This is a genomic window from Kitasatospora sp. NPDC048286, from assembly GCF_043201735.1.
Classification (GTDB): domain Bacteria; phylum Actinomycetota; class Actinomycetes; order Streptomycetales; family Streptomycetaceae; genus Kitasatospora.
Genome location: NZ_JBICZE010000004.1, coordinates 57,672 through 169,765, shown reverse-complemented (window position 1 = coordinate 169,765; position 112,094 = coordinate 57,672). Strand labels below are relative to the sequence as shown.

Here is a 112,094-nt window from a genome sequence, read left to right as displayed (position 1 = left end):
CGGCGGCAGCAGCCGGTCCAGCGCGGCCACCGCCTCGGCGGCGTCCCGGACGGCCAGCTCGACGCCGGCCAGCTCGAACGACGCGGCGGCGGCGAGCGCCGGGGCGAGTTCGGCGCTGCCCCCCGGCAGCACCAGCCCGACCTTGAGCGGCCGGTCGCCCGCCGCCGCCGTGTCGTCCGCCCCCGCCGAGCCCCCCGCCGCCTCGGCGGGCGTACCCACCGCGGCAGCCGTATCCGCGACCGCCGCGGCCAGTTCGCCCAGCCGGCCCGCCCCGCAGAGGAACGGCCCGACCGCCTCGGCGTACCAGGCCGCGCGGTGCGCCCGGTGCGCGGGCACCGCCTCGGCGACCGGCAGGTTCCCCGGGGGGAACACCGCCGCGTCGTCGAACAGCCCGCGGAACAGCTCAGGGATCGCCGCGGGGCCCGGTGCGGGAAGCGGTGCGGAAACCGGTTCGGGCAGCGCGCCCCCCGTGTCCGGCGCGCTCATCGGCCCGGCGCCCGTCCGGCCCAGGTCCAGGCGTAGCCGGCGTCCTCGCCGGCCCGGCCGCCCTCGCCGAGCTCCAGCGGGCGGAAGGTGTCCACCATGACGGCCAACTCGTCGAAGAACTCCGCGCCGATGCTGCGCTCGTACGCCCCCGGCTGCGGCCCGTGGGTGTGCCCGCCCGGGTGCAGCGAGATCGAGCCCTGGCCGATGCCGGAGCCCTTGCGGGCCGCGTAGTCGCCGCCGCAGTAGAACATGACCTCGTCGCTGTCCACGTTGGCGTGGTAGTAGGGCACCGGGATCGCCAGCGGGTGGTAGTCCACCTTGCGCGGAACGAAGTTGCAGATCACGAAGCCGTTGCCCTCGAAGACCTGGTGGGCCGGCGGCGGCTGGTGGATCCGGCCGGTGATCGGCTCGAAGTCCTTGATGTTGAAGGCGTACGGGTACAGGCAGCCGTCCCAGCCGACCACGTCGAACGGGTGGTGCGGCACGGTGTAGCGGGTGCCCGCGATCCCGTTCCGGCCGCGGTGCTTGACCAGCACGTCGACGTCCCCGGGGGCGTCGACGACCAGCGGGCCGACCGGTCCGCGGAAGTCCCGCTCGCAGTACGGCGCGTGCTCCAGCAGCTGCCCGTACTTGGACAGGTAGCGCTTGACCGGGGTGATGTGGCTGTTCGCCTCGATGCAGTACGCGCGCAGCGGCTCGTCGCCCGCCGGCACCCAGCAGTGGGTGGTGGCGCGCGGGATGATCACGTAGTCGCCCTGGCCGACCTCGATCGAGCCGAACACCGTCTCGACCGTGCCGGAGCCGGACTCCACGTACACGCACTCGTCGCCGAGCCCGTTGCGGTAGAGCTCGCTCGGGGCCCCGGCGGCGACGTACGAGATCCGCACGTCGCCGTTGCCGAGGACCAGCCGGCGGCTGCCGACGACGTCCGCGGACTTCCAGTCCTGGTCCGCGAACAGCTCGTGCAGCTTGAAGTGGCGGGGGAGGAGCGGGTGGTTGGGCACCGTGGACTGGTCCGGCAGCTCCCAGGGCACCGCGTTGACCACCGCCGAGGGGATGCCCCGGTGGTAGAGCAGCGAGGAGTCCGAGGAGAACCCCTCCTCGCCCATCAACTCCTCGTAGTAGAGCCCGCCTTCGGGGGTGCGGTGCTGGGTGTGCCGCTTGGGCGGGATGCTGCCCAGCTGCCGGTAGTACGCCATCTCCGTGGTCCTCCTCGACCGTTCGTCAGAGCTCTCCGACGCTCAAGACGCTCACAGGTTGCCGCGGCGGTCCTGCTCGCGCTCGATCGACTCGAAGAGCGCCTTGAAGTTGCCCTTGCCGAAGCCGAGCGAACCGTGCCGCTCGATGAACTCGTAGAAGACGGTGGGACGGTCGCCGATCGGCTTGGTGAAGATCTGCAGCAGGTAGCCGTCCTCGTCGCGGTCGACCAGGATGCCGCGCTTCTTCAGCTCCTCGATCGGCACCCGGACCTTGCCGATCCGCTCGCGCAGCTCCGGGTCGTCGTAGTAGGCGTCCGGGGTGTTGAGGAACTCCACGCCGCGCGCCCGCAGCACGTCCACGGTGGTGAGGATGTCGTTGGTGGCGAGCGCCATGTGCTGGCAGCCGGGGCCGGTGTAGAACTCCAGGTACTCGTCGATCTGGGACTTCTTCTTGGCGATGGCCGGCTCGTTGAGCGGGAACTTCACCCGGTGGTTGCCGCTGGCGACGACCTTGGACATCAGCGCGGAGTACTCGGTGGCGATGTCGTCGCCGACGAACTCGGCCATGTTCACGAAGCCCATGACGCGGTTGTAGAACGACACCCACTCGTCCATCCGGCCCAGCTCGACGTTGCCGACGGCGTGGTCGAGGGCCTGGAAGAGGCGCTTGGGCGAGCCCTCCGGGTGGGTGACCCTGCTCTCCGCGACGACGTAGCCCGGCAGGTACGGGCCGTGGTAGCGGGAGCGGTCGATCAGGGTGTGGCGGGTCTCGCCGTAGGTGGCGATGGCCGCGCGGCGCACGGTGCCGTTCTCGTCCGAGACGTCGTTCGGCTCCTCCAGGACGGTGGCACCGGACGCGCGGGCGTGCTCGATGCACTTGTCGACGTCCGGGACCTCCAGGGCCAGGTCGACGACGCCGTCGCCGTGGCGGCGGTGGTGGTCCAGCAGCGGGCTGTCCGGCTGGACGCCGCCCTTGATCACGAAGCGGCAGGAGCCGGAGCGCAGCACGTACGCCTTGCGGTCCCGGCGGCCGGTCTCCGGGCCGGAGTAGGCGACCAGCTCCATGCCGAAGACGACCTGGTAGAACTGGGCCGTCTGGGTGGCGTTGCCGACCACGAAGACGACCGCGTCCTGGGCGGTCACCGGGAACGGGTCGGCGGCGGCGTCGTGCTCGACGAGGCCGACGAGGCGGCGCAGCTGGTCGGCGTCAAGACCGGCCTCGCGCTCCTCGGGGGTCAGCTCAAGGGCGTGGGTCTGCGGGGTCATCGCTCGTTCCTCCACTTCGGGCCTCGCCGTCGAGGCTTCCGCTGGATCGCGACCGCACCGCGAACGGGTGGGCGGTGTGGTTGCGGAGAGCTTGCTACTGTCGGGGGTCTTGGGCAACAGGTCGGATTTTGACTGCTCAATGTGTACAAGCTGATCAGAAAATCCCGCTGTCGGCTGCGCAAAATGTGCTGCTGACCGGGGGTGATGCCCGAAGTCTGTGCAATGGGGCGTTCACGTACTTCCGGGGCCGACGGGGCGCGGGAGGTGCCGGAGGAACCAGTCCGCGGCCAGCTCGGCGACCCTGTCCAGCGTCCCCGGCTCCTCGAACAGGTGGCTCGCGTGCGGCACCACCGCGAGCCCGGTCTCGCAGCGCAGACGGCTGCGGGCCTGCCGGTTGAGGTCGAGCACGGTCGGGTCCAGGGAGCCCACGACGAGCAGCGTCGGGGCGCGGACCCGGGCCAGCGTGTCGGGCCCGGCGAGGTCGGGGCGACCGCCCCGGGAGACCACGGCGCGCACCGCCGGGCCCAGCTCGGCGGCGGTGTGCAGCGCGGCCGCGGCGCCGGTGCTGGCGCCGAACAGGCCGAGCGGCAGCGACCGGGTCTCGGGCACGACGGCGCCCGGGCCGGCTCGTTCGGCGCCGTGCTCCCCGCCGGCTCGTTCCGGGCCGTCGTGCTGCGGACCGTCGTGCCCCGCGCGGTCGCGCTCCGCGCCCAGCTGCCGGGCGACGGCCGTCAGCCGGCCGCCCAGCAGCGCCACGTCGAACACGTTCCGCCGGTCGGGCTCCTCGGCCTCGGTGAGCAGGTCGAACAGCAGCGTGGCCAGCCCGGTCCGGTTCAGGTACTCGGCGACGTGCCGGTTGCGCGGGCTGTGCCGGCCGCTTCCGCTGCCGTGCGCGAACAGGACGACCCCGCGCGCTCCGGCCGGGACGGTCAGCCGGCCCGCGAGGCGGGCCCCGGCGACGGGCAGCTGCAGTTCGCGGTCGACCCCGGCGGAGGCCGCGGGCCGGTCGCCACCGGCCGCGGCCAGCAGCCGCAGCACCTCCTCGTCCTCGGTCTGCGAGAAGTCGGCGTAGAACTCGCCGATCGCGTAGAACGGGGACGGCGTGTCGACGCAGACCAGCTCGTCGGCGACCTCGTCGAGCCGCTCGGCCCAGTCCACGGGCGCGACGGGCACCGCGAGCACCACCCGGCCCGCGCCGCGCTCGCGGACGATCCGGCAGGCCGCCCGGGCGGTGGACCCGGTGGCGATGCCGTCGTCCACCACGACCACCGTCCGTCCGCGCAGGTCGGCGGGCGGCCGGTCGCCCCGGTAGCGACGGGCGCGGCGCGCCAGCTCGGCGCGCTCACGCCGCTCCACCTCGGCCAGCTGCCCGTCCGTGACCGACGAGAACCGGATGACCTGGTCGTTCAGCACCCGGACCCCGTCCTCGCCGATCGCCCCCATGCCGAGTTCGGGCTGGTACGGCACGCCGAGCTTGCGGATCACGCAGATGTCCAGCGGGGCGCCGAGCGCCGCGGCGACCTCGGCGGCCACCGGCACACCGCCCCTCGGCAGCGCCACGACCACGGTGTCGGGGCCGGCCAGGTGGCCCAGGCGGGCGGCCAGCCGACGGCCCGCCTCGGTCCGGTCGGCGAAGCGGGTGAAGTGGGTTCCGGTGACGTGCATGACACGGCCTCCGGTTCCACCGTACGTCGTTCCGCTCGGCTCGGGGCGGTCACGGGCAGGGGGCTTGCGGGGTGCGCACGAGGGGGGAAGCCGGTCCGGACCGGGGCGGCCCTCCTGGCGGGGGAGGACCGGGAGCGGGCCGGGAACCGGGGGTGGGAGCGAGCCGGGAACGAGGGCGGGAGCGGGTCGGGAACCGGGGGTGGGAGCGGGCCCGGGATCGAACCGGGATCCCGGCCGGGATCGCGTCGGGAGCCGTCCGGGATCAGGTCGGGAGCCGGACGGGACGACACCCCCGTGCGGCCGGGACAGTGGGCGGCGCACGGTGGATCGCGTAGGCGGGCCGCAGAGCCCGCCCACGAGCGGAAGGAGCGCCCGTCATGTCGGGCACCGTCATCACCGACCTGCGCCGCCGAGGCACCGTCGACCCCGGCCGCCTGCTCGCCGGACCGCTGCGCGGCGTCGGCCTGCAACGGCTCGACCCGGGCTGGTGCACCGAGCTGGTCGCCGACGGCATCGAGCACGCGATCTACGTCACCGCCGGCTCCGGGCTCGCCGAACTGCCCGAGAGCGCCGTGCACCCGGACCACCCGGAGCGCGCCGGGGCCGGCCTGCCGCTGGTCGAGGGCACCGCGGTCGTGCTGCCGCTCGGCTCGCGGACCGTCCTGACCGCCGGAACGGCCGGGCTGGAGTTCTTCCACGCCCTGCTCGCCGTCCCGCTCCCCTCCCGAGGAGGTGACCCCAGGTGATCGTCACCACCGACACCGGCGCGGCCATGGTCCTCATCGGCCCGAACGGCGAGCGCGTACGGATCCGCTCCCTGGCCCGGAGCCCGATGCTCGCCAGCGCCTGCGAGGCCTTCGACCACCTGCGCCTGAGCCCGGGCGCCCACCACGTCCTCCCGGGCCGGCCCGACACCGAGACGGTCCTGCACGTGCTGCGCGGCGCCGTCGTCGTCGGCCGACTCTCCGACGAGCCCGAGCACCTGGCCTCCGAAGGAGACCTGCTGCTGGCCCGCCGCGGCCGCGCCCTGCACCTCGAAGCCGGGCCGCTCGGTGCGGAGCTGCTCTGCCTGACCCTCGCCGTACCCCGGCACTCCGCCGGCACCCGGGCCGCCCTGGCCCGGCGCCGCGCCACCCGCCGGGACCGGCCCTGACCGGTCCCACCAGTCCTCGTCGGAGGAACCCCTCGTGATACTCGTCCCCGCCGCCGTTCCCCGCACCGCGCCCGCGTTCCAGCGGCTGATCGACCCCGAGCAGCGGCCGGCCGTCCGCGCCGGACTCACTGTCGAGGCGCTGCCGCCGGGCGTCCGGGTCGAACAACTCCCTTACGAGTCCGTCGAGTCGGTGACCGTGGTGCTCTCCGGCCGGCTGTTCGCGGCCGGCCGGATCCTCTCCCCGGGTGAGGCCCTGCACCACCGGCCCGGCACCTCCTACCGGCTCACCGCCGTCCGCGGCACACCGACCGCCGTGCTCACCGTCCGCCCCAACCCCGCCCGGGCCGCCATCCCGGCCCAGCGATCGGACTCGGCGCCCGCCCGGGACTGGCGCCAGGTCGACGTGGGCACCGTCCGCCTCGACCCGGGCACCACCTGTGGCCCGTACACGGACCGCTCGGCCGACACCTTCCTGCTGCTCCTCTCCGGGGCCGCCGTCTTCCTGGGCGAACTCGGTGAAGTACCGCTGATCCCCGGCGACCTGGTCTACGCCAGGGCGGGCGAGCGGTACGGCCTGCGGGCCGGTCGGCGCGGACCGGCCACCGCCGTCCTCGGCCGCGTCGGCGCCCCCGGCGCCGGAGCGGCACCGAAGCGGGAGGGCGGGCCCACGCGCCTGGGGCAGGCCGATCCGCAGAGTTGAGAGAACAGGGCGACCCGCAAGTCGTCGAGACGGATGACAGATGACGGATGACAGATTTCAAAATCTGTCATCCGTCATCTGTCATCCGTCATTCAGCTGTTCCTGGTCATCGCAGAGCACGGCAGTACTGCCGCCACCTGGGTTCCCCCGTCATCCGGCAGCGACCGGATGGTGCACCGGCCGCCGACCTCCGCCGCCCGTTCCGCCATCGACCGCGTTCCGACTCCGCCGCCACCCGTTCGCAGACGCTGCTCGGCCTGGTACCCCACGCCGTCGTCATGCACGATCAGTGTCAGTTCCTCCGCGTCCACCCGCAGCGTCACCCGCGCTGTCCGAGCTCGGGCATGCCGCAACACGTTGTTGAGCGCCTCTGCCGTGATGCGGTACGCCGTGTTCTCCAGTGCCCCCGGCAGGTCCGGTAGTGGATCCGGTGACAGCTCCACCGTCACGGTCAGCCCGGTCCCGCTGAAGGTCTCCGCGAGTCGGCGTACCGCTCGCGTCAGGCCGAACTCGCAGACCGGCGCGGGCCCGAGCCGGTCGGTGATCCGGCGGACCTCCTTGATCGCCAGCCCCAGGCCGTCCGACACCCCGTGCAGTGTGCCCGCGAGCCTGCCGTCGGCCTCGGAGCCCGCACTGTCCACCTGCAGTCGCAGTCCGGCCAGGGCGGGCCCGAGCCCGTCATGGATGTCCCGCCTCAGCCACCGCCGTTCCTCCTCCCGCGCGGAGACGATCTGTTCCCGGCTGGCTCGAAGGTCCTCCTGGAGCCGTAGTGAGGCGACTGCCGGCGAGGCCTGGTCGGCGAGCGAACGCAGGATGTCGACGTCGCTGGCGTCCAGTCGCTGCTCGCCCGAGCGCAGTCCCACGGTCAATGTGCCGATCTTCATCCCGTTATGGAACAGCAGGAAGTCCTGGCCGAGCCCGCCCAGTCTTCCGGTCGTGGCCAGGGTGCGGCACCCGGACTGGGTGATGACGGAGAGGGCGACTCCGGGCAGTCGTAGTTCCTCGGCGACCGTTGAGCACAGTGTCTCCGGAACGTGCTCCGGATCGACCACCTGCCGCAACCTCCCGGCGAGCGTTCGCAGCACCTGGTACGGCTGTGCGCGCTTGCCGAAGTACAGCCGGTCGACCAGGGCGACGGCTCCCCGCGCCGCACGGGGCAGCGCCGCGCCGAGCGCGTACACCAGGGCGATCAACACCAGGGCTGCCGCGCCGTGGCCAGGGACCAGCCAGTTGGACAGCACGGCGGCGGCCACCACGAACAGCCCGGTGACCCCTGTGCCCAGCAACAGCCCGATCAGTACATTGCGGGCCGCTCTGTCGAGCCGCCAGCCGTGATGCTGCACGACCAGGAAACCTACGAGGGCCCACACCAGACCCGCGACGGCGTAGAGCACATAGGTGAGCCAGAAGTGCACACTCGACAGCCGGGCGTACAGGGCCTCGGTCGCGGCGAAGAGCGAATACGTTCCGAGCATCACCAGCACCCGGAACCGGCGCCTGCGAGTCACTTCCGCGTCGCTGCCCCGGCTGCGACGTCGCAGCATTCGAGTCAACAGGACGACCGCCACGAACCCGAGGAGGCAGTCGTTGATCAGCCGGTCGTGGTCGGCCCAGGTGCCGGCGATGGTGCTGAAGAAGCGTGCCGGAGGGGTGCCCGCCAGCGGATTCGGCCGTCCGAAGGAATGTGGACGGTCGAGCAGCGCAGCCGCGGCCGGAACCGTGTACAGCGAGACGGCCGCGATGTACCACCACCATCGTCGTGTCGTCAGTCGACCGTTCGGTAGCCACAGTGGTAGCGCGTAGATGATCGTCGAGCTGACCGAGAAGCCGATCACCTCGACGACCAGGATGGCGCCGATGAGGCCAGGGGCAGTGACCTCGACCCAGGCCGGTGCGCTCGGGGCGAGGGCCAGGACGAAGCTCAGGGCCCACATCAGGAAGACCCAGCCGAGCGGGCTGCCGGGGTGGTGGGCGTGCAGCAGCATGCCCGAGGCGGCGGCCGGAAGGATGGCGAGCAGGTTGAGGAGTGCGTCCCGGGGGACGGACACGCCCGGATCGCCCAAGTGCACGAGCACGTAGCAGATCCACAGCGTCGCGACGATGAAGCAGAGCGCCGTGACGACCGCCGCGGCGGTCAGTTGCCGCTCGGCCCGCGTGCGGTGCGGGTGAGAGATCGCCGTGGCCATGGCACCACCTCTTGGACGGGCTCGGTCGACAGGACACCGGTCCCGGGGACCCAAGCCTCGGCGGCCCGGTGTCCCGGGTGCCTGAGGCACCGGTCTCGGATCCTGGCGCAGGCGGGCCGACACGCCGAGATGTTCACGAGCATGTCACGGAAAGTCACGCTATCGCCGCTGATAGTGTCGCCCGCGTGGATGAGGAGCAGCCAGTGGAACCTCCGGGCCCCAGTACGGAAAGGACCGTCCGTGTACTGATCGTCGATGACCACCCCCTCTTCCGGGAGGGCCTCCGGGCGGCCCTGGAGAGCGCGGACGACATCTCGGTCGTCGCCGAGGCCGAGCGGGTCGCCGACGTTCCGCGGGCGGTCGCCGGGCACCGCCCGACCGTGGTGATCATGGACCTCTCGCTGCCCGACGGCTCCGGACTGGAGGCCGTCCGGCAGCTCGCCACCCAGGAAGCCCCGCCGCCGGTGCTGATGCTGACCATGTCGGACGACGACGGGAACCTGCTCGCCGCCCTCCAGGCGGGCGCGCGCGGCTACCTGGTCAAGGGCGCGGGCCGGGAGGAGGTGCTGCACGCGGTGCGGACGGTCGCGGCGGGCGGCGCGGTGTTCGGCGGCGAGGTGGCCGGGCGGATCACCGCCCTGCTGGCCGGGGCGAGGATGCGGGAGGCGGGACAGCTCTTTCCCGAGCTCACCGCCCGCGAGGCCGAGGTGCTGGACCTGGTCGCGCGCGGGCTGGACAACCGGCGGATCGCCCGGGAGCTGGTGGTCGCCGAGAAGACCGTCCGCAACCACATCACCCACATCTTCGAGAAGCTGCACGTCGCGACGCGCGCCGAGGCGGTCGCCCGGGCCCGCGACATGGGCCTCGGGGACAGCCGGCCCTCCCCGGAGAGGTGAACCGGGGGTGCCGGCTCTCCCTGGAGGGATGAACCGGGGGTGCCGGCCCGCCGACCGGCACCCCCGGGGTCCTGCCGCGCAGCCCTACGGCTGCATCTCGTACGCGCCGGAGAGCGCCTCCACCCGCGCCCACACCCGCGCGTCCCGCGCCGGGTCGGCGACCGGGCGGCGCACGTTCGCCAGAGCCCAGGCGGCCTGCTCCTCGGTGGCGGAAGCCTTGCCGTGCAGCTCGGTGGCGTGCGCGGAGAAGTCGCGGACCAGCGCGTCGAAGATCCGGTCCAGGACGTCCGCGTCCAGGCCGGTCAGCTCGGCCTGCTCCAGTACCAGCTGCCCGTAGACGATCAGCGCGAACAGCTGGCCGATCTCCAGCAGGAAGTCCAGGTCCGCCTGCTGCTCCTTGCTCGGCGCGTTCTCGAGCAGCAACGCGCAGAAGCCGTCGGCCTGTTCGCGGAAGCGGGCGACGTTGGGCAGCTCGGCGTGGCGGTCGTAGGCGGTGCGCCAGTCGTGGAACCGGATCGCGCCGAGGCCGCGGGCGGGCCCCTGCCGGAACAGGAAGGCGTCGTCGGCGGCGTCCAGGCGGGTCGGCACCGGGGCGTAGTCGGCGGGCGCGAACAGGTAGTTGCCCATGAACTTGAGGATCAGCGCCAGGTTGACGTGGACGGTGCCCTCCAGCTTCGGCAGGCCGCGGATGTCCTTCGCGGCCTTGTCGAAGTAGGTGTCCGCCTCGAAGCCCTTGGCCGCGATGACGTCCCACATCAGGTCGATGACCTTCTCGCCCTCGGTGGTGACCTTCATCTTGGTCATCGGGTTGAACAGCAGGTAGCGGCGGTCCTCGGGGGAGGCGCCGCGGAAGTAGTCCACGGCCCGCGCGCTGAACAGCTTCATCGCCGCCAGGCGGACGTACGCGTCGGTCAACTCCCGCTTGACGTGCGGGAAGTCGGTGACCCGCCGGCCGTACAGCACCCGGTTGTGGGCGTGCGTGACGGCCTCGTACATCGCGTGCTCGCAGATGCCGACCGAGGCGGTGCAGAGGTTGAACTTGCCGACGTTGACGGTGTTCAGCGCGGCGTCGAAGGCGGCCTGGCCGGTGTGCAGCACGTCCTCGGCGCGCACCGGGTAGTCCTCCAGGCGGAACTCGCTGACGTACATCTGCGCGTTCACCACGTTCTTGACCAGGTGGTACGCGTCGTGGCGGCTGTCGGCGGCGAAGAAGACGTAGCCCTCCGGGCCCTCGACGTCCGAGCGGCGGCCGAACACCGAGACCAGGCCGGCCACGTTGCCGTTGCCGATGTAGTACTTGGAGCCGCTCGCGGTGAAGCCGCCCTCGCCGTCCGGGGTGAGGACCATGTCGGTGGAGTAGATGTCGGCGCCGTGGGTGCGCTCGGAGAGGCCGAAGGCCATCACGTGGCCGTCGGCAAGGAGCTTGGCGGCGCGGGCGCGGACGGCCTCGTTCTCGCTCTGCCAGACCGGGCCGAGGCCCAGGATGGTGACCTGCCAGGTGTACCAGTAGCCGAGGCCGTAGAAGCCGAGGATCTCGTTGAGCTCGGCGATCCGCGCGGTGTCCCAGCGCTTGTCGGAGTCGGCCGCGGCGGGGGTCAGGAACTCCGCGAACAGGCCCTCCTTCGCGGCGAAGTCCAGGAAGTCCGCGTACCAGCTGCGGTCGATGTAGGTGTCGATCAGCGCCTTCTTGCCGCGGGACTCGAACCAGTCCACCGTCGCGCGCAGCAGTCGGCGGGTCGGCTCGTCGAACTGTGCGGGGTCGTAGCTTCGCGGGTTGAAGAGCATCGAGGGGCTCCCGGGGGTCGAGGGTGTGAGAGGTCGAGGGTGCGAAAGGGGGTGGGCCGGTCGACCGGCTGTCGGGACCGCCGGTCAGGCCGGTCGGTCAGACCGGTCGGCGGCGAGGCGGCGCAGGGTGGCGAGCACGTCGTCGAGCCAGGCGAGGGTCATCCGCTCGTACTCGATGCCGCCGCGCAGCACCACGTGCTGGAGCTGCTCGCGGGCGTCGAGCGCGGTGGTGTCGGGGAAGTCCCGCTGCTCGCCGTGCAGGTAGCGGGCGAGCAGGGCGGCGTGGCTCTCGCGGTGCCGTTCGACCTCGGAGACCAGCGCGGCCGGGTCGTCGAAGGCGGCGGCCCGGATCTTGACCGCGAGCTCGTGCCGGACGCTCTCCGGCTCGACGGGCTCGCGCAGCCAGCCGGCCAGTGCGGCGCGTCCGGCCTCGGCCGCCGAGTAGACCTTCTTGTCCGGGCGCCCGTCCTGGGGGACCTCCTGCGCGGCCACCCAGCCGTCCGCCTCCATCCGCCGCAGCACCCGGTAGATCTGCTGGTGGGTGGCGGTCCAGAAGCGTCCGATCGAGCGGTCGAAGCGCCGGGCCAGCTCGTAGCCGGAGCCGGGCTGCTCCAGCAGCGAGACGAGGATCGCGTGCTCCAGTGCCATGGCCCGCATCCTGCTATGCAACGAGTTGCATAGGCAATGGCGGCCCGGGTGGTTGAGACGCAGGTCACCGGCGTGATCGGATGGTTATCCACCATTCCGGACCATCGGGTGCAAAACGGTGGATAAGGGCCAGAATGGGTACGGGGCAAGCGCCTTACCGGTTCCGACCACAGGAGGTGGTATCGGTGGCAACCCATATCCCGACGACGGGCATGGAGCACCATCCGGACATCGTCGAACTCCGCGAACGCTACGAGCGGGTCACTTCGACCCCCCGTGCCCAGGGCATCGAAGCCCTGGCCGTCCTGGCCGGTCTCTTCCTGGCGGCATCGCCGTGGATCGTCGGCTTCACCGCGTACAACACCCTGACCGTGACCTGCCTGATCGTGGGTCTGGCCTACACGGCCCTCATGGCCGGCTACGGATCGGCCTACGAACGCACCCACGCGCGGGCCTGGGCGGCCGCCGCGCTCGGTGTCTGGACGATCCTCTCCCCGTGGGTCGTCTCCGGGTCCGTCGCGCACGGCAAGAACATCGTGACCTGCATCATCGCGGGCGCCGTGATGTTCCTGCTCGGCCTCGCGGCGATCTCGATGGCGACCATGACGTCGAACGGAGCATCGATGCGGCGCGGCCGGGCCGGCCGTGCCAAGGGCTGATCTTCCCCACAGCCCGTGACCGGGGCACGGAGGGCGCAACCGCCCGCCGCGCCCCGGCGCGCGTCCCGACAAGCCTGCCGGGACGGGGGTCCACACGCCTGTCGGGACGTCGGCCGCGCCCCGGCGCGCGCCCGGGCACCGGCGCGGTCTGGCCCCCGTTACGGGTGCGTCATCCGCAGGACGTCCAGGGCCTCGTCCAGCTGCTCCCCGGTGAGCCTGCCCTGGTCGACGTAGCCGCGCTCCAGCACCACCTGACGGATCGTCTTGCGCTCGGCCAGCGCCTGCTTGGCGACCTTCGCCGCCTCCTCGTACCCGATGTAGCGGTTCAGCGGGGTCACCACCGAGGGCGAGGACTCCGCGTACTCCCGGGCCCGTTCGACGTTGGCGGTGACGCCGTCCACCGTCCGGTCGGCCAGCAGCCGGGCGCTGTTGGCGAGCAGCCGCACCGACTCCAGCACGTTGCGGGCGATCACCGGGAGCATCACGTTCAGCTCGAAGTTGCCGCTGGCGCCCGCCAGCGTGACCGTCGCGTCGTTGCCCACCACCTGGGCGGCCACCATCAGCACCACCTCGGGCAGCACCGGGTTCACCTTGCCCGGCATGATCGACGAACCCGGCTGGAGGTCCGGCAGGTTGATCTCGCCGAGCCCGGTGCGCGGACCGGAGCCCATCCACCGCAGGTCGTTCGCGATCTTCGTGAACCCGACCGCCACCGTGCGCAGTTGACCGCTCAGCTCGACCAGGGCGTCCCGCGCGCCCTGCGCCTCGAAGTGGTTGCGCGCCTCGGTCAGCGGCAGGTTGGTGGCGCGGGCGACCTCCGCGATGACGGCCGCCGGGAAGCCGGGCGGGGTGTTGATGCCGGTGCCCACCGCCGTTCCGCCGAGCGGGAGTTCGGCCACCCGGGGGAGGGAGGCCAGCAGCCGCTCCCGCCCGTTCCGCACCTGCGCCGCGTAGCCGCCGAACTCCTGGCCGAGCGTGACGGGCGTGGCGTCCATCAGGTGCGTGCGGCCCGACTTGACCACCCCGGCGAACTCGGTGGCCTTGCGCTCCAGCGCCTCCGCGAGGTGCTCCAGTGCCGGGACCAGGTCGTGGGTGACGGCGGCGGTCGCGGCGATGTGGATCGAGGACGGGAAGACGTCGTTGGACGACTGGCTGGCGTTGACGTGGTCGTTCGGGTGGACCGGCCGGCCCAGCCGCTCCCCGGCCAGGGTGGCGATCACCTCGTTGGTGTTCATGTTGGAGGAGGTGCCCGAGCCGGTCTGGAACACGTCCACCGGGAACTGGTCGTCCCAGCGCCCCTCCGCGACCTCCTCGGCGGCCCCCGCGATCGCCTCCGCCGTCTCCTCGTCCAGCACCCCGAGCCGGGCGTTCACCCGGGCCGCGGCGGCCTTGATCCGGGCCAGCGCGGCGATGTGCGCCCGCTCCAGCCGCTGACCGGACACCGGGAAGTTCTCCACCGCCCGCTGCGTCTGCGCCTGCCACTTCGCGTCGACCGGCACCCGGACCTCGCCCATCGAGTCGTGCTCGATCCGGTACTCCTGCGGCTTCGCCTGCTCGCCACTCATCGCGCGCTGCACCTCCTGTACGGGCCGGAGCGGCCCGGAACGGATCTTCGGTCACCACAGCCGCGCGCGGGGCCCGGGTATTTCCTCCCGGGTCGGGTTCTTCCGCTCGGGGGACCCGGCTCCGGGCCCGGCGCCCGCCGGGGAACAGGTCGACGAGGGGCCTGCCCCCGAGGCCTACCGCCTGGGCCCACCGCCCGGGCCTACCGCCTGGGCCTACCGTCGGGGCAGCTCGGCGCGGACCAGCTCGCCCGGGGCAGTGCCGGCCTGGACGACGAGGCCCCCGCCCGGGGCCCAGACACCGGAGCCGCCCGAGCTGTCCGGGTACTCGCCGGTGGCCCCGGCGCAGGTCGCGAGCACGCACCACACCCCGTGGGCGGCGGCCCGGTCGCGGAAGTGGCCGTCCCGGCGCTCGGCCTGGGCGGCGCCGGGCCCGTAGAGGGTGGAGGCGACGTAGGCGTCGATGCCGAGCGCGGCGGTCTCCTCGGCGTGCGCCGGGTCGGCGGCGTCCGCGCAGACGGCGAGGCCGAGCCGCAGGCCGTCCAGCTCCAGGACGACGGGCTTCTCGCCGGGGGCGAAGCGCTCCACCTCGGCACCGTGCAGGCGCGCCTTCCGGTAGACGACCTCGGCGCCCTCCCCGGTGACCGCCAGCGTGGCGATGGACTCGCGCCCGTCGGCCTCGAGGACCGGCGCCCCGACCAGGGCGACGGCGCCGGTCGCGGCGCACGCCGCCACCAGCGGCGCGAGCCGGGCGTCCGCCGGCTCGACGGCCGGTGCGGCCAGGTCGTAGCCCGTCAGCGACAGCTCGGGGAACACCACCAGCCGGGTGCCCGCCTCGCGCACCGCCTCGGCGTGCCGGGCGACGTTCTCGGACACGGTGTCCGGACGGCCGGCGGCGGCGCAGACGGGCTGGGCGACGGCGACGGTCAGCGCTCCGGGGACGGGACGCGCGGGCTGGGGGTGCGCGGGCTGGGGACACGCGGGCTCGGGACGCGCGGGCACGGAAGAGTTCGCGGACGAGGGCATGGCGGAGCCTCCGGCGGACGGGTGGGGTGATTGTGATCAACCTATGCGCCCGCCGAGCGAGCGGGCAACCGAGTCCGGGCGAGGAGCAGGGCAGGTGAAACGGGTCCCCTGGGGTCGATCGGGCCGATCTCACTCGAAGGAGTGAGATCCCGGTCGGGAGCTTCAAACTGCCGTGCGCCCCTCCATACGCTCCGAACCGGGCCGGGCTGACTCCGGCCGGACCCGGATCGCCGCAGCTCGGCCCGGGGGACCAGGACGAGGGGGCGGAGACGCGGATGACCACAGGACACGGCCCGACGGGCGGAACGGGCGGCGGGGCGACACCGGACGGGATGATCCCGATGAACGCCCGGACGGGCGCACCGGTGAGGCCCCCGACGAGCACCCCCAAGGGCCTCACCCGGCGGCAGCTGCTGGGTGCCTCGGCGGCGCTCGGCGGCGCGGCGTGGCTGCTGCGCGGCACCGTCGGACCCGACAGCGCCGAGGCGGCCGCGCCCGTACCGCCCGGACTGCCCGCCGGCACCGAGCTCTACCAGCGGGTCTTCCAGAACTGGTCCGGCGAGATCCGCACCGACCAGCTGTGGAGCTGCGCGCCCCGCGCCCCCGAGGAGGTCCCGGCGCTGGCCGACTGGGCGCACGCCAACGGCTGGCGGCTGCGCGCCTCCGGCTACCGGCACACCTGGGCGCCGCTCACCGTCGCCGCCGGGACCCCGGAGAGCGCCCGGGTCCTGCTCGTCGACACCAGCCGGTACCTGACCGCCATCAGTGCCGACTCGGCCGACACCGTCCGGGTGCAGACCGGCGCCACCATGGAAGCACTGCTCGCCCACCTGGCCGACCGCGGCCTCGGCCTGACCGCCTGCCCGGCCCCCGGCGAGATCACCGTCGGAGGCGTGCTCGCCATCGGCGGCCACGGCACCGCCGTCCCGGCCGCCGGGGAGGTGCGGCCGCAGGGCCACGGCTACGGCTCGGTCAGCAACCAGGTCGTCCGGCTCACCGCCGTCGTCCTCGACCCGGCCACCGACCGCTACACGCTGCGCACCTTCGACCGCGCCGAGGTCGACAGCGCCGCCTTCCTGGTGCACCTGGGCCGCGCCTTCCTCACCGAGGTGGTGCTGCGGGCCGGCGCCGACCGACCGCTGCGCTGCGTCAGCCGGCTCGACATCCCGGCGAGCGAGCTCTTCGCCCGCCCGGTCGCCGGAACGGGAGCCGGGGCCGGAGCCGGGAGCGGCGTGGGGAGCGGAGCCGGGAGCGGCGAGGGCGGTGGGCTCGGGGGTGTGCTCGGCGGAGTCGTCGGCGGCGTGCTGGGTGGAGTCCTCGGGACCGGGGGAGGCCCGCGCACCCTCGCCGACTTCGTGGAACGCGACGGACGGGTCGAGGCGATCTGGTTCGCCTACACCGAGTACCCGTGGCTCAAGACCTGGACCGTCACCCCGAGGAAGCCACTGGCCTCGCTGTCCGTCGACCACCCGTACAACTACCCCTTCTCGGACAGCGTTCCGGAACCGGTCGCCCGGCTCGCCGGCGAGATCGTCACCGGCGCCTGGGCCTCGGCCCCGCTGTTCGGCCAACTCCAGTACCTGGTCGCGAAGGTGGCGCTCACCGGCGACATCACGGACGTCCTGCTCTCCGGCGACCTGCTGCGCCGGCTGCTGAGCGGCGAGGTGCTCACCCACCTGCTCGCGGGCGGACTGCGCTCCGACCTCTGGGGCCCCTCGCGCACCCTGCTCCAGTACGTCCGCCCGACCACCCTGCGGGTCACCGCCAACGGTTACGCGGTCCTCGTCAAGCGCGCCGACCTCCAGTGGGCGGTCAGCGAATTCGCCGCCCACTACCGGGAGTTGCTCGCCACCTACCAGGCCCGGGGCGAGTTCCCGGTGAACGGCGCGGTGGAGATCCGGGTCACCGGCCTGGACGACCCGGCCTCCTCCGGCGTCCCCGGCGCCCGGCCCCCGCTGCTGTCCGCGCTGCGCCCGCGCGCCGACCGACCCGACTGGGACACGGCGATCTGGCTGGACGTCCTGGCCTTCCCCGGCACACCCGGACTGGAGTGCTTCGCCCGGGAGTTGGAGCAGTGGCTGCTGCGCACCTTCGACGGCACCAGGGCGGGCCTGCGGGTCGAGTGGTCCAAGGGCTGGGCGTACACCGACGAAGCCGCCTGGTCCGATCCCGACCTGCTCGGCCGGGTCATCCCCGACAGCCTGCGGGCGGGCGGTGGGCCGGGCTGGGACGAGGCGGTCGCCGTGCTGGACCGCCACGACCCGCACCGGGTGTTCGGAAACCCCTTCCTGGACGGCCTGTTGAAGTAGCCTCTCGCACTCACTCCAGGTATTGGCGGTGCGTCAGATGTGTTCCATGACGATCACCGCGAGGGTGTCGGGAGACAGTGCGCGGAACACGTGCGGAGCGTCGCCCGGGTAGCTCACGTAGTCGCCCGGGCCCAGCTCGACCGGCGCTTCGGTCGGCCCGACCAGCGCCCGCCCGGCACCGATCATCACGTGCTCGACGGTGCCGGGCATGTGCGGGTCGGAGGCCCTGGTCTCGCCCGGCTGCGCCTCGATCCGGTAGATGTCGCGCCGGGCGTTGGGCGGGCAGGAGGAGAGCACGGTGGCGGCGTAGTCGGCGCGCTCGGAGTGGGTCACCGGGCCCTCACCGGCCCGGATCACCTTGACGGCCGGGCGCGGCGGGTCGACGAGCCGGCTGAACGGCACGTTCAGCGCGACCCCGAGCGCCCACAGCGTCTCCACGCTGGGGTTGCCCGAGCCCGACTCCAGCTGGGACAGCGTGGACTTGGCGATGCCCGCGCGCCGGGCCAGCTCGGCCATCGACAGGCCGCTGCGCTCGCGCTCGCGCCGGATCGAGGCGGCGATCTGGCCGATCAGCTCGACACCGCCGGGTCCGCCGGGCCCGCCGGGGCTGCCAGTGCCGCTGGAGCCGCCGGCCCCGCCGGGGCTCGTGGCCGGGGTGGTCTGGTCACTCATGCTCGCCACTCACGCTTCCTCCTGGCCCCTTCCACGGCTCTCGGTGCGGCTGATGCCGCCGTTCATGCTGCCACGATCGGCCGAGTCGACCATCGTTCGCCCGATCGGTCTACCCGTTCGCCTTGACGAACGACGCCGAGGCGGTTCACTCTAATGAACATGCGTTCGCTAATCCGAACACTGGAGCGTGCCACCCTTCGGGACGTCGCTCTGGTCTGTCTGGCCGACGCCCTCGTCGGCGCCTCCTTCGGCGCGATCAGCGTCTCCGGCGGCCTGCCCCTCTGGGTGCCCGTCGCCCTCTCCGTCCTGGTGTTCGCCGGTGGCTCCCAGTTCGCGGCGGTCGGCGTGGTGCTCTCCGGCGGCGGCGCCCTCGCCGCGGTCGCCACCGGACTGGTCCTCAACGCCCGGCTGCTGCCCTTCGGCTTCACCGTGGCCGACGTGCTCGACGGCCCGTGGTGGCGACGCCTGCTGGGCGCGCAGCTGCTCACCGACGAGACCGCCGCCTTCGCCCTGCAGCAGGACGAACCGCGTCGCCGCCGGGCCGTCTACTGGCTCTGCGGGATCGGGCTGTTCGTGGTCTGGAACATCTCGGTGCTGCTCGGAGCGCTCGCGGGCGGGCTGATCGGCGACACGGACGCGCTCGGCCTGGACGCGGCCTTCCCCGCGGTACTGCTCGCACTCGTCCTGCCCTCGCTCGCGGACCGCCGCACCCGTACGGCGGCGCTGGTGGGCGCGGTGGTCGCGGTGGCGGCCACGCCGTTCGTCCCGGCCGGGCTGCCGGTGCTGCTCGCCCTCGTCGGGCTGCTGTTCGCCGGACGGCCGGCGGCGGGGAAGGCGGACCGGAAGGCGGCGGACGACGTGGGCGCGGTGAACGGGAAGAAGGAGGCGGTCCGATGATGCCGCTGTACGCGATCCTGCTGCTGGCGGCCGGAACGTACGCCTACCGGCTGGCCGGGCCGTTGCTCGCCGGCCGGCTCGCCCTCTCGGAGCGACTGCGGCACCTGCTGGCGGTCGCGGCGGCGGTGCTGCTGGTGGCCCTGGTCGCGACCGGTGCGCTGACCCAGGGGCACGGCTTCGCGGGATGGGCCCGCCCGGCGGGCGTGCTGGTCGCGGGGGTGCTCGCGCTGCGCCGGGCGCCGTTCCCGGCGGTGGTCGTCGCGGGTGCGGCGACGACAGCGGTGCTGCGGCTGTGCGGGGTGGGGTGACGGCGGACGGATGACAGATGTCAGCTGACAGAGTTTGAAATCTGTCAGCTGACATCTGTCGGCTGTCACCTGTTCGCCGTCACCTGCCCGCCGTCACCTGTCCGCCGCCGTCCGTCCGCTTGTCACCGGCCACCGGTCACTGGCCCTCCCCGGCGCCCTCGGTCAGGCGCTCCGCCTGGACCTCCGGCCGCTTGCTGTCCCAGAGCAGCTCCCACACCTTGAACACGCAGTGGTAGTCGCGCATGCTCCCCTGCGAGATCAGCAGGTAGGTGTCCCCGTCGCGGAGCAGCGTCCGCCGCCGGCTGTTGAACGGGTGCTGCGGCGTGTAGGAGGGGACGAGCTGCTTCAGCTCCTCGACGGCCTCCTCCCGGCTGCCCTCGACCTCGGCCAGCAGCTTGCTGCCCCAGGTCCGGTCGTGCCCGCTGCCGACCGTCTCCTCCACGACCAGCGCCCAACGTGCCATGTCCTGCCCCCGCTCCGTCCCGATAGGTCGTGCCCCGCCGGCCGTCGCCCCGGCCGCCCGGCCCGTCAGCGCGTCAGCCCGTCACCGCGGCCCGGTCCGTCGGTGCGGCCCGGTCCGTCGGCGACTTGAAGAAGATGGTGGTCGGCCGGAGCGTACCCGTCGGGTCGGCCGCGAAGTCCGGCACCGAACCGACCCGGCTCCAACCGGCCGCCTCGTACAGCCGCTCGGCCGGGCTGCCGGTCTCGGTGTCCAGCACCAGCAGCCGGATGCCCCGCGCCACCGCCCGCGCCTCCAGGGCTGCCAGCAGCCGCCCGGCCAGCCGCTGCCCCCGGTCGGCCGGGTGCACCATCAGCTTGGCCACCTCGCCCCGGTGCCGGCCGTTCGCGGTGGTGGCCGGCCGCAGCTGCACCGTGCCGGCGAGCCGCCCGCCGACCCTGGCCCGCGCGGTCCACAGCACCAGGCGCCCGGCCGCGACGTCCGGGCCGAGCGCCCGCCACCACGCCGTGGCCTCCTCGGGCGCGAGCGGGGCGAGGAACCCGACCGAGGCGCCCGCGCGCACCGTCTCCACCAGCAGTGCGGCGAGTTCCTCGGCCGAGTCGTCCAGCTCCCCGGCCGTCAGCTCGCTGACCACGTACGCGTCGTCGGACATGTCGCCATCCTCACTCGTTCGCGCCCGCCCACAGCCCGGCCGGGTGCGCGATACTCGCCGGTATTCCGCCGAGAGTACAAGGAGCTTCGATGACGAAGCCGACCCGGATCGACCCGTCCGACCTGCTCGCCGTCGGAGACCTGCTCTCCGACGAGGAGCGGCTGATCCGCGACACCGTCCGCCGGTTCACCGAGGAGCGCATCCGCCCGCACATCGGCGACTGGTTCGAGCGCGGGGTCTTCCCGGCCCGCGAACTCGCCCCCGAGCTCGGCGCCCTGGGCGTGCTCGGCATGCACCTCGACGGCTACGGCTGCGCGGGCGCCGACGCGGTGGCGTACGGGGTGGCCTGCATGGAACTGGAGGCGGCCGACTCCGGGCTGCGCAGCTTCGTCTCCGTCCAGGGCTCGCTGGCCATGCGCTCCATCCACGCCTTCGGTTCCGAGGAGCAGAAGCAGCGCTGGCTGCCCGGCATGGCCGCCGGCGAACTCATCGGCTGCTTCGGCCTGACCGAACCGGACTTCGGCTCGGATCCGGCCAACATGCGCACCCGGGCGGTGCGCAAGGGCGGCGGGGGCGGCGACTGGGTGCTGTCCGGCAGCAAGATGTGGATCACCAACGGCAGCATCGCCGACGTCGCCGTGGTGTGGGCGCAGACCGAGGAGGGCGTGCGCGGCTTCCTGGTCGAGCGCGGCACCCGCGGCCTGACCGCCACCGACGTGCACGGCAAGCTCTCGCTGCGCGCCTCCGTCACCAGCGAGCTGGCCTTCGACGAGGTGGTGCTGCCTGGCGACGCCGTGCTGCCCGGGGTGGTCGGCCTGCGCGGACCGCTCTCCTCCCTCAACGAGGCCCGCTACGGCATCCTCTGGGGCACCGTCGGCGCCGCTCGTGACTGCTACACCGCCGCCCTGGACTACGCCAAGACCCGGATCCAGTTCGACCGCCCGATCGCGGGTTTCCAGCTGACCCAGCAGAAGCTCGTCGAGATGATGCTGGAGGTCGAGAAGGCGTACCTGGTCGCCCTGCGGATCGGCCGGCTCAAGGAGCAGGGCGCGGCCCGCCCGCCGCACGTCAGCTTCGGCAAGCTCAACAACGTCCGCACCGCGCTGGAGATCGCCCGCAGCGCCCGGACCGTCCTCGGGGCCAACGGCATCACCACCGAGTACCCGGTGCTGCGGCACGCCAACAACCTGGAGTCGGTGCTCACCTACGAGGGCACCAGCGAGATCCACACCCTGGTCCTCGGCGAGGCCATCACCGGCGAGTCCGCCTACCGCTGACGGGCCCTGCTCCACCCCCGCCCTCTTCTCCCTGGACCTTCCCCCGCGGCCCCGCGCCGGCCCGGGAAAACCGGTGGCCGGGCCCGTCACGGCCCGGCTACCGTCCCTGCCATGACCAGCCCGTTCGCCCCGACGCCGCCCCCGACCACCACCCTCTGGCGCCCCACCGGCCCCGAGGAGCTGGCCCTGGTCGAGGCCGCCGACTGGCGCGCCTGGCCGCCCCGCCTGCCCGAGCAGCCGATCTTCTACCCCGTCCTCAACGAGGACTACGCGATCCGCATCGCCCGGGACTGGAACGTCCCCGCCTCCGGCGTCGGCTACGTCACCCGCTTCAAGGTCGACACCGCCTTCCTCGCCCGCTACCCCGTGCAGCGGGCGGGCGGCCGGACGATCCTCGAACTCTGGGTGCCCGCCGAGGAGTTGGAGGAGTTCAACCGCCACATCGTCGGCCGCGTCGAGGTCGTCCACGAGTTCCGCCCGCAGCCGTGACGTCGCCCGCCGACGCCCCGGGCACGGGGGAGCGCGTCCTGCTCACCTCGGCCCAGCGGACCAGCACCACCGTCCTGCACGCCGAGGCCGCCGACGCCCTGCCCAGCGCCGCCGTCCTGGACGTCGGCCCGATCGCCGATCCGTACGACCCGGCGGAGCACTGGGCCGTGGTCGAGGCGAACCTGCCCTGGCTCGCGCACTGCTACGTCGAGGACCCGGAGCGGGTCCTCGACGTGGTGCTGCGCGCCGTCCGACCGGCCGCCGAACTCGACGCGGCCGACCGCCGCTTCGTCCGGCCGTCGGCGACCGGCCGACGGGCAGCCGACCGCGAACCGACCGGCTGACGGCAACCGACGCGAACCGACCGGCCGCGAGTGGACCGGCCGCGAGCCGACCGGCCGAGAGCGGAATGGCGACTTCCCGACACCTGGTGGCCACCCCGTGTTCGGTGGTGCGACGCCGACCGGTACGGCGGCCGGTGAAGCATGGCGCGGTCGGCGGCGCCCTCGGCGGGCGCGGCCGGGTCGCACGACCGAAAGGAACCGCCCATGTCCGCTGCCCAGTGGCCCCGCCCCCGCGTGCTCGTCGTCGGGATCGACGGAGTCCGCCACGACTACCTGGAGCAGGTGCCGATGCCGCGCCTGCGGGAGGTCGCCGAGGCCGGGTTCCTGGTGCCGGTCACCGTCGCGGACACCACGCCCACCATGTCCGGGCCGTGCTGGGCCACCATCGTGACCGGGGTCGAGCCCACCAAGCACGGGGTCTGGGGCAACCACCTGGGCGGCAACCGCCTCGACGTGTTCCCCGACTTCGCCACCCGCCTCGCCCGGGGCGACCGCCGCCGCACCTTCGTCGCGGCCGGCTGGGACCCGCTGATGATCAACGAGTCCGGCGGCCCGCTCTTCCGCGCCCCCGGCCGGCTCTCGTACATAGCCCCCGCCGAGGACACCCCCGAGGCCTGGGAGACGGTGGACGAGGAGGTCACCCGGGAGGCCGTCCACGTCCTCGGCACCGCCGACCCGGAGGCCTCCTTCGTCTACCTCGGCGCCGTCGACGAGACCGCCCACTTCCTGGGCTGCGGCGACGAGTACCGCGCGGCCATGCGCACCGCCGACGAGCGCCTCGGCCGCCTCCTCGACGCCGTCCGCGGCCGTGAGACCTACGCCGAGGAGCAGTGGACGGTCATCGTCGTCACCGACCACGGGCACGTGGACGCCGGCGGCCACGGCGGCCGTACGGCCGAGGAGCGGACGGCCTGGGTGGCCTGCGCCGGGCACGACATCCCGGCCGGCCCGCCCACCGGCGAGATCCGCCACCCGGACGTCGCCGCGCAGGTGTACGCCTCGCTGCTGCGCCCGATCGACCCGCACTGGACCCTCGACGGCCGCCCGTTCCCGGTCGCCCGCCCGGTGCCGGCGTCGGTCTGAGACCCGGACGGCCGCGTCGGGCAGCCGCCGGTGCCCCGGGTGCAGCAGGTCGGGCTGCGGCGGCCCCGGGCTTCGGCGAGGCTCGATCGGGGCCCGGAACCCGAAGACCTCAGGGTCCCCGCCGACGGGCGTACGTCTGAAGGTGGAGACGCTACCCCGTGGGTCGGAGACAGGATCGCGACCTGGTGGTGACGATCCGACGGGTGCGGACGGGCCAGGATGGTTGCACCGGACGGCGGAGCACGCCGACCGGGCCGGCGGTGCCGCCTGAGCGGCCGTCGGCGGCGGAGACGAGCGGCAACAGCCGCACCGGTCACGACACGGAGAGGACAGTCGGGCATGAAGAGCATCGTGAGCAAGGTCGCGATGGGAGTCGCGGGCACCGGCATGGCCGTCGCCGTGGCGGCCGTGGCAATCGGCCCGCGGGTGTTCGACTGGTACGACGAACACCACCAGCAGCAGGGCTCGTACGAGACCGGCGTCCAGGCCAAGGCCGACCGCGGGTCGATGCCGAGCTGGCTCCCCGACAACGCCTCCGGGGTGAAGTACATGATGTCCACCAGGGGTGACGACCGCCTGCTGTTCGCCACCCTCCCGGAGGGCCGGCTGCCCGCCGGCTGCCACACCGGGCTGCCGGGCAAGAGCGCGCACCCGGTGCCGGAGGCGCTCAAGGCCGGCTGGTTCCCCGAGAACGTCGCGACCAAGGCCACCGGCACCTGCGGGCACTACAACGTGGCGCTGACCGGCAACCAGCTCTACGCGTGGCAGGACGGCGCGGCGATGCAGGCGGCGCTGCGCGCCGAGCACGTCGCCAGGCGCTGAGGCCGCCGAGCACGTCGCCAGGCGCCGAGGCCGGCGGCCGGGGCGGCGCGTCGCACCCCGGGGCACGGAGAACGCAACGGCCCGCCCGCACCTTCCGGTGCGGGCGGGCCGCCGTCGTGTGCGGGCCGCGGCGCTGGCGGACGATCCGCCCGGGACGCACGCCGACGGCCGAACAGTGCGCACCCCCGCTGTCGGAACCCGACCGGGCTGCGATAGGACGGAGCGCGAACGAACCCCACGTCACCCGTCCGTAAGGAGCACCATGCCCGGCCCGACCGTCGGCCCCACCGACGACACGTCGACCGCTGCCGCCACCACACCCACCCCCGCATCCGCCACCACACCCACCACCGGCCAGGCCCGTCCCGGCTGGGCCGTGATCGCGGTCCTCGGCGGACTGACCGCGCTCGGCCCGCTCACCACCGACCTCTACCTGCCGGGCCTGCCCGCGATCGCCGACGACCTGGTCGCCCAGCCGGCTGCCGTCCAGCTCACCCTGACCTTCTCGATGCTCGGGGTCGCCGCCGGGCAGCTGCTCTTCGGGCCGCTCAGCGACCGCTTCGGGCGCCGCACTCCGCTGCTCGCGGGGCTCGTCCTCTACACCCTGTCGAGCCTGGTGTGCGTGTTCGCGCCGAACCTGTCGGTGCTGATCGCCGGCCGGTTCGTCCAGGGCGCGGCCGGCTCCGCCGGACTGGTGATCGGGCGCGCCGTCTCCCGGGACCGCTTCCAGGGCGTCGCCCTGCTGCGCTTCCTCGCCTCGATCGCCCTGATATCGGGGCTGGCGCCGATCCTCGCCCCGATCATCGGGGCGCAGCTGATGCGGTTCACCTCGTGGCGCGGCACCTTCGGCGTGCTCACGGCGCTCGGGCTGCTGCTCGCCCTGGTCTCGTTCGGCGTGCTGCGCGAGACGCTGCCGCCGGAGACCCGGGACCGCGGCGGGGTGGGCGCGGCCCTGCGGACGATGGGGGGGTTGCTGCGCAACCTGCCGTTCCTCGGGCTGGCGCTGACCAGCTCCCTCGCCTTCGGGGCGCTGTTCGGCTACATCAGCGGGTCGTCGACCGTGCTCCAGAACGTGTACCAGGTCTCGCCGCAGACCTACAGCCTGCTGTTCGGGCTGAACTCGTTCGCGATCGTGGTGATGACCCAGCTGAACGGGCGGGTCCTGGCGCCGCGATTCACGCAGCGGACGCTGATGCTGGGCAGCCTCGCGTCGGCGGTCGCCGCCGGGGTGGCGCTGGTGCTGCTGACGACGGTGTGGGACTTCGGACTGGCCGGCTTCTGTCCGCCGCTGTTCGTGATGATGGGCAGCCTGGGGGTGTTGCTGCCGAACACCGCCGCCCAGGCGCTCGGCCTGGTCGAGCCGAAGGTGGCGGGCACGGCGTCGGCGCTGCTCGGGACGGGCAACTTCCTGTGCGGCGCGGTGGTCGCACCGCTGAGCAGCCTCGGCGGTCGGCCGTCGGCGGTGCTGCTGGCGCTGGTGGTCCTGGTGTGCGGGGTACTGGCGACGGTGGCGTACCTGGCGCTGTGCCGCCCGGAGCGGATGCGAACGGCGGGCAGCTGACGGCGAGCCGAATACGGCGAACAGAGAACAGCGAACAGCGAACAGCGAACGGAAAACGGATGACAGCTGACAGATGTTGAAATCTGTCAGCTGTCATCCGTCGTTCGTCATCCGTCAGTCGTCAGTGGTCTCTCGCCACCCGAAGCGGACTCAGGCGATGGAGAAGTCGTCCCCGTACACGTTGCCCTGGCCGTACCAGCCGTGCAGGTACACGGTGACGGTGCCGTTGGCCCCGGTGGTGAAGGGGACGGACAGCTTGGTCCAGCCGGAGGAGTTGGCCCAGGCGCTGGCGGTGGCACCGCCGCTGACGCCGACGTAGGCGTAGTTGCCCTGCACCCAACCGCTCAGGGTGTAGCTGGTGTTGGGCTTCAGTGTGACGGTCTGCGAGCACTCGCCGGTCTGGGCGGCGGTGGCCGCGGCCTGGAGCGCCTTGGTGCCGGAGTGGACCGGGGTGGAGACCACGGCGCCGCCGCTCTGGCAGGTCCACGGGGCGAGGCTGCCGCTCTCCAGGTCGCCGTTGACCAGTCCGGTCGTCGGGCCGGTCCCGGTGACGGTCAGCGTGTAGGTCGCGCTGTGGCTGCCGGAGGCCCCGGTGGCCGTGACGGTCAGCGGGTAGGAGCCCGGGTTCGCGGCCGCGGTGGTGGAGATGTTGAGCGTGGCGCTGTTGCCGGCGGTGACGCTGCCCGGGGTGACGGTGGCGTTGATGCCGGCGGCCGGAACGGTGGTGATCGTGAGGTTGAGGTTCTGCGCCGAGCCCGCGGTGACCGCCGTCGCGATGGTGGCGGAGGTGGACGAGCCGGCCGCGACCGTACCGGAGGTCGGGTTCACCGCGACCGAGAAGTCGTTGCCGGGCTGGGTGCCGGTGACGTTCAGGGTGAAGGTGCTGGTGTGGCTGCCGGAGGCCGCCGCGCCGGTGACGGTGATCGGGTAACTCCCGGGCGCCACCGAGGAGGTGGTGCTGATGTTGAGCGTGGCACTGCTGCCGGCGGTGACGCTGCCGGGGGTGACGGTGGCGGTGACGCCGGCCGGGGCGCCGCTGACCGTGAGGTTGACGCTCTGCGTCGAGCCCGCCGTCACGGCCGTCGCGACGGTCGCCGAGGTGGACGAACCGGCCGCGACCGTGGCGGAGTTCGGGCTGACCGACACCGAGAAGTCGTTGTTCACCGTCGAGCCGCTGGTGAACGGCGCGAAGATGTGGGTGAAGTCCCAGGTGTTCTGGGAGATCCCGGAGCAGGAGTCACTGCCGGCCGTGCCCGGGCAGCCGCCGTTGTCGCGCTGGAGCGCCCAGAACGACAGCGTGTTGATGCCCTTGGAGACCGCCCAGTTGTACACGGTGGTGGCGTTGGCCACGGTGAAGGTCTCGGCCGGGCCGAAGTCGTCGACACCGATCATCTCGGTGATCCCGATCGAACCCCACAGCTGGGCCGGGGTCTTGGACGGGTAGAGCTTGGCGAGCTGGTTGTAGAGGCCCTGCGCGGAGGTCTGGGTGTCGGCCGCCATGTCGTGGGCGGCGTTGTCGTAGTAGTCGAAGGTCATCATGTTGACGACATCGATCCGCGCGTTGTTGCTGACCGCGTTCTTCAGCACCGCGAGCCCGCTGCTGGCCAGCCCGGAGGTGGTGGTGGGCAGCGTGTAGGAGAACTGGATGGTCCGGCCGTTGGCGGCGGCCCAGTCCTCCACGATCTTGATCGCCTTGTTGCGGCGGTCGATCCCGGCGGTGTTGGTCAGCGAGTTGTCCTCGATGTCGAGGTCGATCCGGCTGACGTCGTAGGTGGTGATCACGTTCTCGAAGGCGGCCGCGATCTGGTTGACGTCGGTGCAGCTGTCGGCCAGCTCGGTGCCGGTGTTGTCGGCGGTGTAGCCGCCGAAGGACGGGATCACGTCCCCGCCGTTGGCGCGGATGGTCGCGATGTCGGCGCCGAAGGTGGCGGAGGACACCGGCATCGAGGAGTCGCCGTTCCAGTACGGCGTGCAGGAGCCCTTGGTGGCGGTCTGGAGGAACGCCATGGTCAGGTGCTTGGCGCCGGACTGCGCGGCCAGCTGGGCCGGGCTCTGGCCGGTCCAGGCCTCGAAGTAGGGGGCGAAGACCCGGCTGGGGAGCGGGGTGGCGGCCTGGGCGGAGCTCGTCCCGGCGGCGACCAGGCCGGCCGAGGCGGCCAGCGTGGCGCAGGCCGTGAACACGGCCTGGACTGTTCGGCGAAGGCGCATGAATTCTCCAACAGACGTGGTGGGGCAGGACGTTGGGGAGGTGCGGCCGGTCCTGGAGGGGTCGGCCGTGTGGGGTCGGCCGTGATCCCGGGACCGGGTCGGACATCGGGAGTGCGTGCGTGAGTGCGGGAGTTCGGGCGTGCGAAGGCCCACCGACTCGCGCGGACGCGGGCGGCGTGCGGACGTGTGCGCCGTACGGAGCGGGGGTGGAGCGGAGCATGGCAGGGCAGTGCCTCAGCCGCCGGTGGTCACACCCCCACAGTGCATCCCGGTCGGATCGACATGCTTATGTTTGGACTAGACCACTGGTCTGTCAAGAGACCTAACAGTTCGTCAGCGGACGGTCCGCTCGGCGGAAGGAGGCGCTCTGGCGCCCGGGGCGGTGGGGATGTCGATGGCGGTGGGAGGCGCCGGAAACGAGAAAGCCGTGGCCGCGCGCCCGACGAGGGGGCGCGGCCACGGCGGCCCGGCGCTCAGGACGCCGGGCGGTTCATGGTGTCGGGGATCCGCGGGCATGCGGACCCCCGGGTCGACGGGCGGGCGGGGCCGCCGTCCGGATCAGCGGCCCGGCGGGCAGAGCGTGGCGAGCAGCGCTTCGTTGATCTTCGCGGCGGTGTCCGGTCCGAAGCCCTGCGGGTGTGCGGCCGAGGTGAAGCGCTGGTTGGCCAGCTCGGTCAACTTCTGCTTGTCCTTGGGGAACTGGTAGATCGACTGGCACTGGTTGCGCGCCCGGTCCACGGCCTGGTCCGGCTTGCCGTCGACGATCGTCGGGTCGATCGCGTCCAGGGCGGAGACCAGCTTGGCCGTCAGGTCGGTGCCCGGCTTGGCGGGCAGTCCGGCGTCGGCGGGCGGCGCGGGCTTGGCCGGTGCGGGGGCTCCCGAGGTGCCGCCGTCGGGGGCGGGCGCGCCGGTGGCGCCGTCGGCCGTGGGGGCGGCCGAGTCGGGCGCGGGGGCCGCAGGCGTGGTGGCGGCGCCGGAGGGCGCGGCGGCCGAGGCGGCGGCGGTGGGGGAACCGGCCGCGGAGGTGGCCTTGTCCGAGCCCGATCCTGAGCCCGATCCGGAGCTGGAGCAGGCAGCGAGGCTCACCGCGGCGAGTGCCGTGAGGGTGGCGGCGAGGAGACGAGTGCGCATGGCGCCCAGACTGTCATGTTCGCGGCGTGGAAGGGAAGGTCCCCCGATGGTCGGAGGGTGATCTCCGGAGCGACAGCGCGGCTGCCCCGGAGGAAGCTCCTCCGGGGCAGCCGAGGGCCGCGCCCGCCTACCGGTCGACCTGCCGACCGCCTGTCGCAGGCCGGACCCGCCGGCCCTGTCCGTCAGCCGTCGGCCGTCAGCCGAGGCCGTTGGACTTCAGCCAGTCCTTGGCGACGGCCGACGGGTCCTCCTTGTCCACCGAGACGCGCTTCATTAGCGCCGTCAGCCCGGCCGTGTCGAGCTTGGCCGACACGGCGTTGAGCGCCGCCGTCGCGGTCGCGTCCACGCCCGCCTTGTAGACCAGCGGGGTGACGTTCTGTGCGCCGAAGATGTTCTTCGGGTCGGCCAGCGGGACGAGCTTGTACTGGGCGATCTTCGGGTCCGTGGTGAACACGTTGCCGACCTGGATGCTGCCGTCCTTCAGCGCGTTCGCGGTGGTGTCGGCGGTGGGCTTCCACTCCTTGAAGGTCAGCCCGTAGACGTCCTTGAGCTGCTGCTCGCGGCGGGTCTTGAACTCCGGCGGCCCGCCTATGGTGAACTCGCCGCCCTTGGCGGCGAGGTCGGCGATGCTCTTGAGGTTGTCCTTGTCGGCCGTCTCCTGGGTGACGCTGAGCGAGTCCTTGTCCTCGGCCGGGGAGGAGTCGAGGATGCCCAGCGGGGCCGGCAGCGTCTTGGTGAGCGCCGCGTTCACGTCCTGGGTGGTGACGGCGGTGGACTTGGCGTCCAGGTAGGCGAGCAGCGAGCCGTTGTACTCCGGCAGGACGGTCAGGTTGCCGCTCTGCAACTGCCCGTAGAGCACCTCGCGGCTGCCGATGTTGAACTTCTCCTGGACCTTGACGCCCTTGGCCTTGAGTGCCTGCGAGTAGATCGATCCGAGCAGGACGTTCTCCGGGAAGTTCGCCGAGCCGACGACGACGGTCGACCCGGAGCCGCCCGAGCCGCCCGCCGAGGCCGAGGCGCCCGCGCCCCCGTCGAGCGGGTTGCCGCCGGAGGAACCGCAGGCGGTGGCGCCGAGGGCGAGCGCGGCGAGGGCGCCGATGGCGGCGACCCGGCGGCTTCGGTTGATTGTCGACATGGTGACAGATGTCCTTCCGGAGTTGGAGAGGAGGGCGGACGGGGTCAGTTGGGCTGCTGCTGGGCACGCACCCCGGGCGGGAGCGCGAACCGGGCGAGCAGCGCGAAGAACAGCTGGGCGGCGACCGCGAGCAGCACCACCAGCAGCGCGCCGCCCACGGTCACCGCGTACTGGCGGGTCGCCAGCCCGTCGATGACGTAGCGGCCGAGGCCGCCCAGGCCGACGTAGGCGGCCACCGTGGCGGTCGCGATGACCTGCACGGTCGCGGTGCGGAAGCCCGCCAGCAGGGTCGGCGCTGCCGAGGGCAGGCAGACCTGCCGCAGCACCTGGGGGTGGGTCAGCCCGATGCCGCGCGCGGCGTCCCGGACGTCCGGATCGGTGCCGCGCACCCCCTCGACGGCGGCCACCAGCAGCGGCGGTGCGGCGAGCGCGACCAGCGGGACCAGCACGGCGGTGTCGCCGACCCCGGCGAGCAGCACCGCCAGCGTCACCAGGCCGAGGGTGGGCAGGGCGCGGGCGGCGCCCGCGAGCGCGGTCACTGCGGTGACGCCGCGCCCGGTGTAGCCGATCAGCAGTCCGAGCGGGACGGCGAGCAGCGCCGCGAACAGCAGGGCCTCGCCGGAGAGCACCAGGTGCTCGGCGACCCGGTGCACGATCGAGTCCGGCCCGCTGAGGTGGTCCGGAGCGGTGAAGAAGTCGCTCAGCCAGTTCAGCCAGTTCACGAGCCGGCTCCCTTCTCCCGGACGGCCCACGGCGCGAGCAGCCGCCGGGCGGCCACCAGCAGCAGGTCGACGGCCAGGGCCAGGACGGCGATCAGCACGATGCCGGCCACGATCGGGGTCGGGAAGGTGCGCTGGAAGCCGTCGACGAACAGGTACCCGAGCCCGCCGCGACCGACCAGTGCGCCGACGCTCGCCAGCGAGATGCTGGACACCGCCGCGACCCGCAGTCCGGCGATCAGGTACGGCACGGAGGCCGGGAGCTCGACCGAGGTCAGCCGGTGCCACGGCCCGTACCCCATCGCGGTGGCGGCCTGCCGGACGTGGTCCGGGACGGCGCGCAGCCCGTCCACGGTGGTCGGCAGCAGCACGGCGAGGGCGTAGAAGGTGAGCGGGATCATCACGGTCGCCTGGGTGGCGAGGCCGGTGTACGGGATCAGCACCACGAACACGGCCAGCGAGGGCAGCGCGTAGACGATGTTGAACACGGCGGACAGCGGCTGGTACAGCCGGGGGTAGCGGGCGCAGGCCAGGCCGAGCGGGACGGCCAGCAGTAGGCCGATGAGCACGGGGACGAGGGCGATCACGGCGTGGTCGGCGAGCAGGTCGCCGAGGTAGCCGAGGTGGTCGCCGATCCAGTACCAGCGGACGATCGGTTCATCGTCCACCGTCGACTCCGTCCGCGCCTGCCGCGTCGTGCTGTCCGCCCGTGTCGTTCGGCCGGCTTCCGGCCCCGGCCGGGGACTTGTCGACGCGGACGCCCGGGCCGGCCTCAGACGAGTCGGAGCCGGAGCCGGAGCCGGAGCCAGAGCCGGAGCCGTCGGGCCGCAGCGCGGCGAGGACGGCGTCGCGGCTCGCCGTGCCGGTGACCCGGCCGTCGGCGTCCAGTGCGACCGCGACCCCGGCGGGGGAGAGGACGGCGGCGTCCAGCGCGGTGCGCAGGGTGTCGGTGTCCGGGCGGAAGCCCGCAGTCGGGTGCAGTTCGGCGGTGACGGTGTCGCGGTCGATCCAGCCGATCGGGCGGCGTTCGTCGTCCAGCGTTAACTCCCAGCCGCCGTACCGGAGTCCTCCGTCCACGGGGCGGAGCTCGACGCTGTTCGCGGGGCGCAGGCCGAGGCCGCGCAGGCCCCGGTCGCGCCCGAGGAAGGCGGCCACGCCGTCGTCGGCGGGGGTGGTGAGCAGGGTGTGCGGGTCGGCCAGCTGGGCGATCCGGCCGTGCTCGCGGAGCACCACCACCTGGTCGCCGAGCCGGACGGCCTCCTCGATGTCGTGGGTGACGAACAGCACCGTCTTGTGCAGCTCGGACTGGAGCCGCAGCAGCTCCTCCTGGAGCCCGGCCCGCACCACCGGGTCGACCGCGCTGAACGGTTCGTCCATCAGCAGCACCGGTGGGTCGGCGGCCAGCGCGCGCGCCACACCGACGCGCTGCTGCTGGCCGCCGGACAGCTGGAACGGGTACCGCTTGGCGGTCTCCGGTGCGAGCCCGACCAGTTCGAGCAGTTCGGCGGCGCGGGCGCGGGCCTTCTTGCGGTCCCAGCCGAGCAGGTAGGGGACGGTGGCGATGTTGTCGATCACCTTGCGGTGCGGGAAGAGCCCGGCCTGCTGGATCACGTAGCCGATGCCACGGCGCAGCTTGGCGGGTTCCAGCTTCGCGACGTCCGTGTCGTCCAGCAGGACCCGGCCGGAGGTGGGCTCGACCATCCGGTTGACCATGCGCAGCAGGGTGGTCTTCCCGCAGCCGGAAGGCCCGACCAGGACGGTTATCCGACCGGTCGGGACCTCCAGGTCCAGGCCCTCGACGGCGACGGTGCCGTCGGGGTGGCGCTTTCCCGCGCCCTCGAATCTGATCACGTGGAGTTTCCTCGTCAGGGCGCCCCGGGGAGGTGGCGCCTGGGTCGTTCGGTCGTTCGGTCGGGTCGTTCGGTGACGGCAGTTTCTAGCGCCCAGGCGTACTTCCGCCCGCGTAGTTGCCCAGCTTTGGACCGGCGGAAACTCTGATCAGACTATGACCTGCATCATCTCCTGTCCTTGATTTACCGCCCCGGCACGCGGTGCGCCCGCGTGCTCAGCCGCCCTGACGGGTCGGCAGGCCGCTGGCCGCCCAGCCCACGAAACCACCGTCCAGGTCGGTCGCCCGATGGAGCCCCAGCTCGCGCAGGGAGGCGGCGGCCAGGCTGGAGGCGTAGCCCTCGGAGCAGACCACGATCACCTCGACGTCGTAGCCCGAGGCCTCGGGAATCCGGTGACTGCCCGTCGGGTCGAGCCGCCACTCCAGCACGTTGCGCTCGATGATCAGCGAGCCGGGGATCTCCCCCTCGGCCGCCCGCTGTGCCGCCGGACGGATGTCCACCAGCAGCGCGCCGTCCAGCTGGGCCTGGTACGCCTCCCGGGCGCGCGGCCGGTAGATGCCCTCCCGGGCCCGCTCCACCAGGTCGTCGATCGTGGTCACCACTGTTCGGGTCCTTCCTCGGAGGTGCGGACGAGCCCGCCGGCCCGCAGGTCGTAGTGCGCCATCGAGCTCAGCGGCGGCGAGTAGGCGTGCAGGGTGACGGCCGGGCCGGCGGCGGTGTTGCGCACGTCGTGCACGTACTCGGGGCCGAAGGCGCGGGCGGTGCCGGCCGGGATCCTCCGGATCAGCAGGCCCTGGTCCGGGCCGCCGAGGGACAGCTCCTCCAACTCGCCGAGGGCGACGGTGAACGCGCCGCGCGAGCCGCCGTGGTCGTGGAAACCGGTGGACTGGCCGGGCAACCAGCTGATCAGCCACACCTCGTGGTCCCCGTCGGCGGCCAGCCGCCGGTACCAGCGCTCCTCGGTGGAGAGGCGGACGTGGTGGATCCACTCCTCGGGCCGCTCGGCCAGCTCGCGGACGATGGTCCGCAGGGTGCCGGGGGTAAGCGGCGCGGGGGTGGACTCGGCGGGCGGCGTCGGTGGCGGCTCGGGGTTGGCGGCGGTGCTCGCGTTGCCCGCCTTGCGAGCCGTGCCTGCGTTGTCGGCGGGGCGCGCGGTGCCGGTGCCGCTGCCGGGGGCGGCGCGATGGACGGTGGCGGTGCCGGGGGCGGCGCGATGGGCGGTGGCGGTGGCGGTGGCGGTGGCGGAGTCGGGACCGGGGTCGGCGGCCGGTCGGGCGTCGGGGCTGATGCTCGGGCTCAGGCTCATGGGGGGCGTCCTCGGTTGCGGCGGGGAACGTCGGTGGGATGCGCCCGCCGTCCGGCGGCCGTGGACGGGCGCGGGCCGACGGAGCGGCCGGCCACGCACGGGTGCGCCGGGGCGGAGGCGGAAGTCAGGACTGCGGGTGCGATCGCGCGGCACGGGCCCTGGCAGACGTCACAGGGCGGGACCGGCGGGGAAGAGCAAGGTCAACAGGCACAGATGGAACTCGCCTGGCGTCGCAGATCGACGTGCAGGCGGCAGACCAGAGTGGTGCCGGATTCCATGCGCCGGATCCTTCCCGAGCGAACCGGACGAAGTCAAGCCGAGCCGACGGCCCGCCGCCGGTCACCGCCGGTGCCGGGCGGCCCCCTCGGTCACCCGCGGACCGTCCCTCGACCACGTGTCGACAACCCGTCGGCCGCTACCCCTCGGCCCGGCCGCGCGGTGCCGGCGGGGCAGTGGCCGACGGTGCCGGCACGGCGTCACCCGCCGGCTGCGCGGGCAGCGACCCGGCGGTGCTGCCCGGCGCGGGGTCGGCCAGGGCCCGCTCGACCAGCGGTGCGGCCTGTTCGCCCAAGTGGCGGCCGAGCGTCTGGTAGGCGTCGAACTGCTGGTGGTCGAACCACTGGTCGCTGGTGCGGTCGTTCGGGAAGGCCCGGTTCGCCATCGCGTAGGCGTGCAGCTCGTACGGCATGTCGGGAGTCAGCACCGCCTGGAGGACGATCAGTCGGCCGTGTCGGACGGCCCCGGGGCCCTCGCCCAGGTCGGGGTAGTGGATGTCCCCGGTGACCATCGCCCGGGCCGAGAGCCTGGCGGACAGCTGCGCCGCCAGCCCGCGCAGCGGCGGTCGGTGGTCCGCGCGGCCGTTCGCACCGGCGCCCGGGCCGCTGTTCGTACCGCTGTCCGGGCCACCGTCGGGGCCGTCGTTCGCGCCGTCGTGCGCGACGCCGCCCTCGGCGGGCCGGTCGGCGGCGCTGCCCGGGATCAGCAGCTCGGGCTCGTGCAGGGTGACGGCGACACCCAGCTCCTCGCGGGCCAGGGTGATCGCGGCGGCCAGGTTGGTGGCGTAGCCGGCGTCCCCGCTGGCGTCGATGCAGACCGCCGTGCGCACCCGGTGCCGCAGCAGCTCGACCAGCCCGAGGTTCTCGTAGTGGCCGCCGTCGGTGGTGAGCAGGAAGCGGTCGTCGGCCGGGAACCGCCCGATCAGCTCCCGCAGTTGGTACGGGAGGCGGCGGACGGCGGGCTGCGCGGAGCGGCGCCAGTCCGGCGGCCCGGACCAGTCCGGGCCGAGCACCGCGGGGTTGGGCAGCCAGGTGCCGAGACGGGCGTTGGTGACCGCGAACAGCCGTTGGTAGACCCGGGATTCCCGTCCCATCGCGGAGGAGAAGGCCGCGCCGGAGACGGCCATCGCCGACTGCACGGTGAGGTCCCTGGCGATGTGCGGCCGGGTGCGTCGCTCGAGCAGGTCGGTACGCGCGTACCCGACGTCCGGACCGCCCACGTAGTCGTACGAGAGCGAGAAGGAGACCGCCGGACGGCCCGGTGGCGTACGGGAGTTGCCCGACAGGTTGGCCGCCGCCGAGAAGATCACCTGCGGGAAGTCGGGGCGCCGGGCGCCGTAGTGGCTCAGCCAGGTCTGCTCCCGGAAGAAGTGGTACGGGCGGGCCAGCGAACGGCCGCCCTCGGTGACCCGTCGGACCGCGAACGCCGAGGCCAGCCGCAGCCGGTAGAACGGGTGCAGGCTCATCCAGGTCTGGTCGAGGTTCAGCCCGACCGCGACGAGCAGCAGCGGCAGCAGCACCTGGACGGCGGCCGGCCAGGCGTACCCGGTGGCGACCGCCCAGCCGAGGGCCAGCAGCGCACCCGCCGTCAGCGCCAGGAGGGCGGACCACACCACGAGGGTCTGGGGGAGGCTGGCGGCGCGGACGCCGCGGGGCCGGACCGCGCCGCTGCCCGCCGCGCCGGCCTCGCCCGGTGCGCCGGCACCCCGGCCGGGCACCCGGCGGTCGCGCCAGAGTATGCCGAGCAGCAGTGCCAGGTAGCTGAGCGCCAAGGTCAGGCCGAGCCCCGCGCCGGTCAGCTGCGGCCCCGCGGCCAGGGCCTGCTGGAGCCGCACCGCGCCCCAGGCCAGCCCCGGCACCGCCAGCACCCCGACGGCCAGCAGGGCGGCCAGCCCGAGCAGGCCGAGGTTGACCCGGCGCAGCGCGCGTGGCAGCAGCGCCTGCCAGCCGAGCGACGGGAAGGCCAGCAGCCAGAGCAGCCAGCACCCGGCCGCCGACGCCAGTAGGGCGCCGAGGGCCGCGAGCGCCGGCGCCCGGAACTCCAACGGCCCTGCGACGGCCCCGGCGTGGCGCAGCCCGGCCGCCGCCAGCCGGCCCATGTCGGTGAGCGGCACGGCCCGGTAGAAGCGGCTGAGTCCGAGGCCGAGCGTCAGGACGGCGGCCAGCAGCAGGGTGAGGGCGGACAGCAGGCCGCGCAGCAGTGTCCCGAGGGCGACCAGCCATTCCCCGGCGCCGTCGGCGACGTACTTGCCGTGCCGGCGGAGGTGGTCCTCCTCGGGGGAGCCGGGCTCCAGCACGGTGTCGGCCGTCAGGCCCGAGACGGAGCGCACCGGGCTGCCGGGGGCCGAGTCGCTGAGTGCGAGCTGGAGCGCGCCGACGGTGTAGCCGCCGCCCGAGACGGAGACCAGGTAGCGGGCCCGTTTCAGCCAGGGCCGCAGCGACTGGAGCGCGCCGAGCGTGACGCAGGCGGAGCGGATGCCGCCGCCGGAGGCGCAGAAGCCGAGCTCGGCGGGCTCGCGGCCGGGCGGCACCCGGGCGGCGTCGCGCCAGTGGGCGTGCCGGACGGGTGCTTCCCGGGCGTCGGGTGTGGCGCAGGTGCCCGGCGCCGCGTGGGCGGGTGGCGGGGCGGCGTGCCGGGTGGCGATCGGCCAGGGCGGGATCAGTGCCGGCCGGTCAGGGGAGTCGGCGCCGAAGGCCTTCGCGTCCACGCGCGACGGCCGGAGCCCGCGCACCGCCCGGGTGGCCGTCACCAGCAACAGCCCCGCGGCGGCCGCCCCGGCGGGCAGGAGCAGCAGCCACTTGACGGTGGCGAGCGCGGTGGCGGCGGCGAAGGGGGCGTCGGAGCCGCCCGCGCCCGGGTGGAGGCCGTCGAGCCCCGCGCGCAGCAGCGCGTCCTCGCCGAGGTCGCAGCAGGCCGCGAGCAGCCCGGCGCCGCCGACCGCGAACGCCCGCGGCCGCCGGCGCGCCGGCCCGAGCACGTACCCGCCCAGCAGCGCCGCGGCGGCCAGCGTCAGCCCGTAGCCGCCGATCAGCCAGCCGTCGGCGCGCAGGGCGGCCAGGTGGTCCGCGACCCGCCCGCCGACCACCTCCTCGGCTGCCGCGCGGGAACCGGCCAACTGGAGGGCGACGTCCCGTACGGGCGGTGCCTGGCGGTGGAAGAGCAGCCCGCCGAGGACGAGCGGCAGCAGCGCGCCGAGGGCGAGCAGCAGGCCCGCCCAGGCGGGCAGGGTGGGCGGCCGTGCCGCGGGGGTGCCCGCTGCCGTGGGCGCCGTGCCCATCGGTTCCGCCGATCTCGCGGTGTCCGCCGCGGAATTCCTCACCACCACACCCCCGCTTCGTCGGCCCGATCCCCCGTGACCGGGCCGTGAACTCGTAGGAGACCACGGCGAACTGACGGTTTGTAGTGATCCACGACGATGTCCACGCGGGTCTTACCCCACCATCGCCGATTGCGCACCAGGAGTGCCTGGTTTCACTCGAACGAGTAAGAGGGCAACTCCCGGGGTAGATCAGCTTTTCATCCCACCCGGGACCGTCCGCGTGTCCGCGCAACAAGATCGCCCCAGACGCGTTTCAGTCGACGTATTGTCAGGCCACCGAGGCCGGGCCTACCGTCTACAGATCGCTTTCTACGCACGTAGACCCAGTGGTTCCCCGAGCGGAACCGCGGGTCGGACCAGCCCCGTCAACCCTCAGACCGCAGGCCCGACCGCACGGCCGGGCCGCGGAGTTGCGGAGGTACCCATGTCGCAGATCGTCCGTGCCGCGCTCGTCCAGACCCGCTGGACCGGTGATCAGGAGAGCATGATCGCACTCCACGAGCGGTACGCCCGCGAGGCCGCCGCCCAGGGCGCGAAGATCATCGGCTTCCAGGAGGTCTTCAACTCCCCGTACTTCTGTCAGGTCCAGGAGGCCGAGCACTACCGCTGGGCCGAGGCCGTTCCCGACGGCCCGACCGTGCGCCGGATGCGGGACCTCGCGCGCGAACTCGGGCTGGTGATGGTCGTCCCGGTCTACGAGGAGGAGCAGACCGGCGTCTACTACAACACCGCCGCCGTCATCGACGCCGACGGCAGCTACCTCGGCAAGTACCGCAAGCACCACATCCCGCAGGTCAAGGGCTTCTGGGAGAAGTACTACTTCAAGCCCGGCAACCTTGGCTGGCCGGTGTTCGACACCGCCGTCGGCAAGGTCGGGGTGTACATCTGCTACGACCGCCACTTCCCCGAGGGCTGGCGCGCCCTGGGCCTGGCCGGCGCGCAGATCGTCTACAACCCCTCCGCCACCAGCCGCGGCCTGTCCGGCTACCTCTGGCAGCTCGAACAGCCCGCCGCCGCCGTCGCCAACGAGTACTTCGTCGCCGCGATCAACCGCGTCGGCACCGAGGAGTACGGCGACAACGACTTCTACGGCACCTCCTACTTCGTGGACCCGCGCGGTCAGTTCGTCGGCGACGTCGCCTCCGACAAGGAGGAGGAACTCGTCGTCCGCGACCTCGACCTCGGCCTGATCGAACAGGTCCGCCAGCAGTGGGCGTTCTACCGCGACCGCCGCCCGGACGCCTACGGGCCGCTCGCCGAGGCGTGAGGAGCAGCGCGATGACCACCAACGACGTGCGGACCGCCCGCGGCCCGCAGCAGCGCACCGTCGTCCGCGGCGGCCTCGTCATCACCGCCACCGAGGAACTCCACGCCGACGTCCTGATCGAGGGCGAGCGCATCGCCGCCCTCGCCGCCACCGGAAGCTCCGCCGCCGAGGCCTGGACCGCCGACACCGTCATCGACGCCACCGGCCACTACGTCATCCCGGGCGGCGTCGACGCCCACACCCACATGGAACTGCCGTTCGGCGGCACCGCGGCCTCCGACACCTTCGAGACCGGTACCCGGGCCGCGGCCTGGGGCGGCACCACCACCATCGTGGACTTCGCCGTCCAGCCGGTCGGCGGCTCGCTGCGCGAGGGCCTGGACACCTGGCACGCCAAGGCCGAGGGCAACTGCGCGATCGACTACGCCTTCCACACCATCGTCTCCGACGTCAACGACGCGGTGCTGAAGGAGATGGACGCCCTCGTGGACTCCGGCGAGTCCACCTCCTTCAAGCTGTTCATGGCCTACCCCGGCGTGTTCTACAGCGACGACGGCCGCATCCTGCGCGCCATGCAGCGCGGCGCCGCCAACGGCGGGCTGATCATGATGCACGCGGAGAACGGCATCGCCATCGACGTCCTGGTCGAACAGGCACTCGCCGCCGGGAGGACCGCCCCCCGCCACCACGGCGAGGTCCGCCGCGAACTGCTGGAGGCCGAGGCCACCCACCGGGCGATCAGGCTCGCCCAGGTGGCCGGAAGCCCGCTCTACGTGGTGCACGTCTCCGCCGCCGCCGCGCTCGCCGAACTCGCCCGGGCCCGGGACGAAGGCCTCAACGTCTTCGGCGAGACCTGCCCCCAGTACCTCTTCCTCTCCACCGACAACCTCGCCGAGGAGGGGGCCGACGGCTTCGAGGGCGCCAAGTACGTGTGCAGCACGCCGCTCAGGCCGCGCGAGCACCAGGACGCGCTCTGGCGCGGACTGCGCACCAACGACCTCCAGGTGGTCTCCACCGACCACTGCCCGTTCTGCTTCGTCGGACAGAAGGAGCTGGGCCGGGGCGACTTCTCGAAGATCCCCAACGGCCTGCCGGGCGTCGAGAACCGGATGGACCTGCTCCACCAGGCCGTGCTGGACGGGCACATCAGCCGGCGTCGCTGGGTCGAGATCGCCTGCACCACCCCGGCCCGGATGTTCGGCCTGCACCCGCGCAAGGGCACCATCGCCCCGGGCGCCGACGCCGACCTGGTGGTCTACGACCCCACCGCGGTGCAGACCGTCTCCGCCGCGACCCACCACATGAACGTGGACTACTCGGCCTACGAGGGTCGCCGACTCACCGGCCGGGCGCGGACGGTGATGTCGCGCGGCACCGTCGTGCTGGACGACGGCCACTGGCTCGGCCGGGCCGGCCACGGCACCTTCCTGCGCCGGGACACCTGCCAGTACCTGCTCTGACAGCCCCTCCGCTTCCCGCCCCTCTCGTCCCTCTCGTCCCTCCCGTCCTGAACGTCCGCCCGCCTCTCCTGCTCTGAACGTCCACCCGCCGCCGCCCGTGCGCTCGTAGCTCCGACCCGACCGGCGACCGGGCGGCGGCGGTCGAAACCCTTACCTGGAGCCCCTCATGGACATCGGCCTCGTCCTTCAGACCGACCCGCCCGCCCGGCTGCTCATCGACCGGATGATCCGCGCCGAGCGGGCCGGTTTCAGCCACGGCTGGACCTTCGACTCCTGCGTGCTGTGGCAGGAGCCCTTCGTCATCCACAGCCGGATCCTCGCGGAGACCGAGCGGATGGTCGTGGGCCCGATGGTCACCAACCCCTCCACCCGCACCTGGGAGGTGACCGCCTCCATGTTCGCCACGCTCAACGACATGTACGGAAACCGGACCGTCTGCGGCATCGGCCGCGGCGACTCCGCCATGCGGGTCGCCGGGCGACGCCCCGCCACCCTCGCCCGGCTCTCCGAAGCCATGCACGCCATCAAGGAGTTGGCCGAGGGGCGCACCGCCGAGGTGGACGGCACCGAGATGCACCTGCCGTGGGTCGGTGCCGGTGCCTCCCTGCCGATCTGGATGGGGGCGTACGGGCCGAAGGCTCTGAATCTGACTGGACGTCAGGCGGACGGGTTCATCCTGCAGTTGGCCGACCCCTACCTCACCGAGTTCATGGTGAAGGCGGTACGGGCCGCCGCCGTCGAGGCCGGCCGGGACCCGGACTCGATCACCGTCTGCGTAGCCGCCCCCGCCTACGTCACCGCGGACGACTCGCCCGAGGCGCTCGCTCACGCCCGGGAGCAGTGCCGCTGGTTCGGCGGCATGGTCGGCAACCACGTGGCCGACCTGGTCAGCCACTACGGCGAGCACTCCGACCTGGTGCCGGAGGCGCTCACCGACTACATCAAGGGCCGCCAAGGCTACGACTACAGCCACCACGGGCGGGCCGGGAACCCCGACACGGCCTTCGTCCCCGACGAGATCGTGGACCGCTTCTGCCTGATCGGCCCGGTGGAGGCGCAGCGGGCCCGGCTGGCGGAGCTCCGCTCGCTCGGCGTCGACCAGTTCGCCGTCTACGCCATGCACGACGCCATCGAGGCGACCATCGACGCGTACGGGACGGACGTCATCCCGCACCTGTGACGCCCTGTTCGTGATGTTCTGCCTGTGATGTTCCGCGTGATGCCCCTCCGGCTGCGGTGCCGACCCGCTGCGGCGCCGACCCGCTGCGGTGTCGACCTGCTGTGGTGCCGACCCCGAACCGGCTGGTGAACCTGCCCGCGAATCCGCCTGTGACCTCCACCTGAGCCCAGCCGCGGACTCGCCCGCGGCGGACGGGAGTTGCCCATGCCCGACACCGCGACCAGTGGTGGAAGACAGTGGCACCACCCCGACGGCCGGGTCGAACTCGACCCGGCCGCCGGGGAACTGCCCCCCAACGGCTTCACCAGCGACGACCTGCGGCCGGTCCCGGTGGCGCGGCGCACCTGGACCACGTACAACTTCCTCGCGCTCTGGGTCGGCATGGCCCACAACATCCCGTCCTGGACGCTGGCTTCGGGCCTCGTCACGCTCGGCATGGACTGGAAGCAGGCGGTGCTGACCATCGCGCTCGCCAACGTCCTCGTGCTCATACCGATGCTGCTCACCGGCCACGCCGGAACGAAGTACGGCATCCCGTTCCCGGTGTTCGCCCGCGCCGCCTTCGGGCTGCGCGGCGCCAACCTGCCCGCCCTGCTGCGGGCGGCGGTGGCCTGTGCCTGGTTCGGCATCCAGACCTGGATCGGCGGCGAGGGCGTCTTCCTGCTGGCGGGCAAGCTGTTCGGTGAATCCTGGCGCACGGCCGGTGAGTTCGGCGGCTACCCGTGGACGCAGTGGCTCTCGTTCCTGCTGTTCTGGTTGATCGAGATGGCCGTCATCGCGCGGGGGATGGAGGCGCTGCGGCGGTTCGAGAACTGGGCGGCGCCGTTCGTCATCGTCGGCGCGCTCGCGCTGCTGGCGTGGATCACCGTCAAGGCGGGCGGGCTCGGGCCGCTGCTGGACCAGCCGTCCAGGCTGGGGTGGGGCGGCGGTTTCTGGAAGGTCTTCTTCCCGGCTCTGATGGGCATGATCGGGTTCTGGTCCACCCTCTCGCTGAACATTCCCGACTTCACCCGCTTCGGCGGCAGTCAGCGGGCCCAGATCCGCGGGCAGGCACTCGGCCTGCCGACCACGATGACGCTGTTCGCCTTCCTGTCCGTGCTGGTCACCTCGGGCTCCGAGGCGGTCTACGGGGTGCCGGTGTGGGACCCGATCCAGCTGGCCGCCAAGATGGAGAACCCGATCGGCATCCTGTTCGCGCTGCTGACCGTGCTGGTCGCGACGCTGTCGGTGAACATCGCCGCCAACGTCGTCTCGCCCGCCTACGACCTGGCCAACCTGCTGCCTCGCCTCGTCACCTTCCGGACCGGGGCGCTGATCACGGGAGTGGTCGGGATCGCGATCTTCCCGTGGCGGCTGATCTCCGACCCCCACGTGTACATCTTCACCTGGCTGGGCGTGGTCGGCGGCCTGCTCGGCACGGTCGGCGGAGTGCTGATCGCCGACTACTGGGCGCTTCGCCGCACCCGCCTCCGGCTCGCCGAGCTGTACCGGCCGGGCGGGGCCTACTGGTACGCGGCCGGCTGGAACTGGCGGGCCGTCGCGGCGCTGCTGGTGGGCGGGGTGCTGGCCGTCGGCGGCTCGTACTCCGCCCTCGACGCCGACGGCGCGGAGCAGGGCCCCTTTCCGGCCGACGGTCTGATCCCCGTCCTCAAGCCGCTCGCCGACTACGGCTGGGCCGTCGGGCTGACGGCGGCGGCCGTGGTGTACCTGGGGCTGACCGGGGTGTTCGGGAGAGGGGCGTCTCGAGGGAGTGGAGTGGGGGCGCTGAGGGATGACGGATGACGGAAGGCGGATGACGGGTGGCGGCTGACAGATGACGGGTGGCTGCGGACAGCGGACAGATTTTGAAATCTGTCCGCTGTCCGCCGCCCGTTGTCGGCTGCCACTCGTCGCCCGGTCGTTGTCGCCATCCGTTCGACGGCGGTCAGGACCTTGGCCGCGCCGTCCCTGGCGGCCAGGGCGGCAGCGACGGCTTGGGCGCGGGCGCGGTAGCGGGAGTCGTCGAGGGCGAGGCGCAGGGAGGTGGCGAGGCGGGCGGGGGCGAGGGCGCGCAGGGGGACGGGGCCGGGGGAGACCCCGAGCCGGGCCAGCCGGGCGGACCAGAACGGCGCGTCGAGTTGGGCTGGCACGGGCACGGTGGGCGTCCCGGAGCGGAGGGCGGCGGCCGTGGTGCCGGCGCCCGCGTGGTGGACCACGGCGGCGGTGCGCGGGAAGAGCCAGTCGTGCGGGGTGTCGCCGATGGTCAGGGCGGAGTCCGAGTCCTCGGCGGCCAGCTCGCTCCAGCCCGACTGGAGGAGGAGGCGCACCCGGGCGGACCGGGCGGCGGACCGGGCGGCGGCGAGGACGGCCGAGGTGAGCCGCTCGGCGTCCGGGACCACCAGGCCGCCGAAGCCGACGAAGACCGGTGGCGGTCCGGCGGCGAGGAAGTCGAGCAGTCGGGCCGGGGGCTGCCAGTACGGCCGGTCGGCCGGCCACCAGTAGCCCGCGACGTCCAGCCGGGGGTGCCAGTCGGTGGGTCGGGGCACCAGCAGCGGCGAGAAGCCGTGCAGGACGGGGTGGTCGCGACGGGCCCGGGCGACGCCGAGCGGCGGCAGGCCGAGTCGCCTGCGCAGTCCGCGGACGGCCGGGGCGAACAGCTGGTCGGTCGTGGCCTGGACGGTGTGCCCCGCCAGCAGGTTGCCGGACCGGCCGAGCGATCGGGTGCCGGTGACGCCGGGAGCGAACTCACGGGTGGGGGCGAGGGGTTGGAGGTACAGCCCGATGCTGGGGATGCCGGCCGCCTCGGCGGCCACCTGGCCGAACGCGCTGGTGGTGCTGGTGGTCAGCAGGAGGTCGGTGCCGAGGGCGGTGGCGTCGGCGATGCCGTCGCCGAGGGCGGGCATGACCCTCCTGCCGAGCCGCAGGAGCCGCAGGACGGCCCCCGGTCCGCTGCCGGCCCGCAGCAGGCGACGGCCCGCGGCGGAGGCGAGTTCGGCGCGCGGGTCGACGGGCAGGGGACGGAACTCCAGCCCGGCGGCCCGCACCGACTCGGCGAAGGTGCCGTGCGTGGCGAGGCCACCTGATGCCCGGCGGCCCGCAGGCGGACGCCGAGTCCGGTGAAGGGCGCCACGTCGCCCCGGGAGCCGGCGGTGGCGATCAGGACGCGCATGGCCGCAGTATTTCGGCGCGGGCGGCCCGCCGGAAGGGTGCCGCGCGCGGGCGGTTCGGTTCCAGCACGGCACGGTACGGCCAGGTGCGGCGTTGCATGGCACGGCCGGGTGCGGCGTGGCCCGGCTGGTCGGCTGCTTCGACCGCGGCTCCGCAGGTGTCGGAACCGGGCGACGGGCGGTGGCGTCCTTGCTGGCAGAGCGGACGGGACGGGGCCCGTCGCGCCTCGGACGGGAGGAGAACGCGGATGAGCATCGTCGCGTGGATCGTGCTGGGCCTGCTGGCGGGTGGGCTGGCCAAGCTGCTGCTGCCGGGGAAGGACCCGGGCGGCCTGATCGTGACCACCCTGATTGGCATCGCCGGGTCCTTCGTCGGCGGCTGGATCGCGTCGCACTTCCTGCACCGCTCGGTCACCGCGCACTTCTTCGACGCGGCGACCTGGGTGTCGGCGATCGGCGGCGCGCTGGTGCTGCTGATCGCCTACCGGCTGCTGTTCGGCAACTCACGCCGCTGACGACGCAGTTCGGCCTCGGCCCCGGCACACGGGTGGCCGGTTCGTACCGGTCCTTCCGTACGCTGGAACGGCACGGGGCCCTCGTACGTCCTTCCGGTCGGACCCAGGGGGCTCGGCGGGGTCGTCACACCGATGACGCAAGGGGCGGCGGATGAGCTGGATGGCGTGGATCGTGCTGGGCCTGGTGTCGGGGACCGTGGCCAGGATGGCGATGTCGAGGGGTGAGCGCGGCCTGATCGGCAGTACCCTGATCGGCATCACCGGCTCCTACATCGGCACCTGGATCGTCTCGCACTGGATGCACGGGACGGTGAGACTGAGCATCCTCGACGTCACGACCTGGGTGTCGGCGATCGGTGGCGCGATGGTCCTGCTCCTCGCCTACCGGGTGTTTCGCTTCGTCTCCCGGCGCTGACCGCCGGGCACCGAAGCGGGGCCCGGCTTTCCAGGTGTTCCGGTCAGCGGGTGTTCCGGTCGCCGGCCGCCGCACCCGGTGACCGGTCGGTGGTCAGGGACACCTCGCCGACCCAGCCCGGGAGTTGCTCGCGCGCGGTGAGCCACTCGGGCGGCACGCCCGCGAGCCCGGTCCTGGCGGCGGTCACGCCGGCGGCGATGGCGCAGGTGGTGTCCTTGTCACCCCAGCCCTCCAGGGTGTGCCAGACGGTCTCGGGCAGCGAGTCCAGGTGCCCGGCCGCGGACCAGAGGGCGAACGGAACTGTGTCCGGGGCGGAGATCAGCGTCCCCGAGCCGAGCACGTTGGCGGCGTGCCGGACACTGGTGTGCTCGGGCAGCCGGGCGGCGATCCGCAGTCCGGAACGGACGTCGGTGTCCGGCAGCCGTCCGGCGACCTCGGTCAGCAACTCGGCCCGGGCGGGCGGGTCTTCGCCCCGGCTCCGGACCGCCAGCGCCGCGGTGAGTGCGACCGCCACCGCACCGGCGACCGCCTCCGGGTGGAAGTGGGTGGTGAGCGCCTGCCGTTCGGCCTGCCGGGCCACCAGGTCGAGGTCCTCGGCGAACCAGGCCCCCAGCGGTGCGACCCGCATCGCGGCGCCGTTCCCGTAGGAGCCCTGGCCCTCGAACTGGCCCGCGGTGATGGTGCGCCAGTCCCCGCCGGCGCCGATCCCGCGCAGCACCCGGTGCATCGAAGGGCCGTACTTGCGCCCGTACGCGCGGGCGTACTCGGCGGCGAACTCCCGGGCGAGCGCGTCCGGTCGGACCTCGCCCCCGTCGAGCAGGTGGCGGACCAGCACGAGCGCCATGGCGGTGTCGTCGGTCCAGTGCCAGGGCGCCGGCCTGACCAGCCGGGCGGCCAGCGCGGCGGGCGCCTCGTCCAGTGGCACCGAGAACCACCGGTCGCCGAAGGCGTCGCCGAGGGCGAGTCCCTCCAGGCTGTCCAGGACCGGGCGGGCCGCACACATGTCATCCTCCAGGTGAGATCAACCGTGTGCGGCAGTCTGGCCGACGGGCGGGGTGCCGGCCAGCGGTTTTCCCCCGCTGGCCGGCGCCCCGATCACCGACGTACCGTCACTTCGCCTTCAGGCCACCGAGAACGAGCCGCCAGACGGCTTCGAACCGGTCGTCGATCCCCGGGGTGGACCAGGTGGCCGCATAGGCCGGGTCGTGGAACGGGCCGGTGGCGTCGAAGACGGCGCGGGCGGTGTTCCGGATGTGGGCGAGCTTGAACTCCTTGCCCTCCGTGCCCTCCTGGACGATCTGCGCGATCTGGTCGACCAGGGTGTCGATGTGGGCGTCCACCAGGCCGCTGTTCTCCTCGACCAGCACCATGTAGGTGGCGAACAGCTCCGGGTCGTCCAGCGCCTTCTTCCGCTTGGCCGCGAACAGCGTCTTCAGCCAGCGGTGCAGCCGCGCGGCGGCGGGGCCGCCCTCGTTGGAGATGGCCGCCAGGTCGAAGTGCGCCTGGTCCAGCCAGCGCTGGGTGACGGCCTCGCGCAGCGCGGCCTTGCTGGGGAAGTGGCGGTAGACGCTGCTGTGGCTGACGCCGAGGTTGCGGGCGACGTCCACGACGGTGGCCTTGGCCGGGCCGAAGCGCCGCAGGACGTCCTCCGCTGCGATCAGGATCTGCTCGGCGGTGAGTGTGGTGTCCGTGGTCACGGGGAGGTCCGTCCTTGGGATCGTGCGGTCGGGTGTGGCGGTCGGGGTGCTCGGGGTGGTCGGGGTGTGGGGCTGGGTGGTGCGGTCAGCGTTCGCTGTCCAGGTGGGCCATCTGCGCGGCGCCGTACCGGTCGCCGGCGGCGGAGCCGGCGGGTACGGCGGCCTCGATGGCGGCGAGGTCGGCCTCGGTCAGCGTGACGTCGAGTGCGCCGAGGGCCTCGGTCAGGCGGTCCCGGCGGCGGGCGCCGACCAGCGGGACGACGTCCTGCCCGCGCGAGGCCACCCAGGCGATGGCGACCTGGGCGACGGTCGCGCCCCGGGCGGCGGCGATCTCGCGCAGGGCCTCGACCAGCGCCAGGTTGTGGGCCAGGTTCTCGCCCTGGAAGCGCGGGCTGTGGCTGCGGAAGTCGGTGCCGCTGAGGGCGCGTTCCCGGTCCCAGTGGCCGCCGAGCAGGCCGCGGGAGAGCACGCCGTACGCGGTGACGCCGATGCCGAGCTCGCGGGCGGTGGGGAGGACGGCGGCCTCGATCGAGCGGGACAGCAGTGAGTACTCGATCTGGAGGTCGCTGATCGGGTGGACGGCGGCGGCCCGGCGCAGGGTGTCGGCACCGACCTCGGAGAGCCCGATGTGACGGACGTGGCCGGCCTGCACCAGGTCGGCGATGGCGCCGACGGTCTCCTCGATCGGGACGCTCGGGTCCAGCCGGGCCGGGCGGTAGACGTCGACGTGGTCGGTGCGCAGGCGGCGCAGGGTGTAGGCGAGCGCGGTCTTGGTGGCGGCGGGGCTGGCGTCGTACCCGAGCCACTGGCCGTCGGGCGTGCGCTGGGCGCCGAACTTCACGCTGATCTGCACGCTCTCGCGGTCGCGGCCGCGCAGTGCCTCGTGGATCAGCAGCTCGTTGTGGCCCATGCCGTAGAAGTCGCCGGTGTCGAGGAGGGTGATCCCGGCGTCGAGGGCGGCGTGGATGGTGGCGATGCTCTCGGCCTCGTCGGCCGGGCCGTACAGGTCGGACATGCCCATGCACCCGAGGCCGAGGGCCGAGGTGACCGGCCCGGTGGTGCCGAGGGGGCGCTGGGCGGGGCGGGTGTGAGAGGACACGGGGGCTCCAGGGGGCGGCTGCGGTGCCGGGGAGGCGGGGGCAGGGTGACCCGGGTGCCACTATGGCACGACAGCGAACAGATTTCAAAATCTGTTCGCTGTCGTCTGTTATCTGAAAGTTGAAATCTGTCGATTGTCATTTGTTCGGAATCGGGCGACGCCCAACCTCCTCGCCGCCCACCGGGTGCTTCGGCCTCGCCGTGTCCCGGTCCGTCGCGCCCGGGCCCGTCGCGTCCGTCGCCGGTGCCCAGGTCTCGCGCCCGCCCGGCGACCGCAGCAGGTGGGCGCGGGCCGGCGGCACGTTGCGCCACACCGTGCGCCGGCCCAGGCCGTGCTCCGCCTCGAACCGGCGCAGCAGCCGCACCACCGCCCGGTGGCGGGCGCCCTGGCGGGGGCCCGAGGTCAGAGTGCGCGCCGTCGTCGTGCCGAGGTACCCGAAGTACGTCAGCTCTCCTCCGGGCACCAGCAGCCGAAGGTAGAGGTCGAGGATGTCCCGCACCCGAGCGGGCTCGAAGTTGGTGAACGGCAGTCCGGACACGATCACGTCGTACCGCTGCGAACCCTCCTCCGGCCGCGCCCCGTCCGGCGCCGACGGCCGGCACTCCGGCAGCTCCTCGACCCGGCAGGCCGACAGCCGCAGCCCGACCCCGGGGTGCCGGGCGGCCAGGACCGGATCCTCCCGCAACCGGTCGGCGAACCGCGGGTTGGCCTCGACGACGTGCAACCGGTCGCCCGGACGCAGCACTTGGGCCAGTCGGCGGGTGACCACGCCCGTACCGGCACCCACCTCCAGCACCGAGATCGGACGGTTCGGGCGGCTGGTGACCGGTACCACCAGCGCGTTCACCAGCTCGGGGCCGCTCGGGGCCAGCGCGCCGGTGTCGTGGAAGGTGCGCAGGGCCTCGGCGAGGAACAGCAGGTGGTCCCCGCCGACGGGCGAACTGTGGCGGAGGGAAGGGGAGTCGGGGCGGTGGCGGAGCCGGTCTTCGGTCATGCCGTCGACGCTAGGCAGGGCGCAGCCGCCGCGAATCGGCCGGTCAGCGGCGCCGACCCCCGACGAAAGTCGAGGGTGCGGGTAGCCGGAAGACAGAGGCGCTGCGCGGCGCAGCGCCCCTAGCATCGAGCCCGAAGTGCCGAACGCCGGCCTCACGGAAGGCATTCGGAGCGCGAAGCGAGGAAAGGAGGAAGGGCATGCGCAGGAGTGTGCTCGGCTGGTACGAGCCGGACCACCGGGCCGGGATCGACACGTTGCTGCTGATCGGCGTGCTCGGCCTGGCCATCGAGGAGGCCCTGGTCCAGTGGACGCACTCCGACGATCCGCTGCGCCTGCCGCGCACGGCCGTGGCCGCGCTCGCCTCGCTCTCGCTCTTCCTCGCCCGCCGCCACCCGGTGGCCTCGGCCGTGCTGCCGGTGCTCGTCGGCGGGCTGTTCAACCGGGCCTTCCCCGGGCTGTTCAGCGTCTTCCACCTCGCCTACCTCGGCCGGACGGGCCCCGCGATGGCGGGTGGCGCGGTCATCGCGGTGGCCGGTGCGACGCGCGCGGATTCGCTGCTCGGCTGGGTCGGTGCCACCGGGTCCCAACTCCTGGTCCAGGCCGCCATCCTGGCGGTCGGCCTGTGGCTGCACGGCAGACGGGTGCTGATCCGCACCCTGCACGAACAGGTCGACGCGCTGCGCCGCGAGCGCGAGCTGCGCGCCGAACAGGCCCGGGCCGCCGAACGCGCCCGGATCGCGCGGGAGATGCACGACGTGCTGGCCCACCGGCTCAGCCTCCTGGTGCTGCACGCCGGGGTGCTGCGCGATCAGGCCAGAGCCGGCACCGTCGCCGCCGACCCCGACCGGCTCACCCACCGCCTCGAACTGCTGCGCACCACCGCCGCCCGTTCGCTCGACGACCTGCGCGACGTCCTGGGCGCGCTGCGGGCCGACCACCCACCTGCCCCGTCCGCCACGGGAGTCGAGCCGTCCGTGCCCGCCGGGGGCGGGCGTGTCCCGGCGCCCGCCCTGTGCGACCTCACCGAGCTCGTCGGCGAGGCGACCCAGGCCGGCCAGCGGGTCGAACTCGCCCTCTCCGGAGACCCGGAGACCGTCCCGACCACCCACCGGCTGGCTGTGCACAGGCTGGTCCAGGAGGCGTTGACCAACGCCCGCAAGTACGCCCACGCCGCACCCGTCACCGTCCGGGTCGGCTACGGGGCTCCGGCGACGACGGTCGAGGTCCGCAACGGCCCGGGCGAGGCGCCGCCGGACGAGCCCCGCACCGGTGGCGGGTACGGACTGGTGGGGCTGTCCGAACGGGTCGGCGCACTCGGCGGCCATCTCGACGCCGGCCCGGACGGAGGCGGCGGCTTCCGGCTCTCCGCCCGGTTACCCGCGCCGGACCGCCCGCCGCGGACGGCGCCCGACCCGGGGCCCACCCGTGGCGACGGTCCGGCTTCACCACCGGGGGCCGCGCGGCCCCACCCGGGGCGCGCGTCACCGCGCTCGGAGCAGTCCGAGGGATCAGGGCAATCAGAACGGTCAGAACGGTCAGAGCAGGACGCGAAGCCTCAGCCGAAGGACCTCGCATGATCCGAACGATGGTGGTGGACGACGACGCGCTGGTCCGCCTAGGCCTGGTCGACCTGCTGGCCCAGGACCCGGCACTCACCGTGGTCGCCGAGGCCGCCGACGGGCTGCAGGCCGTCGAACTCGCCGGCAGCCGGCGGATCGACGTCGCGCTGATGGACATCCGGATGCCCAGGCTCGACGGGATCGCCGCCACCCGGCGGCTGCGCGAACTCCCGGACGGCCCGCGGGTCATCGCCCTCACCACCTTCGACCTGGACGAGTACGTGTACCAGGCGCTCGCGGCCGGGGCGGACGGGTTCCTGCTGAAGGACACCCCGCCCGCGGAGATCGCCCGGGCCGTGCACGTCGTCGCCGGCGGTCAGGGGATGCTGCACCCGGCGGCCGCACGACGGCTGATCGACCGCTACCACCGGGTCGGGGCGCCCCGGTCGGTGACGGCCCGCAGTCGGGTCGCCGGGCTCACCCCGCGGGAGACCGAGGTACTGCGCGAACTCGCCGACGGGCTCTCCAATGCGGAGATCGCCGGCGTGCTCGGGATGCGTGAGAGCACCGTCAAGGCGCACGTCAGCCGGATCCTGACCGGGCTCGGAGTCGGCAACCGGGTCCAGGCGGCCTTGCTCGCGCGCGACGCCGGGCTGGTGGGCGACGGTGGCTGAGCGAGTCGCCGTCCCAAGGGCGCGCCGTCCAGCCGTCCCGCCCTGCTCGGCCGCCGTCCCGCCGTGCCCGGCTGCCGACCTGTCGTGCCCGGGGTAGCAACCGAGGCACGTCGAGGCTCGATGGGGCACATCGGGGCACGGCATCGTCCGGTGTTCACGCGTGCGTTCCCCGGACGTTCCTCCGGAGTCAGAGCGGGACTCGAAGCGGGCTTCCCTGAGCCGTCGCGTGCCCCCGGTTCGTACCGCGTGCTGAGCCGATGTCACCCATCCGGCGTGGAAATGCCGTGCCTTGGCCGTTTGCGCTGCCGAACTCGGGCGGCGGGTCCATGGTGGAGATGGGCGCGATCCGGCGACCGCGCCCGCGCGCCGATCCAGGCCCGCGCGCCGAGCGCCCGCGCCGATCGCGGACGGGCGGCCTCCGAAGCGGGGCCCGGTACCGGCACGCTGGGAGCAGGGCCACCTCGCAGGAAACCGAACGGTTCTTCTAGGCTCACATCTCGGCTTCCCTGCGGCGGTCCGGCCACTGCGCCCGCTGTCAGGAGGCCGCCGTCCACGGGGGCTCCGGGCGGACCGGGGTCCCCGGATCGAGCGAGGAGGACACATCATGCCAAGCACGCCGCCCTGCCGTACCACCGTACTTGGGCCAGTCGGGCCGCTCCGGTGGGCCGCCCATCATCCCGTTCGGTCGGTGCAGTCCGGCCGGGCCTGGTGCCCGGGCGGAAGCGGTCGGCCGGTACGGCCGCTGTATACCGGCGGCGGCCGCGGAGGCGAGCGTTGAGTTCCCAGACCATCGGGTCGCACGCCGTGCCGGGCGCCGCCGGGGAACCCGCCCCGTCACCTGTCACCGTCCCAGCCGCCACCGACGGCGAGGCCCGCGCCACCGCCACCACTGCCACCACCGCCACCGGTGCTGCTGCTGCCGCCTGCACGGCAACTGCCGCTCCGGCTCCGGCCACCACGGTGCCGGCCGCCTCGGGCCAGGCCGCCGCCGCGTCCGCTACCACGAAGACGGCCGCCGCCAAGGCGGCAGTCGCCAAGACCACGGCCGCCACGTCGGCCCTCACGAATACCGCCCTCATGAAATCCGCCCTCACCAAAGCCGGCGTCGCGAAGACCGCGGTGGCGAAGAGCGCTGCCGCGAAGCCCACGGCAGGACCGGCAGCCACCGCCACCCCGGGGACCGCAACCGCCACCACGGTGTTGCCCGGTGTGCCGCAGGCACTCAGCACGCGTGCCCGTAGCCTCGCCGGCGCCGTCCGGCGCCGCTGCGCCGACCTGGCGCGGATCGAGTCCCCCAGCGGTGACGCCCCGAGACTCGACGCCCTGGCCGAGGAGTTGGCGGCCGGGTTCCGTGCCACCGGTGCCACCGCCCGCCGCGAACCCGGACCGGCGGGCGACCACCTGGTACTGGAGTGGGAGGGCCGGGACGAGTCCCTGCCGCACCTGCTGATCGTCGGGCACCACGACACCGTCTGGCCGGTCGGCACCCTCGCGGACTGGCCGGTGACCGAGCAGGACGGCCGGCTCACCGGCCCCGGCGTGGTCGACATGAAGGGTGGACTCGCCATCCTCGAGGGCGCGTTGGCGCTGCTCGCGGACCTGGGCGAGCGCCCGCACCGCACCGTCCGCCTGGTCGTGGTCTCCGACGAGGAGGTGGGCAGTCCGGACGGGCGGCGCCTGGTCGAGCGCCAGCTGCGCGACGCCGCCGCGGTCCTGGGGCTCGAACCGTCGCACCCCGACGGCCGGCTGAAGACCGCGCGGCGCGGTAGCACCCGGGTGCGGCTCACCGTGACCGGCCGCGAGGCGCACGCCGGCAACGACGCCAACGACGGGGTGTCCGCGGTCGACGAACTGGTGGACCAGCTCGTGCTGGTACGCGACCTCGCCGGCCAACCCGGTACCGAGCTCAACACCGGGCGGATCAGCGGTGGTACGCGCGCCAATGTCGTCGCGGGCCGGGCCGAGGCCGAGCTGGGGCTGCGCTTCGCCACCGCAGAGGCGCAGCGCCGCACGCTCGACGACCTCGCCCGGCTCACCGCGCTGCGCCCGGGCGCCCGGGTCCGTACGGAGGTGCTGTCCAGCCGTCCGGCGTGGCCCGAACGGACGGGCAACCCACTGTTGCGGCACGTGCGTTCGCTCGCCGCCGTGCTCGGGCAGCAGCTGGACGGCGCCCCGGCGGGTGGGGCGGGGGATGCCAATCTGCCCGGCTCGCGCGGGCTGCCGACCCTGGACGGCTTCGGTGCTGTGGGCGCCGGAGCGCACGCCCGGCACGAGCACATCCGGCTCGACCAGATCGCCCCCCGGGTCGCCCTGCTGGCGGCACTCCTTGCCGTACCGCTGCCGCGACTGCGCGACCGCGCGGAGGGGTGAGCCGCCGGTGAGCTGCTGACGGCCGACCGCTGACGCTCGACGACGGGCAGACAGTCGACAGCGGACAGGGAACAGCGACCAACTCACAGCGACCAACTCACAGCGACCAACTCACAGCGAACACCGGGCAGCGAAAAGGAAACAGCGAACAGCACACAGTGAAGAGCTGACGGATAACAGCTGACAGATTCTGAAATCTGTCAGCTGTTATCCGTTCCGCACCTTGCCATCCCTCCGTCCTGCCGCGCAGAATGGTACCGACCGAACGGTCAGTCGGTTGGTCGGCGCCCAGATGCCCGACCGACCGGGCAGGACACGAGAGGGGACCGTGGTGACAGCAGAGGTGGCCGAGGCGGTCCCCGCGCAAACGCCGGAGGACCGGTTCGAGGCGGTCGTCGCCGCCGAGCAGCGGATCGAGCCCAGGGACTGGATGCCCGACGCCTACCGGGCCACCCTGATCCGCCAGATCGCCCAGCACGCCCACTCCGAGATCATCGGCATGCAGCCCGAGGGCAACTGGCTGACCCGGGCCCCGTCCTTGCGCCGCAAGGCGATCCTGCTCGCCAAGGCCCAGGACGAGGCCGGTCACGGCCTCTACCTCTACGCCGCCGCCGAGACCCTCGGCGTCGACCGCGCCGAGCTCACCGAGAAGCTGATCTCCGGCCGCCAGAAGTACTCCTCGATCTTCAACTACCCGACCCTCACCTTCGCCGACGTCGGCGTGATCGGCTGGCTGGTGGACGGCGCCGCGATCTGCAACCAGGTCCCGCTCTGCCGCTGCAGCTACGGCCCGTACGCCCGCGCGATGGTGCGGATCTGCAAGGAGGAGTCCTTCCACCAGCGCCAGGGCTACGAGCTGCTGATGACGCTGATGCGCGGCACCGAGGCCCAGCGCCGGATGGTCCAGGACGCGGTGGACCGCTGGTGGTGGCCGTCGCTGATGATGTTCGGCCCCTCGGACGCCGACTCGCCGAACAGCGCCCGCTCGATGGCCTGGCGGATCAAGCGGCACGGCAACGACGAGCTGCGCCGGCGCTTCGTCGACATGACCGTCCCGCAGGCCGAGCACCTGGGCGTCACCCTCCCGGACCCCGAGCTGCGCTGGAACGAGGAGCGCGGCGGCTGGGACTTCGGCGAGCCGGACTGGTCCGAGCTGACCAGGGTCATCCACGGCCAGGGCCCCTGCAACGCCCAGCGGGTCGAGCGCCGCCGCGCCGCCCACGAGGACGGTGCCTGGGTGCGCGAGGCGGCCGTCGCCTACGCGGCCAAGCGCGCCGCCGAAGCCGCCGCAGTCCCCGCGGCCCCCGAGACCACCGCAGCCCCCGAGGCCGCTGAAGCCACCGAAGCCACCGAACAGGAGAACGGAAAGTGACCGACCCCCAGGTTGGCTCCCCGGCCGGGTCCAAGGCCGGCTGGCCGCTGTACGAGGTGTTCGTGCGCCCCCGGCGCGGGCTGAACCACGTCCACGTCGGCTCGCTGCACGCCTCCGACGACCGGATGGCCCTGCTCGCCGCGCGCGACCTGTACACCCGCCGTAACGAGGGTGTGAGCCTCTGGGTGGTCCGCTCGGACGCGATCACCGCCTCCACCCCGGACGAGCGCGACCCGTTCTTCGAGCCCAGCGGCGACAAGGTCTACCGCCACCCGACCTTCTACGACATCCCCGAGGATGTCCCGCACATCTGACGGGGGAGCCACCGTGCACAACGACACCACCACCGGCGCCGACCAGGACGACCACGTCTACCTCAGCCTCGCCGACGCCGCCCCCGGCCCCGAGGGCGAGGGCCGCTGGGCGTACGGGACGGGCTTCGCCGACCCGCTGCTCGGCGTGGACACGGCGCTGCCCGCAGGCGTGGACGGCGCGGACCTCGCCGCCTACTGCCAGATGCTGGGCGACGACGCCCTGGTCCTCGCCCAGCGGCTGATCGAGTGGTGCACCCGGGCGCCCGAGCTGGAGGAGGAGGTCGCGCTCGCCAACCTGGGCCTCGACCTGCTCGGCCAGGCCCGCCTGCTGCTCACCCGGGCCGGTCAGGCGGACGGCACCGGCCGGACCGAGGACGACCTGGCGTACTGGCGCGAGGAGCACGAGTTCCGCAACGTCCGCCTGGTGGAGACGCCGAACGGCGACTTCGCGTACTCGATCGCCCGGCTGCTGCTGTTCGCCACCGCGCGCGGCGCCCTGTACGAGGCGCTGAGCACGCACCCCGACCCGGTACTGGCCGCGGTCGCGACCCGGGGCGTCAAGGAGCTGGCCTACCACCGGGAGTACGCCACCGCCTGGACGCTGCGCCTGGGCGATGGCACGCCGTACTCCGCCGAGCGGATGCAGGCCGGTCTGGACGCGGTCTGGCCACTGCTGGAGGAGCTGTTCACGGCACACCCGGTGGAGCAGCGCGCGGGCGTCGACCCTGCGACGCTGCGTGAACCGGTGCTGCGCTCGCTCGCCGCCGTCCTCGCCGAGGCCGGGCTGACCGTACCGGACGTGCCGCCGCTGGCCACCGTCCTGGGCCGGGCCGGCCGGGACGGCGTGCACACCGAGGCGCTCGGCCCGCTGCTCGCCGAGTTCCAGGTGGTGGCCCGGGCCCACCCGGGGGCGACATGGTGACGGCCGACACCGCGACGGGCGCGGCGGACCCGACGGGTGCCGTGACCCCACCGGGTAACGCGGACCCGACGGGCGCCGCGAACCCGACGGGCAGGACGACCCGGGACCTGGCCTGGGCGGTCGCCGCGGCCGTCCCGGACCCGGAGCTGCCCATGCTGACCCTGGCCGACCTGGGTGTCCTGGCCGAGGTCGAGGTGGACGGCGGCAGCGGCAGTGCCGACGGCACGGTGACCGCCTGGCTGACCCCGACCTACTCGGGCTGCCCCGCCGTCGCCGAGATGGCCGCCGACGTGGACCGCCGGCTGCGCGCGGCCGGGTACCCGGACGTCCGGGTGCGGTTGCGGCTGGACCCGCCGTGGTCCACCGACCTGATCACCGCCGAGGGCCGCCGCAAGCTCGCCGAGGCGGGCATCGCCCCGCCGCGCCCCACCGCCGCCGTCGCCACGGCCGGTCCGGTGGCGCTCACCCTCGGCCCGACCCGCGCCGGAACCGCGACCCCGCCCCCCGTGCCGTGCCCGCACTGCGGTGGCACCGCGACGGAGGAGCTGTCCCGCTTCGGTTCCACCGCCTGCAAGGCGCTCTGGCGCTGCCGGGCCTGCCGCGAGCCGTTCGAACGCGTCAAGGAGATCTGAATGCCCGCCGCTTCCCCCGCCGCCGCGTCCGCCAATACCGCCGGTTCGGCCGCCGCCTCCGCCGGCCCGGCCTCCACCCCCGCCAGACCGGCCTCCGCCACTGCGGCTTCCGCCTCCGCCACCGGCGTGGACACCGGGGCGGACACCGGGGCGACCGGCATCCGCCCCGCCCGCCGCCCGACCTTCCACCGGCTGCGGATCGACCGGGTCGAGCGGCTGTGCGAGGACGCCGTCGCGGTGAGCTTCGCGGTGCCGGACGGACTGGCGCAGGAGTACGCCTTCCGCCCCGGGCAGACCCTGACCCTGCGCAAGCTGGCGGACGGCACCGACGAGCGCCGCTCGTACTCGATCTGCGCCCCCGTCGGCGGGCCGCTGCGGATCGCCGTCCGGGAGGTGCCCGGCGGGCTGTTCTCGCGTTGGCTGGTGCGCGAGGCGAAGCCGGGCGAGGAGGTCGAGGTGCTGACGCCGTCCGGCCTCTTCACCCCCGAACTCGGCGTCCCGGCCGACCACGTGCTGCTCGCGGCCGGCTCCGGCATCACCCCGATGCTGTCGATCGCCGCCTCCGTGCTGGCCGCCGACCGCGACTCCACCGTCACCCTGCTCTACGGCAACCGGCGCAGCGACACCGTGATGTTCGCGGACGAGCTGGCCGACCTGAAGGACCGCTACCTCGGCCGCTTCCAGCTGGTCCACGTACTCTCCCGGGAGACCAGGGACGCCGAACTGCTCAGCGGCCGGCTGGACCCGGAGCGGGTTCGCGCGCTGCTGGCGGCGCTGGTGGACGTCGGCAGCGTCGGGCACTGGTGGCTGTGCGGCCCGTTCGGCATGGTCGCGGGCGCCAAGGAACTGCTCGCGGAGCTGGACGTGCCGGGCGAGCGGGTGCACCAGGAGCTGTTCCACGCCGAGGACGAGCCGCTCCCGGAACGCGACGAGGACTGGGACCGGACGGACGCCTCGTCCGGTGGCGCCTCGGGCCCGCAGAGCGAGGTCACCGTCGTCCTCGACGGCCGCGGCAGCACGCTCTGCCTCCCGCGCGACCGCTCGATCCTGGACGGCGCCCAGCGCTCCCGCCCCGACCTGCCGTTCGCCTGCAAGGGCGGGGTCTGCGGCACCTGCCGCGCCCTGGTCACCGAGGGCGAGGTGGAGATGCGCCGCAACTTCGCGCTGGAGGAGAAGGAACTGGCCGCCGGCTACGTCCTCACCTGCCAGGCCCGCCCGCTCACCGACCGGGTGACCGTCGACTACGACCGCTGAGCCTCAGACGGCGGCGGGCTCCGTCATCGCGCCACCGAGCGCCGGAGCACCGAGGGCCGGGTTCCCGAGGAGCCTGACCAGGTCGTTGACCGCCGCGCGCCCGGCCCGGTTGGCGCCGACGGTGCTGGCGGAAGGACCGAAACCGACCAGGTGGACGCGGGGGTCGGCGGTGGCGCGGGTACCGGTGAGCGCGATGCCGCCGCCGGGGGAGCGCAGCCCGAGCGGGGCGAGGTGCCCGATCTCGGGCCGGAAACCGGTCGCCCAGACGATCGCGTCCACCGCCAGCTCCTCGTCGCCCCAGGCGACCCCGTGCTCGGTCAGGCGGTCGAACATCGGCCGGCGGTGCAGCGCGCCCAGCTCCTCGGCGCGCCGGTAGGCGACGGACGGGCCGAGCCCGGTCACGCTCACCACGCTGCGCACCGGCAGGCCCTGCCGGACCCGTTCCTCCACCTTGGCGACCACCGCGCGCCCGTACTCGGGAGTGAACGGTCCGTCGTGGTAGACGGGTTCGGAGCGGGTGACCCAGACCGTCTCGCCGACCGCGGCCACCTCCGACAGCACCTGGATCGCCGAGGCCCCGCCGCCCACCACCAGCACGCGCTTGCCCGTGAACTCCTCGGGGCCGCGGTACTCGGCGTAGTGCAGCTGACGGCCCGCGAAGTGGCCGGGGTAGTGCGGGAGGAAGGGGCGGGTCCAGGTGCCGGTGGCGTTGATCAGCGCACGGGTGGACCAGGTGCCGTGGTCGGTCTCGACCAGCAGCCGGGAGTCCGGGCGCTCGGACTCCGCCCGTACGGCACGCACCACGACCGGGCGTACGACCGGGAGCGCGTGCCGGGCCTCGTACGCCGCGAAGTACTCCGGCACCACCTCGCGGGCGGGGGCCTCGGGGTCCGGCTGCGGGAGTTCGGCGTCCGGGAGGTCGTGGACGCCGTGCACGGTGGCCATCCGCAGGGACGGCGAGCGGTGCGCCCAGGCACCGCCCGGTACGGGGTTGGCGTCGAGGACGACGAAGCCGCCGTCGACGCCCGTCCGGTACGGGGCGAAGCCGCGACGGCGCAGGTGGTGGGCGGCGGACAGGCCCGCCTGCCCGGCGCCCACCACCAGGACGTCCACGCGTTGCGGAACACCGTTAGTTGCACCGTAAACAGTCACGCCCGTGAAACATCGGGGGACCGGCGGGTGTTCCCGCGAATCGGGCCGAAGGCCGTCCGAACCGGGTCGGAGACCGTCCGAACCGGGCCGGAGGGGCGTCAGGAGACCGGGGAGATCACCGCGGCGGTGCCGTAGGCGCAGACCTCGGTGCCGACATCGGCTGCCTCGGTGACGTCGAAACGCATCATCAGGACGGCGTTGCCGCCACGCGCCTTGGTCTGCTCGACCAGCCGCTGCATCGCCTCGTTGCGGCTCTCGACCAGGGTCTTCGTCAGACCGCGCAGCTCACCGCCGATCAGCGACTTCAGACCGGCACCGATCTGGCTGCCGAGGTGGCGGCTGCGGACGGTCAGCCCGAAGACCTCGCCGATCACGTGGTCGACCCGGAAACCGGGGATGTCGTTGGTGGTCACGACCAGGACGTCCGCGTTCGGGCCCTGCCCGCCGCCGTACTCGTTGATGTCAGCCATGGGACGCATCCTGCCAGTTCGTGCGTCCGAGTGACCGAGGCGGGGCCGGGCGGTGGCCGAGAAGGCTTCCGGAAGCTGGTCCGGACCCGTGATCGGGCGCCCGAAAGGCCGTACCGTTAGCCCCATGGGCGAGCGAAGCGATCATCCACAGGGGCCGGGCGCGGCGGAGGACTCCGGCGCGCAGGAGATCGAGGCGACGGTGGTGCTGGGCCTTCGGATCACCGACTGGCCGGCCCTGCGCGCGGCCGCGATCAGGGCCGTCGAGGAGCTGGACTTCGAGGGCATCGACCCGGCCGGCCAGCGCCGCGAACTGCTGCGCGAGGTGGCCGAGGACGCCAACGCGGCGCTCGGTGCGCTGCTGCACCCGGACCGGCTGGTGGCCGCCATCCCCGGGGTCGAGGCGCTCGGCGGCACGCTGGAGATCAGCGTCACGGAGGACTTCACCCCCGACTTCGCGGACCTGTTCCCGCTGGAGGGCGACGAGGAGGACGGCGGCGCGGGCGCGGACTGGACGCTCACCCCGCGCACCGCCTGCCTGCTCCACGCCCAGCTGATCGGTCTGGCCGACGCCGCGTACGACGACTTCGACGAGCACGGGGACGAGGCGGTCTCCGACGGCGACGACACGGACTGGACGGTCTTCTCCCGGCTACCCGAGCGCACCTGGCGGATGCACCGGGGCTGGCGCCGCGCGATGGCCCGGGCCTTCGACGACCTCGCCGACGACCTCGCGCTCGGCGAGTGGCCGCTGCCGCGCTGCCTGGCCGAGGATATAGCGCTGCGGATGGCGCTGGTGGACGCCCGGGCCCTGCTCGGCGCGCAGCCCGAGTCGGTGGCGGACATGATGGGCGACCTCCCGGCCGACCTGTACGACTACGACTGGGACGGCTGCCACGACGAGCTGTTCGGCGTCTACGGGCCGGACGACGGCGATCCGGAGCTCGCGGCGGAGCAGCGCACGGAGCTGCTGCTGGCGGCCACCCACCCGGAGGGCTGGTTCCTGATGTACGAGGACGCGGAGGAGCGGGACCCGCAGCGCGGCTACCGGCGCTGACCGGGCGTCGCGGTGGCGGTGCGGCGGTGCGGCGGTGCGGTGGTGTGGTGGTGCGGCGGTTCGGACGGCGAGTGCCGGGGGGCTCGCCGTCGAGGCGAACCGTCGAGGTGAACGGGGCGGGCCGAGTCGGTCGGGGCGGGGCTGGCATCCTGGACGGGTGACTTCTCCTTCCGACGCCCCGACTTCCGCCGCTCCGGCCCCGGCTCCTTCGTCTCCGGTTTCCCCGTCCCTGCCCACGGCCCCCGCCCCGGCGGCGGAGCCCGGCGACACCCCGTCGCGCGAGGAACGCGACGAGCGGCCGCAGTACGTGCTGCCGCTGGTCGTCCGGGTGGAGCGGGCGACTCCGCCGGGCCGGACGGACGCGCTGGAGACCTCGGCGCGGGCGGTGCTCACCCTGCTCGCCGACCCCCGGGTGACCGAGGCGGACGGCGAGTGGGCGGAGCGGGTCGCCGCCTGGGAGGACGCCCGGATCCGCAAGGTGGTCCGGCGGGCCCGGGGCGGTGAGTGGCGTCGGGCGGGTGAGCTGCCTGGCCTCACGGTGCGGGGGCGGGAGGCCGAGGTGCGGGTGTTCCCGCCGATCCCGCTGGACGGCTGGCCGAAGGAACTCGCCAAGCTCCAGGTGTCCGGGACGGACCTGGAGGAGACGGCCGAGGTCGGGGCACCCGAGCCGGGGCTGCCGGTGCTGTGGCTCAACCCCGAGCTGGAGATGAGCGCGGGCAAGACGATGGCGCAGACCGGGCACGCCGCCCAGCTCGCGTGGTGGCGGCTCGACGAGGCACAGCGCAAGGAGTGGGCCGAGGCCGGGTTCGCGCTCGCGGTCCGGACGGCCGCGGCGGAGGCGTGGGAGGACCTTGTGCGCAGCGGGCTGCCGGTGGTCCAGGACGCGGGCTTCACCGAGATCGCTCCGGGCAGCTGCACGGTGATCGCGGACCACCCGGCACTGCGGTGACGGAGTGGCGGGGTGGCGTCGGCCGAGGGCTGACGGCGAACAGATGGCAGCGAACAGATGGCAGCGAACAGATAACAGATAACGGATGACAGCTGACAGATTTCGAAATCTGTCAGCTGTCATCCGTTCGCCGTTCCTCGTCGGTCGTCAGCTCCGCTCGTAGCGCTGCATCGCCCGCAGCCCGCCGTAGACCGCCAGGGCCGTCCAGAGCGCCATGATCAGCAGTCCGGTCCAGTGGCCGTAGTGGACGCCCGGCTCGGGTTGGGTGCGGGTCGCGTACAGGCCGGCCCGGTCGGGCAGGAACTGGCCCAGCTCGCGGACGCCGGGGATGGCGGCCAACCAGGTGGTGCCCAGGAACACCATCGGGGTCAGCAGGCCGAGTGCGGCGCTGAAGTTGCCCAGCATCGCGGTCAGCCCGAGGCAGAGCAGCACCATCATCGGGTGGTACAGCACCCCGGCGAGGAAACTGCGGGTCAGGCCCGGGGTGGAGAGGTCCAGGCCGACGGTGGTGCCGACGGCCAGGAACGAGCCCGCCGTCGACACCAGCCCGAGCAGCAGGCCCAGCCCGGCGCCGAGCGCGAGCTTGGCGCCGTACAGCCGACCGCGCCGGGGGACGGCGGTGAGCGAGGTGCCGATCATGCGGGTGTTGAACTCCTGCCCGATCAGCAGGATCCCGAGGCAGGCCACCGCGACGTGGCCGAACAGCAGCCCGTAGAAGATCCCGCCGGCCGGGTCCTCACCGGGCGTGTGGTCCTTCGCCCCGTAGGCGGCGTTGACGGCCGCCGTGACCCCGACGGTCAGCGCGAGCGCGACCAGCGGGGCCGCCCACTGCGAGGGCAGGGTGGTGAACTTGACCCGTTCGGCGCGTACGGCGTCGGTCATCGTGCTCATTGCCGCTCCCAACTCCGGTCTCCCATGTCTGATCTCCCATGTCCGATCTCCCATGTCCCTTTCGCTCGGGTTCACTTGGCGCTTCGCAGTGCCCGCAGCCCGCCGTACGCCGCCAGGGCTGTCCAGAGCGCCATGATCAGCAGTCCGGTCCAGTGGCCGTAGGCGACCGCCGGGTCGTCGGCGTACCGCAGGGCGTACTGGCCGGCCCGGTCGGGCAGGAACTGAACCACCTTCCGCACCCCGGGCACACCGCTGAGCAGCGGTGAGAGCAGGAAGAGGGACGGGACCAGCAGTCCCATGGCGGCGGTGAGATTGCCCAGCAGGGCGGCCGTCCCGAGGCAGAGCACCACCAGCAGCGTCTGGTAGAGCACCCCGGCCACGGCGGTGCGGACGAAGGCGGGCCCGTCCCATTCGGCGGGAACGGTGGCCGCGTACCCGGCGAAGGCGCCCGCCGTCCCGACGGCGCCGACCGCGAGTCCGACGAGTGCGCCGAGCGCGAGCTTGGCGCCGTACAAACGGCCCCGCCTCGGTACGGCGGTGAACGACACGTCGATCATGCGGGTGTTGAACTCCTGGCCGATCAGCAGGATGCCGAAGCAGGTCAGTGCCGCCTGGCCGAAGTTGAGGCCGTAGAAGATGCCGACGCCGGGGTCGTCGGTGAGGTTGTGGTCCTTGTCGCCGAGGGCCGCGCCGACGGCGGTGGTGACGCCCGCCGTGAGCACCAGGGCGAGCAGGGGGGTGATCCAGAGCGACCGGAGGGTGGCGAGCTTGATCCACTCGGCGCGCAGGGCGTTGGTGGCAGGAGCCCTGGTGGCAGAAGTCCCGGCAGGGGTGGGCGCGTTCACGCGGCAGCCTCCGCGCGGTACTCGACGCTGTCGGCGGTCATCCGCATGAACGCCTCCTCCAGGGAGTCCTGTTGAACGGCGATCTCGTACAGCACCACGCCGCCGGCGGCGGCGAGCGCGGCGATCCGCTCGGGTTCGGTGCCGCTCACCTCCCAGGCACCGTCGCCGACTTCGGTGGCGTCGAGGCCGTGGCCGGGGTCGCCGAGCAGGGCGGCGAGCTTGGTCGGGTCGACGGCGCGGACCCTGGTCCGGTCCGGCCGTGGCGGTCGATGAACTCCGAGGTGGCGGCGTCGGCGAGCAGTCGGCCGCGCCCGATCACCACCAAGTGGTCGGCGGTGAGCGCCATTTCGGTCATCAGGTGGGAGGAGACCAGCACCGCCCGGCCCTCGGTGGCCAAGCCGCGCAGCAGGGTGCGGATCCAGCGGATGCCCTCCGGGTCCAGGCCGTTCACGGGCTCGTCCAGCAGCAGTACCGGCGGGTCGCCGAGCAGCGCGGCGGCGACCCCCAGGCGCTGGCGCATGCCGAGCGAGAAGCCCCGGATCCGCCGCCCGGCGGCGTCCGCCAGGCCGACCCGGCCGAGCACCTCGTCGACCCGGCGGGCCGGCAGGCCGTTGCTCGCGGCGAGCCAGCGCAGGTGGCCGTGCGCGGTCCGGCCGCCGTGCAGCGCCTGGGCGTCCAGCAGCGCCCCGACCGTCCGCAGCGGGTCGGGGAGTTCGACGTACGGCCGGCCGCCGACCAGGGCGTGTCCGGCGGTCGGCCGGTCGAGGCCGAGGATCAGGCGCATGGTGGTGCTCTTGCCGGCGCCGTTCGGGCCGAGGAAGCCGGTCACCACACCGGGCCGGACCTCGAAGGTCAGGTCGTCGACGACGCGCCGGCCGTCGTACTCCTTGGTGAGGCCCTGGATCTCGATCACGGCCCGCTCCCCTCGTCTCGTCTCGCCTTGTCGTCGGTCTCCGCCGGGGCTCGCTGTGGTCGGCCCCGGGCGGTGGCTCCATTCGACCGGAGCGGGCCGGTGCGGCGGATCCCGCCGGGGCGGGGAGCCGCCTCCCTCCCGAGAGGGAGCCGGCCGGAGACCGGCGCGGGAACCGGGAGCCCGGGGCGGCCTGACAGGATGGCCCGATGTCCAAGATCGCAGCGCTGAAGAGCGCGGTGTCCGGGAGCACTGCGCCGGGAAGCGCGGTGCCGAGGCTCGTCGCGCCCCTGGTGGCCGGCACCACGTACGCACGACTGCTGCACCTGCTGGTCGGGTGGATCTTCGCGGGCGTCGTGCTGATGGTCTATCCGGGGACGTACCACAAGGATGTCGGCGAGATCCTGATGGCGAGCATCTCGACGGACGTCGTGCTGCTCGCGCTCGCCGCGCTCATCCCGGCGGCGCGCCGGGCCGAGGGGGTGCAGGCCCGGCTGCTGCTGGTGCCCGACCGCGAGGAGGACATCGCCACCGAGCCCTCCCGCTCCTGGGTCGACCGGCGGCGCACGGCCGGCTGGCTGATCGGGCGGGTCGCGCTCGGTTCGGCGGTCGGGTTCCCGGTGGTCTTCGGGATCGCCGGGGCCTTCGAGCGGCTGACCGGTCCGGACGCCCTCTGGTACCTCCCGTTCACGCCGTTGGCGGCACTCGGCCTCGGCTGGTTCCTGGTGTACGCAGGCCGCCTCCAACTCGCCATGGCAGTCAGACTGTTGGGCCCGTCACCGGCGGAGCGCCTGGTCGAGGCGGAACTGCGCGCCGAACGGCTGCTGGAGCGCAACCGGCTGGCCCGGGAGCTGCACGACTCGATCGGCCACGCCCTGACGGTGACGGTCCTTCAGGCGGGAGCGGCGCGCGAGGTCGGGGATCCGGCCTTCGTCGCCAAGGCACTCGAAGTCATCGAGGAGACCGGCCGACAGGCCATGGAGGACCTCGAACGCACCCTCGTGCTGCTGCGCGAGACCCCGGCCGGAGCGAACGGCGCGGCCACCGAACAGCCCGGGATCGACCAGCTGCCCGCGCTGTTCGACACCGCCCGGGCGGCCGGCAGCCCGGTGGAGGCGCGGATCGAGGTGCCTTCCGGCACCCTGCCCGGAGTGCTCTCCCGCGAGTCGTACCGGATCGTCCAGGAGGGAGTCACCAATGCGCTCAAGTACGCTCCCGGCGAGCCGATCGACATCCGGATCGCCGTACGGGACGGCCAGTTGGAGCTGTGTTGCGCCAACCGGCCACCCGGAAACGGTCGTTCACCGGCCGGGGCGGATCGGCCGACGGCCTACGGCGCGGGCAGGGGCGCAACGCGCAAGGGTGGCAAGGGACTGCGCGGCATCCGCGAGCGTGCCACCCTGCTCGGCGGAGAGGCGACGGCGGGACCAGCGCGGGAAGTGGCACCGGGACCGGTGCCGGGGCCGGGGGCGGGGATGGTGCAGGGGACGGGGCCGGGGGCGGCCGAGGCGCAGGAGGGGAACGGGGGATGGGTGCTGACCGTCCGGCTGCCCCTACGCTTGGGCTCGTGACGAACGATCTTGTGACCCGGGGTGCGGCCGGAGGAGCCGCCGGGATGACGGACATCCTGCTCGCCGACGACGAGGAACTGGTCCGGGCCGGCCTGCGGGCCGTCCTGGAGGCGCAGGGGGACCTGCGGGTGGTCGGCGAGGCGTCCGACGGTGCCGAAGCGGTCGCCCTCGCCCGCGCGCTGCGCCCGCACGTGGTGCTGATGGACGTCCGGATGCCGGTGCTGGACGGCCTGGCAGCCACCCGCGAACTGCTGCACCCCGGCGCACCGGGGGAGCGTCCTCCGAGGATCCTGGTCGTGACCACCTTCGAGAACGACGACTACGTCTACCAGGCGCTGCGCGCGGGCGCCGACGGCTTCCTGCTCAAGCGCACCCGCCCGGCCGAGATCGCCCAGGCGGTGCGGCTGGTGGCGGCGGGCGAGTCGCTGCTGTTCCCGGCCGCGATCCGCCGGTTGGCGGCCGGGCACGGCAACCCGACCGCCCGGGCGGCCATGGAGCGGGCGGCGCTGACCGAGCGCGAGGCGGAGGTGCTGCGGCTGGTCGCGCGTGGCCTCAGCAACGGGGAGATCGCCGAGCAGCTGTTCCTCGGCGTACAGACGGTGAAGACGCACGTCAGCAGCGTGCTGGCGAAGCTGGGCGCGCGGGACCGCACCCAGGCGGTGATCGCGGCGTACGAGTCGGGGTTCGTCGAACCGGCGGAGTGACGCTGCCGGAACGATCCCGTCGGAGCGGCCCGCCGGCTCGATCCCGTCGGGGCGGCCCGTCGAAGCGGTCCCGTCGGAGCGGCCCTGCCGGAGCCGTTCCGGCGGTGGGCTGTCAGGCCGGGTAGGCGTGGGTCTGGGTCGCCTTGACCGAGGCCCAGACCGCGACGCCGGGCGCCAGCTCCAGCTCCGCGACGGCGGCCGGGGTGAGGTCGGCGGCCAGCGGCAGGTCGCCGGCGAGTTCGGCGCGGACCTGGTCGCCGTGCAGGTCCAGCCCGGTGACCTCGGCCTTCCACAGGTTGCGGGCGCTGGCCTGCGGGCGCTCCCGGTACAGCGTCACGGCGGAGGGCGGGAAGGCCACGAAGGCCGGGCCGTCCAGCTCCTCGGTGGTGGCCAGGACCGTGCCGTCCGGGAGCGTGACCCGGGTGCCGTCGGCCCGGCCCTGGTACAGGTTCAGGCCGACCAGCCGGGCGATGTAGTCGGTGCGCGGACGCCGGGCGACCTCCGCCGGGCTGCCGGACTGCACCTCCCGCCCGTCCTCGATCACCACGAGCCGGTCGGCCAGCACCATGGCGTCCAGCGGGTCGTGCGTCACCAGCACCGCCACCGCCTCGAACTCGGCCAGGTGGCGCCGCAGCTGGGACCGTACGTCGAGCCGGGTGCGGGCGTCCAGGGCGGCCAGCGGCTCGTCCAGCAGGAGCAGCCGGGGGCGTACGGCGAGGGCGCGGGCGAGCGCCACCCGCTGGGCCTGGCCGCCGGAGAGCCGGCCGGGGCGGACCGAGGCGTGGTCGGCCAGGCCCATCCGCTCCAGCCAGGCCGCCGCCTCGGCCCGCGCCTCGCGCTTGGGGCGGCCCTGGCAGCGCGGGCCGAAGGCGACGTTGTCGAGCGCGCTGAGGTGCGGGAACAGCAGGTAGTCCTGGAAGACCACGCCGACCGGCCGCTCCTCGGCGGGGGTGTGCGCGCGTTGCGCCGGGTCCTCCAGGACGTGACCGTCCAGGCGCAGGTGGCCGCCGGTGAGCGGGAGCAGTCCGGCGAGGGCGCGCAGGGCGGTGGACTTGCCGGCGCCGTTGGGGCCGAGCAGTGCCACCACCTCGCCGGGGGCGGCGGTGAGGTCGAGGTCGAGGGTGAACCCGGGGCGCTCGACCCTCAGACGGGCGTCCAGGGCGGGGCCGGGGCGGCTGGCGGTGCTCATCGGTGCGGCGTCCAGGTGTCCGGAGTGTCCAGGGCGTTGGAAGTGTCCAGGGCGTTCGAAGTGTTCCGGTGTGGTCGCTGTCTCCGGTGCGGGCGGTGTCTCCGGTGTCTCCGGTCTGGGCGGGGTCACGGCGTCGACAGCCAGCGGTCGCGCAGGCCGACCAGGACGGCCACGGAGACCACCAGCAGCACCAGGGACAGCGCGATCGCCGCCTGGGGGTCGGACTCCATGGCCAGGTAGACGGCCAGCGGCATGGTCTGGGTGCGGCCCGGGAAGTTGCCCGCGAAGGTGATCGTCGCGCCGAACTCGCCGAGCGCCCGGGCCCAGGCGAGGACGGCCCCGGCGGCGATCCCCGGGGCGATCAGCGGCAGGGTGACCCGCCGGAACGCGGTCAGTCGGGAGGCGCCCAGGGTCGCGGCGGCCTCCTCGTAGCGGGGATCGGCGGCCCGCAGCGCGCCCTCGACGCTGATCACCAGGAACGGCATCGCCACGAACGCCTCGGCGATCACGACCCCGGTGGTGGTGAACGGCAGGGTGATGCCGAAGGCCGAGTCCAGCCAGGAGCCGACGATGCCGCGCCGCCCGAGCACCAGCAGCAGTGCCACGCCCCCGACCACCGGCGGCAGCACCAGCGGCAGGGTGACCAGCGCCCGGATCACCCGCCGGCCGGGCAACTCGGTGCGGGCGAGCAGCCAGGCCAGCGGGACGCCGAGGACCAGCGACACCGCGGTGGCCGCGGTCGCGCTGATCAACGACAGGCGCAGCGCCTCCCAGACCGCGGCGCTGGTGAGCTGCTCGGACAGGCTGCTCCAGGGCGCCCGGATCAGCAGGCCGACCAGCGGCAGGGTCAGGAAGGCCAGTCCGAGCAGAGCCGGGAGCAGCAGTGCGACCGGGACGCGCTGCGTGCGCGGGCGGCGGTTGTGGGGGCGGCTTCGCGGACGGCTCCGCGGACGGCTTCGGGGGCGGCGGCCTCGCGGGTGGCCGCCCGGCAGGGCCTGCGCGGGTCCTGCCGGGCCGCCGCCGACGGTGCGGGCCTGCTGGTCCCGGCCCCGGCGGTTGTTCGCCCCGGAGCCGGCGGTGCGTTCGTTCACGGGGCCTGGAAGCCCGCCGCGGTCAGCACCTGCCTGGCCTCGGGCGACCGGACGTACGCGACGAAGGCGGCGGCGCCGTTCTTGTTCGGCGCCTTGGCGAGCGCGGCGATCGGGTAGTCGTTCACGGCCTTGTCGGCCTCGGGGAAGTCCACGCCGTCGATCTTCGCAGCATCGGCCTGCACGTCGGTCCGGTACACCAGGGACGCGTCGACCTCGCCGAGTTCGACCTTGGTGAGCGCGCCCTTGACGTCCTGCTCCAGGGTGACCGGGGTGAGGTCGACACCGGCGGCCTTGAGCGCGGTCTGGGCGGCGGCGCCGCACGGCACCTCCTTCGCGCACAGGGCGACCTTCACGCCGGAGGCGGTGAGGTCCTTGAGGCCCGCGACGTGCTTGGGGTTGCCCTTGGGGACGGCGATGGTGAGGGTGTTCCTCACGAAGGTCGTGGGCTGTCCGCTCGCACCGCCCGCGTCGCTCACGGTCTTCATGGTGGCGGGGCTGGCGGCGGCGAAAACGTCAGCCGGGGCACCGGAGTTGATGCTGGTGGCGAGGCTGGAGCTGCCGCCGAAGTTGAAGGTGACCTTGCTGCCCGGGTTGGCGGCCTCGAACTTCCGGCCGAGCTCGGTGAAGGTCTCCTTGAGCGAGGCGGCGGCGAAGACCGTGACGGTGCCGGAGGCCTTCGGGACGCCGCCGCCCGCGCCGCCCGCGTCCGCGGCGGAGTTCGGGGAGGTGCTCGACGAGGCCGTGGAACCGGAGGACGTGCCGCCGCCGCTGCCGCAGGCGGTGACCCCGAGGCCGAGGGCGAGGGCCGCGGCGGTGGCGACGGCGAGTCTGCGGGTGGTCGGCGTGCGGGTGCTCATCGGTGCTTCCCCTCCAGGGTGCGCGCCGGAAGGGGCGCGGAGTCCTGATCGCAGGTGCGGCCATTACGGCGATCATAGTGCCGCAGATGCGAGCGATGAACCCCCTGTCGGTTCGCACGGCGGAGGCCGATGGCGGCGGGTGGCGGCCGGTGACAGCCGGGTGGCGGCCCTCGGACTGCCGTGGAACGGCGCGTCCGGGATCGTGCGTACCCGGCGTGCGTGCCCGGCGTGCGTGCGCCGGAAGGGGCGCGCGGAAATTGTGTCGCGCCGTGGACGGCCGGGCGGTCACAGTGGTCGTCGTCCGTACACGCGGCCGGGGTCGGTCGGAGGCGCCGCCGCGGCCGAACCAAGGGGAGGAGTCCGTCCGTGTCCACGCTGCACGTCACCGCCGAGAAGCTGGTCATCCTGGAGCACCCGAACGCCGATGCCCTGGAACTCGCCCAGGTCGGCCTCTACCGCGCGGTGGTCGCGAAGGGTGCGTACCGGACCGGGGACCACGCCGTCTACATCCCCGAACAGGCCGTCCTCCCCGAGGGGTTGATCGACGAGCTGGGGCTGACCGGCAAGCTGGCCGGCAGCCGGGCGAACCGGGTGAAGGCGGTACGGCTGCGCGGCGAGCTGTCCCAGGGCATCGTCTGCCGGCCCGCCGCGCTGGCCGGCTCCGACCTGGCCGCCGCGGCCGAGCGCGGCGAGGACTTCGCCGAGCTGCTCGGGATCGTCAAGTGGCAGCCGCCGGTGCCGACGTCGATGAGCGGCGACGTGGTCAGCGCGCCGGACCTGCTGCCCTGGGTGGACATCGAGAACCTCAAGCGCTACCCCGACGCCTTCGCGCCGGGCGAGCCCGTGGTGCTGACCGAGAAGCTGCACGGCAGTTGCTGCCTGGTCACGTACTTCGCCGCCACCGGCGAGGTGCAGGTGTCCTCCAAGGGCATCGGCGCGCAGGGGCTGGCGCTGGCCGAGGACGAGCGCAACCTGTACTGGCGGGCGGTGCGGGCGTACGGCATCCCGGAGGTGGCGGCGCGGCTGGCCGAGCGCCTCGGGGCCGAGCGGGTCGGCATCTTCGGCGAGGTCTTCGGTGAGGGGGTGCAGGACCTGGGCTACGGCGCCTCGGCGCGCACCGAGCGCCCCGGCTACGCGGCCTTCGACGTGTCGGCCCTGATCGACGGACAGCTGAACTGGCTGTCGGCGGTCGAACTCCTGCCCGGGGAGCTGCCGTTGGCTCCGGAGCTGTGGCGCGGGCCGTTCGACCCGGAAACCGTGCTCGGGTTCGCCCGGGGCAAGGAGACCGTTTCCGGACGTCAACTGCACCTGCGCGAGGGCGTGGTGGTGCGGCCGGTCACCGAGCGGTGGAGCCCGGTGCTCGGCGGGCGGGCGATCGCCAAAGTGGTCAGTGACGCTTACCTGACCCGCAAGGGGGGCACCGAATACGAGTGAGACGGGTCCGGATCCGACCGGGCGGATCAGCCCGGTCGGGCGGGTCCGGGCGCGGCTCCTCTCGGTGCTGACTGCCCGTCGGGAGAGACGGCGGGCGCATCCCTGTACAGAAGGAGTGCCGATGGCCACCGACGTCATCCCCGTGCGCGCCCCCGGGCTCGTGCCCGCCCCCACCTCCGCGATACCCGTACCGTCCGGGAACCGTCTGGTCGGATCGCTGTTCGACCTCACCCGTCGCCCGCTGCGCAGCTACCTCGCGGCCCACCGCGAACACGGCGACGTGGTGCGCTTCCAGGCCGGGCCGCCCGGGCTGCGGGCCGACTTCTACGGGGTGTTCTCGCCGGAGGGCGTCCGCCAGGTGCTGGCCGGCGACGCGGCCAACTTCCGCAAGGAGAGCTCCTTCTACGACGAGCTGCGCACCAGCGTCGGCAACGGGCTGCTGACCAGCCAGGACGCCGACTACCAGCGTCAACGGCGCATGATACAACCGCTGTTCACACGGCGCCGGGTGGACGGCTACGCGGACGCGCTGGCGCAGGAGGCGCAGTCGCTCGTCGAGCGCTGGCGGGCGGCGCCCGACGGGGTGGTGGACGCGGCGGAGGAGACGTCCCGGTTCGCGCTGCGGGCGGTCGCGCGCATCCTCTTCGGCGCCGACGTGGAGGAGGCGATCGCGGTGGTGCACCACAGCTTCCCGGTGCTCGGCGAGTACGTGAAGGAGCGCGGCTACGCCCCGGTCCGCCTTCCGCGCACCTGGCCGACCCCGGCCAACCGGCGCGGCACCGAGGCCCAGCGGGCGCTGTACGGGGTCTGCGACCGGATCATCGCCGAACGGGCCGCGCGCGGCGACGACGAGGACGCGGACGACCTGCTCACCCTGCTCGGGCGGGCCCGCGACGACGACGGCGCGCGGCTCGACCCGGCCGAACTCCGCGACCAGGTCCTGGTGTTCCTGCTCGCCGGGCACGAGACCACGGCCACCGCGCTGGCCTTCGCGCTGCACCTGCTGGCGATCCACCCCGAACAGCGGCGGCTCGCCCGGGAGGAGGCGCGGACCGTCCTGGCCGGGCGGGCGCCGACGGCGGCGGACCTGGACGCGCTGCCGTACATCACCCGGGTGTTGAAGGAGGCGATGCGCCTCTACCCGTCGGCGGCCCTGGGCGGGCGGCGGGCGGTCGAGGAGACCGTCATCGACGGGTACGTGATCCCGGCGGGGGCGCAGGTGGTCGTCGCGCCGCTGGTCACCCACCGGCACCCGGACCACTGGGAGGAGCCGGAGCGGTTCGACCCGGACCGCTTCCTGCCGGAGGCGGAGCGGGCGCGGCACCGGTACGCCTGGTTCCCGTTCGGCGGTGGGCCGCGGGCCTGCATCGGTCAGCACTTCTCGATGCTGGAGGCCGTGCTGGCCCTGGGAGTGCTGCTGCGGGACTTCGAGCTGGAGGCGGTGGACCGGCGGGTGGCGCTGGCGCAGGGGATCACGCTGCGGGCGGCGAGCCCGATGCGGATCCGGGTGACGCCGGGCGGCTGACGGGCGCCTGACGGGCGGCTTGCGGTTGGCGGGCGACAGCTGACAGGTGACAGTCGACGGGGGTCAGCGGACAGATGACAGATTTCAAACTCTGTCATCTGTCCGCTGTCGGTTGTCCGCTGTCGTCCGTACGTCGTCCGCCGCGCGCTCGTCGACCGTCCGCTGGGTACACGACCGGGCCATTCGAACACACCACCCGTGTGCCACGGGCAGCTTTTCAGATCTTTGTCTGACCGATTCCGGCCTCTCGGTAGCGTCCCACGCACCCCGGACCGGAAGCGCACATGCGGCTGGCATATGCCATTCGCGTGCAGTCCGCCCGGCCAGGGGAGCCCGGGCGCACCGCGTACCGCCCCCGGGCCCGACCGGTCGACCGGAGGTCCCATGGGCACCCTCAACAATCTCAGCCTCGGCTGGCTGACCCCCGCCCTCTCGTACCTGATGGCCTGCGCCGGCGCCGCCCTCGGGCTGCGCTGCACGCTGCGCGGCCTCACCGCGAGCGGCCCGGCCCGGCGGAACTGGCTGGTCACGGCCGCCGCCGCGATCGGCTCCGGCATCTGGACCATGCACTTCGTCGCCATGTTCGGCTTCACCGTCGACGGCACCGAGCTGCGCTACAACGTGCCGCTGACCCTCCTCAGCCTCGTGGTCGCGGTGCTGGTCACCGGCCTCGGCCTGACCGTGGTCTGCTACGGCCGGCACCGCGGCCTGTCCCTGCTCTCCGGCGGCGTCACCACCGGCCTCGGCGTGGCCGCGATGCACTACCTGGGCATGGCCGCCCTCCGGATGCACGGCGGACTGCACTACGACCCCGGAACGGTCGCGCTCTCCGTACTGGTCGCCGTCGGTGCCGCCACCGCCGCGCTCTGGTCCGCCGTCACCATCCGCAACGTGTACGCGGCCGCGGCCGCCGCGATGGCCATGGGCCTCGCCGTCAGCTGCATGCACTACACCGGCATGGCCGCCGTCCACGTCCGGCTGGAGCCGACCCGCACGGAACTCGGCGGAGTCAGCCCGATGGAGTTCGTCTTCCCGCTCGCCGTCGGCCTCGGCTCCTTCCTCTTCCTCGCCTCCGCCTTCGTGGCGCTCTCGCCGACCGCCCAGGAGCGGGCCGGCTATCGGGCGGCCGGCGAGCCGTCCATCGGCGAGTACCCCGGCGAGCCCCCGCACCCCGGGCCCGCCCCGCACGGGCCGGCCCCGCACGGGCCGGCCCCGGCCGAGGCGGGGGCCGGGCAGCGCGCCGCCTGAGCCGCGCATCCGCCGCGGCGCGTCCTCCATGCCGCATGAGCCGCACGCCCTCCGCTTTCCCGCGTTCCCGCTCTCCCCGCCCGAAAGGCTCCTCACCCATGCGAGAAGACCGCGGTACCGCCCCCGGTACCCGCCGGGGTGCCCATGCCGGGCCGCCCGCCCGTCCGCCGCGCCCCGGCCCGTGGCTGCGCGGGCTGCGCCCCCGGAGCGTCCGCGCCCGGATCATCGCGCTGCTGATGGTCCCGGTCGTCTCCGTCATCGCGCTGTGGGGGTTCGCCACCGTCACCACCGCCCAGGGCGTCTGGGGCCTGATGCGCCAGCGCGACGCCCAGCGCACGCTGCTCGCCCCCGTCGCCGAGACGGTCGCGGGGCTGCAGGCGGAACGCACCGCCGTCGGTCAGCTGCTGGCGGCCCCGGCGACAGCCCCCACCGCCGTCCGGGAGAGCGCCCTGCGCGAGGCGGCGGCGGCCACCGACCGGGCGCTCACCCCGCTGTTCCCGGACGCCCACCGCCCCGACCGGGGCTACAACCGCGCCGACGCCCAGGGCCTGGGCGGCGAGGCGGCGGCCAGGCTGGACGCCCTCGGCAGCTCGCTCGCAGCCCTGCCCGTCCTGCGCGACCGGGTCCTGGCCAGGAGCGTCGGCTGGCCCGAGGCGTACGCCGCGTACGGCGAGGCGGTGGACCGGGCGCTCGCCGCCGCCGGCGCCGTCGCGCCCTTCCAGGACCGCCAGGTGGCCGCCGACGCCCGGGTGCTGCTGGAGCTGGCCCGCTCCCGTGAGCTGCTCGCCCGCGAGGACGCGCTGCTGCGCGCCGCCCAGTTGTCCGGCGGGCTCGGTGACGACCAACTGCGGGAGTTCTCCGGCGCGGCCTTCGCCCGGCGGGAGTTCGAGCGGGGTGCCGCCGCAGACCTGCGCCCCGCCGACCGGGAGTCGCTGCTCGCCGTCACCGGTGGCCAGGACCACCGCGAGCTGGCCGGGTACGAGGACAGGGTGCGGACGGCCGCCGACGGGCGGACCGCGGTCGCCGCGGTGCCGGCCGACCGCTGGGCGATGGTCGCGGGCAACGTGGCCGGCGCCCTGCGGACCGTCGAGGACCGGGCCGGACGGGTCGCCGCCGAGCGCCAGGACCCTTACGCCCTGGGCCTGTTCACCCCGGCCGGGATGGCCGTGCTGCTCGGCCTGGTCGGCGTGGTGGCCTCGCTGGTGATCTCGGTGCAGATCGGTCGGGGGCTGGTCACCGAGCTGATCGGCCTGCGCAATTCGGCACTTGAGCTGGCGGGGCGCAAACTCCCGGCGACCATGCGGAAGTTGCGCGCGGGGGAGGAGGTGGACATCGAGGCCGAGGCGCCCCGGCCGGTGGGGCGGGACGACGAGATCGGCCAGGTGCACCGGGCGCTGGGCACCGTCCAGCGGGCGGCCGTCACGGCGGCGGTCGAGCGGGCCGAGGTGCTCTCCGGCGTCTCCGGGGTGTTCGTCAACCTCGCGCGCCGCAGCCAGGTCCTGGTGCACCGCCAACTCACCTTGCTGGACGCGATGGAGCGCCGCACCGACGACCCGTCCGAGCTGGCCGACCTGTTCCGGCTGGACCACCTCACCACCCGGATGCGCCGCCACGCCGAGGGCCTGATCATCCTCTCCGGGGCCGCTCCCGGCCGTGGCTGGCGCCGACCCGTCCCGCTGGTGGACGTGGTGCGCGCGGCCGTCTCGGAGGTCGAGGAGTACGCCCGGGTCGAGGTCCACCCGCTGCCGCGCGCCGCCGTGGTCGGCCACGCCGTCGCCGACCTCACCCACCTGGTGGCCGAACTGGTCGAGAACGCCACCGGGTTCTCCCCGCCGCACACCCGGGTGCACATCCGGGGCGAACGGGTCGGCAACGGCTTCGCGTTGGAGATCGAGGACCGCGGCCTCGGCATGGGCCCGGAGGTGCTGGCCTCGGCCAACCGCCGGATCGCCGCCGCCGAGCAGAGCGACCTCTTCGACAGCGACCGGCTCGGACTGTTCGTGGTCAGCCGGCTCGCCCGGCGGCAGGACGTCAAGGTCTCGCTGGTGACCTCCGCGTACGGCGGTACCACCGCGGTGGTCCTGCTGCCGACCACGCTGCTGGCCGACGAGGCGGCGGCGGAGGCGATGGAGGCGGAGGACGTGCGACACGACGTCGAGCCGGTGGCGCCCCTGCCGTCCGCGGCGGCGTCGGGCGGTGCGGCGGCCGGGGAGGCGCCGGTGGGGCCGCTGCCTGCCGAGTGGGCACAGGCCGGTCTCCCGGAACGGGAGTTCACGGCGGTGCACGCCCGCGGGGAGGGGGCGACGGGCGATCCGGGCAGCGCCATGGGCAACGCGTCGAGCGGCGGCCCGAGCGGCGGTCCGAGGCGCCGGGAGCACCTGCAGGGCAGGACCGGCGACGGGTTTCCGGCGGTGGGTGGGCCACCGCCGGAGGGTGGGGCTCTGCTGGCGTTCGGCGTCCGGGGCAGTGACCCCGGGCCGGTGCGCCGCACCCCCTTCCGGGCCGACGGCGCCCGGGTGGCCGGTCCGGCTGCGGGCGGGGGTGCGGGTGCGACCGCCCGTCCGCAGTCCGGACCGCCGCAGCCGTACGGCGCGGAGCCGTACCGTACGGAACCCCAGGCCGAACCGGTACCCGGGCCCGGCGGCGCGGGTGACGCCAGGCCGGAGGACCGGCGCCCGGGCGGCCAACGACCGGGCGGCCAGCGATCGGAGCGCCACCGACCGGGCGGCCACCGGCCGGACGATCACCGACTCGACGATCACCGACCGGAAGCCCGGCGACCGGAGGCTCGACCTGCGAGCGGCCACGTACCGGACGGTCACCCAGCCGACCCGGGCCCCGCCGAGCTGCCGCGCCGGACCCGCCAGGCGAGCCTCGCGCCGCAGCTGCGCGAGGCCCCGGCCCGCCCGACCGCGCGCGGCCGCCGTACGGCTGCCGCCTCCTCGGCCGATCCCGGAGCCGGCGACGGCCTCGGCGCCGCGGCCCGCAGCCCCGAGGAGGCGCGGGCGGCGATGTCCGCCTTCCAGAACGGATGGGCGCGCGGCCTGTACCCGGAGGGCCGGCCGGACGGGCAACCCGCCGACCCTCCGCAGCCGCCGCGGGCACGCCACCCCCGACACCCGTCCCGACCCGAAGGAGAGCGTCCGTGATCGCCACCACCCACCGCGCGGGGGAGCTGAACTGGCTCCTCGACGAGCTGGTCCAGCGCGCCCCCGAACTCCGCTTCGCCGTGATGCTCTCCGCCGACGGCCTGGCCATGGGCACCTCGGCCGGCCTGGCCCGCGAGGACGGGGAGCATCTGGCGGCCGTCGCCTCCGGCTTCCACAGCCTGGCCAAGGGCGCCGGCCGACACTTCGGCGCGGGCGAAGTCCGCCAGACCATGGTCGAGTTGGAGGGCGGCTACCTGCTGGTCGCGGCGGCCGGGGAGGGCACCTGCCTCGCCGTGTTCGCCACCGCCCGGGCCGACCTCGGCCTGATCGCCTACGAGATGGCCAGACTGGTCCGCCGGGTCGGCGAGCACCTGAGCGCCCCGCCCCGGGCGGTGGGCGGCCGGTGAGTCCGGTGCCCCGCCCGTACCGGGGGCGACATCCGGAGCATCCGAGGGCCGAACCCGACGGGCACCCCCGCAATCCGCTCGCCGCCGCCCACCGGGCCCGCTGGTACGACGACGACGCCGGGCCGGTGGTCCGCCCGTACGCGATGACCCGGGGGCGCACCGGGGCCGGGGAGCAGCAGTTCGACCTGATCGCCGTGGTGGTCACCGAGTTGCCCGACCCGGTGCTCATGCCGGACGCGCCCGAGCCGCCGGTCGGACCTGAACAGGCGCGGATCCTCGCGCTGTGCCGGGGGACCCCGCTGTCCGTGGCCGAGCTGGCCGCCGACCTCGACCTGCCGGTGGGCGTCGTGCGGGTGCTGCTCGGCGACCTGCTGGCGGCCGGGCTCATCCGGGTCCGCCGCCCCGTCCCGCCCGCCCTGCTCCCCGACGAGCGCATCCTCCAGGAGGTCATCCGTGGACTCCGCGCACTCTGACCACCCGTCCGCCCCGTCCGCGCCGTCCGCGCCGTACGACGGACCGGATCCGTTCGACGCCGAGGATCCCGACGGCACGGTGCTCGCGCTCAAGATCCTGGTGGCGGGGGGATTCGGGGTGGGGAAGACGACACTGGTCGGCGCGGTCAGTGAGATCCGGCCGCTGCGCACCGAGGAACGGCTGACCGAGGCCGGGCGCGAGGTGGACGACCTGGACGGCGTGGAGCGGAAGTCCACCACCACGGTCGCGATGGACTTCGGCCGGATCACCATCCGCGAGGGGCTGGCGGTCTACCTGTTCGGCACCCCGGGGCAGGACCGGTTCTGGTTCCTCTGGGACGAGCTGGCCCAGGGGGCGCTCGGTGCGGTGGTGCTCGCCGACACCCGCCGGCTGACGGACTGCTTCCCGGCCGTCGACTTCTTCGAACACCGGGGAATTCCCTTCGTGGTCGCGGTGAACCGTTTCGCCGGGACACGGGAGTTCGGTCCGGAGGAGGTCGCCCGCGCACTGGACCTGGACGCGGGCACACCCGTGCTGCTGTGCGACGCGCGCCACCGGGCCTCGGGCAAGGAGGTGTTGGTCAACCTGGTCGAGCACGCGGGCCGGGTGCACGCCGCCAGGCTGCTCGCGGACGCCTCACCGGTGGGCTGAGGCGGGCGGGCGGGCCGAGGCACCGACGGGCGGACAGTGTGCGGCGGACGGATAACAGATGACAGCTGACAGATTTCGAAATCTGTCAGCTGTCATCTGTTATCCGTCGTCTGTCCGCTGTCGATCGTCCGCCGTCGATCGTCGTCGGTCGGTCGATCGGTCGTCCGCGTTCGGTCGGGGGCGCTCCGGCCGTGCCGCCGAGGGTGTCAGCGGTTCAGCTGTGCCACTGGAACACGACCCGCGTCCAGGTGGACCCGGGGCAGTTGCCCCAGACCGCCCAGGGCTCCGGTCGTGCGCCGATCCACAGGCCGGTGCTGTACGAGCCGTCGGCGCAGTACGTGATGGTGCGCAGTCGTCCGGAATAGACGTTGCAGCGGCCCTCCCAGCGCCAGCCGTAGTTGCCGGTGATGACGCAGCGGTAGGTGTCGGTCGCGACGGTGTTCCAGGCCGGGATGGCGTCGGGGGTCGTGGTCTGGATCCGGACCGTCGCCGCGGCGGCCGGCAGGGTGGTGGTCCCGAGTGCGCCGAGGGCGGCCGTGGCCGCCAGTCCGAACATGGCGAACTTCCTGGCGATGCAGCCTCGCACGGTGGTTCTCCTTGCTGAGGGGTTCTCGTCGGGCGGGGCGCCCCGCCCGCCCGGATGTCCGCCGGGAGGTGAACTCCCGCCTCCCGCGCGGTCGGTGACATGTTGCACACGATTGACTGCGCACAGTGAAACGACGAACTATGATGTGACCTGTGTCACAAGTCATCCGGTTGGCCTACGGTGCTCCGTCGCCAGGGCCGGCCTGGTGCTCGGGGTGCCGATTTCCGGGGAGAGCGGCATGGCGGATTGCAGTGGTCGGAATGCGGGCGGCGGACGGGAAGCGGACTGCGCTCCGGGCGGGAGCAGTGGTCAATCGGCAGAGTTCAACCGGGTGTTCACGGATCTGCTGCCCAGGCTCCAGCAGGCGGCGGCCTCCCTCGCCGGCGGCCCGGTCGGAGCGGGAGACGTCGTCCACGACGCGTACCTCCGGATCGCCCGCCGGCCGGAGCGCTTCCTCGGTCATCCGCAGCCGTACGCCTACGCGTTCACCACGATGGTGAACATCCTGCGCGACCAGTGGCGCCGGGAGCGCCGGCGGGTGCCGATGCCCGAGGTTCCGGAGGCGGGCGACGTCGGCGAGCGGGACCGGAGCGCCGCCGACTCCTGGGTCGGCGGGATGGCCGAGTCGCAGGCGCGCTGGGAGGTGCTGCGCCTGTTGGGCTTCCTGACCGTCAAGCAGGCCCGCGCGGTGGTGCTGGTGGACCTCGACGGCTACAGCATCGACGAGGCCGCCGAACTGCTCGGGCTGCACCGCAGCACGCTCGCCGTCACCCGGCGCCGCGCCCACGGCCGGCTGCGCGCGATCCTCCAGCAGGAACGTGACCGGGAACGCGACCGGCAGGGCGACCGGGAACGCACCCGCGGGCGCGGACGCGAGCGCGGCCGAGGTGGCCGGGACGGGTGTGCGATCGCCGCTCCGACGCACCGGGCTGACGGCAAGTCAAACTGATGCGGCGCCCTGGCCCGTACCCTGCGAATCGTGACCACGCACGAGGACGGCCGCCTGCGCGCACTGGCCGAGGACGGCCGCTGGCCCGAGTTGCTCGCCTCCTACCGGCAGGGCCGGGCGGCCGCCGTGGTCGAGGCCGGTGAGGAGGCCGCGGCCGTGCTGACGGCACCGCTCGGCCACCTGATCGCCTATGCGGCGCCGCCCGAGCTGGCCGTCCGGCTGTTCGACGGGGACGGCGGCGCGGGGACGGCGGCCGGGGTGGCCGACCACGACGCCGGCCCGCTCTGGGAGGTGCTGGCGACCAGGCACTCCTGGTCGCGGCTGGCCCCGCTGCTGGGCCCGGCCCCGGTGCGACGGCTGGTCGCGCACACCCGGGCACTGCTCGGCGAGGACCTCTCGCACGGGTCCGAGCCGTACCGGTCCGAGTCGCACGGGTCCGAGCCGTGCGGCTCCGGGCCGTACGGGCCCGAGCCCGACCCCGAGGGCGTGCCGTTGCGCCTGGAGCCGTGGGAGGCGTCGGGCTGGGACGAGGCGGCCCGGGTGCGCGAGTACCTGCCCGGCGGGGGTGCGCGCAGCGCGCTGCTGACCCTGCCCGCCAGCCGGGAGGGCCTGGGTGAGGTGGAACTGCCACCGGCGGCGGAGTCGGCCGGACGCCCGGACGGGCCGCGGGTCGCCCGGGCGCTGGCCGGGCTGGGGGCACTGGTGCCGTGGGCGGCGACGGCCTGCGTCCGCGGTCCGGCCCCGGCGGCGGCCGCCCTGCTCGCTCGCGACCGTCGGGTGGTCGGCGGGTACCTGCCGTTCCCGCTCGCCTATCCGGCGCTGGTGCGGGCCGCCGCCGTGGGGCGGGAGCAGGGCTGCGCGCACGGGCGGCTGGCGCTGTGGCGGGCGCTGGCCGCGATGGCTGCGATGGACGGTGCGGACAGGACGGACGGGGTGGGCACTCGGGAAAGGGCAGCCGGGACGGCCGGGACGCGCGGAGTGGACCGCGCCGAGGTGAACGCGCTGGTGGTCCGGATGCGCTGCTTCACCTGGCAGGAGCCGTCGGCCGGGCTGCACCATCTGCACGTCGCGCTGGAGGACCCGGCCAGCGGGGTGGCCTGGGTGGTCAGCGGCTCGCAGGAGCTGTGACGAGCGAGTCGGGAGGCCCGTCCGGGCTGACCGACCGGCCCGGGAGCGACGAGGCCCCGGCCCGGGAAAGACGAAACCCCCGGCCCGGGAAAGACGAAACCCCCGGTCCGGGGAAGACGAAACCCCCGGCCCGGCGCCGTTTCCGGGGTTGGTGGAGGCGCCGGGTCGGGGGAGTGTGAGGGCCGCTGCCGGGCTCAGACGCCGGCGGGAGCGGCGCCCTGGGCGGGAACGGCCTCGGGGGTGGCAGCCGCCGAGCCGTCCGCCGCGGTGGCCGGGCCGGCGGGCGCGCCGTGGACGTCGACCAGCGTCTGCTCGTCGAACGGCAGCTCGCCGGCCAGCACCCGCCGGGAGCGCTCGGTGTCGAGCTCGCCGGTCCAGTGCCCGATCAGGACGGTCGCGACGGCGTTGCCCGCGAAGTTGGTGAGGGCGCGGGCCTCCGACATGAAGCGGTCGATGCCGACGATCAGGCCGACCCCGTCCACCAGCGCGGGCTTGTGCGACTGCAGCCCGCCCGCGAGGGTGGCCAGTCCGGCCCCGGTGACCCCGGCCGCGCCCTTGCTCGCGATCACCATGAAGACCAGCAGCGAGAGCTGCTCGCCGAGCGACATCGGCTTGTCCATCGCCTCGGAGATGAAGATCGAGGCCATGGTCAGGTAGATGGCGGTGCCGTCGAGGTTGAAGCTGTAGCCGGTCGGCACGGTGATGCCGACGACCGGGCGGCTGACGCCCAGGTGCTCCATCTTGGCGATCAGGCGGGGCAGCGCGCTCTCGGAGGAGGAGGTGGAGAGGATCAGCAGGAACTCGCGGCCGAGGTACTTCAGCAGCGAGAACACGTTGACCCCGGCGACCAGGCGCAGCAGCGTGCCCAGCACCACGACGACGAACAGCGCGCAGGTGACGTAGAAGCCGATCATGATGACGGCCAGGCTCTTCAGCGCGGCGGTGCCGGTGGCTCCCACCACGGCGGCCATGGCGCCGAAGGCGCCGATCGGCGCGACCCACATGATCATCGACATGATCCGGAAGACCAGTCGCTGCAGGTGCTCGATCCCGCGCAGGACCGGCGCGCCGGCCGTGCCCATCGCCTGGAGGGCGAAGCCGGCGAGCAGGGCGACCAACAGGGTCTGGAGCACCTTGCCCTGGGTGAGGGCCGAGAACAGGGTCTCGGGGATCATCCCGAGCAGGAAGTCGGTGGTCGACTGGGCGCCGCCGGCGGCCGCCTGGGCGTGGCCGGACTTGGCGAGCGCGGCGGTCAGGTGCAGGCCGCCGCCGGGCTCGAGCAGGTTGCCGACGACCATGCCGATGCCCAGCGCGACGGTCGACATGGCGAGGAAGTAGCCGATGGCGAGGCCGCCGACCTTGCCGACCTTGGCGGCCTTGGTCACCGAGCCGATGCCCAGGACGATGGTGCAGAAGATTACCGGGCTGATCATCATCTTGATCAGGTTGACGAAGCCCGTACCGACCGGCTTCAGCTCCACGGCGAAACCGGGGGCGGCCAGGCCGACCGCCACACCCGCGGCCACCGCGGCGATCACGGCGATGTAGAGGTAGTGGGTCCGGTCCTTGCGTCTGGGTCCCGCCGCCGTGGCGGCTCCGGTGATCGACATCTGCGGCTCCCTTGCCGTGCAGTCCTGGTGGCCCCGGGGGATGGGCCGCTCTGACTATGGGCCCGGAGGTGACGGAGGTCACGTTTGCGTTCATAGAGTTCATGAACGGTACGGGTGGCCCGGAGGTCCCGGCCGTGAACGGTGCGGGCGGCGAACGGTGCGGGCCGGGCGGGCGCGGGTGGGCTGCGGCCGCCCGTCGCCGCGCCCTGGGGTCGTCCGGGAGTGTGGTGCACACTGGCAGGCATGTCCGAGCGCACCGCCCCCACCGCCCCGCGCCGCCATTCGCACCGGTCGACGGGCCGCGGGCCCCGGCGGCTGGTCCGCAGCCTGGCCGGGCAGCTGTTCGTCGTCCAGGTGGTGATCGTCGCCGCCGTGGTCGCCGGCGGCGCGGTGCTCGCGTACCTCTTCACCGCCGGCCGCACCGAGGACGCCGCGCGCCGCCAGGTGACCGCGGTCGCGCACGCCGTCGCGGACTCGCCGTCCGTCCGTGCGGCCGTCGATGGCCCGGACCCGACCGCGGTGCTCCAGCCGTACGTCGAGCAGGTGCGGGCCGACACCGGGGTCTCCTTCATCACCGTCATGGACACCGACGGCGTGCGCTGGACCCACCCGCTGCCCGAGCAGATCGGCCGGACCTACCTCGGGCACATCGACTGGGCGCTCGCCGGGCAGACCCGCAGCGAGACGTACACCGGAACGCTCGGCCCGTCCGTCCGGGTGGTCACCCCGGTCTGGGACGACCGGCACCGGGTGGTCGCGCTGGTCAGCGCTGGCCTCACGGTGGAGTCGATCTCCGCGCAGCTGAGCGGTCCGCTGCTCGCCCTGGTCGGGGTGGCGGTGGCCGCGCTCGCGCTCGGTGGCGTCGGCACCTACCTCGCCAACTCCCGGCTGCGGCGGCACACCCACGGGATGGGACCGGACGAGCTGAGCCACCTCTACGAGTACCACCAGGCCACCCTGCACGCGGTGCGCGAGGGGCTGGTCCTGGTCGACCGCTCGCACCGGGTGGTGCTGTGCAACGACGCCGCCCGTGAACTGCTCGGACTGGCGGGTGACTTGGAGGGACGTCCGGTGGTGGAGCTGGGCCTGCCGGAGGCGCTGGTCGCGGCCGTGCTGGGGAAGGAGCCGGTCCGGGACGAGGTGCACCTGACGGCCGAGAGAGTCGTCGTGCTGAACACCTCCACCATCGGCGCCGGCACCGGCCTCGGCCGGGTGGTCACCCTCCGGGACCACACCGAACTCCAGGCGCTCAGCGGAGAGTTGGACTCGGTGCGCGGCTTCACTGAGGCGCTCGGCGCGCAGGCGCACGAGGCCGCCAACCGGCTGCACGCCGTGGTCTCGCTGATCGAACTGGGCCGCCACGAGCAGGCGGTGGAGTTCGCGACCGCCGAGCTCGAACTCGCCCAGCAGCTCACCGACCGGGTGGTCGCGGCGGTGAGCGAGCCGGTGCTGGCCGCGCTGCTGCTCGGCAAGGCGGCCCAAGCCGCCGAACGGGGCGTGGAGTTGACCCTCACCGAGGACAGCCGAATCGACGACGGGGTGCTGCCGCCCGGGCTCTCCGCACGAGACCTGATCACCGTGCTCGGCAACCTCATCGACAACGCCGTGGACGCTGCGATCGCCGGAGCGGCCGAGAGCCCCGTCCCGCCGGAGGTCACCGTCACGGCGCGGATCGCCGACGGCCGGGACTGCGGCGTTCCGGACGGTGGCGTTCGGGACTGCGGCGGTCGGGACGGCGTCGGTCGGGATCGCGGGAGCGACGGCCGGGGCGACGACGGGGACGCGGGGGCGCCCGGCGAGTGCCTGCTGCTGCGAGTCGCCGACACCGGCGCGGGGATCGACCCGGGCGCGGTCGAGGACGTGTTCCGGCGCGGCTGGAGCACCAAGCAGGACGGCCGTGGGCACGGGCTCGGGCTGGCACTGGTCGCCCAGACCGCCCGGCGCAACGGCGGCACCGTCGAGGTCGGACGGGAGCGCGGCGCGGTGCTCACGGTGCGGCTGCCGCTGGCCGGCCGGCCGGGTGGGCCAGGGGAGCCGGGAGGATCGGCGGGCGAACCGGAGGAGTCCGCGGACCGGGCCGACCAGGCCGACCGGTCCGCCGGTCGGGAGCAGGAAGGGGCCCTGGCATGAGTGGCGCCGCCGACAGCACGGCCGACACCGCGATCGGCGCCCCCGCCGGGAAGGAGATCTCCGTCCTGGTGGTCGAGGACGACCCGGTGGCCGCCGCGGCGCACACCCTGTACGTGCGGCGCGAGCCCGGCTTCCACGCCGCGGGGACGGTCCACAGCTGCGCCGACGCGCTGCGCTTCCTGGACCGGGCCCGCGCGGCCGGGACGCCCGTCGACCTCACCCTGCTCGACCTCTACCTGCCGGACGGCCACGGGCTCCAGCTCTGCCGCACCCTGCGCGCGGCCGGTCACAGCACCGACGTCATCGCGGTGACCTCGGCCCGTGACCTCGCCATGGTCCGGCAGGCCGTCTCCGCGGGCGTCGTGCAGTACCTGCTGAAACCGTTCAGCGCGGCCGCCCTGCACGACCGTCTGGAGCGCTACGCCCGCTACCGCGACAGCCTCGGGCGCACCGGTGAGGCGACCGGTCAGGAGGAGGTCGACCAGGCGCTCGCGCTGCTCCGCACACCGGAGCGCACCACCCTGCCCAAGGGGCTGAGCGCGCCCACCCTGGACTCCGTCGCCTCGGTCCTGCGCGAAGCGGCCACCGGGCTCTCGGCCGCGGCCGCCGGCGCCGCCGCCGGGGTCTCGCGGATCACCGCGCGGCGCTACCTGGAGCACCTGGTGGAGACCGGGTGCGCGGTGCGGGAGCCGCAGTACGGCAGTGTCGGGCGGCCGGAACTCTGCTACCGGTGGAAGAGCCGGGCCTGACGGTTCACCGAGCCCGAGCCCGGCCCCGAGTCCGGCCCCGAGTCCGAGCCCGAGCCCGAGTCCGAGCCCGGGCTCTGGCACGGGGCCGTATCCGGACCCGGACCGTCGGTCGGAGGGGGCGTCGGGGCCCGGGCGTGACCTTTCCGCGCGGCGCTCGTTGGGGGAACCGGGGGAGGTTCACTCGCGCGGGTGGTTCTGGGGCCCCGGGGGCATTCCGCCAGGTCAAGGCCAGTAAAGTTAGGCTTACCTAACTTCCCCTGGGGGTTTCTCGTGTCGCTCGCTGCCGTACCCGTCCAGGCCACCTCCGGAACCCCGGCCGCCGGTGAAGCCATCCTGCGCCGTCAGCGCGTCCGCGAGTCCGCCGCCAGAACCTACGCCCGCTCCTTCCCGATCGTCCCGGTCCGCGCCCACGGCATGACCGTCGAGGGCGCCGACGGACGGCGCTACCTGGACTGCCTCTCCGGCGCCGGCACGCTCGCCCTCGGCCACAACCACCCGGTGGTGCTGGAGGCGATCCGCCGAACCCTCGACAGCGGCGCCCCGTTGCACCTGCTCGACCTCGCCACGGCGGAGAAGGACGACTTCACCAGCGCGCTGTTCGAGAGCCTGCCCGCGGAGTTCGCCGCCCGCGCCCGGGTGCACTTCTGCGGACCGGCCGGGACGGACGCCGTCGAGGCCGCCCTCAAGCTGATGCAGACCGCCACCGGCCGCTCCGGCGCGCTCGCCTTCACCGGCGCCTACCACGGCATGACGGCCGGCGCCCTCGCGCTCACCGGCAACGTCGCCGTCAAGGAGCCGCTGCCGAGCGGCGGCGAGGTCGCCCGGCTGCCCTACCCGTACGGCTACCGCTGCCCGTTCGGGGTCGGCGGCGAGGCGGGTGCCGAACTCGCCGAGACGTACGTGGAGCGGCTGCTGGACGACCCGTCGGGAGGTGTGGTGGCGCCCGCCGCGATGATCCTGGAGGCCGTCCAGGGCGAGGGCGGGGTCGTCCCCGCGCCCGACGGGTGGCTGCGCGCGATGCGCCGGATCACCGCCGAGCGCGGCATCCCGCTGATCGTCGACGAGGTGCAGACCGGAGTCGGCCGCACCGGGGCGATGTGGGCGATCGAGCACAGCGGCATCGTCCCGGACGCCATGGTCCTCTCCAAGGCCATCGGCGGCAGCCTGCCACTCGCGGTCGTCGTCTACCGCGAGGACTACGACGGCTGGCGGCCCGGCGCCCACACCGGCACCTTCCGCGGCAACACCCTCGCCATGGCCGCCGGGGCCGCGACGCTGCGCCACGTCGCGGCGAACGGGCTGGCCGAGCGGGCCGCCGCCGTCGGCGAGCGGATGGCGGCGCGGCTGCGCGAACTCGCGGCCGAACTGCCGGTGATCGGCGACGTGCGCGGCCGGGGGCTGATGCTCGGGGTCGAACTGGTCGACCCGGCGGCCGAGCCCGACGCGTGCGGCGCCCGGCCGGCCGACCCGGCGCTGGCGGTGCGGGTCCGGGAGGCGTGCCTGGCCCGGGGACTGATCGTCGAACTCGGCGGACGCCACGACGCGGTGCTGCGGCTGCTCCCGCCGCTGACCATCACGGACGAACAGGTGGCGGCGGTACTGGAGCGGCTGGCGGAGGCGATCGCGGCGGCTTCCGCGAGCGGGCCCGGCGATGGGTCGTCGGGCGCGGTGGTTCACGGTTCGGCAGGCGGTCCGGCGGGAGCGTCGGCGGTTCGGGGGAAGCGGTGACCGGGGCCGCGCCCGGCCCCGTCGGGCTCCCCGACGACAGCGTCGCCACGGACGCCCTGGCGGGCGGCGCGGCCGGGCCGGGCGCACTCGGACCGCTGCTGGCCACCGTCCTCGACTCCCTGGAGCGCGGCACCGCCAAGCGCTCCGGACCGCTGCCGAAGGGCACCCCGGCCGAGATCTCCGCACTCGTCGACGACGCGCTGGCCACCGCCGACGGACCCGGCGCGCTCGCCCGGCTCACCGAGCTGCTCGCCCGCGCCGCCGCCGACCCCGCCGACCCGGCCTGCGCCGCGCACCTGCACTGCCCGCCGCTCGCCGTCGCCGCCGCGGCGGACCTCGCGGTCAGCGCCCTCAACCCCTCCCAGGACTCCTGGGACCAGGCCCCCGCCGCCACCGCCCTGGAGAGCGCCCTGCTCGCCGAGATCGCCGGACTGGTCGGCTACGACCCGGACCGCGCCGCCGGCGTCCTCACCTCCGGCGGCACCGAGTCCAACCTCATGGGGCTCATGCTGGCGCGCGACCAGAAGCTCGACGGCATCGTCGAGTTGGACGGCATCCCGGCCGGCGTCCGGCCGTGCGTCCTCGCCTCCGAGGCCGCGCACTTCTCCGTCCAGCGCGCCGCCGCCCTGCTCGGACTCGGCGAGCGGGCCGTCATCCCCGTCCCGGTCGACCGGGGGCTGCGGATGCGCGAGGACGCACTCGAGCGGGCGATGGCCGAGGCCGGCTGGGCCGGACGGACCCCGATCGCCGTCGTCGCCACCGCCGGCACCACCGACACCGGAGCCGTCGACCCGCTGCACGCCGCCGCCGACCTCGCCCGCCGCTACGGCGCCTGGCTGCACGTGGACGCCGCGTACGGAGGCGGAGCGCTGCTCTCCGACCGGCTCGCCCCGCTGCTCGACGGCCTCGCCCGCGCCGACTCGGTCTCCCTCGACTGGCACAAGCTCGGCTGGCAGCCGGCCGCGGCCGGGATCTTCCTGGTCCGCCGCGCCGAGACCTACGTCTCGCTCGCCCGCCGAGCCGAGTACCTCAACCCGGCCGACGACGAGCGGGCCGGGTACCCCAGCCTGCTCGGCCGCTCGCTGCGCACCACCCGCCGGGCCGACGCCTTCAAGCTCGCCGTCACCCTGCGCACCCTCGGCCGCGACGGACTCGGCCGGCTGGTCGACGCCTGCCACGACCTCGCCCGCGCCGCCGCCGACGCGGTGCGCGCCGACCCGGCGCTCGAACTCCACGCCGAGCCCGTGCTCACCGTCCTGCTCTTCCGGTACCGGCCGCCCGGCGTGACGGACGAGGCGGCGCTGGACGAGGTCAACGGACGGCTGCGGCGCCTGCTGCTGCGCACCGGACGGGCGGTGGTCGGCCGCACCGAACTGCCGGGCGACGGCCCGGGCCGGGTCCGGCTGAAGCTCACGCTGCTGAACCCCCACACCACGGTGGAGGAGGTCGGCGCGCTGCTGCGGGAGGTGGTGGGCGCCGGCCGCGAGGTGGCGGGCGAGCGGGCGGGGTAGACGCGGGTCCGGCGGTGCGGGGCCGGAACGGGGCGCGGCCGGAAGGGGTCCAGGTGGGCGTGGCCGGAACGGTTCCGGGCGGGCGCGGCCGCGGGGTCAGCCGTCCAGCAGGATCGAGCGGGTGAGTTCCCAGGTCTCGGGGTCGGCGGCGACCAGGAGGCCGTCCTCGCAGCCGGGGGCCTCCGGGCGGTACGGGGAGCCGTCCGGGCGGGCGGAGACACCGCCGGCCTCGGTGACCAGGAGGGAGCCGGGGGCGTGGTCCCAGGGGAGGGTGCGCCAGTAGAGGACGAAGTCGAATCGGCCCTCGACGACGTCCGGGTACTCGATCCCTGCGGCGTGCCGACCGGGGGAGATCTCGCCGAAGGCCGCGATGTTGTCCTGGAGCCGGCGGCGGTGCTCGGCGTCGAGGTAGCGGCTCTTCACCGAGCCGCGCAGCTTCGCGACGTCCTTCGGCGCCGGGGGGCGGGTCAGGCGCACACCGTCGCGCCAGGCGCCGGAGCCCAGTTCGGCGCGGTAGGCGGTGGCGGTGGCGGGCTGCCAGATCCAGGAGGCGACGGTCCGGCCGGAACGGACCAGGGAGCACATCACGGCGTACTCGGGTCTGCCGGCGACGAAGTTCGCGGTGCCGTCCACCGGGTCGACCAGCCAGACGGCGGGCTCGTCGTGCAGGGCCATGGCGAGCGACGGATCGGCGGCGACCGCCTCCTCGCCGACCACCGGCACGGGGAGCAGCTCGTGCAGGCGGCGGGCGATGATCGCCTCGGCCTCGCGGTCGGCGACCGTCACGATCTCGCCGGGGGCCTTCTCCATCACCTCGCCGGCGGTCAGCGCCCGGAAGCGCGGTTCCACCGCCTCGGCCGACGCCTCGGCGAGTATCTCCGCCACCTTGTCCATCAGCACGTTCGCGCTCCCTTCGCTGCCTACCACTCTCCCACGAGTGGCGGAAGGGGACGGCGGCGGTCCAGGTGGCGGGCGGGGTGGCGATCGGCGGCCGACGGACAACAGCTGACAGATCACAGCGGATGACCGACGGCTGACCGCTGACAGCTGACAGATTTCGAAATCTGTCAGCTGTCAGCCGTCAGCGGCCCTTTCGTCGGCTCCTCCGTCACTCCTCCACCGCGCCCGGCCCGTCGCCGTCCAGGTGGTGGAAGCCAGGGCGAGGGTGCATCAGGAACTCGTGGTGCGAGATGTTCCAGGCGTACGCGCCCGCCATCGCGAACAGCACGCGGTCGCCCGCCCGCAGCCCGTCGGCTCCCTCGGCGGCGCGGGCGAGGACGTCCTTCGGGGTGCAGAGCTGCCCGGCCAGGGTGGCACGGCCGGTGGTGACGGCCGGGCGCGGCCACGGGTGCGGCCAGGCGTCCACCGGGAGCACCGCGAAGGGCTGGGAATGCCCCCGGGTCGCGGGCGTGCGCAGGTGGTGGGTGCCGCCGCGGACCACCGCGAAGTCCTCGCCGTGGCTCGCCTTCACGTCCAGCACCTCGGTCGCGTACCAGCCGCAGTAGGCGGTCAGCGCCCGGCCCGGCTCGATCCGCAGCGTCAGCCCGGGGTGGGCGTCGAGCAGCTTGGCCAGGCCCTCGCCGAAGGCCGTCCAGTCGAAGCGGGCGGACGGGTCCGCGTAGTCCACGGCCATCCCGCCGCCGATGTTGACCTCCGTCAGCGGGAAGCCGTGCCGCTCGGCCACGGGCCCGTTCGCTGTCAGTGGCATCGGCTACGGTCACCCGCGTGATCGATTCCACGACGCGGGTACGGATCGCCCGCCCCTCGCGCGACCTCGCGGCGGCCGAGCGCTTCTACGTCGGCGGCCTCGGCCTCGACGTGCAGTGGCGCAGCACCGAGCGGGTGCCCGGCAAGCACGACCTGCTGATGGTCGGTCCGTCCGGCGGCAGCTGGCACTTCGAGCTGACCCACGACCCGGAACGGCCGCTGGAGCCCACCCCGACGGTGGAGGACCTGTTCGTCGTCTACCTCGGCGCCCCGGTGGACGAGGCCCTGGTCGCCCGACTGGAGGAGGCCGGTGGCACCCGCGTCGAGTCCCACAACCCGTACTGGGAGGAGTACGGCGTGACGATGGCCGACCCGGACGGCTACCGGTTGGTGCTCTGCTCCCGCACCTGGGAGTCCTGAGCCCCCTTCTCCCCAGGGGTCCGCCCGCCGGCGCCGTCGGGCAGCACCGCCACGCCCCGGTCCAGGTCCACGCCGAAGTGCGGCGGCGCTCCGGCCTGCGCGTCGTCCCGCAGCACGAGTCGCTCGTGCTTCTGCTCGATCTGCACCTGCTTGCCCGGGCTGAACAGCGCGTGCAACTCCTCCAGCCCGCCGACACCCAGCCCCGTCCCCGGCCCGCGCTGACGCGGCCGTGACGAGGCCTCGTCCTGGACCTGCCACGCCGCCAGCAGGACCAGCCCCAGCACCGCCGCGACCACCGCCGTCACACCCACGATCCACCCCATGCCCGCTCAACGCCCCCGCGGGGCCCCGGCGTTCCCCGGGCACGTCGTGGCCGTGCATCGTGGTTGCGCCGGGGCGCGAGGCCACGCTGCGTGTGGGGGCCGCGCCGTGAGGGCGAGGCCGCGCTGTGGCGAAAAGCGCATGGGCGGGCCACGGGCCCACCGGATACGCTGCCGGACGAACCGGAAGGAGCGCCCCTCACCATGCCCGTGCGCGGAACCCTCGTGGACATCCCGACGGCGGACGGCACCGCCGACGCCTACCTCACCCACCCCGACGACGGTCGGGCCCACCCCGGCGTCATCCTCTACATGGACGCCTTCGGGCTCCGGCCGCACCTGGAGGCCATGGCCGACCGGCTGGCCGACGCCGGGTACACCGTGCTCGTCCCCAACGCCTACTACCGCAACGGCCGCTCGCCGGTCGTCGAACTGCCGGAACTCATAGACCTGGACCAGGCCGACGAACTCTTCGGCCGGCTCGTCCCGTTGCTCGACACGCTCACCCCGGAGGCGACCGCCCGCGACGCGGACGCGTACCTGCGCTGGCTCGCCGAGTCCCCGCTGGTCCAGGACGGCCCGGTCGGCCTGACCGGCTACTGCCGCGGCGCCCTGCTGGCGCTGCGCACGGCCGCCAGCCACCCGGACCGGATCGCCGTCGCGGCCGGGTTCCATGGCGGCAGCCTCGCCACCGACCTCCCGGACAGCCCGCACCTGGGCGCCGACCGGATCACCGCCGAGCTGTACTTCGGCCACGCGGACGACGACCCCGCGCTGCCGCCCGAGCAGATCGACCGGCTCGCCGAGGCCCTCACCGCCGCCGGCGTCCGCTACCGGGCCGAGGTCTACGCCGGCGCCCCGCACGGCTACACCCAGGCCGACACCACCCGCTACGACGCGGTGGCCGCCGAACGGCACTGGGAGGCGCTGCTCGGCCTGCTGAAGCGGGTCCTGCCGGCCTGAGGCCGGCTCCCGACCCGGCCGACCCGTCGGCCGGACACCGACCCGGCCGGGTAGGTGTCCGGCCGGGTCGGTGTCCCGCTGGGGAGACACCCGGCCGGATACGCGTCCGGCCGGTCTGTACCGGGCGGCACTGCCGCGGGCGGCGCTGTCACCCACGGCAACCGGACGAGCCGCTCGACCGGGCCGGGGCGGCCGTGACCGCGCACCGGCACCAGCGGCGGGCCGTCCTCGCCGACTGACAACCGATGCTCAATTCCTGTTCGAACCTGCACGACTGAGCCCTCGACACCCTCTGGCACACTGTGTGCCGACGACCCGCGGGGGCGGGGTCATGACACGGGGGAGCAGGAGTATGAGCGGCGCGGGCACCGTGCTCGGTGGGCGGTACGAGCTGGTCGAGAAGATCGGCGGCGGCGCGATGGGATCGGTCTGGAAGGCCGAGGACACCGTGCTGGCGCGGCGGGTCGCGGTCAAGATCCTGCGCTCGGAACTGCTGGAGGACGAGACCTCGGCCCAGCGCTTCCGCCGTGAGGCCCAGCTGGTCGCCGCGGTCGACCACCCCGGCGTGGTGGGCGTCCACGACTACGGCGAGAGCGGCGGGGACGGCGAGGAGCGCTGCGCCTACATCGTCATGGAGCTGATCGACGGCCGTCCGCTGGACCGGGTGCTCAAGGACACCGGCCCGATGGGCGTCGAGCGCGTCCTCGACCTGGTGGCCGGCGCGCTGGACGCGCTGCACGCCGCGCACCGGCGGGAGATCGTGCACCGGGACATCAAGCCGTCCAACCTGATGGTGCGCGCCGACGGACGGGTCGCCGTCACCGACTTCGGCATCGCCCGGGCGCTCGCCAGTACCAAGCTCACCGCCCCGTTCGCGATCATCGGCACCGCGCTCTACATGTCCCCGGAGCAGGCCGAGGGCGCGGACCTCGGGCCGGCCACCGACCTCTACTCGATCGGTGTCGTCTGCTACGAACTGTTGGTCGGCCGGCCGCCGTACTCCGGTGACGGGCCGCTCCAGATCGCGCTGAAGCACGTCAACCAGCCGGTGCCGCAACTGCCGGACACCTTCCCGGTGTCGGTGCGGGCACTGGTCGCCAGAGCGCTCGCCAAGAAGCCCGAGGAGCGGTACGCGGACGCCGCCGCGATGGCGTCGGCGGCCCGTGCGGCCCGGGCGGCACTCTCGGGGGAGGTCGGCGCCGCAGGCGCGCAGGCGCCCGGGAAGGCCGGCGCGGCCGACAGCGGGACCGTCCCGCTGCGGCCCGGTGCGGGCGAGGGGGCTGCGGGCGGTGCCCGTGCGGCGGATCGACCCAAGGACCGGGCAGCGGAGCCGACCGGGGGCGGTGCCGCGGTGGACCTGGCGAAGGGCGGCACCCCGGCGCCGGACGAGGTCGCGAAGGTGGGGCCGCAGGCGCCCACCGAACCCGGCCGACGGCGCTCGCGGCGCACCCTGCTGGTGCCCGTCGTCATCCCCGTCGTCATTTCGATGGGCACGGCGACCGTCCTGCTGATCGACCGCGGCGCCGGCGGCTCCGATGCCGTCCTGCCGCCAGGCGCGCAGCCGACCGTGGTGGTCACCGCCCCCGCGAACCCGGGCGGCGCCACGCCGGCGACCGCGCCCGCGACCACGACCGCGCCCGCCGCCCCGGCACCGACCGACACCCCGGCGGCCACCCCGGGGCCCGACCAGCCGGTGCCCGGCGTCGCCCAGGGCCAGCCGCAGCTCCCGGCCGCCCAGGTCCCGGCCGCCGGTCAGGGTGGCAGCGGCGGCCCGGGTGGCTCCGGCGGCAACCGGGCCGGCGGTGCGGGGACGGCCGCGGGCGGGGCGTCGGCCGGTCAGGCGAACCAGCCCGGCGGCGGCAACCCGGCCAATCCGCCCGCCAACCAGAACCCGCAGCCCCCGGCCCAGACCACCGGTGGCGGCGCCACCGGCGCCCCGCAGAGCCCGAGCCGGCCCGCCTCCTGCGGCGGCAACAGCTGGAGCACCATCGTCAGCGTGAAGGACGGCCGCGCGATCGGCATGCGCGACGACAACCTGAACGGCGACAACCCGATCGTGGTCGGAGGTCACGCGCAGTACGGCTGGGTGCGTTCGACCAACCCCGGCTCGTGGATCCTCTTCAACGCCTGCAACAACGGCGGCCCGCTGATGGTCCAGACGATGGACGGGAAGGTCGTCCTGAACAGCGGGTTCAGCTTCCTCACCAACTGGACGGTCCGCACGGGGAGTTCGGCCGGCTCGTACACGCTCGGCGACTACCAGAACCAGAGCTGCATGACCAACAACGGCCCCGGCAGCGCGGTCACCATGGTCGCCTGCACCCCTGGAAACACCGCCCAGGAGTGGCGGCTCCAGTAGCACTGGCCCAGGCCGACGCGCGTTGTTAGCAGGAACCCCTCAGGCGGGCAAGGGGGTTCGGGTGGCGGAAGCTCGCCACCCGTGCGTCAAGGGACCGTATGGAGTCTTCTACACACTTGTAAAAGTCGATCGACTGCAGGTCGCCCCGGCCGGTCCGACCCGTGCTCGGCGGGTGAGCGCCCGTAGGTGCAGGCGGTCGGCCCGCGCGCGGGCCGAGACCCGCGGCGGGATGTGGTGAATCGCCCCGTTATGCCCGTCGATTGGACGCCCTTTACCCAATGGCGGGACCTGGCCAATCGCTGAGCCAGACCTGTCAATTCATCTGCTGGATTGTCATGCTTCTGGTCATCCCCCAGCGGTAGCCCCACCCCCACCCCTCGGTGGCGAGCCGCTCGACTGCACGGGGCTCCCGCACGTCAGTGCCCGTCCCGCCCCACAGGTGCCGACCCGGCCCCCCGGGACGCGGTGCGACCGCGCCCAGACGCGGTTTCCCGGAAGGACTCGTACGTGAAGCGTAAGCTCGCGGCCGTCGCCGTACTCTCGGCCACGGCCCTGTTGACCGGTGTGATCCAGGTGAGCACCGCCGCCCAGGCCGCTCCCACCCCCTCGCTGCAGGCCCAGGCCGCCCAGCAGCACGCGACCGTGCTCAAGCTGGCGGCCGGTCAGGCCGGCCCGCTGGCCAAGGCGCTCAAGCTCGGCGACAAGGAGCAACTGGTCGCCAAGGACGCCGTGCTGGACAAGGACGGCACCCGCCACCTGCGCTTCGAGCGCACCTACGCCGGCCTGCCGGTGATCGGCGGCGACCTCGTCGTGCACCAGAAGGCCGACGGCTCGGTGAAGTCGGTCGACAAGGCGGTCGCGGCACGGATCGCGCTGCCGAACCTGACCCCGAAGCTCTCCGCCGACCAGGCCGTCACGCAGGTCACCGCGGCGGTCAGGGCCACCGTCGGGGTGACCATCGACGCCGACGAGTCGCCGCTCACCGAGGTCCACCAGGCCGGCCGGGCCGAGCTGGTGGTCTGGGCCACCGACGGCAACCCCCGCCTGGCGTACCGCACCACCGTCGAGGGCCTGCGCGCCGACGGCACCCCGAGTCGTCAGATCCTGGTCACCGATGCCACCGACGGCCGCACCCTCGCCAGCCACGAGACCGTCCAGACCGCGGCCGGCACCGGCAACGGCGTCTTCGTCGGCCAGGTCCCGCTGACCACCGCCCAGAGCGGCTCGGAGTACCAGCTGAAGGACGACAGCCGTGGCGGCCAGTCCACCAGCGACCTCAACAACGGCACCGACGGAACCGGCTCGCTGTTCGCCAACACCAGCAACAGCTTCGGCGACGGAACCGTCAACAACCGCGAATCCGCCGCCGTGGACGCCCAGTTCGGCGCCGCCACCACCTGGGACTTCTACAAGAGCACCTTCGGCCGCAGCGGCATCCGCAACGACGGCGTCGGCGCCCTGAGCCGGGTGCACTACGGCTCCAACTACGTCAACGCCTTCTGGGACGACAGCTGCTTCTGCATGTCGTACGGCGACGGCAGCAACGACACCGCACCGCTCACCGAGATCGACGTGGCCGGACACGAGATGAGCCACGGCGTCACCGCGGCCACCGCCAACCTCAACTACGCGGGCGAGTCCGGCGGCCTCAACGAGGCCACCTCGGACATCATGGGCACGATGGTCGAGTGGTACGCCAACCTGCCCTCCAACCCGCCGAACTACTGGATCGGCGAGCTGATCAACCTGCGCGGCGACGGCAGCCCGCTGCGCTACATGGACCAGCCGAGCAAGGACGGCGGCTCGGCGGACTACTGGGACGCGAACGTCGGCAACCTGGACGTGCACTACTCGTCCGGGGTGGCGAACCACTTCTTCTACCTGCTGTCCGAGGGCAGCGGCGCGAAGACGATCAACGGGTTCAGCTACAACAGCCCGACGTACGACAACTCCACGCTCGCGGGCATCGGTCGGGACAAGGCCGCGCAGATCTGGTACCGGGCGCTGACCACGTACTTCACCTCCACCACCGACTACGCGGGTGCCCGTGCGGGCACCCTCAGCGCGGCGGCCGACCTGTACGGCTCGGGCAGTGCGGAGTACAACGCGGTCGCCGCCACGTGGACGGCGGTCAACGTCAACTGATCCGGACCGAGGTCAAGGCCCGGGCCTGAACCGATCAGGCCCGGCCCGGGACAGTGTCGAGGCCCCGCCGGGCCGTGGGTGCCGGCCGGCGGGGGAGTACGGCGGGGGCGACGGTGAGCGGACCACCGTCGCTTCCGCTGTGTGACGCCTGACGATACGTCAATTTTCCTTCTCGTGCAGCTTTCGTGGTGACTCGCGGCACGACAGGTGGCGGGCGCCGGAGCGCGGGGCGCGAAGTAGCACCTCTAACGGGCTCCCGTACACCCAGAAAACTCGACCATCGCGGTGGTAGTGGACAACTACCTGGGGTGGCAGTGCACTCGGTTCCGGTAGTGGGTCCAGGGTCCGTAGCGTCCCCGACATGACGCTACTGACGCGAACCCCGACGAGCGCCGTCCGGCGGCGCGGTCTGCTGGTCTACCTGGTGCTCGCCTACGCCGGGATGTGGGCGGCGATGGCGCCGCTGCTCGCCGACGGGTACCGGCGGGCCGACGCCCGGGAGGAGACCGGCGCCCTGGAGCAACTCTGCATCGGGGCCGCCATGCTGGCCCCGGCACTGGCGGCGCTGCTCGCGGTCCGCTTCGTCGAGCGCGGCGGCGGAGTGCGGGAGGCGCTCGCGCTGCGCCTGCCCCGGCCGCGGTGGCGCGCGGTCCGGGCCTGCCTGCTGCCGCTCGGGGTGCTCAGCGGGCTGACGGCCGCGGCGCTGGTGCTCGGCGCCCTGGCGGGCAGCTACCCCTTCGCCGGTTTCGGCTCGCTGGACCCGGGGCGGGTCGGAGCGTGGGCGGTCCGGGGGTTGATCGGGATGGTGCTGTCGCTGCCGCTGTTCTTCGGTGAGGAGATCGGCTGGCAGGGCTTCCTCTTCCCCCGGCTGCTGCTACGCGGTGACGGTAGTGGTGGCGGAGGCGGAGGCGGCGGCGGTACGGGGGCGCTGGTGCGGGCGTACCTGCTCACCGGGACGGCCTTCGCGCTCTGGCACCTGCCGACGCTGCTGATGGGTGGCCAGTACCCGGGACGGCCCTGGTACCTGGCGGTGCCCGCGCTGACGGTGAGCTGTGTGCTCGTCGTGCCGGTCTTCACCTGGCTGAGGCTGCGCTCGGGGTCGGTCGTCCCGGCGGTGGTGGCACACGCCTTCGCGAGCAGCATGAGCGTGTCGATGGTCCAGGAGTTCGCGGACCCCGGCGCCGAGCTGGACCCGCTCACCATGTCGTTGGCGGGCTGGCCCGGCTGGATCGTCCTCGGCGGGTTCGTGGCCTTCCTCGCGTGCACCGGGAGGCTGGCGCCGGCGGGCGGTCGGTGACGGATGACGGAGTTCAGCTGACAGATGATGAAAGCTGTCAGCTGTCATCTGTCGGCTGACATCTGAAATCCGTCGCCCGGCACCCGGCGCCCGTCACCCGACCGTCGGCACCAGATCCTTGCGGATCTCGTCCAGGATCAGCCCGGCCCCGGTGTAGCCGATGCCGAGCATCCACAAACTGTCGTCCACCCGGAACACCCGCCCGCTCCTCACGGCGTCCAGGTTCTTCCAGAGTGCCCCTCCGGTGATCTTCCCCTGGTCGGACTTGGCCTCGTCCCCGTACGCGGAGTAGAAGATGACGTCCGCCGCGGCCTGGTCCACCTGCTCGGGGCTGATCTCCAGCGAGAAGCCGGTCTTGTCCTGGTTGGCGGGCCGGCCGAGCCCGAGGTCCTTGAACAGGGAGCCGGTGAAGGTGTCGTTCAGGTAGAGCCTGGTCGGCGCGCCCGCCAGGAAGCGGGCCATCTCGACCCGGGTGGCCGCCGCCCTGGCCGGCCCGCCGAGCGCGGTGACCAGGTCCCGGAGCTTCACCCGGTACGCCGCGTCCGCCGCGTCGGCCTCGGCCGTCCGGCCCAGTGCCTGGGCGTGCAGCCGGACGTTCTCCTTCCAGGTCGGCCCGGTGGTCCGGGTGAGCACCGTCGGCGCGATCTTCGACAGTTCGTCGTACCGCTTGTCGTCGCGGACCTGGTTGCTCAGGATGAGGTCCGGCCGCAGTGCGGCGATCGTCTCCAGGCTGGGCTGGCCGATGGCCCCGACGGGCTTCGTACCGGCCAGCCGCTCGGCCGGCAGGTAGGCGGGGAAGGCGGCACCCGCCGCGACGGTGGTGGCGCCGACCGGGTCGAGCCCGAGGGTGACCACCGAGTCCAGCGCGTCGCTGTCCAGGGCCACCACCCGGCTCGCCCGCGCCGGTACGGTGCTCTCGCCGCGCGCGTGCCGGACCGTCCGGGTCCCGCCAGTGCCGCCAGTGTCGCCGGCCCCGCCAGTGCCGCCGGTCCCGTCCGTGCCGGAAGATCCGGACGAGCCGGAGCTCGAGGCCGTGGAGCCGGCCCCGCACGCGGCGAGCACGAGCCCGGGGGCGATCCCGGCGGCGAGGCCGAGAGCGGCGCGGCGGCTGAGCGGTCGGGGCATCGGCGGCACCTCCAACGTACGGGCGGGGCGCCGGAATCCCTGCCCGGACAGTGGCCCGGTTACGCCTCGGAGCCGTTCTCCCGTCGCTGGCGCAGGAGTTCGGCGTACTCGACGTGGACCCGCCGGTCCATCGCGAGGGTGAACTGGGCGTCCGCGACGGTCCGTGCCAGCGGCCGGACCCGCAGGATGCGCTCGGTGAGCCTGGCCGCCTCGCCGCGCGGCAGCGGGGTGTCGGTGGCGAGCGCGCTGAGCAGGTGTTCGGTGACCACCTCGATGAAGATCTCGGCGATGGCGTCCACGTGCTCCCGGGTGCGGCGGCTCGCCTCCAGTACCGCCGAGAGCGGCACCCCCTCCGCCACCAACTCGGTGGTGGCGTCCATCAGCCGGCGGCTGACGTGGGTGATGCCGTCCTCCTCGACGGTGATGTAGCCCTGGGCGATCGACTCGGCGGTGTTCTCCTCGGTGAGCTGGTCGCCGAAGGCCGCCTTCAGCTCCTCCCAGTCCAGCCGCACCGGCGTCTCGTCGGACCACGGTGCGACGATCGCCGCCTCCAGCCCGATCAGCCCGGCGACGTCCCGCCCGCTCTCCCCGGCGCCGATCAGCTCGGCGATGCCGCCCAGGGTGTGGCCGCGTTCGAGCAGTTCGCCGATCATCCGCAGCCGGGCCAGGTGCTCCTCGCCGTACCAGGCGATGCGGCCCTCCTTGCGGGGCGGCTGAAGCAGTTTGCGCTCGCGGTAGAAGCGCAGGGTGCGGGTGGTGATGCCGGCGGCCTCGGCCAGTTCCTCCACCCGGTACTCGCGTTTTCTGTCGCCCGCAGCAGCTCTGACCTTGTCCACGGCGATCAGCATAGGACCGTCGGCTCGGAAGGATCCCCGAACCGGAGCCGTCGTGCTTCTTCCATCCGGTGTCAGCAAGGACTACCCTGCCAATCATGCCAGTGATTACTGGCGCGATTGGCAGGGTCCCGGGAGGCGAGCCCCCGGGAGGTTCCGGGGCCGCAGACCCCCGGGAGAGCGCGACGATCACCGTCCCACCCTCAGGAGGTTGCCGCATGGCATCCAGCAGCAAGCGCCCCAGCTCCGGCGCGTCCGCAGCGACCGACACCACCGCTGCGCAGGAGTCCGTCCCGCACGTCCGGGTGGCGGTGATCGGCTCCGGCTTCGGCGGCCTCGGCGCCGCGGTCCGACTGCGCCGCGCCGGGATCACCGACTTCGTGGTCCTGGAGCGCGCGGACTCCGTCGGCGGCACCTGGCGCGACAACAGCTACCCCGGCTGCGCCTGCGACGTGCCCTCGCACCTCTACTCCTTCTCCTTCGCGCCCAACCCCGACTGGCCGCGCAGCTTCTCCGGCCAGCCGGACATCCGCGCCTACCTGGAGAAGGTCGCCACCGTCTTCGGCCTCCGACCCCACCTCCGCTTCAACACCGAAGTGCTGGAAGCCCGCTGGGAGAGCGAGCGGACCCACTGGCGGATCACCACCTCGGCCGGCCAGTGGACCGCCGACGCCATCGTCTCCGCCGCCGGACCGCTCGCCGACCCGCAGATCCCCGACCTGCCCGGGCTCAGCGGCTTCCCCGGCAAGGTGTTCCACTCCTCCCGCTGGGACCACGACTTCGATCTCACCGGCAAGCGCGTCGCGATGGTCGGCACCGGCGCCTCCGCCGCCCAGATCATCCCGTCGATCCAGCCCAAGGTCGGCAAGCTGACGGTCTTCCAGCGCACACCGGCCTGGGTGCTGCCGCGCCGCGACCGCGAGATCACCCAGCTGGAGAGGTGGCTGCACGGCCGCCTGCCGGTCACCACCAAAATCCGCCGCGGCACACTCTTCGCGCTCCGCGAGATCCAGGTGGACGCCTTCGTGCGCCGCCCCGGACTGCTGCGCCTGGTCCAGCGGCTCGCCGAACGCCACATCGCCCAGGGTGTCCCCGACCCGGCGCTGCGCGCCAAGCTGACCCCGGACTACCGGATCGGCTGCAAGCGCATCCTGCTCAGCAACACCTACTACCCGGCGCTCGCGGCGGCCAACACCGAGGTCGTCTCCTCCGGCCTGCGCGAACTGCGCGGCTCCACCCTCGTCGCGGCCGACGGCAGCGAGCACGAGGTGGACGCCATCGTCTTCGGCACCGGCTTCCACGTCACCGACATGCCCATCGGCGCCCGGGTGTTCGGTGCCAACGGCACCAGCCTGGCGGAGGAGTGGAAGGACGGCATGGAGGCGCTGCGCGGCTCGACCGTGAACGGCTTCCCGAACCTCTTCTTCGTCATCGGGCCCAACACCGGCCTCGGCAACAGCTCGATGATCCTGATGATCGAGTCCCAACTGAACTACATGATCGACGCGTTGACCACGCTCGGCTCGATCGGAGCCGCCGCGATGCAGCCCACCGCGCGCGCCCAGCGGCAGTGGAACCTCGAACTCCAGCACCGGATGGACCGCACCGTGTGGACCACCGGCGGCTGCCTCAGCTGGTACCTCGACCCGAGCGGCAAGAACACCGTGCTCTGGCCCGGATCCACCACCTCGTTCCGCCGGGCCACCCGCAAGGTCGACCTCGGTGAGTACGAACTGATCATGCGCGCCGCGCCGACCGCCGCCCGCACCGCCGGCCAGGAGGTCCCCGCGTGAGTGGCGTCCACCTCCCCGAGGGGTACGAACCACCGGTTCCGGCGGAGGAGTTGAGCATCCGGTCGGCGGACGGCATCCGGCTGCACGCCGAGGTGCACGGCCGGCCCGGCGCGCCCACCGTGGTGCTCGCGCACGGCTGGACCTGCTCGACCGCCTTCTGGGCCCCGGTGATCCGCCGACTGGCCGACCGCTACCGGGTGGTGGCCTACGACCAGCGCGGCCACGGGCACAGCGAGATCCCGCCGAGCCGGGCCCGCTACTCGACCCGGGCACTGGCCGAGGACCTCTCCGCCGTGCTCGTGCGGACCGTTCCGGCGGGCGAGCGGGCCGTGCTGGCCGGACACAGCATGGGCGGGATGACCATCATGGCCGCCGGTGGCCGACCCGACGTCGCCGAGCGCACCGCCGCGGCCGTCCTGATCTCCACCGGTCCCGGCGACCTGGTGGCCGAACTCACCGTCCTGCCACCGGCCGTACGCTCCCCGGGACTGCGGCGCCTCCTGCACCGGCAGCTGCTGCGCTCCCGGATGCCGCTCGGGCCGGTCTCGCCGCTCAGCCGGGTGGCGCTCAAGTACGCGACCATGGGGCCCGGTTCGCCCGCCGGCCAGGTCGAGGCGACGGCCCGGATCGTGCACGCCTGCCCGACCGCCGTCCGCGCCAACTGGGCCGCGGTGCTGGACCGGCTGGACATCCACACCGGGCTCGCCCGGCTCGCCGCGCCCACGGCGGTGGTGGTCGGCACCGCCGACCGTCTGACCCCGCCGGTGCACGCCCACCGGATCGTCGCCGAACTCCAGGACCCACAGGGGCTGTTGCTGCTCCCCGGGGTCGGCCACATGTCGCCGCTGGAGCGCCCGGACGAGGTCGCCGCCGAGATCCACCGGATGGCCTCGGCGTACCTGGCCGCCGCTCCCGCCGCCGCTTCCGTCGCTGGTGCCGTCGCTGGTGCCGAGCCCGTCGGCACCGTTCCCGACTCCGTCGCCGAGAGGACCTCCGTCGCATGAACGCCATCCCGCCGCTGTCCACGCAGGTCGTCGTCGTCACCGGGGCCGCGCGCGGCGTCGGCGCGTCGCTGGCCCGCAAGCTCGCCCGGCGCGGGGCCAAGGTGGCCCTGCTCGGGCTGGAGCCGGAGGAGCTGAAGGACGTCGCCGAGCGGTGCGGCCCGTCCGCCACCAGCTGGGAGGTGGACGTCACCGACCTCGAGGCGCTGGAGGACACCGCCCGCCGGATCAAGGAGCACTACGGGCGGATCGACACCGTCGTCGCCAACGCCGGGATCGCCATCGGTGGGCCGCTCGCCGACAGCGACCACAAGGCGTTCAGCCGGGTCATCGAGGTGAACCTGCTCGGCAGCGTGGCCACCGCGCGGGCCTTCCTGCCGGCGCTCGCCGAGAGCCGCGGGTACCTGCTCCAGATCGCCTCGCTCGCCGCGCTGACCCCCGCGCCGCTGATGAGCGCCTACTGCGCCAGCAAGTCCGGGGTGGAGGCCTTCGCCCACTCGATCCGTGCCGAGGTGGCGTACCAGGGGATCAAGGTCGGTGTCGGGTACCTGAGTTGGACCGACACCGACATGGTCCGCGGGGCCGACCAGGACGCCGTGCTGAGGCAGATGCGATCCCGGCTGCCGTGGCCGGCGAACAAGACGTACCCGCTGGAACCCGCGGTGGAGCGGATCGTCGCCGGGATCGCCCGCCGGTCCGCCCACGTCTACGCGCAGGCCTGGCTGCGCGGGATGCAGTCGGTCCGCTGGCTGCTGCCGACCATGATCGCGGTGGTCGGCTCCCGGGACGTGGCCCGGCTCGCTCCCCAGCTCGCCGCCACCGCCGCGAGCCGCCTGCGCGCCGTCGGTGCCGGAGGCGCGGCGGACACGGAGGCCCGGGGGAGCCGCAGCAGGTCGGGCGGCTGACGGCTGGCTGCGAACAGATGACAGCAGACAGATGACAGCGAACGGATGACAGCAGACGGATGACAGCTGACAGATTTCGAAATCTGTCAGCTGTCATCTGTCATCCGTCTCCCCTAGCTCGTTCGCCGCGCCCCGCCGCGATCCCCGCCAGCGTCTCCAGCGCCCGCGCCAGCACCGGCAACGGCGGTGAGGCGAGTCCGACCCGGACGGCGGAGGGCGAGCGCCGGGGATCGACGGCGAAGGCCGCCGCCGGTGTGACCGACACCCCGGCCCGCGCCGCCTCCGCGACGAAGGCCTCCGCCCGCAGGCCCGGCGGCAGTTCCCACCACAGGTAGTACGAGCCCGGGTCGGACCGCAGCCGCTGCCCCGTCAGCATCTCGCGCGCCAGCAGCTGCCGGGCCGTCGCGTCGGCCCGCTTCGCTGCCTCCACCGAGGCCAGCGTGCCGTCCCCGATCCAGCGCACGGCCGCCTCCAGCGCGAAGCCGCTCGGTGCCCACCCGCCCGAGCGCAGCGCCCCCGCCACCCGCTCGCGCAGCGCCGCGGGAACGACCGCGAACCCGGTGGTCAGTCCCGGGGCGAGCCGCTTGGAGAGGCTGTCCACGAGCACCGTGCGCTCCGGCGCGAGCGCGGCCAGCGGCGCCGACCCCGGCCGGAGGAAGGACCAGACGGCGTCCTCGACCACCGGTAGGTCGAGCCGCCGCAACACGGCCACGAGCGCCACTGCCCGTTCCCGCGGCAGGCTCACGCCGAGCGGGTTCTGCAGGCGCGGCTGGACGTACACCGCGCGCAGCGGACCGGTGGTCCGATGGGCGGCCGCGACGGCGTCCGGCAGCAGCCCGTGCTCGTCCACGGCCAGCGGCACCAGCACGATGCCCAGCCGTTCCGCCACCGCCTTGACCACCGGGTACGTCAGTTCCTCCACGCCCAGCCGCTGCCCGGGCGGCACCAGGGCGGACAGCGCCCCGGCGATGGCCTGCCGCCCGTTGCCGGCGAACAGCAGGTCCGCCGCGTCGACGTGCCAGGAGCCGCAGGAGCCACAGGAATCGCAGGAATCGCAGGCGTCGACCGAGAGCAGTCCCGCGAACGCCCGCCGGGCCGCGCCCGTTCCCGCCGCGCCGACCGGCCGCAGCGCCTCGCCCAGCGCGTCCGGCCGCAGCAGCGGCGCCAGTCCGGCCGTCAGCAGCTCGTTCTGCCCGGGGACGGAGGGGTAGTTGAGCTCCAGGTCCACGGGGGTGGCGGACGGCTCCGCGAGCGCGACCCGGGCGCCGTCCGGTGCGCGCCCGGCCCGGACGAAGGTGCCGCGACCGACCTCCCCGACGGTCAGTCCGCGCCGGGCCAGCTCCCGGTAGACGCGCCCGGCCGTCGAGTCGGCGATGCCCCGGCTGCGGGCGAACGCGCGCTGGGTCGGCAGCTGTTGGCCGGGCCGCAGCCGCCCGTCCGCGATCTCGGCGGCGATCCGGTCGGCGAGCAGGCGGTAGTCGTCCATCGGGGTCGGCCCTCCAGCGGCTCGCATTGCACCGAGTGCAAAGTCATCATTGCATCGAGCCGATTGCCCGGCCTAGCCTCCTCGCATGGACGCGTTGACAACCGCCGTGGACGGCCGGGCCGTGCTCGGGATCGCCGCCGTTGCCCTGGGCATGGTGCTGTCGCCCGGGCCCAACATGATCTACCTGGTGTCGCGTTCGATCGCGCAGGGCCGCCGTGCCGGGCTGATCTCGCTGCTCGGGGTCGGGGCCGGTTTCCTGGTCTACCTGGTCGCTGTGACGGCTGGGGTGGCCGCGGTGTTCTCGGTGGTGCCCGTCCTCTACACCGCGATCAAGCTGGCCGGTGCCGGATACCTGCTCTGGCTGGCCTGGAAGGCGGTCAAGCCGGGCGGCACGGCGGTCTTCGCCCCGCAGCAGCTGTCGCCGGACCCGCCGCGCCGGCTGTTCGCGATGGGCTTCCTGACCTGCCTGCTCAACCCCAAGATCGCCATCATGTACATCTCGCTGCTGCCCCAGTTCGTGGCCCCGGAGCGCGGTCACGTCGCCGTGCAGAGCCTGCTGTTGGGCCTGACCCAGATCGCGATCGCGATCACCGTCAACGGCCTGATCGCGGTGAGCGCGGGCAGCATCGCGGCTTTCCTCAACCGTCGCCCCGGCTGGCTGCGGATCCAGCGCTACGCGATGGGCACCGTCCTCGCCGGCCTCGCCGTGAACATCGCCGCCGACCGGGCCAAGGCCGTCGCCGTCTGAGCCGGAACCGTCCCCTCCCGGGCCGTAGTCGTCCCCGGCCGTGGTCGTCCCGGGCGTAGGTCGTCGCCGGGCAGGCGGCGGCCGTCCGGGCGCTACGCTGCGCGCGTGATCAACGATGCGAACGTACGTCTCGCCGAGCTTCTCGACCGTCGCGCGGACGGGCACGAGCCGGCGCCCGAGGCGGTGCTGGCCGCGCTGTTCGAGGGCGGGGTGTTCGTCCCCGTCACCGACACCGGATCGGTCATGTTCCTTCCCGACCCCGAGCAACCGCCCACGCTGCTCGGGTTCACCGACGCGGCGCTCGGCATGCGGCTGCTGGCGGAGGCCGCGGGGATGGTGCACTGCGACGCGGCTCGGCTGCGGGACATCCTGGAGAAGACCGGCGTCGCCGTGCTCGGGGTCCGCTCCGGGCACGGGCAGGCGATCTTTGCCGAGCAGGTGCTGCGGGACTGGGCGGCGTACGGCCCCGGGGCGGAGATGAGGCTCGCGTGGTCCACCGACCCGGTGGCGGTCGCCCTGCGCGACGCGTTGGTACGGCGGATCCGCGAGTTCCCCGCCGTCCGCTCGGTGTGGGTCGCGCAGAGCCGGTTCCAGGCCACCGGTGAGGAACACCTGGTGCTGCACGTCGCCGTGGACGAGGATCTGCCCTCGGCCTCCGCCGACCGCCTGGTGCGGGTCCTGCTCGACGAGGAGGTGAAGCTGACCCCGACGCGCCCGGACGTCGGGATGATCGCCCTGAACACCACCACCCACGCCGACGCCATCGCCCGACTGGACCGCCAGGGTCTGGACACGGTGCGCCATGACGCCGAGTCGGGCCGGGTCGAGGTGATCTCCCGCGAGTACGACGACCCGTCGGCGGTCCCGGCGAACGGTGTCGCGCCCCGGCCCCGGGCCAAGCGCCGTTGGTTCGGCCGCTCCTGACAGGGTGCGGGCGGGACCGGCACCGGCGCCCTCAGGCCCGGCTGGCGGCCCGCAGTACCTCGTACCCGGCCTGGACGAACCGGCCGTCCAGTGCCGGGGCGGTGTTGGCCACCGCGGCGACGGCCGCCTGGCCGTCGGGTGAGAACCCCACGAAGGCGGTGAAGCCCCGGGTGCCGCCGCTGTGGAAGTAGAGGTCCCGGTCGCCCGAGCGGCGGTGCATCCACACCAGGCCGATCCGGTCGGTCGAGTGCGGCAGTCGCAACCGCAGCCGCTGGACGTCCCGCAGTGCGGCCCGCAGTCCGCCGTCCGGGTCCGTCGCGGGTCCGGAGCCCGGGCCCGTGGTCGGTCCGCCGCCCGGGTTCCTCACCAGTCCGCGGGCCGGGCCCGTCGCAGGTCCGCCGTCCAGGTGGGCCCGGAGGTAGCGCAGCAGGTCGGCCCCGTCGGCCCGGACGGCGCCGGCTCCCGGTAGTCCGGGGATGTACCAGGGTGGGAGGGCCCGCCCGCGCCGGTAGCCGGTCGCCCGGCCCGGCAGGTCCGGGGCGCAGGTCGTGGACCGCAGGCCCAGGGGGCGGCAGACCCGTTCGGCGAGCAGTTCCCCGTACGGCAGTCCGCCCGTCTCGGCGAGTACCCGTCCGAGCAGCCCGACACCGTAGTTGGAGTACCCGTACCGGCTGCCGGGCGTGCCCCGTACGGTGGTTCGGGACAGACTGTCCCTCAACTGCTCGTCGCCGTACGTCTCGTACGGGTTGCTGAACCAGGCCGGAACGGCCTTCGCGAGCAGTCCCGGGGGGAGGCCGGGCAGGCCCGAGGTGTGGGTGGCCAGGTGCAGGAGTCGGATGGGTTCGGTCGACCGGACCTTCGCCGCGCGCCAGCGGTGCGGCAGCCGGGCCTCGACCGGGTCGTCCAGGGCGAGTTCGCCGCGTGCGGCCATCTCCGCGAGCAGCAGTGCGGTGAACGTCTTGCTGACGGAGCCGAGTTCGAAGACGGTGTCGGGCGTGCAGGGCGCGGCGGCCGGGCCCCTCCCGACCCGTCCGAAGCAGCGCACGTCGGCCTGGTCCCGGACGGCCAGGGCGACCGTCACGGCGGTGGCGTGGGGCCGGGCCGCCCGGACCGCCGCCGTGACCGCGGCGTCCACGCCGCTCACGTCGAACCCCGATGCCTGGACCCGTTCAAGGGCCCACCGGTGTGCCGCCGAGCGCCCGGGAGAGCGTGACGGTGGCGGCCACCACCCCGACCACCGCGGTGTGGCAGTGCTGGCGGAAGTCCTCCTCCGGGTCGTCGTTGTCGGGTGCGGAGCCCTCGCACCTGATCATCCCGTTCGCCTCCTGGGCCGCGGCCAGCGCCTCCCAGCCGGTCCGGCCGGTGACGGGCTCGCCGATGCACGAGTCCACGATGAGCAGTTCGCCGGCCAGGTCCCACTGTTCGATCTCCAGCCAGATGTCGAGCCAGACCGGCAGCCAGTCGCGCAGGTAGTCGCGCATCGGCTCGGGCAGGCACTCGGGCCGGGCGCCCCAGTCGGTGAGGTGGAAGACGGTGTGGGTGACCTGGTAGGCGATCACCCAGGCGATGGTCCAGGGCTCGGCGAGGGCGCCGAGCCAGGTGTTCCGGGCCAGCCTGGGCCAGTCCGGCTGGGGTTCGAGGCCCGCGATCCGCCGGGCGTTGGCGAGGGCGAGGTGGCGGCTGCCCTGGATCTCGACGGCGTGCACGGCCCGGAGCCGGCCGATCGAGGTGAGCAGTTCCTCCATGGCGGCGTGGCGGTATCCGGACCGGGCGAAGTGGCCGTACGTCTCCAGCGGGTCGACGAGGGTGACGTGACGCAGCTGCCGTTCGAGCAGCAGGTCTCCCTCGCCCAGCTGGGACCACGCGGCTTCGAGCAATTCCTTTGCGAGGTTGGCGTCGTGAGGGCCGGTGACGCCGTCGCGCAGGACCAGGGAGGACGCCAGAGCGGCCTCGCAGAGCGGCTTGTAGACGTCTTCCGGGTCGGCCAGGTCGACGATGGTGCTCTCCTCCAGCCGGCTGTAGCCGCGCTGGTAGCCGTCGTGCAACCAGGCCAGTGACCGGGAGCCGAGCTGTTGGGCGGTGGCGAGCACCTCGGTGTCGGTCGTCATCTCGTCGCTCCGTTCGAACCAGTGGAGCCAGTCGGGCCGTCGGAGCCGTCGGAGCCGTCGGAGCCGTCAGGGTCGCCAGGGCCGCTCAGTCCGTTCAACAGGCGCTGGGCGATGGCGAGTTCGAGCGCCGACCGGGCGGTTCCGTCGCCGGAGAAGCGGATCCGGTCCAGGACGGGTTCGAGTTCCAGTCGGAGCGGCCGGCCGTCGGCCCGCGCCCAGGCGAGCCACCGGGCGAGCCGGACGGCGGTGGTGGGGTCGCGCCGGAGCATGCAGCGGACGGTGCCGCGGGCGAGGTCCAGGGTGTGGGTGCGGGCGGCGTCGTGGATCGGGCCGTCCAGTGTCGGCAGTGCCAGCGAGGACAGTTGGGCCATCCGCTTCGACCACGCCTGCCAGCCGACGGTCTCCGGGCCGGACAGTGGTGCGGGCGGTGTCACGTCCGCCCCGTACGGTGCGCGGGCGAGCAGCCGGCCGGCCGCCCAGTCCTGCCACCCGATCACCAGCGCGGCCTCCGCGGAGGAGGGGGCGGGCGCGGGGAAGGCCACGCGTGCCTCGGACAGCAGGGCGGCGGCGGTGCCGTCGGGTTCCGCGCCGGTGAGCAGCTGCGGCGCGAACAGGTCCGCGCCGAGCACCCGTACCGCGGCCAGCAGGGGGCGGGGTACCAGGCTGTCGGGGTCCGCGAGTGCGGCCGTGCCCCCGCCGTCCCGGAGGACGGCGAGGGTCCGGTCCGCCACCCGCTCGACCGCCGCGGCGAACTCGTCACGGAGAGGGGTCTCGGCGGTTGGCATGGTGATCGGGTCCCCCTTCAGGAGGGAGTGGTCACGGGCGGGTGGCCCGACGGGGGAGAAGCCGTCCTACCGGGTCGGCTTCTCCTTCGGGCCCTTCGGGGAGAGGAGCAGGAGCGCGGCCAGCAGCACCGCGCCGGCGGCCTCGGGCAGATACGTGGGCGCGTCGGACACGACGGCCTCGTCCTCCACCATCAGGCTCGCGAGTGTCTCGGCCTCCAGCGCCGCGCTGTGTGACGTCGAAGCCGTTTCGGTCCGGAACTGAGTAAGCATCAGATCTGCCTCCTCAACTGGATTTCACCGCCCGGTCGGACGATGCCCCCGTACGACAGTACGAGCACCTCCGGGGACCTGCATCCGGAGGTCACCGAGCAGGTGGGATCGCCCTGGGTGTGTGCTCGGGTGCGGCGAGTCGGTACGGTCGGGGCATGACCACAGCCTTGATCACCGGCGCTACCGCCGGCATCGGAGCCGCCTTCGCCCGCCGGCTCGCCCGCAGCGGCTACCGGCTCGTCCTGGTGGCCCGGGACACCGAGCGCCTGGAGCACGCAGCCGCCGACCTGCACGGCAGGTACGGCATCGAGACGGAGGTGCTGACCGCCGACCTCGCGACCGACGAGGGCATCGGCGCCGTGGAGGCCCGGCTCGCCGACTCCGCCCGCCCGGTGGACCTCCTGGTCAACAATGCGGGCTTCGGCAACAAGGGCGCCTTCGGGACGGTCCCGCTCCAGGACGAGCTGGCCATGCTGAAGGTGCACATCGAGGCGATCCTGCGGCTGACCACGGCCGCCCTGCCCGGCATGCGGGAGCGCGGCCGCGGAGCGATCGTCAACGTCGCCTCGGTGGCGGCGTTCCTGCCGCGCGGCACCTACGGCGCCAGCAAGGCCTGGGTGGTGAGTTTCACTCAGGGTGTGATGCGCGACCTCGGCGGTACGGGTGTGCGGATGATGGCGCTGTGCCCGGGCTTCACCCGGACCGAGTTCCACCAGCGGGCCGGTATGGGAACGGGCAACATCCCGTCCTGGTCCTGGCTCTCGGCCGAGCGGGTGGTGGACGAGGCGATGCGCGACCTGGCGCGCGGCCGGTCCGTGTCGGTGCCGGGCAAGCGGTACAAGATGGCCGTGGCCATCGCCCGGGTGCTGCCCTCCGGGAAGCTCGGTGGGCTCTCCTCGAAGGCGGCGCGCACCTACCGGACGAACTGACGATCGGGGCGGTCGGGCGCGGTCGGGCGCGGTCGGCGCGGGTCGGCGAGGCCCTCCCAGGGGGCGGGAGCGAGCACTGGGGGTCGATGGCCGAG

At 73.8% G+C, this 112,094-nt stretch carries 103 protein-coding genes and 1 pseudogene (1 of these 104 only partly in view); 56 read left to right on the top strand and 48 right to left on the bottom strand.

Going from position 1 to position 112,094, the window contains the following annotated elements; all coding sequences use genetic code 11:
• The 4 genes from ACGF13_RS11410 to ACGF13_RS11395 form a co-directional block, all read right to left on the bottom strand.
• On the bottom strand, positions 1–486 hold the beginning of the coding sequence (locus ACGF13_RS11410; protein WP_392872069.1) for a hypothetical protein. The gene continues 501 nt to the left of window position 1, outside the view; only the first 486 of its 987 coding nucleotides appear in the window; it begins with the start codon at positions 484–486; its stop codon lies off the left edge, out of view.
• Positions 483–1,685: a homogentisate 1,2-dioxygenase gene (locus ACGF13_RS11405; RefSeq protein WP_392872066.1), complete on the bottom strand. Its 1,203-nt coding sequence runs from the start codon at positions 1,683–1,685 to the stop codon at positions 483–485. Before ACGF13_RS11405 ends, ACGF13_RS11410 begins: the two co-directional genes overlap by 4 nt.
• Before the next feature lie 51 nt (positions 1,686–1,736).
• Positions 1,737–2,951 carry a 4-hydroxyphenylpyruvate dioxygenase gene (hppD, locus tag ACGF13_RS11400; RefSeq protein WP_392872063.1) on the bottom strand — a complete coding sequence of 405 codons (1,215 nt, stop codon included), beginning with the start codon at positions 2,949–2,951 and terminating at the stop codon, positions 1,737–1,739.
• A gap of 231 nt (positions 2,952–3,182) precedes the next feature.
• Positions 3,183–4,616 carry a phosphoribosyltransferase family protein gene (locus tag ACGF13_RS11395; RefSeq protein WP_392872060.1) on the bottom strand — a complete coding sequence of 478 codons (1,434 nt, stop codon included), beginning with the start codon at positions 4,614–4,616 and terminating at the stop codon, positions 3,183–3,185.
• Positions 4,617–4,993: 377 nt separating this feature from the next.
• Here ACGF13_RS11395 and ACGF13_RS11390 point away from each other — a divergent pair, with 377 nt between their 5' ends.
• The 3 genes from ACGF13_RS11390 to ACGF13_RS11380 are packed head-to-tail and all read left to right on the top strand — an operon-like array spanning position 4,994 to position 6,469.
• The gene (locus ACGF13_RS11390; protein WP_392872058.1) at positions 4,994–5,362 is read left to right on the top strand and encodes a hypothetical protein; all 369 of its coding nucleotides are present in this window, start codon (positions 4,994–4,996) and stop codon (positions 5,360–5,362) included.
• The gene (locus ACGF13_RS11385) at positions 5,359–5,769 is read left to right on the top strand and encodes a hypothetical protein (RefSeq protein WP_392872055.1); all 411 of its coding nucleotides are present in this window, start codon (positions 5,359–5,361) and stop codon (positions 5,767–5,769) included. The genes ACGF13_RS11390 and ACGF13_RS11385 overlap by 4 nt, the downstream gene beginning before the upstream one ends.
• Positions 5,770–5,803: 34 nt before the next feature.
• Complete coding sequence (locus ACGF13_RS11380) at positions 5,804–6,469, top strand: hypothetical protein (protein ID WP_392872052.1); 666 nt, start codon at positions 5,804–5,806, stop codon at positions 6,467–6,469.
• A gap of 92 nt (positions 6,470–6,561) precedes the next feature.
• Here the strand turns inward: ACGF13_RS11380 and ACGF13_RS11375 are convergent, their stop codons facing one another.
• Positions 6,562–8,655: a sensor histidine kinase gene (locus tag ACGF13_RS11375; RefSeq protein WP_392872049.1), complete on the bottom strand. Its 2,094-nt coding sequence runs from the start codon at positions 8,653–8,655 to the stop codon at positions 6,562–6,564.
• Positions 8,656–8,858: 203 nt separating this feature from the next.
• Here ACGF13_RS11375 and ACGF13_RS11370 point away from each other — a divergent pair, with 203 nt between their 5' ends.
• A complete protein-coding gene (locus ACGF13_RS11370) occupies positions 8,859–9,551 on the top strand; it encodes a response regulator (protein WP_392872046.1) in 693 nt (230 codons plus the stop codon).
• Between the two features lie 84 nt (positions 9,552–9,635).
• Here the strand turns inward: ACGF13_RS11370 and ACGF13_RS11365 are convergent, their stop codons facing one another.
• Together ACGF13_RS11365 and ACGF13_RS11360 are read right to left on the bottom strand one after the other, a co-directional pair.
• Positions 9,636–11,336: an acyl-CoA dehydrogenase family protein gene (locus ACGF13_RS11365; RefSeq protein WP_392872043.1), complete on the bottom strand. Its 1,701-nt coding sequence runs from the start codon at positions 11,334–11,336 to the stop codon at positions 9,636–9,638.
• An 84-nt stretch (positions 11,337–11,420) separates the two neighbouring features.
• Positions 11,421–11,984, bottom strand: coding sequence for a PadR family transcriptional regulator (locus ACGF13_RS11360; RefSeq protein ID WP_392872040.1), 564 nt, complete (start codon positions 11,982–11,984; stop codon positions 11,421–11,423).
• 185 nt (positions 11,985–12,169) lie between these two features.
• On the opposite strand from ACGF13_RS11360, the gene ACGF13_RS11355 reads away from it, so the two are divergent.
• On the top strand, positions 12,170–12,643 hold the full coding sequence (locus ACGF13_RS11355; protein WP_392872037.1) for an SPW repeat protein: 474 nt from the start codon (positions 12,170–12,172) through the stop codon (positions 12,641–12,643).
• A gap of 158 nt (positions 12,644–12,801) precedes the next feature.
• Here the strand turns inward: ACGF13_RS11355 and ACGF13_RS11350 are convergent, their stop codons facing one another.
• Both ACGF13_RS11350 and ACGF13_RS11345 read right to left on the bottom strand, forming a co-directional pair.
• Positions 12,802–14,208, bottom strand: a complete 1,407-nt coding sequence (locus tag ACGF13_RS11350; protein ID WP_392872034.1) for a class II fumarate hydratase — start codon at positions 14,206–14,208, stop codon at positions 12,802–12,804.
• Positions 14,209–14,421: 213 nt separating this feature from the next.
• A complete protein-coding gene (locus tag ACGF13_RS11345) occupies positions 14,422–15,231 on the bottom strand; it encodes a carbon-nitrogen hydrolase family protein (protein WP_392872031.1) in 810 nt (269 codons plus the stop codon).
• 275 nt (positions 15,232–15,506) lie between these two features.
• On the opposite strand from ACGF13_RS11345, the gene ACGF13_RS11340 reads away from it, so the two are divergent.
• A complete protein-coding gene (locus ACGF13_RS11340) occupies positions 15,507–17,540 on the top strand; it encodes a cholesterol oxidase substrate-binding domain-containing protein (protein WP_392872028.1) in 2,034 nt (677 codons plus the stop codon).
• A 33-nt stretch (positions 17,541–17,573) separates the two neighbouring features.
• On the opposite strand, the gene ACGF13_RS11335 is transcribed toward ACGF13_RS11340, so the two are convergent.
• Positions 17,574–18,212: a helix-turn-helix domain-containing protein gene (locus tag ACGF13_RS11335; protein ID WP_392872769.1), complete on the bottom strand. Its 639-nt coding sequence runs from the start codon at positions 18,210–18,212 to the stop codon at positions 17,574–17,576.
• A 159-nt stretch (positions 18,213–18,371) separates the two neighbouring features.
• On the opposite strand from ACGF13_RS11335, the gene ACGF13_RS11330 reads away from it, so the two are divergent.
• Complete coding sequence (locus ACGF13_RS11330) at positions 18,372–19,109, top strand: AzlC family ABC transporter permease (protein ID WP_392872025.1); 738 nt, start codon at positions 18,372–18,374, stop codon at positions 19,107–19,109.
• Entirely contained in the window at positions 19,109–19,417 is a 309-nt protein-coding gene (locus ACGF13_RS11325; protein ID WP_392872766.1) for an AzlD domain-containing protein, read from the top strand. Before ACGF13_RS11330 ends, ACGF13_RS11325 begins: the two co-directional genes overlap by 1 nt.
• 136 nt (positions 19,418–19,553) lie before the next feature.
• Here ACGF13_RS11325 and ACGF13_RS11320 read toward each other — a convergent pair whose 3' ends face one another.
• Both ACGF13_RS11320 and ACGF13_RS11315 read right to left on the bottom strand, forming a co-directional pair.
• Positions 19,554–19,880, bottom strand: coding sequence for a hypothetical protein (locus tag ACGF13_RS11320; protein ID WP_392872022.1), 327 nt, complete (start codon positions 19,878–19,880; stop codon positions 19,554–19,556).
• 73 nt (positions 19,881–19,953) lie between these two features.
• Complete coding sequence (locus ACGF13_RS11315) at positions 19,954–20,529, bottom strand: GNAT family N-acetyltransferase (protein WP_392872019.1); 576 nt, start codon at positions 20,527–20,529, stop codon at positions 19,954–19,956.
• An 89-nt stretch (positions 20,530–20,618) separates the two neighbouring features.
• Between ACGF13_RS11315 and ACGF13_RS11310 the strand changes: the two genes are divergently transcribed.
• The 6 genes from ACGF13_RS11310 to ACGF13_RS11285 all read left to right on the top strand — a co-directional run bounded on the left by ACGF13_RS11310 (position 20,619) and on the right by ACGF13_RS11285 (position 26,105).
• The gene (locus ACGF13_RS11310; RefSeq protein WP_392872016.1) at positions 20,619–21,806 is read left to right on the top strand and encodes an acyl-CoA dehydrogenase family protein; all 1,188 of its coding nucleotides are present in this window, start codon (positions 20,619–20,621) and stop codon (positions 21,804–21,806) included.
• Positions 21,807–21,917: 111 nt separating this feature from the next.
• Entirely contained in the window at positions 21,918–22,295 is a 378-nt protein-coding gene (locus ACGF13_RS11305; protein WP_392872013.1) for an ADP-ribosylation/crystallin J1, read from the top strand.
• Positions 22,292–22,639 (top strand): hypothetical protein, encoded by a 348-nt coding sequence (locus ACGF13_RS11300; protein ID WP_392872010.1) that lies wholly within the window; start codon positions 22,292–22,294, stop codon positions 22,637–22,639. The genes ACGF13_RS11305 and ACGF13_RS11300 overlap by 4 nt, the downstream gene beginning before the upstream one ends.
• A 204-nt stretch (positions 22,640–22,843) precedes the next feature.
• The gene (locus tag ACGF13_RS11295; protein WP_392872007.1) at positions 22,844–23,722 is read left to right on the top strand and encodes an alkaline phosphatase family protein; all 879 of its coding nucleotides are present in this window, start codon (positions 22,844–22,846) and stop codon (positions 23,720–23,722) included.
• A gap of 339 nt (positions 23,723–24,061) precedes the next feature.
• A complete protein-coding gene (locus ACGF13_RS11290) occupies positions 24,062–24,544 on the top strand; it encodes a hypothetical protein (RefSeq protein WP_392872004.1) in 483 nt (160 codons plus the stop codon).
• Between the two features lie 262 nt (positions 24,545–24,806).
• Positions 24,807–26,105 carry a multidrug effflux MFS transporter gene (locus ACGF13_RS11285; RefSeq protein ID WP_392872001.1) on the top strand — a complete coding sequence of 433 codons (1,299 nt, stop codon included), beginning with the start codon at positions 24,807–24,809 and terminating at the stop codon, positions 26,103–26,105.
• Positions 26,106–26,255: 150 nt separating this feature from the next.
• On the opposite strand, the gene ACGF13_RS11280 is transcribed toward ACGF13_RS11285, so the two are convergent.
• The 10 genes from ACGF13_RS11280 to ACGF13_RS11235 all read right to left on the bottom strand — a co-directional run bounded on the left by ACGF13_RS11280 (position 26,256) and on the right by ACGF13_RS11235 (position 38,007).
• Positions 26,256–28,313 carry a glycosyl hydrolase family 18 protein gene (locus tag ACGF13_RS11280; RefSeq protein WP_392871998.1) on the bottom strand — a complete coding sequence of 686 codons (2,058 nt, stop codon included), beginning with the start codon at positions 28,311–28,313 and terminating at the stop codon, positions 26,256–26,258.
• A gap of 558 nt (positions 28,314–28,871) precedes the next feature.
• The gene (locus ACGF13_RS11275; RefSeq protein WP_392871995.1) at positions 28,872–29,444 is read right to left on the bottom strand and encodes a hypothetical protein; all 573 of its coding nucleotides are present in this window, start codon (positions 29,442–29,444) and stop codon (positions 28,872–28,874) included.
• Between the two features lie 196 nt (positions 29,445–29,640).
• Positions 29,641–30,579 carry an ABC transporter substrate-binding protein gene (locus tag ACGF13_RS11270; protein WP_392871993.1) on the bottom strand — a complete coding sequence of 313 codons (939 nt, stop codon included), beginning with the start codon at positions 30,577–30,579 and terminating at the stop codon, positions 29,641–29,643.
• A gap of 44 nt (positions 30,580–30,623) precedes the next feature.
• Entirely contained in the window at positions 30,624–31,301 is a 678-nt protein-coding gene (locus ACGF13_RS11265) for an ABC transporter permease (RefSeq protein WP_392871990.1), read from the bottom strand.
• A complete protein-coding gene (locus ACGF13_RS11260) occupies positions 31,298–31,966 on the bottom strand; it encodes an ABC transporter permease (RefSeq protein WP_392871987.1) in 669 nt (222 codons plus the stop codon). Before ACGF13_RS11260 ends, ACGF13_RS11265 begins: the two co-directional genes overlap by 4 nt.
• The gene (locus ACGF13_RS11255) at positions 31,956–33,149 is read right to left on the bottom strand and encodes an ABC transporter ATP-binding protein (protein WP_392871984.1); all 1,194 of its coding nucleotides are present in this window, start codon (positions 33,147–33,149) and stop codon (positions 31,956–31,958) included. Before ACGF13_RS11255 ends, ACGF13_RS11260 begins: the two co-directional genes overlap by 11 nt.
• 214 nt (positions 33,150–33,363) lie before the next feature.
• The gene (locus ACGF13_RS11250; RefSeq protein ID WP_392871981.1) at positions 33,364–33,750 is read right to left on the bottom strand and encodes a rhodanese-like domain-containing protein; all 387 of its coding nucleotides are present in this window, start codon (positions 33,748–33,750) and stop codon (positions 33,364–33,366) included.
• Complete coding sequence (locus ACGF13_RS11245; protein ID WP_392871978.1) at positions 33,744–34,454, bottom strand: cysteine dioxygenase; 711 nt, start codon at positions 34,452–34,454, stop codon at positions 33,744–33,746. The genes ACGF13_RS11250 and ACGF13_RS11245 overlap by 7 nt, the downstream gene beginning before the upstream one ends.
• A 200-nt stretch (positions 34,455–34,654) precedes the next feature.
• Positions 34,655–34,732 carry a putative leader peptide gene (locus ACGF13_RS11240; protein WP_350736542.1) on the bottom strand — a complete coding sequence of 26 codons (78 nt, stop codon included), beginning with the start codon at positions 34,730–34,732 and terminating at the stop codon, positions 34,655–34,657.
• Between the two features lie 137 nt (positions 34,733–34,869).
• On the bottom strand, positions 34,870–38,007 hold the full coding sequence (locus tag ACGF13_RS11235) for a hypothetical protein (RefSeq protein ID WP_392871975.1): 3,138 nt from the start codon (positions 38,005–38,007) through the stop codon (positions 34,870–34,872).
• A gap of 466 nt (positions 38,008–38,473) precedes the next feature.
• Here ACGF13_RS11235 and ACGF13_RS11230 point away from each other — a divergent pair, with 466 nt between their 5' ends.
• From ACGF13_RS11230 to ACGF13_RS11215, 4 genes are all read left to right on the top strand, one after another.
• A complete protein-coding gene (locus ACGF13_RS11230) occupies positions 38,474–39,316 on the top strand; it encodes a nitrilase-related carbon-nitrogen hydrolase (protein ID WP_392871972.1) in 843 nt (280 codons plus the stop codon).
• An 11-nt stretch (positions 39,317–39,327) separates the two neighbouring features.
• Positions 39,328–40,776 carry a dihydropyrimidinase gene (gene hydA / locus ACGF13_RS11225; protein ID WP_392871969.1) on the top strand — a complete coding sequence of 483 codons (1,449 nt, stop codon included), beginning with the start codon at positions 39,328–39,330 and terminating at the stop codon, positions 40,774–40,776.
• Positions 40,777–40,942: 166 nt separating this feature from the next.
• Complete coding sequence (locus ACGF13_RS11220) at positions 40,943–41,956, top strand: TIGR03842 family LLM class F420-dependent oxidoreductase (protein WP_392871966.1); 1,014 nt, start codon at positions 40,943–40,945, stop codon at positions 41,954–41,956.
• Positions 41,957–42,160: 204 nt separating this feature from the next.
• Positions 42,161–43,738 (top strand): NCS1 family nucleobase:cation symporter-1, encoded by a 1,578-nt coding sequence (locus ACGF13_RS11215; RefSeq protein ID WP_392871963.1) that lies wholly within the window; start codon positions 42,161–42,163, stop codon positions 43,736–43,738.
• Here the strand turns inward: ACGF13_RS11215 and ACGF13_RS11210 are convergent.
• Complete coding sequence (locus ACGF13_RS11210; RefSeq protein ID WP_392871960.1) at positions 43,621–44,979, bottom strand: glycosyltransferase; 1,359 nt, start codon at positions 44,977–44,979, stop codon at positions 43,621–43,623. The genes ACGF13_RS11215 and ACGF13_RS11210 overlap by 118 nt on opposite strands.
• Before the next feature lie 371 nt (positions 44,980–45,350).
• Here ACGF13_RS11210 and ACGF13_RS11205 point away from each other — a divergent pair, with 371 nt between their 5' ends.
• On the top strand, positions 45,351–45,617 hold the full coding sequence (locus ACGF13_RS11205) for a GlsB/YeaQ/YmgE family stress response membrane protein (RefSeq protein WP_392871957.1): 267 nt from the start codon (positions 45,351–45,353) through the stop codon (positions 45,615–45,617).
• 151 nt (positions 45,618–45,768) lie between these two features.
• Positions 45,769–46,032, top strand: a complete 264-nt coding sequence (locus ACGF13_RS11200; RefSeq protein ID WP_392871954.1) for a GlsB/YeaQ/YmgE family stress response membrane protein — start codon at positions 45,769–45,771, stop codon at positions 46,030–46,032.
• Between the two features lie 43 nt (positions 46,033–46,075).
• Here the strand turns inward: ACGF13_RS11200 and ACGF13_RS11195 are convergent, their stop codons facing one another.
• The 4 genes from ACGF13_RS11195 to ACGF13_RS11180 all read right to left on the bottom strand — a co-directional run bounded on the left by ACGF13_RS11195 (position 46,076) and on the right by ACGF13_RS11180 (position 49,822).
• The gene (locus ACGF13_RS11195) at positions 46,076–47,035 is read right to left on the bottom strand and encodes an ADP-ribosylglycohydrolase family protein (protein WP_392871951.1); all 960 of its coding nucleotides are present in this window, start codon (positions 47,033–47,035) and stop codon (positions 46,076–46,078) included.
• A gap of 106 nt (positions 47,036–47,141) precedes the next feature.
• On the bottom strand, positions 47,142–47,729 hold the full coding sequence (locus ACGF13_RS11190) for a TetR family transcriptional regulator (RefSeq protein ID WP_392871948.1): 588 nt from the start codon (positions 47,727–47,729) through the stop codon (positions 47,142–47,144).
• 85 nt (positions 47,730–47,814) lie between these two features.
• A complete protein-coding gene (locus ACGF13_RS11185; protein WP_392872763.1) occupies positions 47,815–48,750 on the bottom strand; it encodes an aldo/keto reductase in 936 nt (311 codons plus the stop codon).
• A gap of 214 nt (positions 48,751–48,964) precedes the next feature.
• Complete coding sequence (locus ACGF13_RS11180) at positions 48,965–49,822, bottom strand: class I SAM-dependent methyltransferase (RefSeq protein ID WP_392871945.1); 858 nt, start codon at positions 49,820–49,822, stop codon at positions 48,965–48,967.
• Between the two features lie 197 nt (positions 49,823–50,019).
• On the opposite strand from ACGF13_RS11180, the gene ACGF13_RS11175 reads away from it, so the two are divergent.
• From ACGF13_RS11175 to paaE, 8 genes are all read left to right on the top strand, one after another.
• Positions 50,020–51,399: a histidine kinase gene (locus ACGF13_RS11175; protein ID WP_392871942.1), complete on the top strand. Its 1,380-nt coding sequence runs from the start codon at positions 50,020–50,022 to the stop codon at positions 51,397–51,399.
• On the top strand, positions 51,396–52,055 hold the full coding sequence (locus tag ACGF13_RS11170; protein WP_392871939.1) for a response regulator: 660 nt from the start codon (positions 51,396–51,398) through the stop codon (positions 52,053–52,055). The genes ACGF13_RS11175 and ACGF13_RS11170 overlap by 4 nt, the downstream gene beginning before the upstream one ends.
• 774 nt (positions 52,056–52,829) lie before the next feature.
• Positions 52,830–54,425, top strand: a complete 1,596-nt coding sequence (locus ACGF13_RS11165; protein ID WP_392871936.1) for a M20 family metallopeptidase — start codon at positions 52,830–52,832, stop codon at positions 54,423–54,425.
• 292 nt (positions 54,426–54,717) lie between these two features.
• Positions 54,718–55,797, top strand: a complete 1,080-nt coding sequence (gene paaA / locus ACGF13_RS11160; protein ID WP_392871933.1) for a 1,2-phenylacetyl-CoA epoxidase subunit PaaA — start codon at positions 54,718–54,720, stop codon at positions 55,795–55,797.
• Complete coding sequence (paaB, locus tag ACGF13_RS11155) at positions 55,794–56,111, top strand: 1,2-phenylacetyl-CoA epoxidase subunit PaaB (protein WP_387757691.1); 318 nt, start codon at positions 55,794–55,796, stop codon at positions 56,109–56,111. Before paaA ends, paaB begins: the two co-directional genes overlap by 4 nt.
• Positions 56,112–56,124: 13 nt before the next feature.
• Entirely contained in the window at positions 56,125–57,033 is a 909-nt protein-coding gene (gene paaC, locus ACGF13_RS11150; RefSeq protein WP_392871930.1) for a 1,2-phenylacetyl-CoA epoxidase subunit PaaC, read from the top strand.
• A 41-nt stretch (positions 57,034–57,074) separates the two neighbouring features.
• Positions 57,075–57,665: a 1,2-phenylacetyl-CoA epoxidase subunit PaaD gene (paaD, locus tag ACGF13_RS11145; RefSeq protein WP_392871927.1), complete on the top strand. Its 591-nt coding sequence runs from the start codon at positions 57,075–57,077 to the stop codon at positions 57,663–57,665.
• Positions 57,666–58,919: a 1,2-phenylacetyl-CoA epoxidase subunit PaaE gene (gene paaE / locus ACGF13_RS11140; protein WP_392871924.1), complete on the top strand. Its 1,254-nt coding sequence runs from the start codon at positions 57,666–57,668 to the stop codon at positions 58,917–58,919.
• Positions 58,920–58,922: 3 nt separating this feature from the next.
• Here the strand turns inward: paaE and ACGF13_RS11135 are convergent, their stop codons facing one another.
• The gene (locus tag ACGF13_RS11135; protein WP_392871921.1) at positions 58,923–60,032 is read right to left on the bottom strand and encodes a flavin-containing monooxygenase; all 1,110 of its coding nucleotides are present in this window, start codon (positions 60,030–60,032) and stop codon (positions 58,923–58,925) included.
• A 137-nt stretch (positions 60,033–60,169) separates the two neighbouring features.
• Positions 60,170–60,541: a YbjQ family protein gene (locus ACGF13_RS11130; protein ID WP_392871918.1), complete on the bottom strand. Its 372-nt coding sequence runs from the start codon at positions 60,539–60,541 to the stop codon at positions 60,170–60,172.
• A 124-nt stretch (positions 60,542–60,665) separates the two neighbouring features.
• Between ACGF13_RS11130 and ACGF13_RS11125 the strand changes: the two genes are divergently transcribed.
• On the top strand, positions 60,666–61,595 hold the full coding sequence (locus ACGF13_RS11125) for a hypothetical protein (RefSeq protein ID WP_392871915.1): 930 nt from the start codon (positions 60,666–60,668) through the stop codon (positions 61,593–61,595).
• 229 nt (positions 61,596–61,824) lie between these two features.
• A complete protein-coding gene (locus tag ACGF13_RS11120) occupies positions 61,825–62,544 on the top strand; it encodes a peptidyl-tRNA hydrolase (RefSeq protein ID WP_392872760.1) in 720 nt (239 codons plus the stop codon).
• Between the two features lie 147 nt (positions 62,545–62,691).
• Here ACGF13_RS11120 and ACGF13_RS11115 read toward each other — a convergent pair whose 3' ends face one another.
• From ACGF13_RS11115 to ACGF13_RS11100, 4 genes are all read right to left on the bottom strand, one after another.
• Positions 62,692–63,435, bottom strand: coding sequence for a hypothetical protein (locus tag ACGF13_RS11115; protein WP_392871912.1), 744 nt, complete (start codon positions 63,433–63,435; stop codon positions 62,692–62,694).
• A gap of 71 nt (positions 63,436–63,506) precedes the next feature.
• A complete protein-coding gene (locus ACGF13_RS11110) occupies positions 63,507–64,280 on the bottom strand; it encodes a hypothetical protein (protein WP_392871909.1) in 774 nt (257 codons plus the stop codon).
• The gene (locus tag ACGF13_RS11105) at positions 64,277–64,429 is read right to left on the bottom strand and encodes a hypothetical protein (protein ID WP_392871906.1); all 153 of its coding nucleotides are present in this window, start codon (positions 64,427–64,429) and stop codon (positions 64,277–64,279) included. The genes ACGF13_RS11110 and ACGF13_RS11105 overlap by 4 nt, the downstream gene beginning before the upstream one ends.
• Complete coding sequence (locus ACGF13_RS11100) at positions 64,426–65,193, bottom strand: ABC transporter ATP-binding protein (RefSeq protein ID WP_392871903.1); 768 nt, start codon at positions 65,191–65,193, stop codon at positions 64,426–64,428. Before ACGF13_RS11100 ends, ACGF13_RS11105 begins: the two co-directional genes overlap by 4 nt.
• 206 nt (positions 65,194–65,399) lie before the next feature.
• On the opposite strand from ACGF13_RS11100, the gene ACGF13_RS11095 reads away from it, so the two are divergent.
• Together ACGF13_RS11095 and ACGF13_RS11090 are read left to right on the top strand one after the other, a co-directional pair.
• The gene (locus ACGF13_RS11095; protein WP_392871900.1) at positions 65,400–66,761 is read left to right on the top strand and encodes a sensor histidine kinase; all 1,362 of its coding nucleotides are present in this window, start codon (positions 65,400–65,402) and stop codon (positions 66,759–66,761) included.
• Between the two features lie 44 nt (positions 66,762–66,805).
• Complete coding sequence (locus ACGF13_RS11090; RefSeq protein ID WP_392872757.1) at positions 66,806–67,465, top strand: response regulator; 660 nt, start codon at positions 66,806–66,808, stop codon at positions 67,463–67,465.
• 112 nt (positions 67,466–67,577) lie between these two features.
• Here the strand turns inward: ACGF13_RS11090 and ACGF13_RS11085 are convergent, their stop codons facing one another.
• The 3 genes from ACGF13_RS11085 to modA form a co-directional block, all read right to left on the bottom strand.
• On the bottom strand, positions 67,578–68,654 hold the full coding sequence (locus ACGF13_RS11085) for an ABC transporter ATP-binding protein (protein WP_392871898.1): 1,077 nt from the start codon (positions 68,652–68,654) through the stop codon (positions 67,578–67,580).
• A gap of 125 nt (positions 68,655–68,779) precedes the next feature.
• Positions 68,780–69,646 (bottom strand): ABC transporter permease, encoded by an 867-nt coding sequence (locus ACGF13_RS11080; protein WP_392872754.1) that lies wholly within the window; start codon positions 69,644–69,646, stop codon positions 68,780–68,782.
• A 95-nt stretch (positions 69,647–69,741) separates the two neighbouring features.
• The gene (gene modA, locus ACGF13_RS11075) at positions 69,742–70,602 is read right to left on the bottom strand and encodes a molybdate ABC transporter substrate-binding protein (RefSeq protein WP_392871895.1); all 861 of its coding nucleotides are present in this window, start codon (positions 70,600–70,602) and stop codon (positions 69,742–69,744) included.
• A gap of 366 nt (positions 70,603–70,968) precedes the next feature.
• Here modA and ACGF13_RS11070 point away from each other — a divergent pair, with 366 nt between their 5' ends.
• The 7 genes from ACGF13_RS11070 to ACGF13_RS11040 all read left to right on the top strand — a co-directional run bounded on the left by ACGF13_RS11070 (position 70,969) and on the right by ACGF13_RS11040 (position 79,490).
• Entirely contained in the window at positions 70,969–72,036 is a 1,068-nt protein-coding gene (locus tag ACGF13_RS11070; RefSeq protein ID WP_392871892.1) for an RNA ligase (ATP), read from the top strand.
• A 121-nt stretch (positions 72,037–72,157) separates the two neighbouring features.
• Entirely contained in the window at positions 72,158–73,561 is a 1,404-nt protein-coding gene (locus ACGF13_RS11065) for a cytochrome P450 (protein ID WP_392871889.1), read from the top strand.
• A gap of 384 nt (positions 73,562–73,945) precedes the next feature.
• Positions 73,946–74,809 carry an MHYT domain-containing protein gene (locus ACGF13_RS11060; RefSeq protein WP_392871886.1) on the top strand — a complete coding sequence of 288 codons (864 nt, stop codon included), beginning with the start codon at positions 73,946–73,948 and terminating at the stop codon, positions 74,807–74,809.
• Positions 74,810–74,907: 98 nt separating this feature from the next.
• Positions 74,908–77,958: a nitrate- and nitrite sensing domain-containing protein gene (locus ACGF13_RS11055; protein WP_392871883.1), complete on the top strand. Its 3,051-nt coding sequence runs from the start codon at positions 74,908–74,910 to the stop codon at positions 77,956–77,958.
• Positions 77,955–78,365, top strand: coding sequence for a roadblock/LC7 domain-containing protein (locus ACGF13_RS11050; RefSeq protein ID WP_355257205.1), 411 nt, complete (start codon positions 77,955–77,957; stop codon positions 78,363–78,365). The genes ACGF13_RS11055 and ACGF13_RS11050 overlap by 4 nt, the downstream gene beginning before the upstream one ends.
• A 125-nt stretch (positions 78,366–78,490) precedes the next feature.
• Positions 78,491–78,838, top strand: a complete 348-nt coding sequence (locus ACGF13_RS11045) for a DUF742 domain-containing protein (protein WP_392872751.1) — start codon at positions 78,491–78,493, stop codon at positions 78,836–78,838.
• A gap of 79 nt (positions 78,839–78,917) precedes the next feature.
• Positions 78,918–79,490 (top strand): ATP/GTP-binding protein, encoded by a 573-nt coding sequence (locus ACGF13_RS11040; RefSeq protein WP_392872748.1) that lies wholly within the window; start codon positions 78,918–78,920, stop codon positions 79,488–79,490.
• Positions 79,491–79,704: 214 nt separating this feature from the next.
• Here the strand turns inward: ACGF13_RS11040 and ACGF13_RS11035 are convergent, their stop codons facing one another.
• Complete coding sequence (locus tag ACGF13_RS11035; protein WP_392871880.1) at positions 79,705–80,076, bottom strand: hypothetical protein; 372 nt, start codon at positions 80,074–80,076, stop codon at positions 79,705–79,707.
• 331 nt (positions 80,077–80,407) lie between these two features.
• Here ACGF13_RS11035 and ACGF13_RS11030 point away from each other — a divergent pair, with 331 nt between their 5' ends.
• Positions 80,408–81,025 carry an RNA polymerase sigma factor gene (locus tag ACGF13_RS11030; RefSeq protein ID WP_392871877.1) on the top strand — a complete coding sequence of 206 codons (618 nt, stop codon included), beginning with the start codon at positions 80,408–80,410 and terminating at the stop codon, positions 81,023–81,025.
• A gap of 30 nt (positions 81,026–81,055) precedes the next feature.
• The gene (locus tag ACGF13_RS11025; RefSeq protein WP_392871875.1) at positions 81,056–82,153 is read left to right on the top strand and encodes a hypothetical protein; all 1,098 of its coding nucleotides are present in this window, start codon (positions 81,056–81,058) and stop codon (positions 82,151–82,153) included.
• 194 nt (positions 82,154–82,347) lie between these two features.
• On the opposite strand, the gene ACGF13_RS11020 is transcribed toward ACGF13_RS11025, so the two are convergent.
• Positions 82,348–83,763, bottom strand: a complete 1,416-nt coding sequence (locus ACGF13_RS11020; protein WP_392871872.1) for a cation:dicarboxylate symporter family transporter — start codon at positions 83,761–83,763, stop codon at positions 82,348–82,350.
• Positions 83,764–84,006: 243 nt separating this feature from the next.
• On the opposite strand from ACGF13_RS11020, the gene ACGF13_RS11015 reads away from it, so the two are divergent.
• The 4 genes from ACGF13_RS11015 to ACGF13_RS11000 all read left to right on the top strand — a co-directional run bounded on the left by ACGF13_RS11015 (position 84,007) and on the right by ACGF13_RS11000 (position 89,881).
• Positions 84,007–85,893: an ATP-binding protein gene (locus tag ACGF13_RS11015; protein ID WP_392871869.1), complete on the top strand. Its 1,887-nt coding sequence runs from the start codon at positions 84,007–84,009 to the stop codon at positions 85,891–85,893.
• Positions 85,890–86,642: a response regulator gene (locus tag ACGF13_RS11010; protein WP_392871866.1), complete on the top strand. Its 753-nt coding sequence runs from the start codon at positions 85,890–85,892 to the stop codon at positions 86,640–86,642. Before ACGF13_RS11015 ends, ACGF13_RS11010 begins: the two co-directional genes overlap by 4 nt.
• Positions 86,643–86,912: 270 nt before the next feature.
• Complete coding sequence (locus ACGF13_RS11005; protein WP_392871863.1) at positions 86,913–88,370, top strand: diaminobutyrate--2-oxoglutarate transaminase; 1,458 nt, start codon at positions 86,913–86,915, stop codon at positions 88,368–88,370.
• Entirely contained in the window at positions 88,367–89,881 is a 1,515-nt protein-coding gene (locus tag ACGF13_RS11000; protein WP_392871860.1) for a pyridoxal phosphate-dependent decarboxylase family protein, read from the top strand. The genes ACGF13_RS11005 and ACGF13_RS11000 overlap by 4 nt, the downstream gene beginning before the upstream one ends.
• Positions 89,882–89,977: 96 nt before the next feature.
• Here the strand turns inward: ACGF13_RS11000 and ACGF13_RS10995 are convergent, their stop codons facing one another.
• Both ACGF13_RS10995 and ACGF13_RS10990 read right to left on the bottom strand, forming a co-directional pair.
• Positions 89,978–90,775: an inositol monophosphatase family protein gene (locus tag ACGF13_RS10995; RefSeq protein ID WP_392872745.1), complete on the bottom strand. Its 798-nt coding sequence runs from the start codon at positions 90,773–90,775 to the stop codon at positions 89,978–89,980.
• 214 nt (positions 90,776–90,989) lie between these two features.
• Positions 90,990–91,559, bottom strand: a pseudogene (locus tag ACGF13_RS10990) (type III PLP-dependent enzyme); the annotation flags it as partial.
• Between the two features lie 47 nt (positions 91,560–91,606).
• On the opposite strand from ACGF13_RS10990, the gene ACGF13_RS10985 reads away from it, so the two are divergent.
• Positions 91,607–92,008: a VOC family protein gene (locus ACGF13_RS10985; RefSeq protein ID WP_392871857.1), complete on the top strand. Its 402-nt coding sequence runs from the start codon at positions 91,607–91,609 to the stop codon at positions 92,006–92,008.
• Here the strand turns inward: ACGF13_RS10985 and ACGF13_RS10980 are convergent.
• A complete protein-coding gene (locus ACGF13_RS10980) occupies positions 91,969–92,331 on the bottom strand; it encodes a DUF6191 domain-containing protein (protein WP_392871854.1) in 363 nt (120 codons plus the stop codon). The genes ACGF13_RS10985 and ACGF13_RS10980 overlap by 40 nt on opposite strands.
• A 201-nt stretch (positions 92,332–92,532) precedes the next feature.
• Here ACGF13_RS10980 and ACGF13_RS10975 point away from each other — a divergent pair, with 201 nt between their 5' ends.
• From ACGF13_RS10975 to ACGF13_RS10960, 4 genes are all read left to right on the top strand, one after another.
• Positions 92,533–93,291 (top strand): dienelactone hydrolase family protein, encoded by a 759-nt coding sequence (locus ACGF13_RS10975; RefSeq protein WP_392871851.1) that lies wholly within the window; start codon positions 92,533–92,535, stop codon positions 93,289–93,291.
• 352 nt (positions 93,292–93,643) lie between these two features.
• Entirely contained in the window at positions 93,644–95,650 is a 2,007-nt protein-coding gene (locus tag ACGF13_RS10970; RefSeq protein ID WP_392871848.1) for a serine/threonine-protein kinase, read from the top strand.
• Positions 95,651–96,157: 507 nt separating this feature from the next.
• Complete coding sequence (locus tag ACGF13_RS10965) at positions 96,158–97,795, top strand: M4 family metallopeptidase (protein WP_392871845.1); 1,638 nt, start codon at positions 96,158–96,160, stop codon at positions 97,793–97,795.
• A gap of 361 nt (positions 97,796–98,156) precedes the next feature.
• Positions 98,157–99,092, top strand: coding sequence for a CPBP family intramembrane glutamic endopeptidase (locus ACGF13_RS10960; protein WP_392871842.1), 936 nt, complete (start codon positions 98,157–98,159; stop codon positions 99,090–99,092).
• Positions 99,093–99,185: 93 nt separating this feature from the next.
• On the opposite strand, the gene ACGF13_RS10955 is transcribed toward ACGF13_RS10960, so the two are convergent.
• Positions 99,186–100,217: an ABC transporter substrate-binding protein gene (locus ACGF13_RS10955; RefSeq protein ID WP_392871839.1), complete on the bottom strand. Its 1,032-nt coding sequence runs from the start codon at positions 100,215–100,217 to the stop codon at positions 99,186–99,188.
• Between the two features lie 59 nt (positions 100,218–100,276).
• Positions 100,277–101,065 (bottom strand): MerR family transcriptional regulator, encoded by a 789-nt coding sequence (locus ACGF13_RS10950; RefSeq protein WP_392871836.1) that lies wholly within the window; start codon positions 101,063–101,065, stop codon positions 100,277–100,279.
• Between the two features lie 203 nt (positions 101,066–101,268).
• On the opposite strand from ACGF13_RS10950, the gene ACGF13_RS10945 reads away from it, so the two are divergent.
• The 3 genes from ACGF13_RS10945 to ACGF13_RS10935 are packed head-to-tail and all read left to right on the top strand — an operon-like array spanning position 101,269 to position 104,749.
• Positions 101,269–102,843, top strand: coding sequence for a flavin-containing monooxygenase (locus ACGF13_RS10945; RefSeq protein ID WP_392871833.1), 1,575 nt, complete (start codon positions 101,269–101,271; stop codon positions 102,841–102,843).
• Positions 102,840–103,847 carry an alpha/beta fold hydrolase gene (locus ACGF13_RS10940; protein ID WP_392871830.1) on the top strand — a complete coding sequence of 336 codons (1,008 nt, stop codon included), beginning with the start codon at positions 102,840–102,842 and terminating at the stop codon, positions 103,845–103,847. Before ACGF13_RS10945 ends, ACGF13_RS10940 begins: the two co-directional genes overlap by 4 nt.
• On the top strand, positions 103,844–104,749 hold the full coding sequence (locus ACGF13_RS10935) for an SDR family oxidoreductase (protein WP_392871827.1): 906 nt from the start codon (positions 103,844–103,846) through the stop codon (positions 104,747–104,749). The genes ACGF13_RS10940 and ACGF13_RS10935 overlap by 4 nt, the downstream gene beginning before the upstream one ends.
• A gap of 100 nt (positions 104,750–104,849) precedes the next feature.
• Here ACGF13_RS10935 and ACGF13_RS10930 read toward each other — a convergent pair whose 3' ends face one another.
• Complete coding sequence (locus ACGF13_RS10930; RefSeq protein WP_392871824.1) at positions 104,850–106,235, bottom strand: PLP-dependent aminotransferase family protein; 1,386 nt, start codon at positions 106,233–106,235, stop codon at positions 104,850–104,852.
• Between the two features lie 85 nt (positions 106,236–106,320).
• Between ACGF13_RS10930 and ACGF13_RS10925 the strand changes: the two genes are divergently transcribed.
• Together ACGF13_RS10925 and ACGF13_RS10920 are read left to right on the top strand one after the other, a co-directional pair.
• A complete protein-coding gene (locus tag ACGF13_RS10925) occupies positions 106,321–106,983 on the top strand; it encodes a LysE family translocator (RefSeq protein ID WP_392871821.1) in 663 nt (220 codons plus the stop codon).
• Positions 106,984–107,088: 105 nt separating this feature from the next.
• Positions 107,089–107,907 carry a hypothetical protein gene (locus ACGF13_RS10920; RefSeq protein ID WP_392871818.1) on the top strand — a complete coding sequence of 273 codons (819 nt, stop codon included), beginning with the start codon at positions 107,089–107,091 and terminating at the stop codon, positions 107,905–107,907.
• A 31-nt stretch (positions 107,908–107,938) separates the two neighbouring features.
• Here ACGF13_RS10920 and ACGF13_RS10915 read toward each other — a convergent pair whose 3' ends face one another.
• The 4 genes from ACGF13_RS10915 to ACGF13_RS10900 all read right to left on the bottom strand — a co-directional run bounded on the left by ACGF13_RS10915 (position 107,939) and on the right by ACGF13_RS10900 (position 111,070).
• Positions 107,939–109,051 carry a serine hydrolase domain-containing protein gene (locus ACGF13_RS10915; protein WP_392871815.1) on the bottom strand — a complete coding sequence of 371 codons (1,113 nt, stop codon included), beginning with the start codon at positions 109,049–109,051 and terminating at the stop codon, positions 107,939–107,941.
• Positions 109,052–109,076: 25 nt separating this feature from the next.
• Positions 109,077–110,015 carry a DUF6895 family protein gene (locus tag ACGF13_RS10910; protein ID WP_392871812.1) on the bottom strand — a complete coding sequence of 313 codons (939 nt, stop codon included), beginning with the start codon at positions 110,013–110,015 and terminating at the stop codon, positions 109,077–109,079.
• The gene (locus tag ACGF13_RS10905; protein WP_392871809.1) at positions 110,012–110,800 is read right to left on the bottom strand and encodes a hypothetical protein; all 789 of its coding nucleotides are present in this window, start codon (positions 110,798–110,800) and stop codon (positions 110,012–110,014) included. Before ACGF13_RS10905 ends, ACGF13_RS10910 begins: the two co-directional genes overlap by 4 nt.
• A 66-nt stretch (positions 110,801–110,866) precedes the next feature.
• A complete protein-coding gene (locus tag ACGF13_RS10900) occupies positions 110,867–111,070 on the bottom strand; it encodes a hypothetical protein (protein WP_392871806.1) in 204 nt (67 codons plus the stop codon).
• A 155-nt stretch (positions 111,071–111,225) separates the two neighbouring features.
• On the opposite strand from ACGF13_RS10900, the gene ACGF13_RS10895 reads away from it, so the two are divergent.
• Complete coding sequence (locus ACGF13_RS10895; protein WP_392871803.1) at positions 111,226–111,999, top strand: SDR family NAD(P)-dependent oxidoreductase; 774 nt, start codon at positions 111,226–111,228, stop codon at positions 111,997–111,999.
• Positions 112,000–112,094 lie beyond the last annotated feature (95 nt).

Bases quoted from the DNA above. Each gene is read 5' to 3' on its own strand.
- ACGF13_RS11405 (WP_392872066.1), bottom strand. From the start codon at position 1,685: ATGGCGTACTACCGGCAGCTGGGCAGCATCCCGCCCAAGCGGCACACC.
- hppD (WP_392872063.1), bottom strand. From the start codon at position 2,951: ATGACCCCGCAGACCCACGCCCTTGAGCTGACCCCCGAGGAGCGCGAG.
- ACGF13_RS11395 (WP_392872060.1), bottom strand. From the start codon at position 4,616: ATGCACGTCACCGGAACCCACTTCACCCGCTTCGCCGACCGGACCGAG.
- ACGF13_RS11390 (WP_392872058.1), top strand. From the start codon at position 4,994: ATGTCGGGCACCGTCATCACCGACCTGCGCCGCCGAGGCACCGTCGAC.
- ACGF13_RS11375 (WP_392872049.1), bottom strand. From the start codon at position 8,655: ATGGCCACGGCGATCTCTCACCCGCACCGCACGCGGGCCGAGCGGCAA.
- ACGF13_RS11365 (WP_392872043.1), bottom strand. From the start codon at position 11,336: ATGCTCTTCAACCCGCGAAGCTACGACCCCGCACAGTTCGACGAGCCG.
- ACGF13_RS11360 (WP_392872040.1), bottom strand. From the start codon at position 11,984: ATGGCACTGGAGCACGCGATCCTCGTCTCGCTGCTGGAGCAGCCCGGC.
- ACGF13_RS11350 (WP_392872034.1), bottom strand. From the start codon at position 14,208: ATGAGTGGCGAGCAGGCGAAGCCGCAGGAGTACCGGATCGAGCACGAC.
- ACGF13_RS11345 (WP_392872031.1), bottom strand. From the start codon at position 15,231: ATGCCCTCGTCCGCGAACTCTTCCGTGCCCGCGCGTCCCGAGCCCGCG.
- ACGF13_RS11340 (WP_392872028.1), top strand. From the start codon at position 15,507: ATGACCACAGGACACGGCCCGACGGGCGGAACGGGCGGCGGGGCGACA.
- ACGF13_RS11335 (WP_392872769.1), bottom strand. From the start codon at position 18,212: ATGAGTGACCAGACCACCCCGGCCACGAGCCCCGGCGGGGCCGGCGGC.
- ACGF13_RS11330 (WP_392872025.1), top strand. From the start codon at position 18,372: ATGCGTTCGCTAATCCGAACACTGGAGCGTGCCACCCTTCGGGACGTC.
- ACGF13_RS11325 (WP_392872766.1), top strand. From the start codon at position 19,109: ATGCCGCTGTACGCGATCCTGCTGCTGGCGGCCGGAACGTACGCCTAC.
- ACGF13_RS11320 (WP_392872022.1), bottom strand. From the start codon at position 19,880: ATGGCACGTTGGGCGCTGGTCGTGGAGGAGACGGTCGGCAGCGGGCAC.
- ACGF13_RS11315 (WP_392872019.1), bottom strand. From the start codon at position 20,529: ATGTCCGACGACGCGTACGTGGTCAGCGAGCTGACGGCCGGGGAGCTG.
- ACGF13_RS11310 (WP_392872016.1), top strand. From the start codon at position 20,619: ATGACGAAGCCGACCCGGATCGACCCGTCCGACCTGCTCGCCGTCGGA.
- ACGF13_RS11305 (WP_392872013.1), top strand. From the start codon at position 21,918: ATGACCAGCCCGTTCGCCCCGACGCCGCCCCCGACCACCACCCTCTGG.
- ACGF13_RS11295 (WP_392872007.1), top strand. From the start codon at position 22,844: ATGTCCGCTGCCCAGTGGCCCCGCCCCCGCGTGCTCGTCGTCGGGATC.
- ACGF13_RS11290 (WP_392872004.1), top strand. From the start codon at position 24,062: ATGAAGAGCATCGTGAGCAAGGTCGCGATGGGAGTCGCGGGCACCGGC.
- ACGF13_RS11285 (WP_392872001.1), top strand. From the start codon at position 24,807: ATGCCCGGCCCGACCGTCGGCCCCACCGACGACACGTCGACCGCTGCC.
- ACGF13_RS11280 (WP_392871998.1), bottom strand. From the start codon at position 28,313: ATGCGCCTTCGCCGAACAGTCCAGGCCGTGTTCACGGCCTGCGCCACG.
- ACGF13_RS11275 (WP_392871995.1), bottom strand. From the start codon at position 29,444: ATGCGCACTCGTCTCCTCGCCGCCACCCTCACGGCACTCGCCGCGGTG.
- ACGF13_RS11270 (WP_392871993.1), bottom strand. From the start codon at position 30,579: ATGTCGACAATCAACCGAAGCCGCCGGGTCGCCGCCATCGGCGCCCTC.
- ACGF13_RS11245 (WP_392871978.1), bottom strand. From the start codon at position 34,454: ATGAGCCTGAGCCCGAGCATCAGCCCCGACGCCCGACCGGCCGCCGAC.
- ACGF13_RS11240 (WP_350736542.1), bottom strand. From the start codon at position 34,732: ATGGAATCCGGCACCACTCTGGTCTGCCGCCTGCACGTCGATCTGCGA.
- ACGF13_RS11235 (WP_392871975.1), bottom strand. From the start codon at position 38,007: ATGGGCACGGCGCCCACGGCAGCGGGCACCCCCGCGGCACGGCCGCCC.
- ACGF13_RS11230 (WP_392871972.1), top strand. From the start codon at position 38,474: ATGTCGCAGATCGTCCGTGCCGCGCTCGTCCAGACCCGCTGGACCGGT.
- hydA (WP_392871969.1), top strand. From the start codon at position 39,328: ATGACCACCAACGACGTGCGGACCGCCCGCGGCCCGCAGCAGCGCACC.
- ACGF13_RS11220 (WP_392871966.1), top strand. From the start codon at position 40,943: ATGGACATCGGCCTCGTCCTTCAGACCGACCCGCCCGCCCGGCTGCTC.
- ACGF13_RS11215 (WP_392871963.1), top strand. From the start codon at position 42,161: ATGCCCGACACCGCGACCAGTGGTGGAAGACAGTGGCACCACCCCGAC.
- ACGF13_RS11205 (WP_392871957.1), top strand. From the start codon at position 45,351: ATGAGCATCGTCGCGTGGATCGTGCTGGGCCTGCTGGCGGGTGGGCTG.
- ACGF13_RS11200 (WP_392871954.1), top strand. From the start codon at position 45,769: ATGAGCTGGATGGCGTGGATCGTGCTGGGCCTGGTGTCGGGGACCGTG.
- ACGF13_RS11195 (WP_392871951.1), bottom strand. From the start codon at position 47,035: ATGTGTGCGGCCCGCCCGGTCCTGGACAGCCTGGAGGGACTCGCCCTC.
- ACGF13_RS11185 (WP_392872763.1), bottom strand. From the start codon at position 48,750: ATGGGCATGTCCGACCTGTACGGCCCGGCCGACGAGGCCGAGAGCATC.
- ACGF13_RS11180 (WP_392871945.1), bottom strand. From the start codon at position 49,822: ATGACCGAAGACCGGCTCCGCCACCGCCCCGACTCCCCTTCCCTCCGC.
- ACGF13_RS11175 (WP_392871942.1), top strand. From the start codon at position 50,020: ATGCGCAGGAGTGTGCTCGGCTGGTACGAGCCGGACCACCGGGCCGGG.
- ACGF13_RS11170 (WP_392871939.1), top strand. From the start codon at position 51,396: ATGATCCGAACGATGGTGGTGGACGACGACGCGCTGGTCCGCCTAGGC.
- paaA (WP_392871933.1), top strand. From the start codon at position 54,718: ATGCCCGACCGACCGGGCAGGACACGAGAGGGGACCGTGGTGACAGCA.
- paaE (WP_392871924.1), top strand. From the start codon at position 57,666: ATGCCCGCCGCTTCCCCCGCCGCCGCGTCCGCCAATACCGCCGGTTCG.
- ACGF13_RS11130 (WP_392871918.1), bottom strand. From the start codon at position 60,541: ATGGCTGACATCAACGAGTACGGCGGCGGGCAGGGCCCGAACGCGGAC.
- ACGF13_RS11125 (WP_392871915.1), top strand. From the start codon at position 60,666: ATGGGCGAGCGAAGCGATCATCCACAGGGGCCGGGCGCGGCGGAGGAC.
- ACGF13_RS11115 (WP_392871912.1), bottom strand. From the start codon at position 63,435: ATGAGCACGATGACCGACGCCGTACGCGCCGAACGGGTCAAGTTCACC.
- ACGF13_RS11095 (WP_392871900.1), top strand. From the start codon at position 65,400: ATGTCCAAGATCGCAGCGCTGAAGAGCGCGGTGTCCGGGAGCACTGCG.
- ACGF13_RS11090 (WP_392872757.1), top strand. From the start codon at position 66,806: ATGACGGACATCCTGCTCGCCGACGACGAGGAACTGGTCCGGGCCGGC.
- ACGF13_RS11085 (WP_392871898.1), bottom strand. From the start codon at position 68,654: ATGAGCACCGCCAGCCGCCCCGGCCCCGCCCTGGACGCCCGTCTGAGG.
- modA (WP_392871895.1), bottom strand. From the start codon at position 70,602: ATGAGCACCCGCACGCCGACCACCCGCAGACTCGCCGTCGCCACCGCC.
- ACGF13_RS11065 (WP_392871889.1), top strand. From the start codon at position 72,158: ATGGCCACCGACGTCATCCCCGTGCGCGCCCCCGGGCTCGTGCCCGCC.
- ACGF13_RS11060 (WP_392871886.1), top strand. From the start codon at position 73,946: ATGGGCACCCTCAACAATCTCAGCCTCGGCTGGCTGACCCCCGCCCTC.
- ACGF13_RS11055 (WP_392871883.1), top strand. From the start codon at position 74,908: ATGCGAGAAGACCGCGGTACCGCCCCCGGTACCCGCCGGGGTGCCCAT.
- ACGF13_RS11020 (WP_392871872.1), bottom strand. From the start codon at position 83,763: ATGTCGATCACCGGAGCCGCCACGGCGGCGGGACCCAGACGCAAGGAC.
- ACGF13_RS11015 (WP_392871869.1), top strand. From the start codon at position 84,007: ATGTCCGAGCGCACCGCCCCCACCGCCCCGCGCCGCCATTCGCACCGG.
- ACGF13_RS11010 (WP_392871866.1), top strand. From the start codon at position 85,890: ATGAGTGGCGCCGCCGACAGCACGGCCGACACCGCGATCGGCGCCCCC.
- ACGF13_RS10995 (WP_392872745.1), bottom strand. From the start codon at position 90,775: ATGGACAAGGTGGCGGAGATACTCGCCGAGGCGTCGGCCGAGGCGGTG.
- ACGF13_RS10980 (WP_392871854.1), bottom strand. From the start codon at position 92,331: ATGGGGTGGATCGTGGGTGTGACGGCGGTGGTCGCGGCGGTGCTGGGG.
- ACGF13_RS10975 (WP_392871851.1), top strand. From the start codon at position 92,533: ATGCCCGTGCGCGGAACCCTCGTGGACATCCCGACGGCGGACGGCACC.
- ACGF13_RS10970 (WP_392871848.1), top strand. From the start codon at position 93,644: ATGAGCGGCGCGGGCACCGTGCTCGGTGGGCGGTACGAGCTGGTCGAG.
- ACGF13_RS10960 (WP_392871842.1), top strand. From the start codon at position 98,157: ATGACGCTACTGACGCGAACCCCGACGAGCGCCGTCCGGCGGCGCGGT.
- ACGF13_RS10955 (WP_392871839.1), bottom strand. From the start codon at position 100,217: ATGCCCCGACCGCTCAGCCGCCGCGCCGCTCTCGGCCTCGCCGCCGGG.
- ACGF13_RS10950 (WP_392871836.1), bottom strand. From the start codon at position 101,065: ATGCTGATCGCCGTGGACAAGGTCAGAGCTGCTGCGGGCGACAGAAAA.
- ACGF13_RS10945 (WP_392871833.1), top strand. From the start codon at position 101,269: ATGGCATCCAGCAGCAAGCGCCCCAGCTCCGGCGCGTCCGCAGCGACC.
- ACGF13_RS10935 (WP_392871827.1), top strand. From the start codon at position 103,844: ATGAACGCCATCCCGCCGCTGTCCACGCAGGTCGTCGTCGTCACCGGG.
- ACGF13_RS10930 (WP_392871824.1), bottom strand. From the start codon at position 106,235: ATGGACGACTACCGCCTGCTCGCCGACCGGATCGCCGCCGAGATCGCG.
- ACGF13_RS10925 (WP_392871821.1), top strand. From the start codon at position 106,321: ATGGACGCGTTGACAACCGCCGTGGACGGCCGGGCCGTGCTCGGGATC.
- ACGF13_RS10910 (WP_392871812.1), bottom strand. From the start codon at position 110,015: ATGACGACCGACACCGAGGTGCTCGCCACCGCCCAACAGCTCGGCTCC.
- ACGF13_RS10905 (WP_392871809.1), bottom strand. From the start codon at position 110,800: ATGCCAACCGCCGAGACCCCTCTCCGTGACGAGTTCGCCGCGGCGGTC.
- ACGF13_RS10900 (WP_392871806.1), bottom strand. From the start codon at position 111,070: ATGCTTACTCAGTTCCGGACCGAAACGGCTTCGACGTCACACAGCGCG.
- ACGF13_RS10895 (WP_392871803.1), top strand. From the start codon at position 111,226: ATGACCACAGCCTTGATCACCGGCGCTACCGCCGGCATCGGAGCCGCC.